The following is a 112,668-nucleotide window of genomic DNA, read 5'->3' as shown; positions in this document are numbered from 1 at the left end:
CGCTTCGCCGAGGAAGGCGTCACGCTGGCCTTCCCGCAGCGCGACGTCCATCTCGACAGCGTCCGTCCGCTCCAGATCGAGATGGTGCCGCGCCGGACCTGACTACAGAACGATCTCGTCTTCCTTCGCGGCGGGCAGGGTGCCGGCCACTTCCGCCACCGTCTCCTCCCGGCTGCGGTCCAGATAGGTCTTCGACCGGGCGACCGCCTGGGTCAGCGCGTCCACCGTCTGCCGCATGTTGTCCAGCGCCTGCAGCTTGTAGCCGGCGACCATGTCCATGGTCTCGTAGATGTTCTGGAACGCGGCCTGGAGCTGCTTCAGGTCGACGGCGGTGCCGCCGGCCTGCTCGTGCACCCTGCCGGCCTGCTGCTTGAGCATGGCCGAGGTGGATTCGATCAGGCTGCCGGTGGTGGCGCGCAGGGCGCCTACTTGATCCAGCACCAGCTTCTGGTTGGCCAGGGCCTGGGCGACGATGACCGCGGTGCGCAGCGCGGAGACGGTGGTCGTGGTCGCCCGTTCCACACCCTTGATGAGCTCCAGGTTGTTCTTGCGAATCATGTCCATGGCCAAGTAGCCCTGGATGGTCACCGCGAGCTGGGTGAGGATGTCCTGCACCTTCTGGCGCACATAGAACTGCAGCTCTTCGCGGACCACGCGGGCTTTCTGCGGGTCCTGCGCCTCGATTTCGGCGAGTTTCCGCTCCAGCGCGGTGTCGATCTTCTTGCCGACGTAGGCGTACTGCTCCAGTTTTTCCATGATCTTCCAGGCCTGGATCTTCTCCTCCTCGATCGCGGCATTGTCCTTGCGCAGCTCGTCCTGGCCGGCATAGAGCGCCTGGATGATGCCGTTGATGTGCGCCTGGGCCGATTCGTACTGGCGGAAATAGTCGTGGATGCGGCTGCCCATCGGGATCATCCCCAGCAGCTTGCGCGGCTCCAGCAGATCGCCCTGGCGCGAGGGGTCCAGCTCTTCCACCTTGGCGCGGAGGTCCAGCAAGGCGCGGGAAATATCCGAGCCGCTGTCGAAGACCCCTGTGCTCATGGCCCGCATGGGCTTTTCCAGCAGCCGGTTGGAAATGCCGGCCGCCGCCCGGATTTCCTCGTTCCCCAGGGTGTGCGCCCCGGCCAGCCTGGACTTGAACTCCTCGCTATGCAGCGGATGGCCGATGACGGCGGCGATGAAGTCCTCGACCTTCACGTCCAGCTTCGCCAGGGTCTCGGCTTCCAGCCGGACCATGCCGGCCGCCTGCGCCTCGTCGACCGGCTGGACCGGCTGCGGCGGACTGAGGGTTTCGGGGGGCGTCAGCTCGGAATTTGCGCTCATCGGGACTCCATCGCGGAAGAAAATGAAAGCGCAACTGTATCACCCGGCCGCGCGGACATGCGAACCGGCGCGGGCTGGGGCCGCTTTTCCACAGGCTATCCACATCTCATCCACCGCTTTGACACAACATGATGTGCTTGACTCGATTCAAAAGCACCGTCTATAGTGTTTGTACGCGCGACCACAACCCCAGGAGGTCCTATCCATGCTTACCGAAAACGCCGCACGCCCCCTCTCCGACGCCCCGCTAGACGCCGCTCCGGCCGAACTCCGCAGCCTGTCCCCCGGCGAAGTCCGGGTCATCCGCCGCAACGGCAAAGTCACGGGTTTCGATGCCGCCAAGATCAGCGTCGCCATCACCAAGGCCTTTCTCGCCGTGGAAGGCGGCAACGCGGCGGCGAGCCGGCGCATCCACGAAAGCGTGGAAGAGCTGACCGACCTGGTGGTCAAGGCGCTGCTGCGGCGCCTGCCCGGCGGCGGCACCATCCACATCGAGGACATCCAGGACCAGGTCGAGCTGGGGCTGATGCGGGCCGGCCACCAGAAGGTCGCCCGCGCCTACGTGTTGTACCGGGAGGAACGTGCCCGCCTGCGCGCCGAGAAAAGCCGCGAGGAAAAAGCGCAGCCGGGCGGCGAGGACGTGGTTTACGTCACCCTCGAAGACGGCAGCCGCAAACCGCTGGATACCGCCCGACTCCACCGCGTCGTGGAGGAAGCTTGCCGGGGCCTGGCCGACGTCGAGCCGCAATGGATCATCGAGGAAACCCGCCGCAACCTGTTCGACGGTGTGCCGGAGAAGGACGTGGCTCCCACCCTGGTGATGACCGCCCGCACCCGCATCGAGCAGGAATCCAACTATTCCTACGTCGCGGCCCGCCTGCTGCTGGACGCGCTGCGCCGGGAAGCCCTGAGCTTCCTCGGCCATGGCGCCGTTTCGGCCACCCAGGACGAGATGCGCGAGCGCTACGGCGAATATTTCAAGGACTACGTGAAGCGCGGCGCCGAGCTGGAGCTGCTGTCGCCGGAGCTGACCCGCTTCGACCTGCAGCGGTTAGGGCAGGCGCTCAAGCCGGAACGCGACCTGCAGTTCAATTACTTAGGTCTCCAGACCCTGTACGACCGCTATTTCATCCACAGCGGCGACATCCGCTTCGAGCTGCCGCAGGCCTTCTTCATGCGCGTCGCCATGGGGCTGGCCATCCAGGAAGTCGACCGCGAAGAGCGTGCGATCGAGTTCTACGACCTCTTGTCCTCTTTCGACTTCATGTCCTCGACGCCGACGCTGTTCAATGCCGGCACGCTGCGGCCGCAGCTTTCCTCCTGCTACCTGACCACGGTGTCGGACGACCTGGACGGCATCTACAGCGCCATCAAGGACAACGCCCTGCTCTCCAAGTTCGCCGGAGGCTTAGGCAACGACTGGTCACGGGTACGCGGCATGGGCGCCCACATCAAGGGTACCAACGGCAAATCCCAGGGCGTGGTGCCCTTCCTCAAGGTGGCCAATGACACGGCGGTAGCCGTGAATCAATGCTTCGCGCCGGAAACTTCCATTTATACCGCCGACGGCATCAAGGCCATCCGCGAGGTTCAGGTTGGCGATCTGGTTTTGGGCATCAGCGGAACCTATCGCGAAGTCACCGACAAGATGGTCTACAACCAGACCGATCCCATGATCTCCGTGCACGTCAAACACAGCGTTGAACCGCTGGCCGTCACCGCCGGCCATCCGTTCTTCGCGATCCGCGGCGTACCGATGGAGCAATCCTGTGAACGCACCCTGGACTGGCTGGAAAAGGGCAAGGTAAAGGCTGAATGGATTGAAGCCAATGAATTGCGGCGCGGTGACTACATGGCCCAGGTCATCCCCACCGAAACCGTGCTGGTGGAAAACTTCGGCGAAGAAGACGCCCGTCTCTACGGCATCCTGCTGGGTGACGGCCACCTTTCCAAGGACGGCATGCAGTGGGGCGTTTCCGGCAATCCCAACAAGGACGCACACATGGCCTTCGTCCGCGCCTATCTGGCGGAACGCGGCATCCATTTCTGGGAAACCGGACGCGGCGAAACCTATGGCCAGATCCATTGGGCGTCCGGCCGCGGCGTGGTACGCGACGGCAGCACCGGCCGGATCAGCGGTGCCGGCGCCCCCACCCTGCCCTTTGTTTATGACGACGTGTACGACGCTCAAGGCCGCAAACGCGTCAGCCGCCGTTTCAGCCATCTGCCGCGCATGCAGACGCTGGCATTGATTCATGGCCTGCTGGAAACGGATGGCGGCGTCAGCCGGGGCAAGGAAATCTACTTCACCAATACGTCCAAATCGCTGATCGAAAGTTTGCGCTACCAGTTGCTGCGTCTGGGCATCCCGACCGCCGGTCAGTACCGTGAGCGGGAAAACGATCACATCGCGCGCCGCCAGGATGGTTCGAAAATCTCGTTCAAAGGTCTGACCAAAGTCTACGACCTGCGCATACCGGCCGTGCCTGAGATCGCCGAACTCGTCGGCTGCAAGGCTTTGACAAAACGTAATTGGATCACCTGGCAGGGCTGCGTGTTCAGCCGAATCCGTTCGATCAAAAGTTTGGAAGTGAAGCCCTTCGTGATCGACCTGAAGGTGGAAGGCGACGAGTCCTACATGACCGCCGCCGGCCTCGCGCACAACGGCGGCAAGCGCAAGGGCGCGGTTTGCGCCTACCTGGAGACCTGGCACATCGACATCGAGGAGTTCCTAGACCTGCGCAAGAACACCGGCGACGACCGCCGCCGCACCCACGACATGAACACCGCCAACTGGGTGCCGGACCTGTTCATGAAGCGGGTGGCGGAAGACAAGGACTGGACGCTGTTCTCGCCGAACGACACCCCCGACCTGCACGACCTGACGGGCCAGGCCTTCGAGCAGCGTTACCAGGAATACGAGGCCAAGGCCGACCGCGGCGAGCTGAAGCTGTACAAGCGCCTGCCCGCCAGCCAGTTGTGGCGCAAGATGCTGTCCATGCTGTTCGAGACCGGCCATCCCTGGCTGGCCTTCAAGGACCCGTGCAACCTGCGCTACACCAATCAGCACGCGGGCGTGGTGCATTCGTCCAACCTCTGCACCGAAATCACCCTGCACACCAACGATAGCGAAATCGCCGTATGCAACCTGGGCTCGGTCAACCTGGCGGCGCACATCACGCCGGAAGGCGCGCTGGACACGGCGAAGCTGCGGCGGACCATCGCCACCGGCATGCGCATGCTGGACAACGTCATCGACATCAACTACTACAGCGTGCCGCAGGCGCGCCGCTCCAATCTGCGCCACCGCCCGGTGGGCTTAGGGATCATGGGCTTCCAGGACGCGCTGTATAAGCTGCGGCTGCCCTATGCCTCGCAGGAGGCCGTGGCCTTCGCCGATCTGAGCATGGAAGCGGTGAGCTACTACGCGATCCAGGCCTCGAGCGACCTGGCCGAGGAACGGGGCCGCTACAGCACCTTCGACGGCTCGCTGTGGAGCCGGGGCATCCTGCCGGTCGACTCCATCGCCCTGCTGGAAGAGGGCCGCGGCGGCTACCTGCAGATGGACCGGAGCTGGACGCTGGACTGGGATGCCCTGCGCGAACGGGTGCGCACGGTCGGCATGCGCAACAGCAACACCATGGCGATCGCGCCCACCGCGACCATCTCGAACATCTGCGGCGTCTCGCAGTCCATCGAGCCGACCTACCAGAACCTGTTCGTCAAATCGAACCTGTCGGGCGAGTTCACCGTGGTCAACCCCTATCTGGTCCAGGACCTCAAGGCGCTGGGGCTGTGGGACGCGGTCATGATCAACGACCTCAAGTACTACGACGGCAGCGTGCAGAAGATCGAGCGCATCCCGGAACCCCTGAAGCAGCTCTATGCCACCGCGTTCGAGATCGATGCCCGCTGGCTGATCGAGGCCGGTTCGCGCCGCCAGAAGTGGCTGGACCAGGCGCAGTCACTGAACCTGTACCTGGCCGAGCCCTCCGGCAAGAAGCTCGACACGCTCTACAAGCTGGCCTGGGTGCGCGGCCTCAAGACCACGTACTACCTGCGTTCGCTGGGAGCGACCCACGTCGAGAAGAGCACGGCCTTCGACGGCAAGCTCAATGCGGTGAAGACCGACCCGATCGACGACGCCATTCCGGGCCTGCGCCAGATGGAAGCCGCCCACGCCGACGTCCGGCCGGCCGAACCCAAGGCCTGCCTGATCGACGATCCCACTTGCGAAGCGTGCCAGTAGCCGGAACGCTCATCCTTGTGCATCATGGGCCTGGCGTCCGGTAAGGCCGTCAGGTCCTGGCGGAAGGCTCCCTGAAAATAACTGAACTATCGAGAGGTATGGAGAGGCAAATGAGCGAACTGACCAAACTCATCTACGCATTCGTAGGCATCATGATCATCGGCTTCGGGATCGTGTATTTCTCCAAGGAAACCGAGCAGGACAAAGTCGGCCAGGCGCTGCTGATGTCGGGCAACATGTTGAACACCTATGCGCGGGAATCCTGCACCCAGGCCGGCGAAGCCAAGGCCGGCACTCATCTTTACATGCCGAGCGAGTCGCAGAGCGACGGCAACAGCTACGTGAACCTGACCTGGAACTACACCAACAATGGCGACCACGTGCTGACCTGCCGCTACGAACGCGACAAGGGCATCACCGAAATGACGCTCGACGGCGCCCCGGTCGGCAACGTCAGCGTGGACCGCAGTGCGGATGCGCCGTCCCGCGCCGCCGGCGCGGCCAACGGCAAGCACGACACCGGCCACTGAGGCCGTCTCCGGTCCTGCAAGCGGGAAGTGTGTCCATGAATATGACTGACGGCGAATACACGGGGACCGCCAAGTGGCTGCACTGGGTCATGGCCGCGCTGATCGTGCCGGCATGGCTGATCGGCTTCTACGTCTCGGACCTGCCGAAAGGACCGGAGAAAGCCGCCATCATGGCCTGGCATAAAGGGTTTGGCACGGCGGTGCTGGCCCTGATAACCGTCCGGCTGGCTTGGCGGCTGCTCAATCCGCCGCCACGGCTGCCGGACACCATGTCGCCCGGCCTGCAGCAGGCGGCGCATTCGGCACACTGGACCCTGTACGGCCTGATGATCGCCCAGCCCATGAGCGGCTGGGTCATCAGCTCGGGCTACGGCTACCCGGTGAAGCTGTTCGGATTGATTACCCTGCCCGCCCTGGTCGAAAAGAACGAAGCCCTGGCGGGGAAACCTTCGTGGAGATCCATCGATTCCTGGGTTGGGCTCTGGCGGCCCTGGTGGTGGGCCATGTCGTCATGGCGATCAAGCATCACCATATCGACCGCGACGGCGTTCTGAAACGGATGCTGCCCGGCCAACACCCGCGCGCCGACTGACCCGGCCTTTTTCCTTGAGCGGCACCGACACACATTTTCATTAAGGGAGCAACAACCATGCTGAATTGGGACGATCCCCTCGCCGGCCTGACGGCCCGGTCGAATCCGCCGGCAAATACCGCCGTCACCCTGGACATCGAAACCTTCGTCGAACCCGCACCGACGCCGCGTGCTCCCATCGCCGAAATGCGTCTGGACGGGGTGGCGCCTTCCATCGCCACGACCGGCGCCACCGGCCTCGAAACCATCGAGATGGGCGCCCGCCGCATCCAGGTGGACGACAAGAAGATCATCAACTGCCGGGCCGACCTCAACCAGCTCGTGCCCTTCAAGTACCACTGGGCCTGGCAGAAATACCTGGACGCCTGCGCCAACCACTGGATGCCGCAGGAAATCAACATGAACGCCGACATCGCGCTGTGGAAGAGCGCCGACGGATTGACCGAAGACGAGCGCACCATCATCAAGCGCAACCTCGGCTTCTTTTCCACCGCCGATTCGCTGGTCGCCAACAATCTGGTGTTGGCCGTGTACCGCCACATCACCAATCCCGAATGCCGCCAGTACCTGCTGCGCCAAGCCTTCGAAGAGGCCCTGCACACCCACGCCTACCAGTACGTGGTGGAATCGCTGGGGCTGGACGAGGGCGAGGTGTTCAATATGTACCGCGAGCTGCCGGCGGTGGCGCGCAAGGCCGAATGGGCCCTGCCGTTCACCCAGTACCTGTCCGATCCCCACTTCAAGACCGGCACGGTGGAGAACGACCAGCGCCTGCTGCGCGAGCTGATCGCCTTCTACGTGATCTTCGAAGGCATCTTCTTCTACGTCGGCTTCACCCAGATCCTGTCCATGGGACGCCGCAACAAGATGACCGGCACCGCCGAACAGTTCCAGTACATCATGCGCGACGAGTCCATGCACATGAACTTCGGCATCGACGTCATCAACCAGATCAAGGTCGAAAACCCCCCTCTGTGGTCGGAAGGCTTCAAGGCCGAGATGATCCGGATGATCCGCGAGGCGGTGGACATCGAAACCCAGTACGCCTACGACACCATGCCGCGCGGCATCCTGGGCCTCAACGCCCCGATGTTCAAGGAATACCTGGAGTTCATCGCCAACCGCCGTTGCGCCCAGATCGGCCTGCCGGAGCAGTATCCCGGCGTATCGAATCCGTTCCCGTGGATGAGCGAAGTGCTGGACCTCAAGAAGGAGAAAAACTTCTTCGAAACCCGAGTCACCGAGTATCAGACCGGCGGCACCCTGAGCTGGGACTGAACGAGCCTCGAAAGAGCAACGCGCCCGCCGTGATTTCCGCTTGACGCACGAGCCTCTCTCCCCCGTCTGGCTCGTGCGGGAAATCCGGCGGCTTTTTTTGGCCTGATCAACGGAGCGGGCATGAGTGATTCGACGCAGAACCCATACCGCTATGCGACCCTTTGGCGAGGCCTCGGCTGGGCCATGGTCGCCGCGGTCGTCGTTCTCTCCCTCCTTCCCCATTTACCCAAGCCACCGTCTCTTCTGGGCTGGGACAAGGCCCAGCACTTCATCGCCTATGCGGTCCTGACCTTCTGGTTCTGTCTGTGTTATTCCCGGCACTGGCGGTGGCCGGCTTTCTTCATCGCGCTGGGGAGCGTCCTGGAAGTACTGCAGGGCTTCACCGGCATCAGGACCACGGACCCCTTCGATATCGTTGCCAACAGCATCGGGGTGTTCATAGGCCTCGGCCTGAGCTTTACGCCGCTGGCATCCAGCCTGCGCCGGCTCGACGATTTCATTTCCCGCCGCTTGGAAACACTGCCCGAATAGCGCTTCATGCCGCATCTGCTTTCCGAAGGCGCGACTCCAACCCTCCCCGCTCCAGATCAAGCTGAGGTTCCGCCCAAGTCCGGTAACTCTCGTTCCGCCGCTGCACCCACAGCGCCATGCCCATGTAGCCGTAAGGCATCTTCGGTCCTTCCGCCGCGGTGCGCAGCGCCGCGAAGCACGCGCCGGGACGGAGATGGTGGTCGGCATGGCGAGTCAGCGCCAGGAACATGAACAGGCTGATGGCCGAATCGTTGCGCCAGGCGACGGCATTCCCCGAATCGGAATCTTCGGTCAAACCGTAGTGCTGGAAGTAGTTGACCGACTCCAATGTCCGCACGGCCCCCCGCGCCTGATGCAACAATACCAGCATCGCCAGCGGGCCGAACAGCACCGCGTAGAGCGCAAGCCACGCCAGTTCGAACGCCATCCCCGCCAGGGCCGCACCGCGCCGGACCGACCAGGCGATGCGCCATTGCTGGCGCAGGCCGCGCCGGTAGAACGCATCGAAGCTCTCTCCTCTGAATGCGGTCGAGGGATCGTCGGCGGTTCCCAGCCGGGCGTGGTGCCCCAGCTTGTGCGCCAGGTAGAAATGATCGTAGCCCAAGGTTGCCAACAGCAGCCGTCCCAGACAGCGCTGTCCGGCGGACCGGCGGTGAATCAGCTCATGCGCGGGACAGATGCCGGCGGAAACGAAATCGGCCGAGACCATCGCCCGGATTGCCAGCAAATCGGCCAGGCTCGCCACGATTTCGGCCACGCTGCTCCAGCCCAGTTGCGAAACCATCCGTCCCAAGGCGAACAGGTTCGCCAGTTGCAGCACCGACAGCAGATACAGCAGAGCATCGAAGAATGGCACCGGCGCCGATTCCGGCACGATCCGGGTTTCCGCCGGCCCGAAATACTCGGCCAGCAGCAGGAGCAGCATGGGCAGGGTCCAGAGCAATGCCGTCAGTGGACGGTGTGGACCGGTGGCGAGGAAGCCGAGCACGGCCAGAGGGAACACCAGGCTGAGGCTGTAGCCGGTCCACCACGGCAGCGGCCAAATGGCCCCCAACCGGGTTTTCGATAGAATGCTCATGGGCTTTGCGGAACCTCACGATGCGGCCATCAAAAGCGCGAACCTATTATCTCGGCCTGTGCCTGACCTACCACGATCCGGCCCTGGCGATCGTCGGCCCGGACGGCGGTGTCCTGTTCGCGGAAGCCGCCGAGCGGAGGCTTCAGAGCAAGCGGGCCCTGAACGCTCCGCCCGACGACCTGTTCCAGTTGCCCGCGCTGCTGCAGGCGCATTGCGCCGATGCCGACGAATTCGTCGTCGCCTGCAACTGGCAGGAGTCGCGCCCGCTGCACGAGCGCCTCGCACGCTGGCTGGGCTGGCTGTCGCCCCGCGGCATCCTCGCCAATGCCGGCCGCCGGGTGCATGCCTGGCTGGAGCCTTACCAGCTCTACCACATGCAGGCCGCCCAGCATCACGCCCTGAAAAGCCGCCTGCTCAATCTGGCGAGGAGCCTGCGGCGCGATTTCCCCGGCATCCCGGTCCGCTTCCGCGGCTACGACCACCACCTCTGCCACGCCGCCGTGGCCTGCTACGGCAGCCCTTTCGACACCGCCGCCTGCGCCGTGATCGACTCCTACGGCGAAACCGGATCGATGGCCTTCTTCGCCTACCGCGACGGCAGACTGCGCCCCATCGCCGGACTCGAAGGACCGCAGAGCCTCGGATTCTACTATATGAAGCTCACCGAGCTGTGCGGATTCGACTGGCTGGGCGGCGAGGAATGGAAAGTCATGGGGCTGGCTTCCTACGGAAAGACGGACGCGGAAGTCCTGGGCTGGCTGCGGGAGATGATGCGGGTGGAGGCTCTTGGGCTTTCGACCCGGCACGATGTTTTTTTCGACCGGCTGCAACGGCTCGAAGCCCGCAGGCGCCGTCCGGGAGAAGCGCCGGAAGCCGCCGCCGACCTGGCCCATACCGGCCAGCAGTTCTTCACCGAGACCGTTCATTGCTTACTCACCCATCTGCATGACCGTGAGGGCTCGGACAATCTCGCCTTCGCCGGAGGGTGCGCCCTGAATTCGACCTGCAATGGCCAGATTCTGGAGTCGACGCCGTTTCAGGCCCTCTACGTGCCGCCGGCACCGACCGACGACGGCACGGCCCTGGGCGCCGCCTGGCTGGCTTATCGGGAAGATCACCCCGAGCAGGTCTTCGAAGCCAGCCATCTGTCGCCTTATCTCGGCAGTGAAATCCCGGTGGCGGACATCGAGCGTTTCGCCCGTTACGCCGGCCTGCCGGTGCGGCGTCTTCCCGGTCCCGCCCTGGCCGACGCCGCCGCCGGGCTGTTGGCCGAGGGCAAGATCCTCGGTTGGGTGCAGGGACGGGCCGAATTCGGTCCCCGCGCCCTGGGCAACCGCTCCATCCTGGCCGATCCCCGCCGCGCGGAGACAGCGGAGCGCATCAACCGCGAGGTGAAGTTCCGCGAGCGCTTCCGTCCCTACGCCCCGGCCATCCTGCACGAGCATGGCCCGGACTGGTTCGAGGCCTATCAAGAGTCCCCTTACATGGAGCGCACCCTGCGGTTTCGGCCGGAGGCCCGCGAGCGCGTGCCGGCGGTGGTCCATGTGGACGGAACCGGACGGCTGCAGACCGTGAATCCGGAATGGAATCCGCGCTTACACGACCTGCTTAGCCGGTTCCACCGCCTGAGCGGCGTGCCGGTGCTGCTCGACACCAGCTTCAACGTCATGGGCAAGCCCATCGTGCACAGCATGGAGGATGCCTTCGGCGTGTTCCTGGGATCGGGCCTGGATGCCCTGGCGGTCGGCGATCACCTCTTCACCAAACCGGAAACGCCGTCATGACCTGCCTGCGCGGACTGTGCCGGACCCTGCTGCACGGCCCCATCGATGCCGGATCGCTGAGGACGGCCGAGGTGTTTTTCCAATCCGGGCTGGCCGGGGCCGGGCCGGATGGAACGGCCCCGGATTTCGGACGCCCCTGGCCGGCGCCGGCGTTGCCCCCGCCTGACGATCCGGCCGGGCACCGCGGCGTGCTTCACGCCCTGGCGCCGGCCTTGTTGCTGGAACAGATATGGCTGGCCCGCGCGGCGCAGCCTGCGACGGCCCATGGTCCGGCCGAATGCCATTTGTTCGAGCTGTATTGCCGCAGCATCGGTCTGGACGATCCCGCGACCTCGGCGTCCTCCAAATTTCGGGCGGGACTCACCCTGGCCGGGGTGGCCCTGCCGGGACTGAACGATCCGGGTTTCTTTCGGTTCCCCGGTATCCCCGATTTCGCCTGGAACCTGCCGGCCGCCCAGCTATGCCTGTTCCACCGGCCGCGCCGCTACTTTCCCGAGCTGCTGGGCTGGACCCTGGCCCAAGGCCTGCGCGAGCCGGCCTGGTGGGACGGCACCGGCGAAGCGGAAACGGCCCAAAACCGGGCCTTGGCCCGCGCGGCGCTGGAGGCTTGCGAGGCCCGCGACGAAGGACGCGTCCGCGCCGGCTGGACCCTTTATTGCAGGCTGTTCGCCGACTTGCTGAATCAGACCGCCGCCGCGGCTGCCCGGAAGATTCCGGCGAGGGAGGCGCTGGCCGAGATCGTCCAGGCCAAGCGCGGCCATGCCGTCGGCCATCACGGACGCATCCTGCTGGCCGGACGCGGCCTCGATGAATGGCTGGCGGACCCCGATCCGGAACCGCTGCTCCGAGCCCTGCGCGATTCGCCCTGGGTGGACCCGGCCTGCCCGGAGGCCAGCCGGCTCGTCCGCGCCATGGATTTCGGCGGGCCGATGTTCGGGGTGTTCGACCGCGCCGAGCGGCAGGTCTGCCTGGACTGGATCGAAGACGAGGACCGCCCCCTCCCGCTTGTCCCGCAGGCTCCTGCGTCCCTTCCACGGCCCGTCGAGGCGGAACGTCCGTCGTGCGCCGGTCTTCGGTCGAAACGCGCGCTTTACACCGCCTTGCTGCGCGCCGAATCGACGGCGGACGTGCCGGAAGAGGCAAGCGCCGTGGTGAACCGGATACTGCGCCTGACTCGCATCATGATGCCTCTGCAGCGCGGGCACCGGCGCTTCTTCCCGTACACCGAAGCCGATTTTCACGCCCGGATCGAGGCCATCCATACCCATGAGATTGGACGTTACCGGCCACCGGACGCGCTTCCCACGATCGGCGGAGAGTTCTGCCGCTGGGTCATCCTCCAGTTCGCCCCGGCGATCCTGGTCGACGGCTGCTGGCTAGCCGGAATCGGCACCGCGGCCGAATGCCTGGATACCGCAGGCCGCCATCTCCTCAAGATCTACGCCGACGAACTGGGCAACGGCCGGCCCGAACGCAACCACCCCAACGTCTACCGCCACCTGCTCGACCAACTCGCCATCGAACTGCCGCCGTTCGACGGCGAGGCTTTCGCCAACGACCCGCGGTTCCTCGATGCCGCCTTCGACCTTCCGGTCTACCTCCTCGCCATCGGGCAATGTTCACGGCGCTATTTTCCGGAGCTGCTGGGCCTCAATCTCGCCATCGAACTCAGCGGCCTCGGCGCCGGCTACATGCGGATGATCGACCTGCTGCGCAGCCACGGCATCGATCCCGCCATCGTCCAATTGCACCTCAGCATCGACAACCTCGCCTCCGGCCATGCCGCCAGGGCGAGGGAGGCCGTCATGATCTACCTGGACGAAATGGAACGGAAAGGCGGGATGGCAATTTCGCGCCAGCTCTGGAAGCGTATCTGGACCGGTTATCTGTCGCTCTACACCGCCGGGTTGAGCTTGGCCTGGCGGCTTCGCTACCAGCTACGAAGCCGGCGAGGTTGAAAACAGGCTTCAACAACGCTCTGCCGAAGGGGTGTTTTCAGACATCCACCCCGCGCTCCACTTCCCCCTGCCGCCGCAACTGTCGCTTCAATATCTTGCCGGCCGCGTTCCGGGGCAGTTGCTCGATCGCTACGATCTGGCGGGGAATCTCGTGCCGTCCCAGGCAGGGCTTGCACCAGGCGCGGATTTCGGCCTCGGTGGCGGGCGCATCCAGTACCACGTAGGCCACCACCCGTTCACCGTGCAGCGGGTCCGGGTCGCCGACCACGGCGACCTCCCGGACCGCCGGATGCCGGCACAGGACCTCTTCGATCACCCTGGGGTAGACGTTCATGCCGTTGACGATGATCAGATCCTTCTTGCGGTCGACGATGCTGAAGTAGCCGTCCTCATCCACATGGCCGAGATCGCCGGTGAGGAACCAGCCGTCGCGGAAGCTTTCCCGCGTCGCCTCCGGCTGGTTCCAGTAGCCTTTGAACACATTGGCGCCGCGCACGGCGATTTCGCCCATCTCGCCCACAGGAAGTTCGGCGCCGTTCTCGCCGACGATCTTCATTTCGACGCCCGGCACCGGCAGGCCGACCGTGCCGCTTTTGACGGGGCCGCCCACCGGGTTGACGCAGGTGACCGGCGAGCATTCGGTGGGACCGTCGCCTTCGTGAATGGGTAAGCCGAAACGCGCCTCGAACTGCTGCATGACGGTGGGCGGCAAGGCCGCGCCGCCGGACACGCAAAGCCGGACGGTTCGGAACCGGGCGATCCGGTCCTCCCGCAGCCGGCACAGCAGGGCGTACATGCTCGGCACGCCGAGGAACAGGGTCGCGCCGTGGCGGCCTATGGTATCGGCCACCAGGTCCGGCTCGAACTTCGCCAGCGGCACCAGGGCGCAGCCGTGGAGGAGCGGCGTGAGCATACCGACGGTGGCCGCGAAGGCATGGAACATCGGCAGCACCACCAATACCCGGTCCTCGCCGGGGCGCCAGTCGAGGGCCTCCCGCACGCTTGCGGTGTTCGCCAGCAGGTTGCCGTGGGTCAACATCGCGCCCTTGGGATGGCCGGTCGTGCCGGAGGTGTAGAGGATCGCGGCCAGGTCTTCCCGAGCGTCGAATTCGACGGACGGGGGCGCCGCAACCTCTTCCAGCAAGGCCCGCCAGACCTCTCCGTCCGGACCGTCGCAGCCGATGCCGGCGCGAACCTTGAGCCCGGGAAGCCGATCCAGTGCGGCTGCGGCGTTTGCCGAGACCTGGCCGTGATAGATCAGCCCGCTGACTCCGGCGTCGGCGAGGTTGTAATGCACCTCTTCGGCGCTGAGCAGCAGGTTGATGGGCACGACGACGGCGCCGGCCTTGAGGATGCCGGCGTAGGCCAGGGCGAATTCCGCCGAGTTGATGCAGTAGAGGCCGATGCGCTCGCCCTTGGCGACGCCACGGGCGGCGAGTCCGGCGGCGATGGCGTCGGAGGAACGGTCGAACTCGGCGAAGCCGACGCGCCGCTCGTCCGTCAAAATGGCGGGAAGGGACGAAAAACGGGCTGCCGCCTGCCGGAGCGCAGCCGTGAGCGATGCTTGCATTCTTTGGGGACTCGAGGAACGTTTCGTGCCGCGCGCCCGAGTCGAACACGGGCGGTGTCCCCCTCTCCTGGCAGGAGAGGGGGGCAAGCGTCAGTTGATGACGTTGTGGCCGCGTCCGCGCATGCAGTTGATGAAGGCGCGCTTGTACTGCTCGTCGCCGGAGACGCCCTGCTGAGCGGCGCCGCCGATGCCGCCGGTCGCCGCACCGATGGCCGCTCCGGTCCCAGGGCTTCCCACCGCCGCGCCGATGGCCGCACCGGCCGCCGCGCCGACCAGGCCGCCGACCGCGCCCCCCTTCAAGGCTTCCGTACCCGCGCTGCCGGCTTCCTTGGCCATCATCCGGCATTCTTCCTCATCGAGGGGAATTCGGGCCGCATTGGGGTCCTTGTACGTGTCGTAGGTCGGTTTCCAACCGGAATAGGTGGCGCAACCCGAAACGGTCATGGCCGAGATCAGCAGTACCAATATATTTTTCAGCATGTTCGTAAACTCCTCGCTCGAAAATTCCATCCTTACAGCCAGACGCCCAGGTCCGGGAGGCTGGAAGACGGAGCCACTATATCAAAACCGGGTTCCCGCCGAACACTCGGCCGATTCGGGAATATCCGGCGCTTCTGTTATGATCGCACTATCCGATGAGCGCGACGAGCCGCCGCCTTTCCCTGACGACCGCCCGAACCCCTCCGCCGATCGACGTTCCGGTGCGCGGTCCCTCTCATCTGACGTTTTTACTCTTTGACTTCCCATCCTGATGCAATCGACTGAAACTCCTTTTTCCTTTTCCGATCTGGCGATCTCGGCCCCCATTCTCCAGGCCATCCGCGAAATCGGATACGAGACCCCCTCGCCCATCCAGGCGGCGAGCATTCCCCATCTCCTCGCCGGCCACGATCTCCTGGGCCAGGCCCAGACCGGTACCGGCAAGACCGCCGCTTTCGCCCTGCCGATTCTGAACGGCATCGACCTCGAGCGCCGCGAACCGCAGGCCCTGGTGCTGGCACCGACCCGCGAGCTGGCGCTGCAGGTGGCCGAGGCATTCCAGAGCTATGCCCGCCACCTGCCCGATTTCCACATCCTCCCGATCTACGGCGGCCAGTCGATGGATGCCCAATTGCGCCATCTGCGCCGCGGCGTCCACGTCATCGTCGGCACGCCGGGCCGGGTGATGGACCACCTGCGCCGCAAGAGCCTCAACCTGGATGGCCTGCGCACCCTGGTGCTGGACGAAGCCGACGAGATGCTGCGAATGGGCTTCATCGAAGACGTCGAGTGGATCCTCGAGCACACGCCGCCCGAGCGCCAGATCGCCCTGTTCTCGGCCACCATGCCGGAAGCGATCCGCAAGGTCGCCAAACGGCACCTCCGCCACCCCAAGGAAGCCAAGATCGAGGCCAAGACCGCGACCGTCGAGGCCATCACCCAGCGCTACTGGCTGGGTTCGGGCGTGCACAAGCTCGATGCGCTGACCCGCATCCTCGAGGTCGAGGACTTCGACGCCATGATCATCTTCGTCCGCACCAAGGTGCTGACGGAAGAACTGGCGGAAAAGCTCGAAGCCCGCGGCTATTCCGCCGCCGCGCTGAATGGCGACATGAGCCAGGCGCTGCGCGAGAAGGCGGTCGACCGGCTGAAAAAGAATACCCTGGACATCCTGGTCGCCACCGACGTCGCCGCCCGCGGCCTGGACGTCGAACGCATCAGCCACGTGGTCAATTACGACATCCCCTACGACACCGAGGCCTACGTCCACCGCATCGGCCGCACCGGCCGCGCCGGGCGTAAGGGCCAGGCGATCCTGTTCGTCACGCCGCGGGAAAAGAGGATGCTGAGCGCCATCGAGAAGGCCACGCGCCAGCGCATCACCGAAATGCGCCTGCCCACCCACCAGGACATCGCCGAGCGCCGGGTCGAGCAGTTCAAGGCCCAGGTCATGGCGACGCTGGAGGAAGAGGACCTGGAGTTCTTCCGCCGGCTGGTGCAGCAGATCGGCCGGGAACAGGGCCTCTCGCCCACCGACGTCGCCGCCGCCCTCACCTACCTCGTGCAGAAGGACCGTCCGCTGGTTCCGGACGAGAAAGCCGCCCCGGCGGAACTCGCATCCGAGAGCCGCGAACCGCGCAAGAAATTTCGCGACGCAGAGCCCGGCGAAAAGAAACGCAAGCGCAAGGACCGTGAAGAGACCGGCGTGCTCTACCGCATCGACGTCGGCCGCAACGACGGCGCCGCGCCCAAGGACATCGTCGGCGCCATCGCCAACGAAGCGGACATCCCCGGCAGCGCCATCGGCCACATCAAGCTGTACGACGACTTCAGCACCGTGAGCCTCCCCGCGGACCTGCCGAAGAAGTCGCTGAAACGGCTGGAAAAAATCTGGATCGTCGGCAAACCGATCAATATCCGGCTCTGGCACGGCGACGCGCCCGCCCCGCAGACATTCGAGAAGCCGAAGAAAAAAAAGGGCTATCCGAAGAAGAACGGCTGACCTTCACCCCTGTCCCTCTGGGACAAAACCCGCCAGGAGCGGTCTTGGTCGAGCGAAGCTCGCCCGAAGGGTTTCGGGCAGGACCGCCCGAAAACAAAAAGTGGCCCTCAGGTCCGGATGAGGGAAACGGGCTTCGTCAATTCCCGGCCGGCTCCCCGCCCAGCGTCGCCATATCGATCACGAAGCGGTATTTCACGTCGCTTTTGAGCAGGCGCTCGAAAGCCTCGTTGATCCGCTGGATCGGGATCAGCTCGATGTCGCAGACGATGCCGTGTTCGCCGCAAAAGTCCAGCATCTCCTGGGTTTCCCGGATGCCGCCGATCAGCGAGCCCGCCAACTGGCGGCGCCCGCCGATCAGGCTGAACGGCATGACCTGCACGCCTTCAGGCGGTACGCCGACCAGGGTCAGCGTGCCGTCCCGCTCGAGCAGATTCAGATACGCGTTGATGTCGTGCGGGGCGGATACGGTGTCGAGGATGAAATCGAACCGGCCGGCCTGCCGCGCCATGGCCTCGGGGTCCCTCGACACCACGACCTCGTCCGCTCCCAGCCGCCGAGCGTCCTCGGCCTTGCCCGGCGAAGTCGTGAACAGCACCGTTTCGGCGCCGAAGGCATGGGCGAACTTGAGCGCCATGTGTCCCAGACCGCCCAGGCCGATGATCCCGACCCGACGGCCCGGCCCCACCCTCCAATGCCGCAAGGGCGAATAAGTGGTAATCCCGGCGCACAGCAGCGGGGCCGCAGCCGCGAGATCCAGGCCGTCCGGCACTCGCAGCACGAAGGCCTCGTCGACCACGATGCTGTCGGCGTAGCCGCCGTAAGTCATGCCGCCGCTGTGGCGGTCCGGGCTGTTGTAGGTGAATACCGGGCCGTGCTCACAATGCTGTTCCAGCCCGTCCGCGCAGCTCTCGCAGGTCCGGCAGGAATCCACCATGCAGCCTACCGCCACGGTATCGCCCGGCTTGAACTTCGTCACGCTGCGGCCCACTTCAGCCACCGTGCCAACGATCTCGTGCCCCGGCACGCAGGGATAAACAGTGGCGTTCCACTCGTTGCGCGCCTGGTGCAGGTCGGAATGGCAGACACCGCAGTACAGGATGTCGATGCGGACATCCTGGGGCAGCGGGTCGCGCCGCTGCAGGACGAACGGCGCCAGGGCCGAGTCGGCACTTTGGGTGGCGTAGGCATTGGCGGTGTACATGCGGATATCCTCCCATAGATACGATTATTTCAGGCAGGCCGGCAAACCGGTCAGCGCCTCCGCTTTGGGCATGCTCATGATCTGTTTTTCTCTGCGGCGTGAACGGCAGCGACAAGGCCCTCTAACCGCGATGCCATTGAGCCATACCTGCAGAGGTTGTGACGCGGCCTCACCATGAATAGATTAACTCCTTACAAGGGAAATCCGAGCAAAGCCAAACACAGTACTGGGATGGGCGGTCATGTCGCCCTTGCTCGGATGACCATTAGAGCAGAAAATAAGGCCATATCTGACCATGTTATGACTTTGCCCATGAAAACCACCGGCATCGCCGACGCCAAATCGCATTTGTCCGCTCTGCTCGCAGACATCGAAGCAGGTGAAGAGGTTGTCATCACCCGGCGGGGAAAGCCCGTAGCCCGTCTGGTCGCGGAACCCTGTGCCGAAGGTTTCGGCTGGTCCGATTTGCGCACCTGGGTCGCCCAGGGGGCTGCGCCTCAAGGTCTGACGGTCGCTGAAATGCGCGAACAGGATAGGCTGTGATTTATCTCGATACCTCCCTGCTAGGAGCGATCTTCTTCCGGGAGGCGAATGCCGCCGAACTGCTGACCTGGCTCGAACGGCTGCGCCAACGCAAGCTGATGGTTTCAGCCTGGACCTTGACCGAAATGGTCAGCGTCGGCGGTATCAAAGCGCGTACCGGGGCCATCGATGCGGCCACCCGCCAGCAAGCGCTGGCGAATTTTCAGCGGTTCGTTTCGGCCGAGCTCGGTGTGGTGGAAATCGAGCCGGCTGATTTCCGTACTGCGGCGGTGTTCATCGACGGCCCGCTGGTTCTGCGGGCGGGCGACGCCCTGCATCTCGCCGTGGCCCGGCGCTTGAGCGCCGCGATGTTCAGCCTCGATCAGCGGCTGAATGCGGCGGCGGAAGCGTTAGGTATCGGCTTTATCGTGATGTGAGACAGGGTTCACCCCTCCTCGGTTTTCCTGCCGCCCGACCGCACCAATGTCTTGGAAACGGCGCTCAGCGAGGACGATAGCGGCTAGAAGAGCGGCCGAATCGAAGCCAGGCATGTCCCGCCACACCCCCCATTGGCTCATGGGTATCGCCCTGCTGATACTCTCGGCCGTCGCCGTCGTTTTCGTGAGTCTCCCGGAAGCCTCCATCCCCGAATTCCAAACCGTCAAGGCCGAATGGATTCCGTCCGAAGCCTATCTGCTGGACCGCAACGGGGAAGTCATCCACGAGCAGCGAGTGGATTTTTCCGCCCGGCGCAAACCTTGGGTGCCTTTGAATTCCTTTTCACCGGCCTTGCTGAAAGCGATCGTCGCGGCGGAAGACCGGCGGTTCTACGACCACCGCGGCGTGGACTGGCAGGCCATGGCCGCGGCGGCATGGGGAACGCTCGGCGGCCACAAGCGCGGCGCCAGCACGATCACCATGCAGCTCGCCGCCCTGTTGGATCAGCGGCTGGCCATGCACGGCGGCGGGCGCTCCATCCGGCAGAAGCTCGGCCAGATCACGGCGGCGCGGTCGCTGGAGCGCCGCTGGAACAAGGGCGAGATACTGGAAGCCTATCTCAACCGGGTGCGGTTCCGGGGCGAACTGGAAGGCGTGCCGGCCACGGCCCTGGGGCTGTTCGGCAAGGAGGCTTCCGGCTTGGATGAGGCCGAGTCGGCGCTGCTTGCCGCCATCCTGCCCTCCCCCAACGCGGGCGCGGCGAGGATCGCCCGCCGCGCCTGCGCCATCGCCCAGCCCGCCGCCTTCCCGGTGGACTGCGGCGATCTGGAGCGGCGGGCGGAGGTGGCGCTGACCCATGCCAACCGCCCGCCGCCGTCGACCGCGCTCGCCTCGCATCTCGCCCGCCGGCTGCTGAAAAAGCGCGGTGAGAAGGTCAGGACCACGCTCAGCGCGCCGGTCCAGCGCCGTGCTATCGAAGCGCTGGAGCAGCAGCTCCAGGGTTTGAAAGCACGCAACGTCCGTGACGGAGCCGCCCTGGTCGTCGATAATCGGAGTGGAGAAGTCCTCGCCTACGTCGGATCGGCGGGTCCGAGCAGCCGCGCACGCCAAGTCGACGGCGTCCGCGCCCGGCGCCAGGCCGGCTCCACCCTCAAGCCCTTCCTCTATGCGCTGGCGTTGGAGAAGCGCTACCTCACCGCGGCCTCCATCCTGGACGACTCGCCGCTCAACCTGGAAACCCGCACCGGCCTGTATGTGCCGCAGAACTACGACCGCAACTTCAAAGGCCGGGTCAGCGTCCGCACCGCGCTGGCCGCCTCGCTCAACATCCCCGCCATCCGCAACTTGATTCTGGTCGGCCTGGAGCCTTTCCACGAGCGGCTGTGGAACCTCGGCTACAAAGGCTTGACCCAGGACGGCGAGTATTACGGCTATTCCCTGGCCCTGGGCTCGGCCGAAGTCAGCCTCTGGGAACAGGTCAATGCCTTCCGTGCCCTCGCCAACGGCGGCCTCCTGTCGCCGCTCCGCTGGCTGGCGAGCGATGAGCCCGGCGACGCCCGCACGCTGATCGACCCGCGCGCCGCCTACATCGTGGGCAGCATCCTCAGCGACCGCTCCAGCCGCGCCCTCAGCTTCGGCCTGGACAACCCGCTCACCACCCGCTACTGGACCGCGGTCAAGACCGGCACCAGCAAGAACATGCGCGACAACTGGTGCATCGGCTACAGCGAGCGTTACACCGTCGGCGTGTGGGTAGGGAATTTCGAGGGAGACGCCATGCACGACGTCTCCGGCGTCTCCGGCGCCGCCCCGGCCTGGCTGGAAATCATGAACGGCCTGCATGCGGACCTACCGAGTCAGCCGCCCTCGCCGCCGGAAGGCGTGGTCGGCCGCCGCATCCGTTATGCCGACGCCCTGGAACCCGAACGCCAGGAATGGTTCGTCGCCGGCACCGAAACCGCGGAAGTGGCGGTTCCGGATGCTCCGACGCCACGAATCGAAACGCCCGCCGACGGCATGATCGTCGCTCTCGACCCCGACATTCCCGCCCGCAACCAAAAACTAGTCTTCCGCGCCCGGCCCGCCCGCATTGGCACTTCGTTCGTGCTCGACGAAAAACCCGCGGGCGATGCAGGAAATCCGGTCAAATGGCCGCCGGAACCCGGCAACCATGTGCTGAAACTCAAGGACAGCCACGGGAGGATCGTGGACACGGTGAAGTTCCAGGTGCGTGGTATGCGCTGACAAAAACTATCGCCCCGGCGGAAACGCCTGAAACGCCTTTTCCACCGCCTCCCTGATTTCCGTCCTTTGTGTGTCCGGGTCGTAGCCGAAGTCGCCGTCGTCTTCGACGCTGGCATGCCAGACCACGCGCTGGGTCTTGCCGTCCACCACCACCAAGTCCAGCTTGGCTTTTTCGTAGGACGAACCATAGGGATCGACGCTGGGCGGCAGAGCCCGTCCGCTCGCCCTGAGCGAAGTCGAAGGGTTCGGCGCGGGCACGGCGTGCATGCCGGGGTAGAACAGGCCGACAGCCCCCCATTCGGCGCTGGATTTGGGACGGCGGTCGATCTTCCATTCGCCGAAGGACCAGCCGACCTGGAAGTCTGCGCCGGCTTCGCGCCTGCTGTAACCCTTGGCCGCCAGCAGCGGTTCGAGCGTGTCCTTCATCAGGGTATCGAGTCGCAAGCGCTCGACGGCAGCCTGGTCGGAGCCCGGCATGACGGCATAGCTCCAGGTCTTGGCCCGGACGAAGTCGTAATCCTTGTCGAACCCGCTCTTCAAAGCCGGTCCGGCGCACGCGGCCAGCAGCAACATGGCCCATATCGCAAACGATGGTTTCATCACGGCCTCCCTTGTCAATATTCCCGGTCCAACACCGCACCGTTGGATTGAGCCACTTCGGCGTAAAACCCGGCACTGGCCTTGGGTCTGCGCTGCTGGCTCGCTGGGTCGACCTGCACCAGGCCGAAACGCTTGGCATAGCCGTAGGCCCATTCGAAATTGTCGAGCAGCGACCAGGCGAAATAGCCTCGGACGTCCACGCCTTCGGCGATGGCCTCGTGCAGCGCGCGCAGATGGCTGCGGTAATAGGCGATGCGGCGGGGGTCGTCGATCCGGCCGTCTGCCGGAGGCGGATCGGCGAAGGCGGCGCCGTTTTCGGTGATGTAGAGCGGGATGTCGCCGTAGCGGGCCTTGACCCAGAGCAGGATGTCTTTCAGGCCTTGGGGGTAAACCTCCCAGCCCATCTCGGTGTGCTCGGCGCCGCGCTGGGGTATGGCCGAAACCTTGAGCGGCCCGCCCAGCGGGTCGTGCTTCACCACCGCACGGGTGTAATAGTTGACGCCGAGATAATCGATGGGTTCCTGGATCAGGCGCAGGTCTTCGCTCTCGAACCGGGGCCAATGCGGCCCGAAGATTTCCGCCAGCTCCTCAGGATAGGTGCCGCGCAGCACGGGGTCGAGATACTGCCGGTTCATGTAGGCGTGGGCGCGCTCGGCGGCGGCGCGGTCTTCCCGGCTGCCGGTCGCGGCGTACTTGGGCTCGAGGTTGACCACCAGGCCGATCCGGCCCTGGCCGTCCGCTCTGAAGGCCTGCACGCCCAAGGCATGGGCGCGCAGCAGGTTGTGCGAGACCCAGGGCGCTTCCTTCGGCGAGACATGGCCCGGCGGGTGGACGCCCGACATGTAGCCCGCGTCCATGACGACCCAGGGCTCGTTCAGCGTCGCCCAGAAGTCGATCTCGTCGCCCAGCGCTCGGATGACGGCGTGGGCGTAATCGGCGAACCAGCCCGCGCTGTCGCGGTTCGCCCAGCCGCCGGCATCTTCCAGCGCCGCCGGCAGGTCCCAGTGGTAGAGCGTGGCCATCGGCTGGATGCCGTGGGCCAGCAGCGTGTCGACCAGGGACTGGTAATGGGCGAGTCCGCGCGGATTGGGCCTGCCCTTCCCTTCCGGGAACACCCGGCTCCAGGCGATCGAGAAGCGGTAGGCCGAGAGCCCTAGCTCCTTCATCAGCGCGATGTCCTCCCGGAAACGCCGGTAGTGGTCGCAGGCGAGGTCGCCGGTGTCACCGTTGAGGATCCGCCCCGGCTGGTGGCAGAAGCGATGCCAGTTGCTCGGCCCCGCGCCATCGGCCAGGGGCGAGCCTTCGACCTGGTAGGCCGAGGTGGCCGCGCCCCACAGAAAATTCTCGGGAAACTCGTATCTGCTCATGCAACGTCCTGTCTGTCGAAAACTTCGAATTATCGCCGCTTGCCCAGGTAGGCTCGCAAACCGGGCGCCACCGGCGGCCGTGCCAACGCTTGTCGTGGGTCGACCGGGCCGCCTTCGTCGGCGAGATGCACCACACCGTGCGCCGTTCCCACCGCCACCGGCACGCCATTCCGCAGCACCAGCCGCTTGCCGCTGTTGGCGGCGATGCGCTCGCCGGGCAGCACGGTGCCGGCCAGGTTGAGCGGATCGGCGCCGTCGACGGAGACGACCACCCCGTCGGGCGGCTGGCTGCGCAGCTTGCGCAGCGACTCGACCGCCTCCGGCAAGGCGAATTGCTCGCCGTAGCGGCCGGCGATAAAACGCCCGCCGCGGATTTCGCCTCGCGCCTCCAGCCGCCGGTACACCCGGACCAGCTCCAGCCAGGCCGGCACCGACGGTTCGCGTTCCAGTAGGCTGCGGAACACCACGCCGTAGCGCTTCAGCAGCGCTCGGGCGGCATGCTCGGTGCGGTCTGCCTGGTTCTCGCCCGGGTCGGACGGCGCCAGGCTCCAGCGCCCCGCCTCCTCGATCCCCGTCACGCCGCGGTAGCGCCGCTTGCGCTGCTCCGGCATCAGCAGCGCCCTGAGGCCCATGAAGCTGTCCGAGGTGACCCGGCCTTTCGCAGCCAGTTCCGACAGGGCTTCCTCGGCTTGCGTCTTGAGCAAGCCGGTCGAAGCCACCAGTTCATCGAAGAACTGCGCGCCGCGCCGTTCCAGGCTCTCGGCCACGCGGGCCGCGGTGCCCGACACTTCCGGAGACGCAGCGGGCAGCCACTGGGCGTTGTGCACGCGCGGCAACAAGACCAAGGGCGCGACCCGCAGCGCGCCTCCGCCCGAACCCTCGCGGGGCAGACGCCGCCATAGGATACGGCCGGAGACGCAGAGCGCGTCCAGCCAGGCCGGATCGTAATCCTCCACCCGCAACGGCAACAGCTCCCGTTCCCAAGCCGCGGCGGTGGCCTGGAAGCCTTCCAGCCGATCCAGCACCAGGGCGAGGCCCTCCTTGCCGCGGACCTTCGCCGCCGGATGGACATGCTGCCAGTGCAAGAGAAACCGCATGAAATCGGCCGTCGTGACCGGCTCGATCGATTGCCGCAGCCGCCCGAGAGTGTAGCGGTGGATGCGCGCCAGGATGCCGCGCTCGCACCATTCGGTCTCGCCGCCGCCGGGGGTGAAATGGCCGCGCAGCACCGTGCCTTCGTTTTCCAGCGCGTAAAGGGCCGCCTCGACCGTCGCCGCGGCCAGCCCGGTCTGGGCGGCGAGCCGCGCCACGTTCGCAGGTCCGGTCACGCCGAGGCGGGCGCGCAGGATCTCGACCAGGGCCGGCTCGGGCTCCCAGAACTCCGCGTCCAGGGTCGGCGGCAGCCGCAATGCCGGCTCGGTGGCAACGCCGGGATAGATGGCCCGGAATTGCGGCCAGCGCTCGGCGGCGAGCCACAGCCCCGCACCGCCGCAAGGCAGGCGGGCGGCGCGGCCGGAGCCCGCGAGTTCCGCCAGGAAGCGCATCCAGCCCTTTTGGGCCGCCTCCTGCACCGTGACGTAGCCGGAGACGCTCAGCGCGTCGTGTACCTCTTCGGCGGTTCCGCCCTGCGGCTCGATCTCCTCAAGCACGCGGGCGATCGCCGCCCCATCCAACTGGCCCAGATCGGAAGCGGCGGCGGGCTCCAGCCAGCGGCGCATGGATACGGCGCGAGTCCGCCGCTCCTCCAGCGGCGCGCCGTCGAGGAAGGTGTAGACCTTGGAATTGACGATCTCGGCGGCCAGCGGCGAAGGCTCGGTCAAGTCGCGGCATTCGACCCGGATCGAGCCCTCGCGGATGCCCCGGATCACCTCGATCAGCCGATCCAGGTCCATGGCCTCGGTCAGGCAATCGTGCACGGTCTGGTTGACCAGGGGATGGTCGGGAACCTCGCGGTCGCCGACGATGTTTTCGAAACAGGCGAGCTGGTCCGGGAACACGCAGGTCACCAAATCTTCCGCCTGCATCCGCAGCAAATAGGGCGAGGTCTTGCCGCCGCCCTGGAAGCGCTTGAGCGCCAGGGCGCACACCGCGTTCCAGCGCCAGCGCACTTTGAACATCGGCGCATCCAGCAGCGCCTGGACCAGGATGGTCCGAACGGTGTCGACGCTCAGGAACTGTTTGACTTCCTCCAGCGCGAAGCTCTGCGCCACGCCGAGCGACAGGATCAGTGCGTTCTCGGTCGCCGCGGCCTGCAGCTCGAAGTTGAAGGTGCGGCAGAAGCGCTTGCGCAGCGCCAGCCCCCAGGCGCGGTTGACCCGGCTGCCGAAGGGGGCGTGGATGATGAACTGCATGCCGCCGGATTCGTCGAAGAAGCGCTCGAACACCACCGTGTCGAAGGTCGGCAGCGCACCCAGCACCGCCTTGGCGGCGGCGAGGTAATGGACCGCCTGTTCCACCGGCCCCGGCGCCAGCGCCAGTTCGGCGGACAGTCCCGCGGCGACTTTTTCCGGCGCCGATCGCTCCAGGCTGTCCCCGATCCGCGCCCGCAGGCGCGACACCGCCAGCGACAGCTCGTGGGAGCGCCCCGGCGCCTCGCCGAACCAGAACGGAATGCTCGGCGGGATGCCGGCGGCGTCCTCCACCCGCAGCGCCCCGCCCTCCAGCCGCAGCACGCGCCAACTGGTGTTACCGAGCTGGAATACGTCGCCCGACATGCTTTCGATGGCGAAATCCTCGTCCACGCTGCCGACGACCTCCCCGCTGGGCTCGACGATCACCCGGTATTCGGCGTTGTCGGGGATCGCGCCGCCGCAGGTGACCGCGGTCAGCAGCGCGCCCTTGCGGGGCCGCAGCCGGCCGTGGATGCGGTCGCGGTGCAAATAGGCGCCGCGGATGCCGCGGCGGGTGCTGTAGCCGTCGGCCAGCATGGCGAGCAGCGCATCGAAGTCCTCGCGCTCGAGATTCCGGTACGGATAGGCGCCGCGCACGGCGGCGTAGAGTTCGTACTCGCCCCATTCCTCGCAGGCCACCATGGCGACGATCTGCTGCGCCAGCACGTCCAGCGGCTGGGCCGGGATCGGAATGCGGTCGAGTTCGTCCTGCCGCAGCGCATCGACCAGCGCGATGCAGTCGACCAGGTCGTCGCGGCTGGTCGGGAATAACCTGCCTTTCGGCAGCCCGCCGGCGTAATGGCCGGAACGGCCTACCCGTTGCAGAAAGGCGGCGATGGTCCCGGTCGCGCCGAACTGACAGACCAGGTCGATTTCGCCGATGTCGATGCCCAACTCCAGCGAAGCCGTCGCCACCAGGGCCTTCAGCTCGCCGGCCTTGAGCCGGGTTTCCGCTTCCAGCCGCTGCTCCTTGGACAGGCTGCCGTGATGCGAGGTGACGCTGTCCTCGCCGACTCGCTCTGCCAGCGCCCGCGCCAAGCGCTCCGCCATGCGCCGGGTGTTCACGAACACCAGGGTGGTGCGGTGCTGCCGCACCAGCTCGGCCATACGGTCGTAGACCTGCCCTGCGGCCTCGTTCGACAGCACGGCCTCCAGCGGGAAATCCGGCAGCTCGATGTCCAGGTCCAGCCGCCGCCGGTGGCCCTCGTCAACGATCACGCAGCCGCCGCGCCCGCCGGTGAGGAAACGCGCGACCTCCTCGACCGGGCGCTGGGTGGCGGACAAGCCGATCCGCCTGAGCCCCCGGCCGGCCAGGCGTTCCAGCCGCTCCAGCGACAGCGCCAGGTGCGAACCGCGCTTACTGCCCAGCACGGCGTGGATTTCGTCGACGATCACCGTCCGCACCGAACCCAGCATCCGCCGCCCGCCGGCACTGGTCAGCAGGATGTAGATCGATTCGGGCGTGGTCACCAGGACGTGCGGCGGCTGCCGCGTCATGGCGGTGCGCTCGGCCGCCGGCGTGTCGCCGGTGCGGACCTGGGAACGGATCGCCAGCGCGGTCTGGCCGGCTTCGAACAGCATCCGTTGGATGCCTTCCAGCGGCAGTTGCAGATTCTTGTGGATGTCGTTGCTCAACGCCTTGAGCGGCGAAATGTACAGGATGCGGGTCTCGTCCGGCAGACCGAACACCTCCCCTTCCCGCACCAGCTCGTCGATCGCCGCCAGGAACGCCGCCAGGGTCTTGCCCGAACCGGTCGGCGCCGCCACCAGCACGTCGTTGCCGCCCTGCACCGCCGCCCAGGCGCGGAGCTGCGCGGATGTCGGCGTGCCGATGGCGGTTTCGAACCATGAAGCGACGAGGGGGTGGAAGCCGTTCATAGGCATCTTATTGCACCAATAGGTGCCGAATCCGTCATACGTTGCACCATAACAAATCAGGCCGGTTGCGCCCCACCGTTGGACATATAGCGCCAAAACAAGGCAATAGCGCCATCATCCGTGACGGCCCGCAATTTGCTAATGTTGCGTTACCCAATGAAATACCGCGATTTAGGGAAAACAATGACAAAAAGTGCAGACGTACTCTTCGTACTACTCGGCGCCATCATGGTGCTGGCCATGCATGCCGGCTTCGCCTTCCTCGAAGTCGGCACGGTGCGGCGCAAGAACCAGGTCAACGCACTGGTCAAGATAATCAGCGATTTTGCGATGTCGACCATCGCCTATTTCTTCATCGGCTATTATCTCGCCTACGGCGTCCATTTTTTCGACGGCGCCCAGGCGCTCACGGTGGACAATGGCTACGGCCTGGTCAAGTTCTTTTTCCTGCTGACCTTCGCCGCCGCCATCCCGGCCATCGTTTCCGGCGGCATCGCAGAACGCTCGAAGTTCAATCCCCAGCTCGCCGCCACCTTCCTGCTGGTCGGCTTCGTCTACCCGCTGTTCGAAGGCATCGCCTGGAATTCCAACCTCGGCTTCCAGGGCTGGCTGCAGGCGCATTTCGGCGCGCAGTTCCATGACTTCGCCGGTTCCGTGGTGGTCCATGCCGTCGGCGGCTGGATCGGCCTGGCCGCGGTGCTGCTGCTCGGACCCCGCCGCGGACGCTACCACCGCGACGGCATGATCGCCGCCCACCCGCCGTCCAGCATCCCCTTCCTCGCGCTCGGCGCCTGGATACTCACCGTCGGCTGGTTCGGCTTCAACGTCATGTCGGCCCAGAACCTCGACGGTATCAGCGGCCTGGTCGCCGTCAACTCGCTCATGGCCATGGTCGGCGGCACCCTCGCCGCCCTGCTCGCCGGCCGCAACGACCCCGGCTTCGTGCACAACGGCCCGCTGGCCGGACTGGTCGCCGTCTGCGCCGGCTCCGATTTGATGCACCCGGCCGGCGCCCTGGTCGTCGGCGCGGTCGCCGGCTTCCTGTTCGTCTATTTGTTCACCCTGACCCAGAACCGCTGGAAAATCGACGACGTGCTCGGCGTCTGGCCCTTGCACGGGCTCTGCGGCGCCTGGGGCGGCGTGGCCGCCGGCATCTTCGGCCAAAGCGCCCTGGGGGGGATCGGCGGCATCGGCTTCATGGCACAGGTACTGGGGACGGGACTGGGGATTGCAATCGCGCTGACCGGAGGCTTCGCCGTTTACGGTACCGTGAAAATGCTGATTGGCCTGCGTCTGACGCCGGAAGAGGAATTCGACGGGGCGGATTTGACGCTGCACAAGATCTCGGCGAGCCCGGAGAAGGAAGCGGGCTGGTAACAACCCATGGGAAGGGCCGTAGTAAAGGTATGCGGCACCGTTACGGCCCATGCCGGTCAATCCTGCCACGTCTCCTCCTTGCCTCCTTGGCGTTGCATCCCTGTGATCCGGCCATACCCGAGACATCATCAGCCGCGTCCTAGACGCCACGAGTCATTGACGGCGGGTAGCCTCCACAGATCGACCTCCATGATTCACCCTGAGCGCCGCCCCACAGAGCGGCGCAATGGGATGCCTTCAGAACGTGAGCAGGCGGTAGCCCTCGTCGAGATACCGGGACAGGTCGATGATGCCCGCAATGCCGGCGATGTTCTTTTCCCGTAACAGCGGCAGGCCCGTCGCTTCGGCGCCGGCGGTTGCGCCGAAGACGTCGGCACAGCCGCCGCAAACGCCGACGACAACATCCTTGACGGCTTCGTAGAGGCCATGGGCGGGGTGGTCGGACTTGGCGATCTCGCTGACCCAGCGCGTGCCGGCGCCTTGAAAGATCAGGGCAACTTCCTGGCCTTTCTCCTTCAGCTCGTAGGCAAGGAACAACGCGTTGAAGAGGCGTCCCAACGCTTCCTCGGAGCCGGACTGCGGATCGGATAGGACGACGATGGCGGTCTTGGACATGGTGTTTCTCCTCATCTTTGATGTCATTCGGCATATTTACCGAACGATCGGTATATTATGAGTCGCGGCGGCCTTTGTCCAGAACAAATTAACCGTTCGTTCGGTAACGTGCTAAGGTAATGCTTTACATGGAGAAATATTGTGGCGCGCCCCGCTAAGATCGAGGATTCCGCACTGCTCGAAAGGCTGAGCGATGTCTTTCGCGAAGTCGGCTATGAGGCCGCCTCGCTTGCCGTCCTGTCGAAAGCCTCGGGACTCAAGAAGGCGAGCCTCTACCACCGCTTCCCCGGCGGCAAGGAACAGATGGCGCTAGAGGTGATGGCTCGTGCGGAAGCGTGGCTGAGCGAGCATATCCTCGCGCCGCTCAAGTCGGGGGGAGCGCCGGAAGCGCGGATCCAGGCCATGATCCGCAGCGTCGATGCGTTCTATTCCGGCGGCCGGCAGGCCTGTCTGCTGAACATGCTGTCTTCGCCGCGTGCGGACCACGGGCCGTTTTCAAGCCTGATCAAGCATGCGTTCGAGGCCTGGATCGAAGCGCTTTCCGCCGTCCTCACCGATGCCGGATTCGATGAGGATACCGCGCGCTTCCGCGCCGAACGCGCCATAGCGCTTTTGCAAGGCAGCCTGGTGGTCTCCCGCGGGATGGGTACGACCCGCCCGTTCCAGAACTGCCTTGCCAATCTGGAGCGGGAATTACTGGCTTCTCACGGGACCAGCCGCGCGTCCTAGGGACCCGCCTGAATCGGGTATATCGAGGGATATTTAGAACCTGTCTTGAAGAATCTATTCAAGCAAAATTAATCAGTTGAAATCAGGAAAATTCTCCGCTCAGGTAGGGTGGATAAGCGTAGCGCATCCACCTCCGCGCCAACTCGAAGAGCAGCGAAGCTGACTCGAAGAGCGGCGGAGCCGACTCGGAGAGCAGCGAAGCTGAATTTGGCGGATGCGCTGCCGCTTATCCGCCCTACGATCCTCCATTTTCTTTTTCAAGACAGACCCTTACACTCCTCGGAGTGCGCCCTCACGCGGAAGGCGCGTTGCCGCCTTCCGCCGCCGGATTCTTCCGCAGCCGGATGCCGAGCTCGTGCAACTGAGCGTCGTTGACCTGGGCCGGGGCGTCGATCAGCGGGCACCAGGCCGACTGGGTCTTGGGGAAGGCCATCACTTCGCGGATGGAAGAGGCACCGGACATCAGCATCACCAGGCGGTCCAGGCCGAAGGCCAGGCCGCCGTGGGGCGGGCAGCCGTAGCGCAAGGCGTTGAGCAGGAAGCCGAACTTCTGCTGCGCTTCCTCGTCGCCGATGCCGAGCAGGTTGAACACGGTCTGCTGCATCTCGGTGCGGTGGATACGCACCGAGCCGCCGCCGATCTCGGTGCCGTTGAGCACCATGTCGTAGGCGCGGGACAGGGCCTGACCGGGGTTCTGCTTGAGCGCTTCCTCGCTGCAGTTGGGTGCGGTGAACGGATGATGCAGGGCGACCCAGCGGCTGGATTTCTCGTCCCACTCGAACATGGGGAAATCGGTGACCCACAGCGGCCGCCAGCCCGCCTCGACCAGGCCGCGGTCCTGTCCCAGCTTGACCCTCAACGCGCCCATGGACTCGTTGACGATGCACGCCTTGTCGGCGCCGAAGAAGATCAGGTCGCCGGTCCGGGCCTCGGTGCGCTCCAGGATGTCGCGGATCGTGGCTTCCGGCATGAACTTGAGGATCGGCGATTGCAGGCCTTCCAGCCCGGCGCCGAGGTCGTTCACCTTGACATAGGCCAGGCCCTTGGCGCCGTAGATGCCGACGAAACGGGTCAGGTCGTCGATGTCCTTGCGCGAGATGTCGCCGCCGCCCGGCACCTTGAGCGCCACCACGCGGCCTTCGGGGTCCGCGGCGGGCCCGGCGAATACCTTGAACTCCACCCCGGTCATGAGATCGGCGATGTCCACCAGTTCCAGCGGGATGCGCAGATCCGGCTTGTCGGAAGCGAACCGGCGCATGGCTTCGGCGTAGGTCATGCGCGGGAAGGGATCCGGCAGTTCCTCGCTCAGGGTTTCCCGGAACAGATCGCGGATCATGGCCTCCATGAGGGTCATGATCTGGTCCTCGTTCATGAACGAGGTCTCGATGTCGAGCTGGGTGAATTCCGGCTGGCGGTCGGCGCGGAGATCCTCGTCGCGGAAGCAGCGCACGACCTGGTAATAGCGGTCCATGCCGGAGATCATCAGCAGTTGTTTGTAGAGCTGCGGCGACTGCGGCAGGGCGAAGAACGAATGCGGATGGGTGCGGCTGGGCACGAGGTAGTCGCGCGCGCCTTCCGGCGTAGCCTTGGTCAGGAACGGCGTCTCGATCTCGTAGAAGCCGTGATGATCCAGGAAATTGCGCAGGAAGCGGGTGATGTCCCGGCGCAGGCGCATGCGCTGCTGCATGACCGGCCGGCGCAGGTCGATGTAGCGGTAGCGCAGCCGCATCTCCTCGTTCACCTCGATGTCGCCTTCGATGGGGAACGGCGGGGTTTCCGAACGATTGAGGATTTCCAGCGAAGTGGCCAGCACCTCGACCTTGCCGCTCCTGAGGTTCGGGTTCTCGGTCCCCTCGGGGCGGCTGCGGACCTTGCCCGTTACACGGATGACGTACTCGCTGCGGACGGTCTCGGCGAGCTTGAAGGGCTCCTGGTAATCCGGATCGAACACGACCTGCACCAGCCCTTCCCGGTCCCGGAGATCGATGAAAATCACTCCCCCGTGGTCGCGCCGGCGGTGCACCCAACCGCACAATCCGACTTCCTGGCCCAGAAGGCTCTCGCTCACTTCCCCGCAACGGTGACTGCGCATAGTTCGAACTCTGTTGATCGACTGAGAAAAACTTCGAATGTTACGCGCTGGCTTCGAGCCAGCGCAAGCCGATCCTAGGCCGCAGGTTTGCCGGAGGAAGCGGCGCTGTCCGCCGGCTTGCTCTCCGATTTCGGCTTGGCATCGCCGGCCAGATTCTTTTTCTTGTCCTTGCTGCCCTTGAAGTCGGTTTCGTACCAGCCGCCGCCCTTGAGCCGGAAACCGGCGGCGGAAACCTGCTTGGTCAGTTCCGGCTTGCCGCAGGCGGGGCAGTCCGTCAACGGCGCATCGGCGATCTTCTGCATGGCCTCCAGGCTGTGGCCGCAGGATTTGCACTGGTATTCATAAATCGGCATCGGAAACTCCTCGGTTTGTTTAAGGACCAAAGGCGCATATATGAACGCCCGAATTCTTTATCAAGGCCGGACGGACGCAATTTCCGTATCCAGGGCCGGTCCGATTACCGCCGCACCGCTCCGGTGCTATGATTCGCCCGGCCTCTTCCCTCACCCCAGCCCTCTCTCAAAGGGAGAGGGACAACGACTTCGAGATCGCATCATGCAAACCACCGCCGCCTCCGCCGCGGTTACTACCCGTTTCGCCCGCATCGGCATCATCACCATCGCCGCAGTCTATTTTTTGATCATGGTGGGTGGCATCGTCAGAGCCTCAGGCGCCGGCATGGGCTGCCCGGACTGGCCGACCTGCTTCGGCCGGCTGGTGCCGCCGACCGACGAGTCCCAGCTCCCGGCCAATTACCACGAGATCTATGCCGAGCGCGGCTATGCCGACACCCGTTTCAACCCGGTCAAGACCTGGACCGAATACGTCAACCGACTTGTAGGCGTCAGTATCGGCCTGCTGATCATCGCCACGCTGTACCGCTCCCTCGCCTTCTGGAAGACCGACCGGGCCGTGACCTGGCTTGCGCTGGCGGTGTTCCTGGCGGTGGGCTTCCAGGGCTGGCTGGGCTCCGCGGTGGTAGCCAGCAATCTGCGCCCCGTCATGATCACGGCCCACATGCTGATGGCCTTCGCCATCGTCTGCCTACTGATCTACGCGGTCACACGTTCACAGCGCAGCTATTTCGAGGCCCTGGACCTGTCCGGCCTGCCCCCGCGCTTCCGCGCGGTCCTGATGGCCGCCATGGGCATGACCCTCCTGCAGATCGCCATGGGCACCCAGATCCGCGAGTCGGTGGACGTCATGGCCACGGCCGCCTCGACGGACCGCGGCCTGTGGCGCGAGAACCTCCCGCTCATCTTCTACGTCCACCGGTCCTTCTCCGCCCTGATTCTCGGCGTCAACCTGTGGCTGGCCTGGAAGATGGTCAAGGCTTTGCCGGCGGGCTCGCTCTACGCCCGCTTCGGAATGGCCTTGGCTGGCCTCGTCGCCGCCGCCATCGCCGCCGGCGTCACGCTGGACCGGCTCGGCTTCCCGGCCATCGCCCAGCCGCTGCACCTGGTGCTGGCGAACCTGATCTTCGGCACCCAGTTCTTCCTTTTCGTCGCCGGCCGTTACGCCGGCCGTTAAGGCTTGCGCGGCGGGCAGGGCTTGAGCGGCGGCACCGACACCTCCGGATTCTCGCCGCGCAGTTGGATCATCACCTCGTCCAGCTCCAGCGGGGACTTGTCCCAGGCGAACTGTATCCAGGCCGTTTCAGACTGCGTGATCCGGGGCCGGATCTGCGCCCGCACGTTGAGTTTGGACAAACGGACCAACTCGGTTTCGGCCTCCTCCCGGGTCTTGAAAATGCCGAGCGAAATCATGCCGGCCATGTCGCCCTTGTCGATCAGCCAGACGTCCTTGATGCCTTTGTCCATCAGCATCTTGCGGTTGCCCTTGGCCTCGTCCATGTTCTCTGCCTTGGGATAGAGCAGCCAGTAGCCGTCCAGGGACTCCGAAGACTCGCTGGTCACACTCGCCTTGTCGATCCACTCCTTGACGAGCGCGAGCACCTTCCGGGCTTCGGCCGTCTCGGCGAACGGCCCGAGACGATGGCAGGTACCGTTGCCGACGAGCAGGCCCGTGTCGGCCCCGGCCGGCGGCGGCGTGCCGACCGGCGGACTCGGGATTCCGCCATGGGTGTCTGCGACCTCCGAGCGCAGCAGAAGCCTTCCAGGCGCCTCCACGGCCTTGATATCGACGTGCCGCCTGGTATCCCGATGCCCCAGGCTCCAAAAGAAGAAAGCCACATTGGCGACGAGGAGAAAATAGAAAAGGAGTCTCATGTCGATCGCTCTGCTAAGGCGTGCAAGCCTTCAAGGACGAGGTGAGGCACCAGCCGGACCGGAGCCTCGATGTGAGGGCGGAGCGTCTCGGCATCGCCGCCGGTCAGCACCAGTGCGGGCTCGGCTCCCAGGAGCGCCGCCGCCCGGCCCAGGGACTCCCGTATCAAACCCACGGCGGAATGGAGAATGCCGCTGGACAGCGCGGGTCCGGTGCTGTTGCAGAAAAAGCCGTCCCAGCTTTCCGCCGCCCCCCCCAAAGCCTCCAGGGACGCGAGGGCGGCACGCATCATCGCCAGACCGGGGCCGATCACACCGCCCCGGTGCCTGCCCTCCGCGTCCAGCAAGTCGACGGTCAAGGCGGTGCCGGCGCTGACGATGCAGCAGGATTCGCGGTGTATCCGCCAGGCTCCTATCAGGCCGAGCCAGCGGTCGACACCCAATTGGGCCGGGTTCGCGTAAGCGTTGACGACTCCCAGGGCCGAAGCCTCGCTGCGTACGAAACGGACCGGCACGGCCCAGCGGGCCGACACCCAATCCGCGAGCGTCTCGCCCGCCCTTGCGCCGGCGACGTTGGATACCAGCACGGCCTCCGGCCGCGGCAGCGCCGCCATCTGGCGTTCGCACGCGTCCGCCAGGCTGAACACATCCGTGGCAAAGGCCCCGCCAAATGCGTACCGTCCCGGCTCGGACCGAGCCCATTTCACCCGCGAGTTGCCGACGTCGATCAGCAGCTTCACAGCGGCCTCACCCGCACGTCGCCGGATGCGAATTCGCGCACTTTGCCGTCCTCGCACGCCAGCATCAGCAGTCCTTCCGCCGAGACGCCGACGATCCGCCCCGTCCGTACCCAGTCGCCCTGCTGCACGCTGGCCTGCGCGCCGTCGAAGCCGTGGTAGCTGCGCCATTCGTCGAGATAAGGCGCGAGTCCCGTGGACTCGTAATCCGCCAGCATCGGCGCCAATTCGTTGAGCATTCCGGCGATCAGCCGATTGCGCGATACGCCTGAGCCCCCCGGAATTCGCGCCAGATCGACCCAGTCCTGATCGATGGCACCGGCATGCCGTTCCGGCAAGTTCACGTTGATGCCGATACCGATGACCACGGCGTACTGGCCGTTGTCCTCGCCCGTGACCTCGATCAAGATGCCGCCGAGTTTCCGACGCGACCACAGGATGTCGTTCGGCCATTTGAGCGCGGAATCGGCGATGCCCTGTGCCCGCAAGGCCTGTACGACGGCCACGCCCACTGCGAGGCTGAGCCCGGAAAACCCGGCCCTGCCGAACCGCCACAGCAGCGAGAGATAGACGTTGCCGGACAGCGGCGACACCCAGTCCCGGCCGATCCGCCCCTTGCCCGCGGTCTGCCGCTCGGCCAGGCAGACGGTACCGGTGGGGGCGCCCTCGACGGCTCGGCGCATCAGATGGCTGTTGGTGGAATCGAGCTGCGCGTAAATTTCGATGCCGCCGATGGTTTCCACGGCCGCGCCGGTCAGCGCGCCCGCGATCGTTTCTCCGTCCAGCAGCTCCAGCGGATGCGCCAGGCGGTAGCCCGTGCCGGGAACGGCGTGTACTTCCACCCCCAGGGCGCGCAATTCCTCGATGCGCTTCCAAATGCCGGCACGGCTGCAACCGGTGCTCGCCGCGATGGCCGCGCCGGAATGGAAACCGCCGTCCGCCAGCAGCGCCAGCAGGTTTCGGGAAGCAGGGGAAAAGCCGTCGGCAGCGCTCACCGCTTGCCTGCTTCCTTGTCGAGGGTCTTGAGGCGTTCGAGCTTCTCGGCGATCTTGATCTCCATGCCGCGGTTGACCGGCCGGTAGTACTCCCGAGTCCCCAGCTCGTCGGGGAAATAGTTTTCGCCCGGCACGTAGGCATCGGGATAGTCGTGCGCGTAGCGGTATTCCTTGCCGTAATCCAGGCTCTTCATCAGCCCGGTCGGCGCGTTGCGCAGATGCAGGGGCACCGGCAGGCTGCCCGACTGGGCGGCGTCGGCGCGGGCGGCCTTGTAGGCCTCGTAGACCGCGTTGCTCTTGGGGGCGACGGCCAGATAGGCCACGGCCTGCGCCAAGGCCAGTTCGCCTTCCGGGCTGCCCAGGCGTTCCTGGGCGTTCCAGGCGTTCAGGCACAGCTCCAGCGCCTTGGGGTCGGCGTTGCCGATGTCCTCCGAGGCGATCCGCACCAGGCGCCGGGCCAGATAGAGCGGATCGCAGCCGCCGTCCAGCATCCGGCAGAGCCAATACAAGGCGGCATCGGGCGAACTGCCGCGCACCGATTTGTGCAGGGCGGAAATCTGGTTGTAGAACTCCTCCCCCTGCTTGTCGAAGCGGCGCGTGGTTCCGGACGACAGGACCTGGTGAGCAATCTCCTCGCTCACCGCGGTCTGGCCCTCGTCCAGCAGGTCCGCCGTGATCTCCAGCAGGTTCAGCAAGCGCCGGGCGTCGCCGTCGGCGGCGCGAACGTAGGCCATGCGCACCGGCTCGGTCATGTCCAGGCCGTGCCGGCCCAGGCCGCGCTCCGAATCCGACAACGCGCGTTCGATGACGCCCAGCAAATCGGCCTCGGTCAGCGCCTTCAGCACATAGACCCGTGCCCGAGACAGCAAGGCGCTGTTGACCTCGAAGGAGGGATTTTCGGTGGTGGCGCCGATGAAGCTGACCGTGCCGTCCTCGACATGGGCCAGGAACGCGTCCTGCTGCGACTTGTTGAAACGGTGCACCTCGTCGACGAACAGGATGGCGCTGCGCCCGGCGGCTTTGAATTTCGCCGCCTGCGCCAAGGCTTCGCGGATTTCCTTCACCCCCGACAGCACCGCCGAGACCGACAGGAACTCGGCGTCGGCATGGCGGGCGACCAGCCGCGCCAGGGTGGTCTTGCCGGTGCCAGGCGGCCCCCAGAAAATCATCGAGTGGATGCGGCCGCGCCGGATCGACTCGTACAGCGGCCGGCCCGGCTTGATGAGATGGGTCTGGCCGATGTACTCGTCGAGCGTCCGGGGGCGCAGCCGGTCGGCCAGCGGCTGGGAGAGATCTGCGAACACCGGAGGCTACTTGTCCTCGAACACGTCCACCCCGGCCGGCGGACTGAACTGGAACAGCTTGGGATCGAGCACGATTCCGGTACGCAGGTTGGAGAAATAGATGCGGGTCAACTGGCCGAAGTTGTCGCTCAGCTCCATGCCGGCCAGCTTGTCGCCCTCGAGCCCGATCAGTACATACCGGAATCCGCCCTCTTCCGACTTGGGCACCAGTTTGATCCAGAACATGCCCTCGTCGGCGCCCTGGTCCTCGATGGTGAAATTGTCCTCCAGCGCCATTTCGCCGCTCAGCAGCAGCGCCGGGGTGGAACCCACGGCCTGGCCGAGCTTCTTGGCGGTGACCTGTTCCAGATCGACGTCGTAGAACCAGACCTTGCCGCCGCTGGAGACGATTTCCTGGTGGTACGGCTTGGCGTAGTCCCAGCGGAACTTGCCCGGCCGCTGCAGGTAGAAGAAACCCTTGCTCTCCTGCTTGAGCCGTCCGCTTTCGTCGAGCTGGACCTGGGTGAACTCGGCCTGCAGGGTGCGGGCGGAATCGAGGAAGCTCTTCAGCCGGCTCTGCGGCGTGGTCTCCGCCTGCGAGGCGAGGCTCAGGAACAGCAGCGGCAGCGCGATCAGGTATCGGAATGCGGACATGGGCTCAGATGGCTTTGGCGAAGGTTTCAGCGTAGCCGATGTAGTCGCGCGGAGCCAGGTCGGCCAGCCGGCGGCGCGCTTCCTCCGGTATTTCCAGGGTCTCGACGAAGGCCCGCATGCCCTCCGCGTCCACCCGCTGGCCGCGGGTCAAGGCCTTGAGCTTCTCGTAGGGCTGCTCCACGCCGTAACGGCGCATGACGGTCTGGATCGCCTCCGCCAGCACTTCCCAGTTGGCGTCGAGATCGGCCTCCAGCACCTGCGGATTCAGCTCCAGCTTGTCCAGTCCTTTCAAGGTGGAACTCAGGGCGATGAGGGCGTGGGCGAAACCCACGCCGAGGTTGCGCAGCACTGTGGAATCGGTCAGGTCGCGCTGCCAGCGGGAGATCGGCAGCTTCTCGGCGAAATGCGAGAACAGCGCGTTGGCGAGGCCGAGGTTGCCTTCCGAATTCTCGAAATCGATCGGGTTGACCTTGTGCGGCATGGTGGAGGAGCCCACTTCGCCGGCCACGGTCTTCTGCTTGAAGAAGCCCAGCGAGATGTAACCCCAGACGTCGCGGTCGAAGTCGATCAGCACCGTGTTGAAGCGGCTGAGGGCATGGCACAGCTCGGCCAGATAGTCGTGCGGCTCGATCTGGATGGTGTAGGGGTTCCAGGCGAGCCCCAGCGACTCGACGAAACCTTGCGCCAGTTTGGGCCAATCGACTTCCGGGTAAGCGATCGTATGGGCATTGAAGTTGCCGACCGCGCCATTGATCTTGCCCATCAGCGCCACCGCCGCCACTTGGTCGCGCTGCCGCGCCAAGCGGGCGGCGACGTTGGCGAACTCCTTCCCCACCGTGGTGGGCGTCGCCGGCTGCCCGTGCGTCCGCGAAAGCATCGGCTGGCCGGCATAGGCATGCGCCCGCTCCCGGACCGCGGCGATCAGCTTGTCCATCTCCGGCAGCAGGACCGTGTCGCGGGCCTCCTTCACCATCAGCCCATAGGCGAGATTGTTGATGTCCTCCGAGGTGCAGGCGAAATGGATGAATTCGGCGACCCGCTCCAGCTCGGCGCAGCCCTTGATCTTCTCCTTCAGGAAATATTCGACGGCCTTGACATCGTGGTTGGTGGTCCGCTCGATGGTCTTGACACGCTCGGCCTCCTGTTCGCCGAATTCGTTCACGATCCGGTTCAGGCGATCGCGCGCCTCGCCGCTCAAAGCGGGAACCTCGGCGATCGCGGGCTCGTCCGCCAGCGCCTCCAGCCAGCGCAGCTCGACCAGGACCCGGAACCGGATGAGCCCGTATTCGCTGAAGGTGTTGCGGAGGGCGTCGGCCTTGTCGGCGTAACGCCCGTCTACCGGCGATAATGCCTTGATGGAATTCATGGTTTTCCTTATGTCTTGGGTCTACGCGGCTTCGGCCTTCGAAGCCGTGTTGAAGGTCAGGTCGATGACGCCGCCGCCGAGGCAGCGATCACCCTGGTAAAACACGACCGACTGGCCGGGAGTGACGGCGCGCAGGGGCCGGTCGAACACGACTTCCAGGCGGTCTTCGCCGACCAGGCGGATACGGCAGTCCTGGTCGCTCTGGCGGTAGCGGGTCTTGGCGGCGCAGCGCAGCACCTCGCCGGCGGCGGGGCCGACGCCGTCGACCCAGTCGAGCCGGCCGGCCTCGAGTCCATCCCTGAAGAGCAGCGGATGATCGTGGCCCTGCCCCACCACCAGCGCGTTGTTCGCCAGGTCCTTGTCCAACACATACCAGGGCGCCTGTCCGCCCTCCCTGGTGCCGCCGATGCCGAGCCCGGAACGCTGGCCCAGGGTGTAGTACATCAGACCGTCGTGCCGGCCGAGCAAGGCGCCTTCCGGCGTGCGGATCTCCCCGGGCTGGGCCGGCAGATAACGCTCCAGGAAGTCCTTGAATCGCCGTTCGCCGATGAAACAGATGCCGGTGCTGTCCTTCTTGGCATCGTTGGCAAAACCGGCCTGTGTGGCCAGCGCACGCACCTCGGTCTTGTTCAGCTCGCCCAGCGGAAACAGGGTGCGGGCGAGCTGTTCCTGCTGCAGCGTGTACAGGAAATAGCTCTGATCCTTGCCGGCGTCGCAGCCCTTGAGGAGCCGGAACCGGCCGTCCTCCTCCGCCACGCGGGCATAATGCCCCATGGCGATGAGGTCGGCGCCCAGGTCTCCGGCATAGTCGAGGAAGGCCTTGAACTTGATCTGCTTGTTGCAGAGGATGTCGGGGTTCGGCGTCCGGCCGGCCCGGTATTCGTTCAAGAACACCTCGAACACGTCGTCCCAGTATTCGGCGGCGAAATTCACCGCGTGCAGCTCGATTCCCAAACGCTCGCACACCTGCCTGGCGTCGGCGAAATCCTGCACGGCCGTGCAGTACTCGGTGCCGTCGTCCTCCTCCCAGTTCTTCATGAACAGGCCGCTGACACGGTAACCCTGCCGGAGCAGCAGCAAGGCGCTGACGGAAGAATCCACCCCGCCCGACATGCCGACGATCACATGCGGTTTCATGTCCGCCTCAGCCGAGCATGTGTTTCAGGAGGCTGAGCGGATGGCGCTCGCCCCGGAGGTAGTCCTCCACCGTATGCAGCACCAGCGGGCTGCGGTGGCGGCTTCGTTCGCGCAGCAGCTCGTCCCGGCTCAGCCAGAGCGCCCGCTCGATACCTTCGTCCAGCCGAACCTCGCCCATGGGGGCATCGGCCCGGCCGGTGATGGCGATGCGCAGGAAGCTCCTGCCGGATTCCGGATGACGCCACAAATAGATACCGGTCACGGCCTCTGGTACCAGACGCCAGCCGGTCTCTTCCAGGGTCTCGCGGACCGCCGCCTCGACCACCGACTCCGCCGCTTCGACATGGCCCGCCGGCTGGTTAATGACGAGTTCGGGGGATGCGCCGGCGCGCTCCTCCACGCATAGAAAACGGCCGTGCCGTTCGATGACGGCGGCTACCGTGACCCGAGGACGGCCGTCCGACGGGGTTTCCAAATTTTGCATACTGTTTTCAATTGGAAGCGAATTGAGTTGTCAATTCGCGTGTGTTATTAAACCGTTAAGACGCAGGATTCGCCTGCAAAGTTCGTGATGATTCGTGGGAGCCGCGGGAATGCCGCTGAACTTGAGCAACTTGGGCACATCGGTCAAGTTGTTATTTTCCGGTTATTTGATCGTCGTCGCAATCGGCTACGGCTTGGCCATGGTGCAGATCTTGTTTACGCATGGCATGGCCGACGGCAAGTTCGGACTGTCGATCGAGGATATCGTCTACAGCTATTACGGCAACCGCTCGGGCTCGGTGCTGGAGGCCAAGCTCAACGGTTCGATGAAGGCCAATGCGCCGGACGAGGCGCGGTTCCAGATCATCCAATGGGTTCGGGACGGCGCCGATGAAAACGCCTACGCCAGGCAGATCAGGCCGCTGTTCGAAGCGCATTGCACCGCTTGCCACAACGCCGACAGCGGATTGCCGGATTTCACCCGCTACGAGAACATCAAGGCGCGGGCGCAGTCGGACGAAGGCGCGACGTTTTCGTCGTTGACGCGGGTGTCGCACATTCACATGTTCGGTATCGCTTTCATTTTCATGTTCGTCGGCATGATTTTCGCTCTGGCTTCCGGAGTACCCTGTAAGCTCAAGTGCTCGGCCATCCTCATGCCGTATGTTTTCCTGCTGCTGGACATCGCCTCCTGGTGGCTTACGAAACTCGACCGCCATTTCGCCCTTCTCGTCGTCATGGGCGGCGGCGGCCTCGCCATGGCTTTCGTGTTCATGTGGGTGGTCTCGATGTACGAAATGTGGATCCTGCCGCGGCAACTGCCCTATTTGGACCAGCGTGACGCGCTCAGGCGGTGCTGACACCGGCCGCTGGCTTGATCTCGGGAAATCGCGGCCCATATTCGTAGCAAAGGCAACAATTTTTTCGTGGGATCGACGGACAGATGTCTCAGGAATCGGATCACGGCTCCGGCGACGGTTTGGCCCTTCAAGAGGCCCAACCCAAGGTCAAGCGTCCACCGCTGTACAAAGTCATGCTGTTGAATGATGATTTCACTCCGATGGAATTCGTCGTTCAGGTGCTGATGCTGTTTTTCGGCATGAACGAAGAGAAAGCGACGCAGGTGATGCTGCATGTTCACACGCGGGGCGTAGGGGTGTGCGGGGTCTTTTCCAAGGACGTGGCGGAAACCAAGGTGCAGCAGGTGAATGCCCATGCGCGCCAGAACCAGCATCCTCTCCTCTGTACCATGGAAGAAGCTTAATTTTTCACCAGTCTCGAGCAGGTTCCACTATGTTGAGCAAAGAACTCGAACAATCACTGAATTCGGCCTTCCGTACCGCATACGAGAAACGCCATGAATTCATCACCGTGGAGCACTTGCTGCTGGCCATGCTCGACAACGGCGCCGCCATCGAAGTCCTGCGTGCCTGCGGCGGCAATCTCGACCTGCTCCGGACCGAACTGAGCGAATTCCTGGATGAAACCACGCCGCTGATACCGGCCGGCGTCAAGCGCGATACCCAACCCACGCTGGGATTCCAGCGGGTACTCCAACGCGCGGCCTTCCACGTGCAATCGTCCGGGAAGAAGGAGGTCACCGGGGCGAACGTCCTGGTCGCCATCTTCAGCGAACAGGACTCGCACGCCGTCTATCTGCTGCACAAGCAGGACATCACCCGCCTCGACGTCGTGAACTTCATTTCTCACGGCATCTCCAAGGTGCGGGACGAGGCTGACGGCGCATCGAGGGGCGCCGCACCCGAATCCGAAGACGCCGAAAGCGGAGGCAGCGCCAACCCGCTCGAAAAATTCGCCACCAATCTCAACGAATCCGCCCGGCGCGGGAAAATCGATCCCCTCATCGGCCGCAAAGACGAACTGGAGCGTACCGTCCAGGTACTATGCCGCAGAAGGAAGAACAATCCGCTGTTCGTCGGCGAAGCCGGGGTGGGCAAGACAGCCATCGCCGAAGGTTTGGCGAAGAAAATCGTCGAAAACGACGTACCGGAAGTGCTCAAAGGCAGCACGATCTATTCGCTGGATCTCGGCAGTCTGGTGGCGGGAACCAAGTACCGCGGCGATTTCGAGAAGCGTCTGAAGTCGCTCCTGGCGCAGCTCAAGAAAGAGCCGAACGCCATCCTGTTCATCGACGAGATCCACACCATCATCGGCGCAGGCTCCGCCTCGGGAGGGGTGATGGATGCGTCCAACCTGATCAAGCCGGTCCTGGCCTCGGGCGAATTGCGCTGCATCGGTTCGACGACCTACCAGGAATACCGCGGCATCTTCGAGAAGGACCGTGCGCTGGCCCGCCGCTTCCAGAAAATCGATATACCCGAACCGTCGGTCGAAGAAACCTACCAGATCCTCAAAGGACTGAAGACGCGGTTCGAACAGCACCATGACGTCAAATACTCCCTCGCCGCGCTGCGCACCGCGGTGGAACTGTCGGACCGGTACATCAACGATCGCCATCTCCCCGACAAGGCCATCGACGTCATCGACGAAGCGGGAGCGAACCAGCGCCTGCTGCCTCCCTCGCGCCGCAAGAAGACCATCGGCACGGTGGATATCGAGGACATCGTTTCGAAGATCGCGCGGATTCCCGCCAAGACGGTGTCGGCCAACGACAAGGAAAAATTGCGCGACCTGGAATCCAACCTCAAGATGCTGGTCTTCGGCCAGGATGAGGCCATCTCCGCGCTGTCGTCGGCGATCAAACTGTCCCGCGCCGGTCTGCGCGATGGGCAAAAGCCCATAGGCTCATTCCTGTTTGCCGGCCCCACCGGCGTAGGCAAGACGGAAGTGACACGCCAGCTCTCCCACATGCTCGGCGTCGAGCTGATCCGCTTCGACATGTCGGAATACATGGAGCGGCATACCGTATCACGCCTGATCGGGGCGCCGCCGGGCTATGTCGGATTCGACCAGGGCGGTCTCCTGACCGAAGCCATCAGCAAGCATCCGCACGCCGTGCTGTTGCTCGACGAGATCGAAAAAGCGCACCCGGACGTCTTCAACCTGCTCCTGCAGGTGATGGATCACGGTACGCTGACCGACAACAACGGACGCAAGGCCGATTTCCGCAACATCATCCTGGTCATGACGACCAATGCGGGCGCCTTCGAGGGTGCCCGTCCGTCGATAGGCTTCACCCCGCAAGACCACTCCACGGACAGCCTGAAAGCGATCGAGCGGATATTCTCGCCCGAGTTCAGGAACCGCCTCGATGCGATCATCCAGTTCAACCCCCTCAGCACGGAAACGATCGGGCATGTGGTGGACAAATTTATCTTCGAACTCGAAGCCCAGTTGGCCGAGAAGCAGGTAGCCCTGGTAATCGAGCCGGACGGACGGGCGTGGCTGGCCGAGCACGGCTTCGACCCGAAAATGGGCGCGCGTCCGATGGCCCGCGTGATTCAGGAAAACATCAAGAAGCCGCTGGCCGAAGAAATCCTGTTCGGCCGCCTTGCGCATGGAGGTACGGTGCGCGTCGGCGCTTCGCCGGACAGGCTGACATTTACCTACGAAACGCGCCAGAAAGCCGCCGAGCCCGTGTGATCACGGGCTGGCGCTAGCGATGGCGGAAGGTGATACGAGCCTTGCTCAGGTCGTACGGGGTGAGTTCGACCTTGACGCGGTCGCCGGTCAGAATCCGGATATAGTTTTTCCGCATCTTGCCGGAAATATGGGCGATGACTACATGCCCGTTATCCAGCTGAACGCGGAAAGTCGTGTTGGGCAGGGTTTCAATCACCTTGCCTTCCATTTCGATATGATCTTCTTTCGACATCTGTTCGCAGGGTAAAAAAATTTCCCTAATTATAGCACGCTCGAAGGTAGCGGCTCATCCACTTCGAATCTGCGCCATCGATCCGTGACAAGCGCTTCCAAGGGCCTGTACTTCGCCTTGTATTCCATCTTGCGGCAACCGTCGATCCAATAGCCGAGATATAGCCAGTCCCGTCCCAGCCGCCGGGCCTCCGATATCTGCCACAAAATGGCCAGCGAGCCCGGACTTCGCGCCGCGGCATCGGGGTCGAAAAAGGTGTATACGGCGGACATGGCTCCGGGCACGTGGTCGACGACCGCCACGCCGAGCAAGTCCGAGCGTGAGCGAAACTCCACGAAGCGGGTTTCCGCCCAGGAGCTCCCCAGAAACGACCAATAGTCATCTCGCGATACTGGCGTGTCGGTGGGGTGCCGCACCGCCAGATATCGGACATAAAGCCGAAACTGCCGCTCGTCGAAGCGAGCGGCAGAAACATGAATCTCGATGTCCGCATTCCGCTTGAGAATGCGCCGCTGACCGCGAGTCAAATGAAAATCCTTCACGGGAAGGCGCACCGGAATGCAGGCGCTGCAGCCGATGCAGCACGGCCGGTACACCCAGTTTCCGCTGCGCCGGAACCCCCGTTCCAGCAGCCCACGATAGCTTTGCGGGGAAAGCGGCCGATCCGGCGAAACATAGGCAAAGCGCGCGTCCCGCCCCGGCAAGTAGCTGCACGGATGGTCAGGGCCCGTCCAAAGCACCGCCCGTTCCGGGTTCAAGGGAAGTCCGCCGGCGCATGTTTCCATGCTTCAGGATTAACGGGCATTTCCGAATATTCGGATACCAAGGCCTGAAATTCGCTGCGCGGAATGGCGGATGCCCCTAGACTGGCGAGATGCGAACTGTAAACTTGGCAGTCTATCATGTAGTAACCCCAGTCCGACAGGCAGGCCACCGCAAACGCCAGCGTCGCCTTCGAGGCATCCGTCACGCGGTGGAACATCGATTCTCCGTAAAAGATCCGCCCCATCGCCACTCCGTATAGCCCTCCCACCAGGCAGCCGTCCTGCCAGGCCTCGAAAGAGTGTGCAAAACCGGCGCGATGGAAGGCGACGTAGGCCGACCGCATGTCGGCGCTCAGCCAGGTTCCTTCCGATTTCCCACGCGGCTCCGCGCAAGCCCTTATCACCGCCCCAAAAGCACGATCGAAGCTGAATTGAAATATCCGCCGGCGCAAGGTCTTGCGCAGACTCCGCGAAATCCGCAGATTCGCTGGAAACAATACCAGCCTGGGGTCGGGCGACCACCATAGAATCGGATCGCCCTCACCGTACCAGGGAAATATCCCGCGCCGATAGGCGAGTTCCAGGCGAGCGATACTCAACGAACCGCCGACCGCAAGGAGACCGTTCGGCTCCTTCAATGCCCTGTCAGGGGGAGGGAACGCTTGCTGTTCGTCGTTGGAATCGATGAGGGTCAGCATCCGGATTCCTTTTTGAACGGCAGCCGACATTCGAGCGCCTGCATGTAACCTTCCATATGCAGACGCTCGGCTTCGACGTGACGCGCAATCGCCGCCCGCAAACGCGGATCGGCAATCCAATGCGCCGACCAGGTTGGCGTAGGCTCGAAGCCGCGGCTGACTTTATGCTCCCCCTGGGCGCCGGGCTGGAAGCAACTGAGACCCCGCTCCAGACAAAACTCCAGGCCCTGATAGTAGCAAACCTCGAAATGGAGAGAAGGCACGTCCTCCGACGCCCCCCAATAGCGGCCGTACAAGGTGTCCTCGCCCACGAGAAAGAAACCGGCGGCGACCAGATTGGACTTCCGTCTTGCGAGGACGAGCATGATCTTTTCGCCCATGGTCTCGCCGATGCGGTGAAAAAAGCCTGCGCTCAAGGCCGGATAGTTGCCGTGCTTGTCGAATGTGCTCCGATACAGGGCATGAAACCGGTTCCAAATCGCAGCGTCCACTTGGCTTCCGGCGATCCTTTCGATTTCTATCCCGGCATCGAGGACCTGACGCCGCTCCCGTTTCAGCTCCTTTCGCCTTTTCGCATTGAAGCGGTCCAGGAAATCCGCGAAGTCTCTGTAACCGGCGTTATGCCAGTGGAATTGGCACCCCATGCGCTGAACGAGCATCGGCGCTTCGAGCAGCACCGGATCGGTACAGAACAGCCAATGCATGGACGAGACGCCGACGGCCTCGCCCGCTTTGACGGCACGTTCCAGCATCGCCTCCCGTGAAGAATCCGGCACCTCCGCAGGCGCCAGCAGACGCCGGCCAGTGACGGGTGTGAAGGGCGACGCGATCACCCACTTCGGGTAGTACGCCTGACCGGCCCGCGAATGCGCTTCGGCCCATGCCCAATCGAATACGAACTCGCCGAACGAATTGGTTTTGATGTAGGCGGGCATGGCGGCGAACGGACCCCCCCCGCCCTTCGCAGCGAAGGAGAGGTGCATGGGAATCCAGCCCACGGCTTCACCCAGGCAACCGGTCTCCTCCAGCGCCGAGAGAAACTCGTGGCTCAGCGGTGCGTCGGGACTGCCGAATGTGTCCCACTGCTTCGCCGGCACCTCTGCCAGTCTCGAATGTGCACGTACGCTGAGTTCAGCGTTCATCCGCTGTCCTAGCCCCTCAAGCAAGCCTGTCCCTCACGGGTGCGAACGTGAAATAATACTATGATCAAAAGTCCCATAACGCACTCAAGATGGCACAATATATTTACACCATGAATCGGGTTTCCAAGATCGTTCCCCCCAAGCGGACGATCCTGGAAAACATCTCCCTCTCCTTCTTCCCGGGCGCCAAGATCGGCGTGCTCGGCCTCAACGGCGCCGGAAAATCCACCCTCCTTCGCATCATGGCGGGCGTCGACAAGGAATACGACGGGGAAGCACGGCCGCAACCCGGCATCAAGATCGGCTACCTGGCGCAAGAACCGCAACTGGATCCGGCAAAAACGGTGCGGGGAAACGTCGAGGATGGCGTCGCCGAGACCAAAGCCCTCCTGGACCGGTTCAACGAAATCAGTAACGCCTTCGCCGACCCGGACGCGGATTTCGACAAGCTCCTCGCCGAACAGGCCGAACTCCAGGACAAGATCGATGCCGCCGGCGCCTGGGAGCTGGACCGGAAACTGGAAGTCGCCGCCGATGCGTTAAGACTCCCGGACTGGGATGCCGACGTCACCAAACTCTCCGGAGGCGAACGCCGCCGCGTTGCCCTGTGCCGCCTGCTGCTGTCCAACCCCGACATGTTGCTGGTCGACGAGCCGACCAACCATCTCGACGCGGAATCCGTGGCCTGGCTGGAAAGGTTCCTCCAGGACTATCCCGGAACGGTCGTCGCCGTCACCCATGACCGTTATTTCCTGGACAACGTGGCTGGCTGGATTCTCGAACTCGACCGGGGCCGCGGAATTCCTTGGGAAGGCAATTACTCCTCCTGGCTGGAACAAAAGGAAGCCAGGCTGGAGATGGAAGAAAAGCAGGAAACCGCCCGCATGAAAGCCATGAAGGCGGAGCTCGAATGGGTAAGATCCAATCCGAAAGGCCGACACGCCAAAAGCAAGGCGCGTTTGGCCAGGTTCGATGAACTGAGCCAGAACGATGTACAGAAGCGGAATGAAACCAAGGAAATCTACATTCCGCCAGGCCCTCGCCTCGGCGATCTGGTCGTTGAATTCGAAGGCGTATGCAAGGGATTCAGCGGACGTATTCTGGTCGAAAACCTGAGTTTCCGGCTGCCTCCGGGAGGCATCGTCGGCGTGATCGGACCCAACGGCGCCGGCAAGACCACGCTGTTCCGCATGATCGCCGGTTTCGAATCGCCGGATCAAGGCTCCATCCGCGTCGGCCCAACGGTCAAACTGGCCTATGTCGAGCAGTTTCGTGAACATATGGACGACAATAAGACCGTTTGGGAAGAAATTTCCGACGGTCTGGACATGATTACGGTGGGAACCTATCAAACGCCCTCGCGCGCCTACGTGGGACGATTCAACTTCAAGGGTTCGGACCAGCAGAAACGCATCGGCGAACTTTCGGGCGGCGAACGCAACCGGGTCCACCTCGCCAAGCTGCTCCGCAGCGGCGGCAACGTCCTGCTGCTCGACGAACCCACCAACGACCTCGATGTCGAAACGCTCCGGGCTTTGGAAGATGCCCTGCTGGATTTTCCCGGCTGCGCGGTGGTGATCTCCCATGACCGCTGGTTCCTGGACCGCATAGCCACTCATATCCTTGCGTTCGAAGGAGAAAGCGAAGTGGTCTGGTTCGAAGGCAATTACGCCGATTACGAGGCGGACCGTCGCCGCCGCCTCGGCGACGAAGTGAACACTCCGCATCGGATCAAGTACAAGCGAATCGACGCCTGAGTCATCCGCCGAATGGCACCGGACCGCTCCGATCTCGTGCTGGCGGCGTTGCAAAGGCTGGCGGACGCCGTGGAACGCCTCGCGCCGCCGGTTCCTTCGGCTATCGATTGGACGTACAAAGCCTATCGTTGGAGCGGAGGCGGCTGCGAACCAGCTTTGAGGCCCGTGCGGCGACCTCATGACATCGGCCTCTGCGATCTTTTGTGCATCGATCGCCAAAAAACGGCGCTGGAGCGTAACACCCGGCAATTTCTCCGAGGCTTGCCAGCCAACAATGCGCTGCTTTGGGGCTCGAAGGGAACAGGAAAGTCGTCCCTCGTCAAGGCGCTGCTCCACGATTACGCCGAATCCGGACTCCGCCTCATCGAAGTAGACAAAGCCCATCTCGAGGAATTGCCGGAGATACTCGAGTATATCCACGACCGCCCCGAGCGCTTCATTCTGTTTTCCGACGATCTGTCATTCGAAAGTGAAGAACCCGGCTACAAGGCTCTGAAATCGGTGCTGGACGGTTCGACGAGTGTGTTGAGCGCCAATCTGCTGATTTACGCCACATCCAACCGCCGGCATCTGTTACCGGAATATATGGCGGAGAACCTGGAGACGCGTCCCGCTGGAAATGAAATCCACCCTGGCGATTCGGTCGAGGAGAAAATATCGCTGTCCGAGCGATTTGGCCTGTGGCTATCGTTCCATCCGTTCTCCCAGGACGACTATTTGGCGACGGTCGAATATTGGCTGGCGAAACTGGGAGCTCCCGACCTGAAAACCCATTGGAATGACATCCGGACGGAGGCATTACGCTGGGCGCTCACTCGCGGTTCGCGTAGCGGACGAGTCGCTTGGCAATTCGCACGCGACTGGTGTGGCCGGACGGCTCTCGGAGCCTGACCGGAAGTTCTCCGCGCTCCGTCCAGAACAAAATTCTCCATAAACAAAACCCCCGACCGTCACCGGCCGGGGGTTTTTGCTTTCACCGCCGGAAGGGGAGTCCCGAAGGCCCCCCCTTGGACGATTACATGAACGACGGGATCAGCGGTGCGTCGATCTGCACGATCTGACGGTTGCCTTCAGCGTCGAAGAAGAACAGCAGACCGGCGAAACGGCTGTCCGGGTCGTAGATGATGTCGGACAGACGATACACTTCCCACGCCGCGTCGGACGCCGTCACGTCGACCGTGCGGGTCTCACCGGGGGCCAGCGGGCTGTTGTCGCTGACGCTCAGACCGTCTTCGGCCAGCAGGTCTTCCGGATAGCCGGTGGTGTCCTTGTAGACGTTGGAATCCAGGAAACGCACCGAGGCGGTGTAGAACTCACCCAGCCGGATCGGGCTGTTGCCGTGGTTGGTCACGGTCAGCTTCATCCGCATGGCGCGGCCCGGTACCCGGTAGGTGGCGTCTTCCACTTTCACCGCCACCGTCGGCGCCGGCAGGTCGATCGGCTTCATGCCACGCATGGTACCGGCCTGCAGCGGGATGGTGATCGGGTACTTGCTGTTGGCGCTGGACATGGCCATGACCACGATCAGGATGGTGGCGGCCAGGAAGCCCATCGCCACCTTGCGGTCGGTGGTGGACACCAGTTCGTCCCCACGGCCCGCATCCACCATCAGCAGACGGGGGATGAAGATCGGACGACGCGACCAGTAGCCGATCCAGGCGAGGCCGATGGCGTACCAGAAGGCGTGCCAGAAGTAGGTGTTGCCTTCGTTGTAGTTCTCCAGGTCCACCGTCTGCCCGGTCAGGGTGGTGACGGGGTTCCGGAATTCGCTCATGGAGCCTTCCACGGTGATCCACTTGCCGGGGCCGATGATCGGTCCACCGCCCTGGACGTTCATCATGGTGTGTACGTGCCAGTCACCCGGACGCCGGGCTTTGAGGACGACCCGGAAGTCGTAGGTCTTGCCGATTTCCAGACGTACCGAACGCGGCACCAGCTGACCCCCGATGTACGATTCCTTGCGGACGAACACGGGGCCCGGCATGCCGACGTTGAGGAACGCGACATCCGGTTCGTCGACCGTCTCCGGCCAGCCTTCGAACACGTGGAACTTGCCTTTGATTTCCACGGTTTCGTTGACTTTGACTTTCTCTTTCGACCAGCTCAGGTCGTACCAGTGGATGGTACGCATACGCATGAACGCGGCCTGCGATTTCTCACCGTGGGCGGCGGCGTTCGGGGCGTAGAAACTGGTCGCTGCCACGGCGGACAGCAGTCCGATTGCAGACCATTTTGCAATCCGGTCCTTTATTGTTTTCATGATCTCTCCTCTTTCGAGTTCTTGCTGTTGGGTCACTCGCCGGCCTGTCGCCAAGCCGGACGGCGGTCTTTCACATGGGTCTTGCGTCGGCCCGATCTGTCAGGATCAGGTGCTCTGCAGGAACCGTTCGTTGGAGAACCAGCGACCGATGAAGTGCCACATGAAGTAGATCAGGATCGACATGAACGCGGAGAAGAATGCCGATACCGGGGCGACGTCCTTACCGAAGGTACGCAGGGTGCCCTTCTCTACCATGCGGATGTATTCCGGGGTGCCCGTGCGGACGTAGTTGTAGCCCTGGATGTCGGCGATCGACATCAGCATGCCGTTGTATTCCACCGGGACGTGCAGCGGCGCGATGATCGGCCAGTTGCCCGGGTAGAAGATCAGACCCCAGCCCATGGCGCCGACGATGGCGGTGAACAGGTAGCTGCCCGACAGCATCAGGACGGTGTCCAGGATGATGGCGCCCGGTACCAGCGAGGCGGGGAAGACGAAGTTGATCGGGAAGTAGGTCCAGCCCCAGAAGTTGAAGTAGCGGTTGATCCACTCACCCAGCAGCAGGCCGAGTACGCAGACGGTGGCGCCCCAGGGCAGACGATACCGTTCCCACAGGTAGGATTGGACGGCCGCCGGGAAGGTGATCAGCACGATCGGGGTCACGGTGACCCACAGTCGACGGTCTTTCCAGTCCGACCAGAAGTCCCAGTCGCCCATGGTGAGCATGGCGTGAATGTGGTACGAGCCCACGATCACGAAGAACACCACGAACAACGCCATCCAGTCGATGGTCCGGGACAACTGGACCGCTTCGGCGTGCGAACGAACCGCAGATTGCGCAGCACTCATTAAAGTTACCTCCAAATTTGTCGTTTCTTATTTTCGACGGTGCCCGGGAAAACCCCGGACACCCATCGCCGCGAGTCCTTTCCGGCCGCCGGACCGGCACGGAGCCTGTCGCCAGAACCCCAAAAAACCGGCCCGCCGGCCTGACAGTTCCTTATTTCGCGATCAAGCCTTCGTCCACGGCTTCACAGAGGGACTGTCCCAGTCCGCCCTGAGCGAAGCTGTAGAAGGTCTGGGTCAGCGTGCCCATGACGGCCAGCGCCAGCCAGCCGAAGATCACGAAGCCGTAGTGCAGCGGCGCCACGAACAGCTCTTCCATGAACCAGAAGGTGTGGCCCCATTCGTTCAGACCCACGTTCGGCAGAATCATGAACGGACCCACCACCAGCACCAGGTACGGCAGCGAAATGCCCTTCGCGAAGAACGGCAGACGCGTCTTGGCATAGATGAACGCCGCAAAGCCGGTGATGATGTAGATCGGGTAGCTCAGATAGAACTCGATGATGTGCGACGGGGTGAAGTCGGTGTCGCGCACGATCGTCTGATGCCAGGTGCCGTCCTGCTCGGTGAAGTAGGAAGCGCCCCAGTAGAGGGCCCAGGCGTAGGCCACCAGCCAGGTCAGGTGAGTGAAGTTGCGGCGCAGTTCTTCACGCGGGGTCAGCGCGGCCAGGTTGCGGTCGCGGGTCTTCCAGAGGTAACCCCACAGGATCGAAGCCGTCACGATTTCCAGGACGATCTCGGTGTACAGGAAGTTCATCCAGTAGGTTTCGAACTCCGGTGCGAACGAGTCCAGGCCGGCGGACCAGCCGTAGACGCCTTCGTACCAGCGCACCCACATGTAGAACACGGTATAGATAGCAATCGCGAAAACCAGCCACTTCTTGTCCAGCATCGGCGCTTCGGCCGCGGCTGCACCACCAATGGTTGTTGCTGCCATTGTTTTATCCTCCTCGTTATGGTTGAAAGGGGCCGGCGTTTCGGCCGACACCCCGCTTCTCTAATTCCCTATCTTTCCTGCCTCTAACGGGCGTTCTATTGGTCCCGCAACAGAGGCGGTTCCGGTCCGTCGGTGCGAGGGAGTCTATCACCCTTCATCAAACTGTCAAGGAAAATCTGCGACATTTTGACGCAGGGGTGGCTCCATATAAATCAATGGGTTGTGCAGCGCTTAATGCAGTATCCTCGATGGAATCGCCGCTTGGTCGAATCGTCACGCTTGCATAAAATCGGTCAGGCCGATCTTTGCAGGATATCCCGCCGTGAGTCATCAGTTGAACACCCGCCGTACCGTTCGATCGTTTGCGAGGTCCGCACACGTCGGTACGATCGCTGTCGCTCTCTGTCTCCCCGCCCGCGCCGAAAGCCCGGATACAGCTTTGGCGGCCCTCGGTTGTCTCGGCTGCCATGCTGAAGAGGGAGGGCAAGAAAACGGACCGCTTTCCGAGCTGACATCGCCACGCCGCTTCGAGGCGAAGGAGATAGCGTCCATGTTGCGGGACTATCGTGAGGGCAAGCGATCGGGCACCGTCATGAACCGGATCGCAGCCGGTCTCAAGGATGGTGAAATCGAAGGGATCGCCGGCTTTCTGGGAAAGAGGCCATGAATCCCCGGCGTCGATTCCTGCGTCTATTGGCGGCCTGCGGCTTGGGTTGGGGGTTGGGCGGATGCGCTTCCGGCAGGTATCGTCGCGGCACCGGCTCCGGCCAGGTCGTGGTCGTCGGGGGCGGCCATGGCGGCGCCACGGCAGCTCGCTATCTGAAGCTGATGAATCCCGACCTGACGGTCACGCTCATCGAGCCTCGCGACACCTATCTCTCCTGCCCCGGCTCGAACGAAACCGTCGCCGGCCTCAAAGACATGGGCACGCTCGTGCGCTCTTATGATTCGTTGCGACGGGAACTGGATATAAAGAAGGTCAACGCCCAGGCCACCCGGCTGGATCGGCCGCGACGGCGCGTAGTGCTGGCGGACGGTGCCGAGGTACCCTACGACCGGTTGGTCCTCTCTCCCGGCATCGACTTTCGCTGGGATGCGATAGAAGGCTATGACGAGGCGGCGAGCCGAACCGTTCCCCATGCCTGGCGAGCCGGTCCCCAGACCGCGATGCTCGCCCGGCAAATCCGCACGATGCCCGACGGCGGCCTGGTGCTGATCACCGCGCCCGCCAATCCCTACCGCTGTCCGCCTGGGCCCTACGAACGTGCCTCGCTCATCGCCTGTTACCTGGAGAAGTACAAACCCCGTTCCAAGATTCTGATACTGGACGCCAAGACCCGGTTTTCCAAGCAGCCGGCGTTCGAACAGGCCTGGCGCGAACACTATGGAGACATGCTGGAATGGATTTCCTCGGAAAAACAGGGGCGGCTGGAGCGGGTCGACGCCGCCGCGCGGACCGTCGAAACCGAATTCGACGCCTTCCGTGCGGACGTGCTCAACGTCATCCCACCGCAGAAGGCCGGGGCTTTGGCGGAACAGTCGGGTCTGACGGACACCTCCGGCTGGTGCCCGGTCGACCCCTTGAGCTTCGCATCTGTGTACGACTCAGCGATCCACGTCATCGGCGATGCCTGCCAGGCGGGCCCCATGCCCAAATCGGCCTTTTCGGCCAACTCCCAGGCCAAGGTCTGCGCGGCTGCCGTCGTCGCCTCGCTTGCCGGCGAGCCACCGCCGGAACCACTGCTGATCAACCACTGCTATAGCTTCGTCGCATCCGACGAAGCCATCTCCATCACCGGCGTCTACGGCTACTCGCGAAACGACGGCCAGCTCGAGACCCGATCGACCGGCGAGACGCCGCCTGGCGGCGACCGCAAGCGGGAGGCGATTCATGCCCGGGCCTGGCAGCGCAGTTTCAGAGCAGACGTCTTCGGCTACTGACGCCGCCCTGCCGGCGTCGAGCGCCAAGCCGCCGTCGCGCCACCAGAATCAGGACGAAACCGAGCAGGGCCGCGGCCAGCGAAAGATCGATCCAGACCCCGGACACCACCATGCTGGAAGCACTGCCGCCCACGAGCAAGACCGTTCCCGTCGCTGAAGCGATCCGGAGCCGCCGCGATTTGCGGTGAGACGGACGGGAAACCCGCACGGAACGGGAATTCGCGATTTCCGGAACGATCTCCGGAAACGGCTCATGATGGTCGAACGATGCCGGGTCCTCGACCGGCTCGATGTGAGTCACGACGGTGAGATTCGTCAGCGCGGCACACAGCGCCGCCTCGATCTCCTCCGCCAGATCGTGCGCCGCCTGCACCGTCCAGGCGCCGGGTACCAGAACGTGCACGCTCATGAAGCGATGCGCTCCGGACTGGCGGGTTCTCAAATCGTGAAAGCCGACGCCACGCGCGCGGAACGTCTCGAGAACTCCTCGTATCCTCTGGTTTTCTTGCGGCGGGAGCGAGGCATCGAGCAAGCCGGCGATGGAGCGCCGGAGGAGTCCGGCGCCGGTCCACACGATGTTCAACCCCACCAGTGCGGCAACGCCCGGATCGAAATCGTGCCAGCCGGTGAGACCGGCTGCCGCCACGCCGCATACGACGCCGACCGACGTCCAGACGTCGGTCAGCAGATGCTTCCCGTCCGCCTCCAGCACAATCGAGCCGGCTTTCCGCCCCACCGAAACCAGGAACCAGCCGGCCAGACCGTTGACCGCCGCCGCCGCCGCCGACAGCCCCAGGCCGAGATCGAGCGAAGCCAGTTCACGGGGATGCAGATAGCGGTCCCAAGCCGCGAACAGAATCGCCGCGGCAGCCGCGATGATCAGCACGCCTTCGAATCCGCTGGCGAAGTACTCGGCCTTGCCGTGCCCGAAATGGTGCTGCGCGTCCGCCGGCTGCGCCGAAAACCTCAGCATTGCCAGCGCCACGACCGCGGCCGACAGGTTGACTATCGACTCCAAGGCATCCGACAGCAGCCCCACCGATCCCGTGACCTGGTAGGCGGCGGCCTTGACCGCCATGGTGAAGAGCGCCACGAAGATCGACAGCCACGCGTACCGGGTCAGCGATTCCGGCCGAATCATCGCAATATCCGCGGAAGGTGAGGACTCAGGAAGACCCGGTATCCAGCGCCTTCGCCACGATGGCGCCGAGATTGCCCGGAAGATCGAGTTCCAGTGCGCGGGCCCGGGCCGCGTCCGACATCTTTCTCCAGGTCTTGCGGACGATGTCGATGAGCTTGGGTTCGTCGTGACCGGCGGCGAAGGGAGCGAAATAGTGCTCGAGGAAAACCAGGCAAGCCGTGTCCTCGAGAGTCTGCGATTCCGGGTCGGTGCGCAGATCCCGCTTGCTCAGCAGGCGCTTCACCCGCTGGATCGAACCTTCGTCGTAACCGACCCCGGCCATGATCAGCCCGAGCTGGTCACCGTGAAAGCCGTACAGGCGGGTCCGCCAACGCAGGTAACCCTCGCGGGTGCCGGGATAGTCGCTGCGCGGAATCTCCCATCGCCTGATATGCTGTCCCCGCGCCGCCAGCCGTAAAACTTCCGAAGCGCCGGGACAACTCCGTTCCAGGCATTCGGTCATCCGCCGGCCGTAGAGCAGCTCCTTGGGATGCGGCGCCCCCTCCCAATCCTCGAGATTCGGATCCTGGGCATTGGCGGCGTCGATCGCCTGCAGCGCCCGGTCGAAACGGTCGGAACTCATCGGATGCAACTCCGTGGAATACACTGGCCGCGGATTGTATCACCCGCCATCGGGCCGGCGCTCTCCCTCGTCGTTGACAAACCCCGACGACGGGCGCACCCTTTTCCCCGATGGGCGGAAGCGCCCATTAGAAACTCCTATCCTTAACCTCACGATCGGAGTCAAGCATCATGAAAACTAACGAACGCTTGATCTTAAGCACTGCCGCGGTACTGCCGTTGCTGGTTTCGGTGCCGGCGGAAGCGGTAACACCCCCGGATACTCAGAAAGGCGCATCCGGCATTCAGTTGACCGAGCAGCAGCTCGATGGTGTGACGGCAGGAGTCGAGTTACCCGAGTATTCCGGAGGTTGGCACCGGTGGCATCCACCCCTGGGTAATCCGATCTATAATCCGCCCTATAATGGTCCGGGCGAGGTCACCACGATGGCTCTCGGCGAGGAGGGCGGACCCGGAAATCTGCAAATGATTCCACTCTAATCAGGCCAGGGTCACCAGAACAGCCGTCTCCAGGAAACCGCAACGTGACGGCTATTGGGTTCCGAGCCGGTTTCTCCACTCGGATCTCAATGCCGCTCGTTGTAAACGGTTCACGCCGGTCCTGTGCCGAACTTATAAAGCGACCGGCGTGAACCGTTTTTGCGCTCAACCGGCATCGCAGGCCGTCACCACGCATGATTTCGCCATACTCGGCAGCCCAACCGAATTGGAAGTCGTCAGGCTTAGCGATTCCCTCTCCGAATTGGACCACCCGCCGCTTCTGATCGATACTTCGGAATTTCCCCGCCGACATGCTCTCGGCTTTTCCGATTGCGGCTGGCAGTACGATTCCGTAAGCCTGAACAGGATCAAGGCCTTTTTCCTGCGGAGCCTCCATTGCAACGACTGGCACAAGCAGGATTCCGGCAACGGTCACAAGGACGGCGAGCCGTTGCGCTTGCAGCTTCGGACATTGCGGGAAAAGGATTCGATGCTGGGAAGCCTCTTGCGGTGGGCGGTAACCCATGGAAAACCCGTGGTGAATCCCCTGAGCACCCTGCTTTGCCATTACTATAAATTGCACACCGTGGACCACCTGAAACAGGCGGGGATTCCAGTGCCGACGACTTTTGCGGGCAATGATTCCGAGTCGGTGAAAGGCTTTATCGCACGGCATGAGCAGGTGATTTGCAAACCTCTGGCGGGGGGTGGCGAGGCGGTGGCGCTCACCGCAGACGATTTGTCTGCGGAGTTCCTGGACCGGTTGTCGGAGGCGCCGGTCCTGCTCCAGGAACGCATCCATGGGACCGATGTCCGTGCCTATGTTCTGGGCGGCCAAATCATCGCCGCCGGGGCGCTGGTGACCGATCGGGTGGATTTCCGCACAGGTCCTCAGAACTTCGCGCCGACTCCCCTGAGCCCGGAGGAATGCCTCGACCTGGTCAAGACCGCGCGGGCCATGCACCTGGCCTTCGCCGGTATCGATTTCAAGCGCACCGATGCCGGCCGCCACGTCATCCTCGATGTCAATCCGGCGCCGATGTTCGCGGGTTTCGAAAGGCTCACGGGGCTGGACATCGCGGGACCGATTGCGAGATTTTTGATCGAGATGGTGGAGTAGTGCAGAAAATCCCAATTCGCCCGGTTTTTACATCAGGAACAGCAAAGGAGAATGCACTCATGACCGGAGATTTTCGTGAAGTCCCTCCATGCTCGAAGCCTTCGGGCAAGCGCTGGGCCGGCTGCGGGCATGACTTTCTGGTCGCCTTCCGCTGCGAGGGCCGCGGGGTCTGCCCCTCGTGCAGCACCCGGCGGATGGTCGAGACGACACCTCTGGTGGCTCACGTGTTTCCCGAGCTGCCGGTGCGGCAGTGGGTGAAGCGGCGCAGCGCTCCCGTGGCCTGGACGTGCCCGGCGGTTTGGTGCGGCGACGTTTGTCCACTGCTTCGGCTCCGCGCTCAATGCCAATCTGCACACCGATGAAATACGTCCGGGTATTTCACCCAACGGGTCGCCCCGCGGTCCCAATCTGCTCCCGGCAGATCGGTCACTGTTGCGTCATCGATGGCGTGTTCAGCGCAAAAGAGGAGGGCTTCCGGTCTCATCCGGCGTTCCCTGACCGGCGGCGCCATCGCGCGGGGCCAGCAGCAGACCCGGCTAGTCCTTGTGTCGCGCCACGTTAACGGGCATAATGCGCCTTCTCTGATGAGCAGCCGGCTCACCGATTCTATGGCAAGCCGCATCGGTCCCCTCGCAATGATACGCTGTGAACCCCGCCAGGCCCGGAAGGGAGCAACGGTAGCAGCGGACTCGTGTGCCGGGGTGTGGCTGGTGCGGTGAGCCACCCATTCCCTACTCTTCCGCCGCAACCCCATGCTCTACCAGGCACTTGCGCGTAAGTGGCGACCCCACAACTTCACCGAAGTCGTCGGCCAGGAACATGTCGTCAAGGCGCTGACGCATGCGCTGGAAGCCGGTCGCATGCACCATGCCTATTTGTTCACCGGCACCCGCGGCGTCGGCAAGACCACGCTGGCCCGGATTCTGGCCAAGGCGCTCAACTGCGAAGACCTCCAAGGGGCGAATCCCTGCGGCCGCTGCCTGATCTGCCGGGAAGTGGACGAGGGCCGTTTCATCGACCTGATCGAGGTCGACGCCGCATCCCGCACCAAGGTCGAGGACACCCGAGAACTCCTGGAGAACGTCCAGTACGCCCCCAACCAGGGACGCTACAAGGTCTACCTGATCGACGAAGTCCACATGCTCTCCGGGCACAGCTTCAACGCCCTGCTGAAGACCCTGGAGGAACCGCCGCCGCACGTGAAATTCCTGCTGGCGACCACCGATCCGCAGAAGATCCCGGTCACCGTGCTGTCGCGCTGCCTGCAGTTCAACCTGAAGCGGCTGACTCCGGAACAGATCCGCACGCAGATGGCGCAGATCCTCGCGGCGGAGAATCTGGAGTTCGAGCCGGGCGCCGCCAAGGCCCTGGCCCGCGCCGCCCAGGGCAGCATGCGCGACGGCCTCAGCCTGCTGGACCAGGCCATCGCGCACTGCGGCGGCCGGCTCACCGACACCGGCGTCAGCGCCATGCTCGGTACCGTGTCGCGGGAGCCGGTCTACGGCCTGCTCGAGGCGCTGGCCGACGGCGCCGCCGACGCCCTGCTCGAGGTGTCCGCCGCACTGGCCGAGTTCTCTCCGGATTACCAGGACGTGGTGCAGCAACTGCTGGCGATCCTGCACCAGGTCGCGATCGCCCAGTTTGCGCCGGATGCCGTCCGCCGCGACGACGAAGCCGAGCGTGTCCAGGAACTCGCGCGCCGCCTCGCGCCGGAGGATACCCAGCTCTACTACCAGATCGCACTGCAGGGGCAGAAGGACCTGCAGCTGGCGCCGGACCCGCGCGACGGCTTCGAGATGCTGCTGTTACGGATGCTGGCCTTCCGCCCGCACTCCGGGGCGGACGCTACACCGAGGACCGCCCCACCGGCGGCGCGGACGCCGTCCGATGCCGGCATCCGGGAGCCGCGCAGCATCCCGGAAGGACCCCGTCATGCCGCCGTTCCGCCCGTCGCCGAAACGGCAGCACCCTCCGCGAAGCCTGCCCCGGCCGGCACAGGCCGGGATTGGCCGCGGATGATAGAGGCCATGAACCTCGCCGGCATGACCCGCCAGCTCGCCAGCCATTGCGTGCTGCGTACACTGACCGAACAGACCTGCGAGCTGGCGCTGGACCCCAGGCAGGCGCAGATCCACACGCCAACGGTGACGAACAATCTCGAGGCCGCCTTGCAAAAGCTCCTCGGCCGCCCCATCAAGTTGACGATACGCAGCGAATCCTTGCGGGAGGAAACGCCCGCCGCCGCCGACCAGCGCGCGCAGGCGGAGAGGCAGCGCGAGGCCGAACTCGAAATCGAAAACGATGCGACCGTCCACGCCCTGAAGGACATGTTCGGCGCGCAGATCGTGGCCGGCTCGACCCGGCCACTGGACAGCCACGAAAACCCGAGGTAACCCATGAAAAACCCGTTGGCCAACCTGATGCAGCAGGCACAGCGCTTCCAGGAGACCTTCCAGAAGACCCAGGAAGAGATAGCGGCGACCGAAATCCATGCCGAATCCGGCGGCGGCCTGGTGAAAATCCGCATGAACGGCAAGCGCGAAGTGCTGAAGGTGGAAATCGATCCCAGCCTGCTCCAGGAGGAGCGCGAAGTGCTGGAAGACCTGATCGCCGCAGCCTTCAACGACGGCGTGCGCAGGGTCGCCAAGCTCAAGCAGGAGAAGATGGCAGGACTGACGGGAAGCCTAGGCATCCCGCCCGGCTTCAACATGCCGTTCTAATCCCGCATGCGGCAATCCGGCGCCATTTCCGAGCTGATCGAAGCGCTGCGCTGTCTGCCCGGCGTCGGGCCCAAGACCGCCCAGCGCATGACGCTGCACTTGTTGCAGCGCGACCGCGATGCCGCCGCCAGGCTGAGCGAAGCCCTCCGCCATGCCCTGGACAAGGTGGGTTTGTGCGGCCAGTGCCGCACCCTGACCGAGCACGCACTGTGCGAGCATTGCGCCAATCCCGGCCGAGACCGGTCCCTCCTCTGCATCGTGGAATCGCCGGCCGAGGTGTTCGCGATCAGCCGCTCCACCGGCTACAAGGGCCTGTTCTTCGTGCTGAACGGACGGCTCTCGCCGCTCGACGGCATCGGCCCCGAAGAGCTGGGGCTGGACGTCCTGGAGAAACGGCTGAAGGAGGACGGCGTCGCGGAACTGATCCTGGCGACCAACACCACCGTCGAAGGCGAAGCGACCGCCCATTACCTCAGCGACATGGCCCGGCGGCACGGCGTCCGGACCACCCGGATCGCCCACGGCATCCCGTTCGGCGGAGAACTGGAATACGTCGACGGCGCCACGCTTTCGCATGCCTTCGACGGCCGCAAGGATTTCTAAAAAACCCCATCCACCCAAGGAGCCGCACATGCCGCAATGTATCTTCTGCCAGATGGTCGCCGGGGAAATCAAACCCGCCGTGGTCTACGAGGACGAGCTGACTCTGGCGTTCCGGGACATCAATCCGCAGGCGCCGGTGCACGTGCTGGTGATTCCCAAGGCGCACGTCGCGAACCTCAACGAGCTGCCGGCGGATGCGCCGGGCTTGGCCGCGGCGCTGTTCGAGACGGTCAAGCGGGTCGCTGCACTGGAAGGGATCGCCGAATCCGGCTACCGCACGGTGGTCAACTGCCTGGGCGATGCCGGCCAGGCGGTCGACCACCTGCATCTGCACGTTCTCGGCGGCCGCCGCCTGCACTGGCCGCCAGGCTGATCCGCCCGTAGCCGGAACGGGCGGAAGGGTAAAGCCTATTCGCCGCCGTCGGCGGGATTCAGCTCGGTGCCGAGGATGGACCAACTGTCGGGATTGGTCTGGTCGTCGCCCGTCATGCGCAGTTTGCACACGAATTTCTCGGCGGTCCGGCCCTGCTCGGAATCGACCAGCACCTCGGACCGCAGAATGTAATTTCTGCCGCCCAAAGCCCAGGCTTCGTATTTGTCATCCAGGAATTCCGAGTTCTCTGGCACCACGTGGTCTTCCAGCATCGCGGCCTTGCAATGCAGGTAAGCGAAGTCGGTGCGGACATTCTTGACCTTGCCGAGCTGCTCTTCCTCTTCCTCCTTCATGTCGAAGAGGTCGGATTCAAGAACCTTCATCACGAATGGCGTCACGCCCTTGTTCTGCAGCACGTAAAGGCCGACGATGAATAAAACCAATAATAGGAGGGAGATGTTCCGGCGCATGATGCTCCTCTTGTTTTGTTCTGCTTTTGTTCTGTTTGCCAGGAATCCGGGGACCTCTTGGGGAGACACCACGGAAAGCAATCAATTGTGCGGCACCGCTGCCGAAATGTATACCGGCGCCGCCGAAACCTTTGCGATTTTCAAGCCATGAACCAGCCCTCCAGCCTCGTCGTCGCCATCTCCTCGCGCGCGCTTTTCGACCTCGACGAATCGCACCGCATCTTCGAGCAGGAAGGCCGGGAAAGCTATTGCCGCTACCAGATCGAGCATGAAGACGAAATTCTGGCGCCGGGCGTCGCCTTCCCGCTGGTCCGCAAGCTCCTGGCGATGAACGACCGGCTCGGCACCCCGCTGGTCGAAGTCATCCTGCTCTCGCGCAACAGCGCGGACACGGGGCTTCGGATTTTCAACTCCATCCAGCACCACGGACTGGACATCACCCGCGCGGCCTTTACCGGCGGCCGGTCTCCGTTCAAGTACGTCGCGGCCTTCGGCGCCCATCTGTTCCTATCGGCGGATGCCGGCGACGTCGCCGACGCGCTCAACGACGGCCAGGCGGCGGCCACCATCATCACGGCCCCCGCCCGCAGCAGCGAGTCCGACCAGTTGCGCATCGCCTTCGACGGCGACGCCGTGCTGTTTTCGGACGAATCCGAACGCATCTACCGCTCGGCGGGATTGGAAGCCTTCTCCGAGAACGAACGCGCCACCGCGCGCGAACCGTTGCCCGGCGGCCCGTTCCGGAATTTCCTCGCGGTGCTCCATCACATTCAGACCCAGTTCGATGCCGACAGTTCGCCGCTGCGTACCGCCCTGGTGACGGCCCGCGGCGCACCCGCTCACGAGCGGGTGGTGCGGACGCTGAGGGCCTGGAACATCCGGATCGACGAGGCGCTGTTCCTCGGCGGGCGGGACAAGAGCCAGTTCCTGGCCGCTTTCGGCGCGGACATCTTCTTCGACGACCAGAAAAGCAATTGCGAAGCGGCCAGCCGCCATGTGGCGACCGGCCACGTGCCGCATGGCGTGGCCAACCAGCCTAGCTGACCGGCAGCTTGTACGGCTGCCCGTCGATTTCCCGAACCAGGCGCGGCACGAGATATCCCGGCAGCCGGCGGCGCAAGGCTTCGTGCAGATCCCGGGCCTCCGCTTCCGGAACTTCGAAATGGGCGGTGCCGCGCACTCGGTCCAGCAAATGCAGGTAATAAGGCAGCACCCCCCGTTCGAACAGGCATTCGCTGAGTTCGCACAAGGTCCCGACGGAATCGTTCACCCGCCTCAGCAACACGGCCTGGTTCAGCAGCATCAGGCCCGCACGCCGCATGGCGGCCAGCGCGCCGCCGGCCTCGCCGTCCAGTTCCCGGGGATGATTGGCGTGAATCACCACCACGGTCCGCAGCCGGTGGCTGGAGAGGACTTCCAGCAATCTCTCATCGATGCGGGACGGCAACACCAGTGGCACCCGGCTGTGGATACGCAGCCGCCGCAAGTGCGGAATCGCCGCGAGCTGGCCGGTCAGCCGCGCCAGGCGGTCGTCGCTCAGCAGCAGCGGATCGCCGCCGCTCAGAACGATCTCGCCAAGCTCCGGATCCCGCGCAATGTAATCCAGGGCGGCCTTTTCCCGCTGCCGGGTGAACTGGCTTTCGGCATAGGGGAACTCGCGGCGGAAACAGTAGCGGCAGTGGATCGCACAAGCCCCCGTGGTTATCAAGAGCGCCCGGCCCCGGTATTTGTGCAGCAGGCCGGGCACCTTGAGGGCGTGCCGGTCGCCGACCGGGTCGCTGACGAAACCCTCGGGCGACGCCAGTTCCTGCGCACGCGGCAGAACCTGCCGGAGCAGCGGGTCATGGGGGTCGCCCGGCCTCATCCGCCGGGCGTAGGCACGCGGAACGCGGAATGGAAACCTTTCTGCGGCCTCCGCGGAAAAGGGCACGGTGGTGCCCAGAAAATCCAGCAGTTCCCGAACGCTGCCAAAACCCTCGGCCAGCTCGGCCTGCCATTGCTCACTCATGTCGTCTACCGTCCCTGACCGGGGCTGCGCGGTTTCGCGATAAAAAACGGTCCATTATAATGGTCTGTATTTTTTTCAGATGCACTGACCCGAGGTATGCATGGCCATTGTTAGCACGAGTGAATTCAAGAACGGTATGAAGGTGATGCTGGACGGCGATCCCTGCACGATGCTCGAAAGCGAGTTCGTCAAGCCGGGCAAGGGCCAGGCCTTCAACCGGGTCAAATTGCGCAACCTCAAGACCGGACGGGTGATCGAACGGACCTTCAAGTCCGGCGATACCCTGGAAACCGCCGACGTGGTCGACGTGGAGATGCAGTATCTCTATAACGATGGCGAACTCTGGCATTTCATGGTACCCGAGTCGTTCGAGCAGTACGCCGCCGAGCCGACTGCCGTCGCGGACGCCAAGAAATGGCTGAAGGAACAGGACATCTGCATCCTGACCCTGTTCAACAACGTCCCGCTGGCCGTGCAGCCGCCCAATTTCGTGGAACTCACCATCACCGAAACCGACCCCGGCGTGCGCGGCGACACGTCCGGCGGCGGCGGCAAACCCGCCACCCTGGAAACCGGCGCCGTGGTCCGGGTACCGCTGTTCGTCCAGACCGGCGAGGTCATCAAAGTGGACACCCGCACGGGGGAATACGTCTCCCGTGTCAAATAGGGCGCCATCCGACTGGCGTCCGTCCTGTCCGCCGGCGATGCTGCGCCGGCGGGCGGAACTCCTGCGGAAAATCCGGCAGTTCTTTGCCGAACGGGAAGTGCTGGAAGTCGAGACGCCCCTCCTCTCGCACGCCACCGTGACCGATCCGCACCTGAGCGTTTTCTCCACCGGTTACGGCAGCGGCGCATCGAGGCGGCTGTTCCTGCAAACCTCCCCGGAATTCGCGATGAAGCGGCTGCTGGCCGCCGGCAGCGGTTCGATCTATCAGATATGCAAAGCCTTCCGCAACGACGAATCCGGCCGCTTCCACAACCCCGAGTTCACCCTGCTGGAATGGTACGGGGTCGGTTTCGGGCTCGATGAACTGATCGAAGAAACCGATGCGCTGTTGCGGGCGCTGAGCGAAGGCGTCCGCCCCCTGGCGCCGTCCGAACACCTGAGTTACCGCGGGGCCTTTCTGGCGCATGCCGGCATCGACCCGCTGGAGGCCGGGTTCGGCGATTTCGCCGCCTGCGCCGCGAGCCATGGCTTGCAGGAAGCGGCGGCGATCTGCGGAACGGACCGCTCGATCTGGCTCGACCTGCTGTTCAGCCATCTCGTCCAGCCGCATCTGGGACGGGACCGTTTCACGTTCGTGCGCGATTTCCCGGCGATTCTGCCGTCCCTGGCCAGGTTCAAGCCGGACGATGAGCGGCTGGTGGAACGGGCGGAGGTATTCCTGGACGGGATGGAGCTGGGCAACGGGTTTTTCGAACTCAACGATCCGCTAGAGCAGGAACGCCGCTTCGACCGGGACATCGCGGCCCGCATCGATGCCGGCCTTCCCGCTCGGGAAAAGGACTACCGCCTCCTGGACGCCCTGAAAGCCGGCCTGCCCGATTGCGCCGGCATCGCCCTCGGAATCGACCGGCTGCTGCTCGGTCTCCACCGGCTGGACGCGATCGCCGACACCCTGGCGTTCCCCCTGGCGAAGGCCTGATCCGGTTGAGCTTATGGGGAGATCCGCACCCGCTGGTGCCCCTCCGGCGTCCAGCGCAGGAATTCGCCTTCGCCGCGCCACTCCGCCAGCACGATCCGGCGGACCGGACGGCCGCCGCAGGCCAGCTCATGATCCGCCGGACGGTGGGTGTGGCCGTGGACCATGACCTCTACGCCGAAACGCCCGAATATCCGCTCCACCTCGGCGGCGTTGACGTCCATGATCTCCGGCGCGTTGCCGCGCTTGTCGAGCGCCGAGCGCAGGCGGTACCAGCGCGCGTAGAGCCTGCGCGCCCACAAAGGCTTGCCCAGGGCATGGCGCTTCCATCCGTCGGTGCGGATCCGCGCCCTGGCCTGCTGATATTTGAGATCGTCCGTGCACAAGAGGTCGCCGTGCGTGACCAGCACTTTGCGGCCGTACAGGTCGATGACCGCGTAATCTTCGAGCAGGGTCGCCCCGGTGGCCCCAGCGAAACCCGAGCCAACCAGGAAATCGCGATTGCCCTGCTGGAAGAACACCTGGGTGCCGGACTGCGTCAGCTCCCGGAGACTTTTCCGAACGGCGCCGGCGGGAAAAGCGGTGTCGTCGTCGCCGATATAAGCGTCGAACAGATCGCCGAGTATGTACAAAGCCTCGGCGCCTCGGGCATGACCGGCGATGAAATCCTGGAACAGGCGGACCCGCCCGGGCCCCGCCGCGCTCAGGTGCAGATCGGCAATGAACAGCGTCTCCGGTCTCAAAGTCTGCTCCGTGGATTCCGAGGGAAAAGCGCCGGTTCGGCCAAACGGCAGAGTAAAGTGCTTGAGAATCTGGGGGTTTATCTCCTCGAGGCATTTATGTTAGCATACGCGGACTGATGAGACGGGTCTTCCAGCCTGGAGGACCAGGTCCCGAACGGCGCCCCTTGCGGGCGTTTTTAGTTTCTGAAGGAACGGGATAACAACATTGGGCCTTGCGCCCTTTTTTTGTGGGCCGGAAACTGACCATGCGGATGCCCGAACACTTGCAGCGATTGATCGAGCCCGTCGTTACCGGGTTGGGTTACGAACTGGCGGGAATCGAATTCGACGCCCGCGCCAGGATTCTGCGCGTCTATATCGACCATCCCGACGGGATAGATCTCGACGACTGCTCGAAGGTCAGCTACCAGCTCAGCGGCATGCTGGATGTGGAAGATCCCATCCCCGGCCAGTATCAGCTGGAAATATCGTCGCCCGGCCTCGACCGTCCGCTGTTCGCCATCGAGCATTTCGAACGCTTCACGGGCCGCCAGGTGCGGCTGCAGACGGTGCGTTCCCTGGATGGCCAGCGCCGGTTCAAGGGCCGGATCGCGGGCGTTCGGGAGGGAGTGATCGACATCGAGGACGACAACGGCCTGCATGCCATCCCTTTCGACCTGATCGACAAGGCCCGGCTCATACCCGAATTTGATATCTGACATTGTAGGACGACCTGATGGCGAATAAAGAAATCCTGCTGGTAGTCGACGTGGTGTCGAACGAAAAGGACATCGAAAAAGAAGTCATTTTTTCCGCGATCGAAGAGGCGCTCCGCACCGCCACGATCAAGCGGCATGACGGCAGGTACGACGTGCGCGTGAGCATCGACCGCAAGACCGGCGACTACGAGACCTTCCGCCGCTGGCAAGTGGTGGAACCCAGCGAGGAATTCGGCGGCGGCGTCGAATTCCCGGAAAAAGAGATACTGCTCGAAGAGGCGCGCAAAACCCACCCCGACATCGCCGTCGGCGAGTTCGTGGAAGAGCCTTTCGACTCCATCGAGTTCGGCCGCATCGCCGCCCAGACCGCCAAGCAGGTGATCGTGCAGAAAGTGCGCGAGGCCGAACGGCGCAAGATCGCGGACGCCTACCAGGGCCGCGTCGGCGAGCTGATCACCGGCGTCATCAAGCGCATCGAACGGGGCAACGTCTTTCTCGACCTCGGCGGCAACGTGGAAGCCTTCATCCCGCGCGACGAAATGATCCCGCGCGAGTCCGTCCGTGCCGGCGACCGCCTGCGCGGTATCCTGAGCGCGGTCCGGCCGGATGCCAGGGGGCCTCAGCTTTTCGTCAGCCGCACCGCGCCGGAACTCCTGATCGCCCTGTTCCGGCTGGAGGTCCCGGAAGTCAGCGAAAACCTCATCGAAATCAAGGGGGCGGCGCGCGACCCCGGCGTACGCGCCAAGGTCGCCGTCAAGAGCAACGATCCGCGGCTCGACCCGGTCGGCGCCTGCGTCGGCATGCGCGGTTCGCGGGTCCAGGCCGTGTCCAACGAACTGGCGGGGGAGCGCGTCGACATCATCCTGTGGAACGAAAACGAGGCCCAGTTCGTGGTCAACGCCATGTCGCCGGCCGAAATCGTGTCCATCGTCGTGGACGAAGACCGCCACAGCATGGACATCGCCGTCGCCGACGAAAACCTGTCGCAGGCCATCGGCCGCGGCGGCCAGAACGTCCGGCTGGCGTCCGAACTGACGGGGTGGACCTTGAACGTCATGAGCTCCACCCAGGCCGACGCCAAGACCCTGGAAGAAACCCAGCGCCTGATCCAGACCTTCGTCGAACAACTGAGCGTGGAAGAAGACGTCGCGGAGATCCTCGTCAGGGAAGGTTTTTCCAGCGTGGAGGAACTGGCCTACGTGCCGAGCAAGGAATTGCTCGAAATCGAGGAATTCGACGAGGATATCGTGGAAGAATTGCGCAACCGGGCAAGGGACGCGCTGCTCATCAAAGCCATCGCCTCCGAGGAGAAGCTCGAAGACACCGAGCCCAGCCAGGATCTGCTGGAACTCGAGGGCATGGACCGCGAACTGGCCTACCGCCTCGCGCGCCACGGCATTCGCACGCTGGAAGACCTGGCCGACCAGGCCGTCCCGGATCTTTTGGACATCGAAGACATGGAAGAGGAAAAGGCCGCTGAGCTCATCATGAAGGCGCGCGCCTCGTGGTTTTCCTGAAGACGTAAGGACGATTACCGATAGGGGCTGAATCATGAGTGACGTAACAGTGAGACAATTGGCCGGGATCGTGGGGATTCCCCTCGACAGGCTGCTCCATCAGCTCGGAGACGCGGGTCTTCAGATCTCCGATGCGGACGATGTGCTGAGCGATGCCGAAAAGATGAAGCTGCTCAACCACCTGCGCCAGAGCCACGGCAAGGTGCAGGAAAGCGTGACCGAGCCCAAGCGGGTCACGCTCCAGCGCCGCTCCGTCACCGAACTCAAGCAGGGCACGGTACCGGGCAAGGGCGCGAAAACGATCAGCGTGGAAGTGCGGAAGAAGCGCACCTACGTCAAGCGCAGCGAACTGCCTGAAACCAGCGAGCGCCTTTCCGAAGCCGAGCAGGCCCGGCGGGCCTTGGAGGAACAGCAGCAGCGCGAACTGGCCGAGCAGGAAGCGCGCCGGCAGCAGGAGGAGATGCTCCGCCAGCAGGCCGCCGAAGAAGAGCGCCGCAAGCAGGAAGAAGCTGCCCGAACCGCCGAAGAGCGCCTGCGCCGGGAAGAGGCAGAGCGCAGAACCCCTGCCGAGCGGGAAGCCCCAGCGCCCAAGCCCGCACCGGCCGCCGCTCCTTCGGCCCCTCGTCCTGCGCCGGAACCCCGCCCCGCGGCGCCGCGCCCACCCGCCGCCAAGCCCAGGGGAGAAGCTCCCCGCGGCTATGTCGCCGAACGCGAAGCGGAAGCGCGCGGAGAGAAGCGGGGCGCGGGCTTGAGCCGAAAAGACGAATACCGGGAACTCCTGGGCGACGATTTCCGTAAAGGTGGCGGAAAAAAGAAGAAGCCCAGGCTCGGCAGGCCGATGGTCATGCCGGAGCAGAAGCACGGTTTCGAGAGACCGACCGCCCCCATCGTGTACGAGGTCGCAGTACCGGAGTCCATCACGGTCTCGGACTTGGCCCAGCGCATGTCGGTCAAGGGTATCGAAGTCATCAAGGCCCTCATGAAAATGGGCGTGATGGCCACCATCAACCAAGTGCTGGACCAGGAGACCGCCATTCTGGTAGTCGAGGAAATGGGCCACAAGGCGACCGCGCAGAGGGAAGACGACCTGGAAGCGGAAATCATGGCCAATCTCGCCGCCGAAGCGGAAGCCCCGCACCTGCCGCGTCCGCCGGTGGTCACCATCATGGGTCACGTCGACCACGGCAAGACCTCGCTGCTGGACTACATCCGTAAATCGCGGGTCGCCGCCGGCGAAGCCGGTGGCATTACGCAGCACATCGGCGCCTACCAGGTCAAGACCGACCATGGCTCCATCACCTTCCTCGACACGCCCGGCCACGCCGCGTTCACCGCGATGCGGGCCCGCGGCGCCAAGGTCACCGACATCGTGGTGCTGGTCGTGGCGGCCGATGACGGCGTGATGCCGCAGACCAAGGAAGCGGTGGAGCATTCCCGCGCCGCCGGCGTACCCCTGGTCGTCGCCATGAACAAGATGGACAAGGCCGACGCCGATCCCGACCGGGTCAAGCAGGAGCTGGTCGGACTCAACGTGGTCCCCGAAGAATGGGGCGGCGACGTGCAGTTCGTTCCGGTATCGGCCAAGGCCGGCACCGGCATCGACGCATTGCTGGACGCCATCCTGGTCCAGGCCGAAGTGCTCGAACTCCAGGCGCCGGCCGATATTCCGGCCACCGGCGTGGTGCTGGAATCGAAGCTGGAAAAGGGCCGCGGCCCGGTGGCGGACATCCTGATCCAGCGCGGCACCCTGCGCAAAGGCGACTTCCTGCTGTGCGGCAAGGAAATCGGCCGCGTCCGCGCCATGTTCAACGAGAACGGCAAACCGCTGAAGGAAGCCGGCCCCTCGGCGCCGATCGAAGTGCTCGGCCTCTCCGGCGCGCCGGACGCAGGCGACGAATTCATCGTGGTGGCCGACGAGCGCAAGGCCCGCGAGATCGCCATGCACCGGGAAGAGAAGCTGCGCACCACCAAGCTCGCCGCGCAGCAGGCCGCCAAGCTGGAGGACGTGTTCTCGCTCATGGGCAGTGAGGAAACCATCGACCTCAACCTGGTCATCAAGGCCGACGTCCAGGGCAGCCTGGAGGCCCTGCGCAGTGCACTGACCGAGCTGTCCACCGACAAGGTCAAGGTGAGGGTCATCGGCGGCGGCGTCGGCGGCATTTCCGAAACCGACGCCAATCTGGCACTGGCCTCCAGCGCCATCCTGATCGGCTTCAACGTGCGCGCCGACGGCAGCGCCCGCAAGCTGATCGAGGAGCGGGGCATCGACTTGCACTACTACAGCGTGATCTACAACGCCATCGACGAAGTCAAGAAGTCGATCAGCGGCATGCTGGAGCCGGAGTTCAAGGAGCAGATCGTCGGCATTGCCCAGGTACGGGACGTGTTCCGTTCGTCCAAGTTCGGTACCGTGGCCGGCTGCCTGGTCATCGAGGGTCATGTCCGCCGCAACCTGCCGATCCGGGTACTGCGAGAGAACGTAGTCATCTTCGAGGGCCAGCTCGAATCGCTGCGCCGCTTCAAGGACGACGTCAACGAGGTCAAATCCGGCATGGAGTGCGGCATCGCGGTCAAGAACTACAACGACGTGCGCGAAGGCGACCAGATCGAAGTGTTCGAGAAGGTCCAGGTCGTGCCGCACTGACACGGTGATCCGGAAACATGCCTAGAGAATTCAGCCGCAGCGACCGGGTCTCCGCCCAGATGCAACGGGAAATCGCCGAATTCCTGCGCACCGGCATCGATGCGCCGGAGCTTGGCATGGTCACCGTCAGCGACGTCGAGGTCAGCCGCGACCTCGCCGTGGCCAAGGTGTTCGTGACTTTTCTCGGCGGGCGGCTGGAAACCAGGGCGGCCGTGAAGCGGCTGGACGAGTTCGCGCCTCAGCTCCGGCAGGTGCTGGGGCGGCGGATGCGCATGCGCATCATCCCGGAAATCCGCTTCGCCTACGACGACTCCCTCGAGCGCGGACTGCACATGGACGAAGTGCTGCGATCCCTCGATAAGGACGGCGATACCTGAGGCATGAGGCCCGCTTCGACGGCCACGCTGGCGGGGGTTCTGCTGCTCGACAAGAGCAGCGGCATGACCTCGAACAGCGCCTTGCAGCGTGCCCGGAAACTGCTCGACATGCGCAAGGCCGGCCATACCGGCAGCCTGGACCCTCTCGCCAGCGGCATCCTGCCGCTCTGCTTCAACGAGGCCACCAAGCTCTCCGGCTACCTGCTGGATTCGGACAAGTGCTACCGCGTCGTGACGCGGCTCGGTGCCACCACCAATACCGGCGACGCCGACGGCGAAATCCTGTCGCAGGCACCCGTCCCCGTGCTCGACGAACCGGCTCTCCTCGCCCTGCTGGGAAAATTCACCGGACCCATCCTGCAGGTGCCGCCGATGTTTTCAGCCTTGAAGCACCAGGGAAAGCGGCTCTACGAACTGGCGCGCAAAGGCGTGGCAGTCGAACGGCAGGCACGCCCGGTGACGATCTTCGGCATCGAACTGACCGGAAGGGGGGCGGATTACCTGGAACTGGACGTGCACTGCTCCAAGGGCACCTATATCCGAACATTAGTGGAGGACATCGGCAACGCTCTCGGCTGCGGCGCCCATGTCGAAGTGTTACGGCGCACGGCGGTCGCCGGATTCTCCGTCGATCAGGCCGTCACCCTGGACCAACTGGATGCGATGGCACCGGCGGCCCGGCTCGATTGCCTGCGGCCGATGGACGCCATGGTGCCGCACTGGCCCGCGGTATCGCTCGATGCCGAAACGTCCCGGCTTTTCCTGCACGGACAGACCGTCAGCGCGGTCGATGCCCCCGATGGCGACCTGCTCCGGGTTTATGACGACGGACACGTGTTTCTCGGCATAGGCCGCAACGACGGCAAGGGACGGGTGGCTCCCAAGCGGGTGGTCGCCCTGCATGGCGGCGATGGGGGATCGAGGTCTCGATGAGCCGGTCTTGCCCGCATTGCCTTGACGGAACCTTGTCCTGCGCCGGTCCCAGACGGTACAATTAGCGATTGTTCAAAAGGTTTTCAACGAGTTTTTTGGAGATTATCCCCATGGCTTTCACAGCAGCAGAAAAAAGCGCCATCGTGCAGGAATTCCAGCGCGCCCCAGGCGATACCGGTTCCCCCGAGGTCCAAGTGGCCCTGCTGACCAACCGCATCAACTACCTGACCCCGCACTTCGTCAAGCACAAGAAGGACTTCCATTCGCGCCGCGGCCTGCTCCGTCTGGTCAACCAACGCCGCAAGCTGCTGGACTATCTGAAGAGCACCGACAACGAACGTTACCGTACGCTCATCGAGCGGCTGGGTCTCCGCAAATAACCTTCGCCCGCCGACAGCCCAAGGAGAACCCGTGAACCCGATCCGGAAGCAATTTCAGTACGGCGCTCATACCGTTTCGATCGAAACCGGCGAGATCGCCCGTCAGGCCGATGCCGCGGTCATGGTGGACATGGCCGGCACCGTGGTGCTGGTTACCGTGGTGGGACGCAAGGAGGCCTCCCCGCACGGCGATTTCTTCCCCCTCACCGTCAATTACCAGGAAAAGGCCTACGCTGCTGGACGCATTCCGGGCGGATTCTTCAAGCGGGAAGGGCGTCCCAGCGAAAAGGAAACGCTGACCGCGCGCCTGATCGACCGGCCCATCCGGCCACTGTTCCCGGACGGCTTCACCCACGAAGTCCAGGTCGTCGCCACCGTCATGTCGCTGAATCCGGACGTGGACCCGGACATTCCGTCGATGCTCGGCGCGTCGGCGGCACTGACGCTGTCGGGCCTGCCCTTCAAAGGCCCGATCGGCGCCGCCCGGGTGGGATTCGTGGACGGCGCCTACGTCCTGAATCCGGACAGCTCGACCATGAGGGTTTCGGAACTCGACCTGGTGGTCGCGGGTACCGCCAACGCCGTGCTCATGGTCGAATCGGAAGCGAAGATTCTGCCCGAGGAAGTGATGCTGGGGGCGGTCGTCTTCGGCCATGAGCAGATGCAGACGGCCATCCGTGCCATCAACGAGATGGCGGCGGAAGTCGGCGTGACACCCTGGTCCTGGGAACCGCCGGCCGTCGACACCGGCTTGGTCGCCGCGGTCGACCAGTTGGCGCGGGCGGGATTGAGCGAGGGCTACGGCATTGCCGACAAGCAGCTCCGCCAGCAGAAGCTCAAGGAAGTCCGGAAGGCGGTGATCGATGGCTTGACCGCCGAAGGCGCCCATGACGAAAACGCGGTCAAGCGGCAGATCGAAAAGCTGGAGGAAGAGATCGTCCGCGGCAACATCCTCCACCACGGCAAACGGATCGATGGGCGCGACCTCTCCACGGTGCGTCCCATCACGATCCGGACCGGCGTCCTGCCCCGCACCCACGGCTCCGCCCTCTTCACCCGCGGCGAAACCCAGGCGCTGGTGGTCGCGACGCTGGGTACGGGCCGCGATGCGCAGCTCATCGACGCGCTGGAAGGCGAGTACAAAGAAAACTTCATGCTGCACTACAACTTCCCGCCCTACTGCGTGGGAGAAACCGGCGCCATCGGCTCGCCCAAGCGGCGCGAGATCGGCCACGGGCGCCTGGCCAAGCGCGGCGTGCAGGCGATCATGCCGACGATGGACGAATTCCCCTACGTCATCCGCATCGTCTCGGAGATCACCGAATCCAACGGCTCCAGCTCCATGGCTTCGGTCTGCGGCAGCAGCCTGGCGCTGATGGATGCGGGCGCGCCGACCAAGGGCGCCGTGGCCGGCATCGCCATGGGGCTGATCCTCGAAGGCGATGAATTCGCCGTCCTGTCGGACATCATGGGCGACGAGGATCACCTGGGCGACATGGACTTCAAGGTTGCCGGCACCCGCGACGGCGTCACCGCGCTGCAGATGGACATCAAGATCGACGGCATCACGCCGGAAATCATGCGCCAGGCACTGCATCAGGCCCGCGACGGACGGATGCACATCCTGGACAAAATGGCGCAAGTCCTGCCGGCACCGCGCGGCGAAATGTCCGATTACGCGCCGCGCATCACCAGCTTCACCATCGACCCCAGCAAGATCCGGGAAGTGATCGGCAAGGGCGGCGCGACCATCCGCGCCATCACCGAAGAGACCGGCACCAGCATCGACATCACCGACGACGGCGTCATCAAGATCGCCTCGGTCGACAAGCAGGCCGGTCTGGAGGCCCGCCGCCGCATCGAGGACATCACGGCGGAGGTCGAGGTCGGCAAGATCTACGAAGGCAAAGTCGCGCGGCTGATGGACTTCGGCGCCTTCGTCACCATCCTGCCGGGCAAGGACGGGCTGGTGCACATCTCCCAGATCTCCGACGAGCACGTCGAGAAGGTCAGCGACAAGCTGGCCGAGGGCGACGTGGTCAAGGTCAAGGTGCTGGAGATCGACCGCCAGGGCCGGGTGCGCCTGAGCATGAAAGCCGTCGAGTAACCTTCGGCCGACCCGCCCCAATGAAAAACCCGGCCTAGGCCGGGTTTTTCGTGTCCGAAGGATCGGGAGGATCAATCGTCGCTGCTGAACACGCCGAGCAACTGCAGCAGGCTGGTGAACAGGTTGAAGATCGTCACGTACAGCGTCACGGTGGCGAGGACGTAGTTGGTTTCGCCGCCGTGGATGATCGCGCTGGTCTGGAACAGGATCATCCCGGCCATCAGCACCACGAACATCGCCGACACCGCCAGGCTCAGCCCCATCAGGCCGGGCACGAAGACGGCGACCAGACCGGCCAGGAAGGCGACCAGGATGCCGGCGCCCAGCATGCCGCCGAGGAAGCTGAAGTCCTTGCGTGTCGTCAGCGCATAGGCCGAAAGGCCCAGGAACACCGCGCCGGTGCCGCCCATGGCCATCATGACCAGCTGGGTGCCGTTGGCGAAATGCGTGACGTAGGCGTTCAGGATCGGGCCCAGGGTGTAGCCCATGAAGCCGGTCAGCGCGAAGACCCAAAGGATGCCGAGCGCGCTGCTGGAATACTTGTTGGTCAGCCACAGCAAGCCGAAATAGCCTACCAGGGTGATGATGATGCCCGGATGGGGCAGCGCCAGCGCCATGGACACGCCGGCGGTCATAGCGCTGAACAGCAGCGTCAGCGACAGCAGGGCGTAGGTGTTGGTCAGAACCTTGTGGCGGGGCACGACGGCATAAGCGCCGCAGCTCAAGACCTGTTCACGGGGGGTACTCATTCGATAGCTCCTCAAGTTACTTCACACAAGACTAATGTAGACCGCTTTATATTAGCGGAGTTTCGCTGCAACAGGGTGCGCTTTCATCCGCCGATGTCCTCGTTCCAGAGCGCCGGATGGGCTGCGATGAAATCCTTCATCAGCGCGGCGCATTCCGGATCGTCCAGCACCAGCAGATCCACGCCGAGCGAGCGGATGTAGGCCTCCGGTCCCTGGAACGTCCGGTTCTCTCCGGCGACGATGCGGGGAATGCCGTAGAGCAAGGCCGCGCCGCTGCACATGTCGCAGGGCGATAAGGTGCTGTAGAGCGTCGCCCGGCGGTAATCCCCGGCACTCAGGCGTCCGGCGTTTTCCAGGCAATCCATTTCCGCATGCAGGATCGCGCTGCCTTTCTGCACCCGCCGGTTGCGACCCCGACCTACGATCTCGCCGTCGATCACCAGGACCGAGCCGATCGGAATGCCGCCTTCCTCCAGCCCTTCACGGGCTTCGGCGATGGCGGCCTGCATGTAGATATCCATGGAATCTCCTTAGGGAACAAAAACTTGATTACTTGCCCCTCACCCCGCCCCAAAGGGGTTTTTCAGGGTGCCCCAGTATCTGGCTTCCCTCCATTCACGACATGATAGATGTGGCGTGGAACGGATACGAATCCTGATCGGCTGGGGCATGCCGGTGGGCGGCGCCGCCAGCGGACCGGAGAAGGACGAGACCAGTTCGACGATGCGTGCATCGGTTTCGTGGCTGCCGCTCGACTGCTCGATTTCGCACCGGGAAATCTTGCCGGCAGGGCTGATCCAGATTCGCACCACGGCGACGTAGTACTTACCGCGAAGTTTGGGTTCAGACATCAAGTGACTTTCCAATTGGGAGGTAAGCGTACCGCCGTAGGCAAGAAAAGTCCGCCCACGATGGCCCGACGGCCCCGATTGCAGCAGGTCCTTGCCCCCTTTCCTGGCGCGCAGCCCAAAACTGTCGGCGCCGGCTCCGCCTTCCTCATCGACGCCCAATTGGTCATCAGTGGCGGATTCCGCCTCCGCCGGTTCCTCGACCACCTCCTCCTGAATCTCGGACTCGGGCGGCTCGTCCATGGGCTCCGGCTCCGGGGGCTCCGGCTCCGGAGGCGGCGGTTCATCGATCAGTTTCACCCACTGGGGCTCCTCCGTCCGGTAGTACGGACCTTGGGCCAATTGCTCGCGTATCCACCACGCGGATGCCAAGGCCATTGCCAGTATCGCCAAACGGATCAGGGTCTTCATCGGCGGAAGCGGTTTCCCTCAGCCCGTCCCCTTCCATGAACCCGCGGCCGGAGGGCCGCAGGGCCGGATGAGGGAGAGGAGCGACAAGGAGTGCGTTTCGCGACTTTCACAGCAACAGGCCGAGATCGGAATGGACGCGAACGCGCCGCCCTGGGCGCTATTTCACCAGACGTTTCGTCACCAATCCCAGATGAGTGATGTCGGCCCGCTTGATCGCGTCCAGGGCCGCGACGACCTCCTGGTAGCGGACATCGGCATCCCCCCGGAGCACGACCGGCACCTGGGGGTCGACCGCCTTGTACTGGCGCAACTTCTCCTCCAGTTCTGCCAGCGTCACCTGCATGGTGTCCAGGTAGATGCGTCCGTCGGCCAGAACCGTCACGGCCTTGGTCTTCGGTTTGCTCAAGCTTGGCGCCGGGTTGGCCTGGGGCAGCTTGACCGCGATGCCCTGGACGGTCACCGTGGCCATGATGATGAACACCACCAGCAAATTCCAGGCGAGGTCCATCAGGGGCGTGACGTTGAGTTCATCGTATGGCTTCGGCCGGGTTCGGCGTCGCATGGGGAGCCTCCGCGGGGGAATACGTGCTCGAATGGGCCAGGGCCAAGGTGCCGATCAACTGGTCGGCGTAGACCTCCATGGCCGACATCCGCTTGCCGATCTGGGTAGCGAGATAGTTGTACCCGAACATGCAAGGGATCGCGATGACGAGGCCCACGACCGTGGTCGCCATGGCCGAGGCGACCCCCGGTGCTATGGTGCTGACATTGACGTCGCCCGTCGCCGCCACCGTCGCGAAAGTCATCATCACGCCCACGACGGTGCCCAAAAGGCCCAGAAACGGCGCACCGCTGATGGCGATGGTCACCAGGACCAAGCGGGCGTTCAGCCGATTGTTTTCCTCGACTATCGCCGCGTCGAGACTGGAGCGGATCACCTCCAATCCCTCGACCGCCAGGGTCTTGCCGCAAGCCCGGGCGGCCGCCAATTCCTGGAGCCGGTCGAGTTCGTCGATACCGGTCTGAAAAAGCCGGAACAGGGCGCTGTGCCCGTAAGTCTGGCCGATTCTCTCCAGTTCCCGCTGTTTCGAGGCCGCATCCTGTTCCTTGAGGATGCGATTCACCAATTCCCGCGCTTCGGCGGCGAACCGGGTGTCCAGCTTTTCCACCCGCCTCACCAGGACGTAACGCGTGACCATGGCATCGAATGCCAGGAATCCCAGCGCCAGCGTCAACCCGATGATCGCCCAGCCCTCCACGCTGACCGTGCGCGCGAGAGTCTTGATCAAGGCGAACTGGTCGAAACCGCCGGCCGCCGTGACGGTCTCGTCTTCGCCGTAAACAACCAGCTTGCCGTCCGGTCCCTCCCCCTTGGCGGTCAGTTGAATCCAGTCGGCCGATCGCTCGACAGAGGCGATCCGGGTCTCGTCCAGCAGGCCGGTGAAGCCGTTGCCCGCCGCGGTCGCCCCCAGGACCAAGTCGCCGGCCAGGTCGGGCGGGTTGGGGTTTTCGGCTTCCGCCACCCGTACTCCATCCAGGTATAGCTTCAGCTTCGAACCCCAGGTCGCCGCGACGTGATACCAGCGGTCCACCGCGAGGGGGGCGGTGGTTCGCGCTACGACTTCCCTGCCGCCCGCGGTCTGGCGGAGGACGAGACCGTTGTCGACGACTTCCAGACGCAGACCCGAATCCGCGGCCCCCACGGTCAATATCCTCCCCAAAGGCTGGGTTTGGGTGAGCTTGAGCCAGGTGGACAGGGTGTATCCCTTGCTTGCGGAGATCGAGAGGGCCGGATTCGCGGGTACGCGCAGCGAGGCCGTGGAATCGAAGGCCGCGGCCAGACCGACGATGCCGGGTTGGCCGAGCGTAATGGAACCTTCGCTGGGGTGGTTGGCGAACGCGCTGGCATCGCGGGGCAAGCCCGTGCGTTCGGCGTAGTGATAGACCAAGACGGTGGCCGCGTCGTAGGTCCCCACCGGGTCGGCGGCCGGCGGCGCCTTGGCGTTGCCGTAGTACATCCAGATATGGGCGTCCGCGGTACCCGGCGGCAGGACTGGAACCAGGACCCAGACGTTGGCCAGTCCGCTGATCTGATCGTACTGTTCGATGTGATAGTTGAGGGGGGTCTTGTCGTCGCCCGCGATGAAGCGCAGATCGGAGCCGTCGGCCTGGGTATCCAGGAAGTAATGGAAGTTCCCGCTGTGCAAACGGACCAGGACCGGCACCTGGGCCAGGTTTTCCGCGACGGGAACCCCGCTGGCGGAGGTATCCAACACAATTCTCTTCCGTTCCGGCCAATCCTTGTTCCACCAGGCCTGGGCGGGACTCGCCAGAAGCGCAAGGAAGATCAGTGAAACCGTCGTCCGCAAGAATGCGTCCTCCCGAGATCGGCAGTACCCTAAGAATCGTGGGCGAATTGTAACCAACGCCGGGGCGCGTCCCGTTACAACTCCGTTACGGGCTCGTTACGGAATCGGGACCAATTTGAACTTCCAAGCACGCCCGGCGGATTTCGTTCAGCCAATGCTGGAAATCCGGCGTGTCCCGTTCCGCACAGTTGAAATCCTTGAACAGCCCCGCCAATCGGGTGAAATGAGTGCGCGCCGTCTCCCTGTCGGGAAAGCGATAGGCTGCGGCTACCACCTCGGCGACCAAATCGAACAGGGCTTGCTGCCGCTCCAAGGGCGAGGAAACGTCCACAGGGTCGAAAGCATCCTGCTGAAGATAAACGGTATCCAGCAGCCAGGCTTTCTGGTATTTGACCCAGTCGTCCAGGCTGATCCCTTCTTCCCCCGTGACCTGCATCATGCGCGCAATGGCATCGCCTTGTTTGATCAAATCCAGCATGCCACTTACGCGGCTGACCCAGCCGGGTTGCAGGTGCGCCTCATACCAGGGTTCCAACTGACGCAGATAACGGGACCAGGAAATCAGCGGATCGATGGCGGGGTAGCAGCGCCGGTAGGCCCGCTGACCGGAGAGGCCGAGAAAGCTCTTCACCGTGGCCAGTGTGGACTGGGTCACTGGCTCTTCGAAATTGCCGCCGGCCGGCGACACCGTGCCTATTATGCTCAGGCTGCCGGTGGCGTCGTCGCCCGCGCGGATGACGCCGGCCCGTTCGTAGAACATCCGTATCGAGGAATCGAGATAGGCAGGAAAGGCCTCTTCCCCCGGTATCTCTTCCAGGCGCCCGGAAATTTCCCGCAGCGCCTGAGCCCACCGGGACGTCGAGTCGGCCAAAAGCAAGACCTGATACCCCATCTGGCGGTAATACTCCCCGATGGTGACACCGGTGTAGATCGATGCTTCCCGCGCTGCGACGGGCATCGACGAGGTATTGCAGATGATGACGGTGCGATCCATCAAGGAACCGCCCGTCAGGGGGTCGGTGAGCTTGGGGAATTCCGCGATGGTCTCCACGACCTCGCCCGCCCTCTCGCCGCAGGCCACGACGATCACGATGTCGACATGGGAATGGCGGGCGATGAGCTGTTGCAGGACGGTCTTTCCGGCGCCGAAAGGTCCGGGTATGCAGCAGGTGCCGCCCAGCGCTACGGGAAAAAACGTATCGATCAGCCGCACGGTGGTGATCAAAGGCTCGCTCGGATAGAGGCGCAAGGCTTGACCCTGCGCAAGGAGCATTTCCGGGAGAGGTCTGCGTACCGGCCAGCGCTGATGAAGTGTCAGCGGGCGCTCCTCGCCCCCCGCGGCGCGAAGCCTCGCCACCGGCGTATCCACGGTCACCGCGTCTTCCTGGATCCAGGTCACTTCCACGGGTCCCGGCTCGTTGAACGGGACCATGATCCTGTGGGTGAAGCGGCCTTCCTGCACCGCTCCGACCACTTCCCCGGCGCACAGCCGGGCGCCCGCCCGGACACGCGGCTGGAAAGCCCATTTCTTGTTGGGATCCAGGGGGGGCGATTCCACGCCCCTGGGAAGGAAATACCCGTGGCTGATGGCCAGCGCCTCCAGGGGATTTTGCAGGCCGTCATAGACTTGGCCCAAAAGGCCGGGGCCGAGCGTCACCGAGAGCAGTTCGTCACTCTGGATGACCGGATCGCCCACCGCGATGCCCTGGGTGGACTCGAAAACTTGCACGTCGGCATGGCGGCCAAAGATGCGGAGAATTTCGCCTTTTAGCCGTTCCCCCGGTCCTTCCGCCGAGGATGGCGGGCAGATATAAACGATTCCGTTCTTGCGCAGTGCCGTGAGGGCATCACCCGACGGGCAGGATTCGATGGTGACCAAATCGTCTTGCACCGCCACCACGCGCGCGCTAGCCTTGGGCGCGTTCATCCTCCCAACCTCAGTTGGACATGCCGGCGAACGCCGGCGAATCGGCGACGCGGTCGTAGTGTCCCAATCCCCGGATCAATAGCGCCTTGAAGCGCTCCGTCGCGGCCGGGGGGTCGTAACGTGTCTGACGGTCGATCAGATGCCAGCGCAAGACATACAACACCACGGCCTCGAAATCGAAATGATGATTCCAGGCCAAGCGGGTGTAGTGATCCCAAACAGTGGCGAACAACAGGTGTTCCAAGGCGGTATGGTTGCCCTCCCGGAGCAGTTGATCGGCTACGGCCACCCAAGGATAACGGTGGCTCAGGTTGAAATCCGACCGCTCCCAATAGCGGCGGATGTAGTCCGCGCATGGGCCATATCCGAAGGCTTCCTCTGCGGCTGGGCCGGGTAAGCCGCGGTGGCGACGCCGCAAGGCCCCGACCAGGGTCCTAAGCTCCAGACGCCAGCCGAGCAGTTCCCGCAAAGATGGACGATCGAGCTTCCGTAGAGCATCCCTCGCGCCGGCCAGAAAGGTCCGGTCGCTGGTCGCGGGTGGAATGCGCTCCCAGTGCGTTACTTCCTCCAGGGTCGCCAGATCGCGGGCATCCTCGGGATCCAGCAGGGTCAGACGGCGGTCCAGTTGCAGCCGTGACAAGGGCGTTTGCTTGGTAGCGAATGGATGCAGGGGCAGAGGTGGCAGATAACATACCAGCATCGCATAGCGACAGGAGGCGCGGCGGCTCATTTCACCACGCCTTCCAAAAGGGCGCGGAACCGGGGTTGCAGGTGTTCGAGCAGGATCGCGGCGCAAGCCTCGTCGGTCAAATCCACCTGCATCGCGCCGTCGCGAAGAAACAGCCGGATGCCCCGGCCCGTGTGCGCTACTGGGTGGAACTCCACCCCCTCGCGCAGCAGATTGCCGGTGATCGAGGAGACCAACTGGGTCAAGGTGCCACCTTCGAGCTCTTCGGGTTTTTTTCGAAGCTCCTCGAGACCCACCAAACGCGCTGGCAGCTGCACCGTAAAGCGCGCCTGTCGATCGAGGCGAGCCTGGTCGCCGGCGATGATCCCCAGTTGCAACAGCAGCTCGCGTATCACTTCGGTTTGCTCCAGCTCCTGTCCCACCAAGCGGCCCACTTCCACCTGAAAGCGCCGCGTCAATTCATCGCGGAGCCGAATGACGGTATCCCGAAAGGCCATCGCCAAGGCTTCGCGGCCCGCGGCGTCGAATCGCTCGGCTTCTTGCTTAAGCTGTTCCCGCACCTTCCCCGCCTCCGCATAGGCCGCTTGCAGCATGGCCGCCGCTTGTTGCTCGGCGGCGCTCACCAAGGCTCGCGCTTCGGCCTCGCCCTTGGCCACACCCTCTTCCCTAAGGCGCTGGATCAGGGCTTCGACGCCGCTCGCGGCCTTCGTTGGGCTGATATCGGTCATGGCTCATGATGTCTCAGGGTTTGGGAATGCCCGCGCTCAACACCAACAAGAACACGAAGGCGAAAACGGCGAAACCTTCCACCACGGCGGCTGGCGCCAGCGATAATCCGAATACTTCGGGTTTGATCTTGCTCGCCTGGATCGCCGAAGCACAGCAGTGTCCTTGGCGGATAGCGCTGTAAGCCAGTACCAACCCGCCCAGGAAACCCAGACCGATCAATCCGCCCGCAGTATCCGCCGTGACCCCGCGATTGAGGGTGAACGTGGCCACGATGCCGTAGATGGTCTGCGAAGCGGGCATCACGGAGACGCCGATAAAGCGCGCGTGACCGGTCTCGGCATCCAGCATGGCGCCGATGGCGGCTTGGCCGGCTATGGTGCAGCCGATGATGCTGCCGAACGCACCCATCGCCAGCGGCGCAAAAATTCCGGCCCAAGCAAGCGCCGTGATCAATTCATTCATAGGATTCACCGTGGTATTTCCTTCTTGCGAAAGGGCCTGAACGGGTGGCCTTCGCCCTTGAGTCACCAACTGTAAAACTCAATGAAATTCAGCCTGAGCCCGTGCACGACGCCGCTCATCAAGCCCAGCAAAAGGTTGAGGGAATGCCCGACCAGGAGGATGAGAACGGATGCGAACAAGCCGGCTCCGGCCAGGGTCCGTGAGGCCGAATGAGCGAGACCATTGAACGTTTCGGCCAACGACGAACCCGCCAAGCCCAGCGCGAACAAGCGCAAGTAGCTGAGCACATCGCCGAATAGCTTGGACAAATTACGCGCGATTTCCAGCAAGCCGGCCAACAGACGGCGCAACAAGTCGCTCATCCGCCGCACGGGCATTTGCTCCGCGAATGAAAGAACCAGGGCAACCCCGCCTATGAGCAGCCACCGCGCGAAGGTGCCAAAACGCCCTGCCCCGTCGGCCGACCACCAGAGATAACCTCCCGCCATCACCGCGATCCAGCCGAGCGGCACCCAGGCTGCCCCGCTTCGTCGCGACTGCCAGGCGCGTGCCAGATTGGCGCCACCGAGGTGCAACACGCCGAGGAGCAGGGTCAAACGCATCATGGCGTCAAAATCCGCCACGGATAGGATACGCATCTGGCCAAGCCATGATTGGGACGGTGGCGACCAGCCGAAATAACTCCCCACCAGCATACCCCAAACGACGGATACACCGGCGATGAGGACGACCAGCCGCCGCATGCGCACCCCGGACGGGCTCGCTCCGAAGGAACGACAGAACAGCGGCACGCATACACCCAGCAACGCCCCATAGCCAGCGTCGGACAGGATGATGGCGAAAAACAAGGCGAAGGAGAACAACACCGGTGCCGAGGGGTCCCAGCTTCCGTAGGGAGGCAACTGATAAAACGACACCAAGGACTGCCCCGCCTCCAGCATCGGCGCGTTGACCAGCAAGGTGGGAGGCCGATCGCCGGGGTCGGGGACCGCCATCTGCAGCGCCAATCCCCGCGCCTCGCAATAGGCCTCGACTCGATCCACTTCGTGCCCAGGCACCCAAGCCTGAAGAATGAATAACGGCGCCGCGTCGTACGTCGAGCGCATCGCTCTTCGCAGAGCCGCCACGTCTTCCACGGCGGCCAAAGCCGCCTCTAACAGGTCGATCCAGCGCGTCAGCGACTCCCGTTCGGCCTCCAAGTCTTCCAGAGTCAGATTGACCGCATCGAGCTCGGCTTCGAGTTCAGCCAGCGGGACGCTGCCGGTGCGGGTGCGGGGCACGGGCATGGCATGAGGGGACGGCTCGCGCTCGGCGATGACCACGATGTAGAGGTAGCCACGCTCACGATGAACCACCTGCCAGACGAGCTCGTCGTTACGCAGACGGTGCTGGAATCCGGCCGGGACGATGTAAAACCAAAACTTGAGGCCAAGTTCGCCGAACTCCCCGGGCAGCAGCAAGGTGCCCCAGGGCGCCAACTCCTTGATGCGATGCTGCAAAAAATCGCGCCGGTCGGACTGTTCGCGCTTTTTGGCCTGGTTGCGCAAAACCAGACTGGCGACTTCCGCCGCATCGAAACCAATGGCCTTACCGACCCGCCGCCGCTTACGCGGGCAGTCGCGGAGGTAGCGCAAGGCCTTGACGATGTCCTCCGGCTGCTCGACCACATCCCCGCCGTCTGAAGTTGTTCCTTGGGGGGGCAGCAGGTGCAGGCAGCCGAGATCACGCAGGTCCTCGAGGATCCGCGACTTGTCTTTGACGAGGCCGCACAAGGTGGCTTTCTTGAGGGGGGCGATGCTCACAGCCGAAGACCCAGGCGTTTGCGTTTCGCAAGCTTGGCGCGCACCACCGCCGCTTTTTCGGCATCGGAAAGCGCGATCTGGATGGCTTTGACGTTCCGTTCGGCTTGGGGAATCAGAACCTTCTCAAACAGGTTGATGCGCTGGTTGACCTTTTTCAAGGCCCGCTCCACGATCGCCAGGCGTTCGCGTTCCACTCGCAGGCTCAGCCGGAGTCTCATCGCCGTTCCGAGGCGCGACGCCACCGCGTCAACCCAATGCGGCGTGGTGAGGCAGCCATAATCCGCCACGGCGATATCGACGGCCCGCAAGACCGGCAAAGCCATGCCCAACACCCGCTCGCGTCCCATGTCGACCGCACGGACCCGGACCAGTCCATCGAGATCGACGCCCTGGTTGGCCAGCATGGGGAGCGCCTCCCCCACCGCCCCGACGAGTTCGCGCAGGTCGCGATCGGTGTCGGCTAGCCGACGCGCGGCTCTGGTCCGTTCGACCAATAGCTGGTCCCTTTTCAGTTCCAGGGAAGGCAAAAAGCGGGCATAGGTGCCCAGTTTTTCTTTTTCGTCATTGAGGGCGGTCTTGTTCAAGGACAATCTTCGCACGCTATCCGGCCTCCGCCGCTCGCGGGAAATACTTGTCGATCAGCGATTGTTTGATGACCAGTTCCTCGGGCGAAAAACACTCTGCCAGGGTTTGCCAGCCCAAATCCAGTGCCTCTTCGAGCGGCATCGACACGTTGATGTCCATGAACCGCCGCCGGAACGACTCGCCGAATTCGAGCAGCCTCAGGTCGAAGGGCGACAGGTCGAAGGCCATGGCCTGCTTTTGCTCCGCCGAAACCGCCGCCGCGTACAGGCGGATCATGGTGTTGGCCAAGGCGGCGTGGTCTTCGCGGGTGACCTTGCCGATCACGTGCTGCTTGAGCCGCGACAGGGAGCCGAAGGGGTCCAGCATGCCGCCGTGCAGATAGAATTGGCCCTCGGTGATGTAGCCGGTGTTGTCGGGCACTGGATGGGTCACGTCGTTGCCCGGCATGGTCGTCACCGCGAGTATGGTGACCGATCCGGCGCCGCTGAAATGGCAGGCCTTTTCGTAACGGCGCGCCAGTTGCGAGTAGAGGTCGCCGCCATAGCCGCGGTTCGCCGGTACCCGTTCCAGAGCCACGCCGATCTCCTTCATGGCGTCGGCATAAGTGGTCATGTCGGTCAGAAGGACCAGGACCCGTTTGCCGTGCTCGACGGCGAAGCGCTCGGCCACCGTCAGGGCGAGGTCCGGGGTGATGAGGCGCTCGACGATGGGCGCCGTGGCCAGGTTGCAAAACATCACGGTGCGGCCGAATACCCCGGCATCCTCGAAGGTTTTGCGGAAGAAGTGGTAATCGTCGAAGAGCAGCCCCAAACCGGCGAACACTACCAGGTCGGCGTCAGCCTGGATACCAATGCGCGCGAGAAAGGCGTTGTAGGGTTCTCCGGGGATCGAGAAGATCGGGATCTTCTGGCTCTCGACCAGGCAGTTGAACAGGTCGATCATCGGCACGTTGGTGCGGATCATGCGGGCGGGCACGGTCCGCCTCAAGGGGTTCACCGATGCGACGCCGATCGGTACCTTGGGATCGAACTCCAACCGGGAGTTGCCGTCGAGAGGCTCCCCCGTCCCCGAGAACACACGGCCCAGGAGGTTCGAGGAATAAGTCACGCGCATGGGGTGTCCGAGGAAATGGACCGAAGCCTGGGTGGAAAACCCCCTGGTTCCGGAGAAGACCTGTAGCGACACCTGTTCTTGCTCTATCCGGATCACTTGGGCCACGGAGCGAAGCGCTGCGGTATCTTCGATCATGGCGAGGTCACCTAAGCGAACCTCGACCGCACCAAGGCCGGCCTCACCGATGGCGGGCACCTCGATCTTGATGATGTCGCCCACGATGGAAAGGATCTTCTTGAAACGGACCAGACTCAGGGCCATCGTCACACCTCATCAGGATTCTTCCAGGATGCTAGGAGTCTGCCATGACCATTGTATGACGGGCCGACGAGAAACGGCCAAAGGCTGTGTCCAGAGTTCTCGTCTTAGACCCGACGAATTTCCTGGGGGAGACCAACGTTTCGCTACGCGACCTACTCCTAATCGACCAGCCGCAAGCCGGGTGGCAGACCCTCGCCGAAAATGCGCTTCTCGTCCGCCGCATCCAGCACCCTGACCTCGGTCACCAGTTCCAGCCACGATTCCGGCGAGCGGGAGGCCGCCAGTTTTTCCGCGACCCGGTTCCGCAAGGCGGTGTCGAGGTCGCGCTCGCGGTCTCCGGTCAGACGCGCCAGCAGGGTCGCGGCGAAAGCGACGAAGCTCTGTTTCTTCCAGTCCCGCCGCAGGGCCATCTCCACCCAGCCTTCGGCTACTTCGCGGTCGACGAGATTGTGGGCGCTGCCATGGAACGGCGCACGCGCGCCGACGCGGCCCAAGGCCCACCAGAGCTCCGCCGAATCGGGCGCCTTGTCCAGGCGCTGGATGAGCCAGCCGCCCAGCAGGGCTTTGTCGCCGGACGACAGGCGCTCCATTGACGCCGCCAGCCGCAGCATGTCCTCGAAGCCGCGCTTCCTGGCCAGCGCTTCGGCATTGCCCCGCCGCGCCCGGACCGGATCGATGAAGCCGGCGATGTCGGCGAAGATGTGCTGTTGCGCCGCTGCCTCCAGCCCCCCGGCGATGCGCCGCCACAATATCCACCATTCGGACCAGTTCTGCGCCTCGTTCACGAACTGCAAGCCCTGCGAATACAGATTCCAGGCTTGCCCTACCCGCCAATCGTCCAGTGGCGCGCCGAAGCCGGGCCGCAGGCAATAGCCGGCCAGGCTCAGCCAGAGCCGCTCGTGATCGGGCGAGCGGCGGCGATGCGGGGCGCCTTCGAGCAGGGCCGCGTACAGTTCGCGGCACAGCGCGGTATCCCAGTCCTCGCGCTTGCCCAAAATCCTTTCGAGATCGCTGCGGAGCGCTTTGACGGCCTTGGGATCGAGCTGCTTGGCTTTCTTGCCGAAGATCAGCCCGATGTGACCCACCGCTTCCGCGGCGCGCGGATGCAGACTCGCGGGCACCGCCGGCTTCGCGCCTCCCGAACGGAGTTGCAACTCGAGGTCCCAGCGCTCTTTCGGGTCGGCGACCGACACGCATTGCAGCTTCAGCGTGCCGATCTCGGTGAGCCGCGCGGCGAGGCGCACCTCGACGTCGCCCTTCTCCTCCGCCTCGAAGGCCACCGCCAGCGGCGGCAGCTCGCCGAACCCGGCCTCGTCCAATACCGCCAAGTCACCTGGACCGTGGGCCGAGTCGGCGGTGGAGAAATACACGTGGAACCGTACCGGCCGGCCGACGCTCAGCAGGAAATTCCGCTGTTCCACGTTCCATTCCTGGCCCTCGGCGGCACCACGCGGCAGAATGCAGACGCCGCGGCGGACCTCATCCTTGCCGTCGCCGACCAGCAGATAATAGGCCCGGGCCGAGCCGCCGCCGATCTTCTGCACGGCGAGCCCCCGCCGCGCCAGCCCAAAGGCCACGGCACCGAAGGCGACGGCCTGGTCGGGGCGCGGGTTCCGCAGCATCGCCGGCGCCCGTCCGGACCAGGAACCGACGACTTCCGCCATCCGCCCGGCGATCACCGGGCTGTGGAATGCGCCCCCGTTCAGCAGCAGCGCGTCCGGCGCGGCTCCGCCGGCATCGTTCCGGTGCCGGGCCAGGAACGCCGCGGCATGGCGGGTGATCGCCGGATCGGACGCATATGGCAGGCCGAACTCGACCACGCCGCTGCGCCGCTCCGGCACCGCATCCGCCCCGACCCGCGGGAAGAATCCGTCCAGCACGACCTCGAGCGCTTCGTTCCGTCCCAGCTCGACCGAGCGGGCCCCGCCGATCAGACCGCCGCCCTTGCCGAGCAGGGTGACGGTCACGGACTCCGGTCCCTGCGCCGCCAGCAGCGTCTCCTTGGCCCGCCGGCACTGTTCGGCCAGCAGGATCAGATCGGTGGCGGAGAGGCTGCGCTCGGCCCCGGTCAGACGCGGCTCCAACCGGTGCGCCAGGGTGAGGTCGATGTTGTCCCCGCCCAGCATCAGATGATTGCCGACGGCAATACGTTCGAGCCTGGGTTCCGGCCCGCCGGCAACGACACGGATGAGGGTGAAATCGGTGGTGCCGCCGCCGACGTCGCAGACCAGCAGGAGGCTCACGCCCTCCAGTGTCTCGGTCAGACGGCCGCGATGGGTCCACAGGAAGTCGTAGCAGGCCGCCTGCGGTTCTTCGAGCAGGCGGACGTTCGGAAGGCCCGCCCGGCGCGCCGCCTCGACCGTCAGGGCACGGGCCGCGTCGTCGAACGATGCGGGGATGGTGACGACGAGCTCCTGCGCTTCCAGCGGATGCTCCGGGAAGTGCCGGTTCCAGGCACACCGCACGTGCCGCAGGAAACTCGCCGATGCCTCGACCGGCGAAACCTTGGGCACCTCGTCCGGCGCGCCCCAGGGCAGAATGTCGGCCGTGCGGTCGACGCCCGAGTGACACAGCCAGCTCTTGGCGCTGGCGACCAGCCGGCCCCGGCTGCGGCTGCCGAGCTGGCGGGCCAGCTCACCGATCACCGGGCGGCAGCCCGGCGCCATTTCCTCTACCGGCCAGGGCAAGGCGTTGTCCGCTTCGGCGAGTTCGCCCGCCGCCGGGTGGTAGCGCACCGAGGGCAGCAGCGGCCGTTCGGCAATCTGTCCCGGCGCGACGAGCTGCTCCAGCGGAAACAACTCGATCCGCGACGGATCGCCGCCGTCGGCGTAGGCGACGACGGTGTGCGTGGTGCCGAGGTCGATGCCTACGACGTAGCGTGGCGCAGCGGAAGACATGCGGAAATCAGCCGCCGAAGAGGAGCGGGGCCGGCCGCCGCCCCTTCGGTCAAGATCTATTTGTTGAAGGACCAGAACGGCTTCCTTTCGGCCGATTCGTCTCCGGCTTCCGGTTCCGGATCGGCGGTGCCGAGATAAGGCGCTTCGGGAACCGCCTCGCCGAAGGCTTCCGCCGGCTTCTCGCCGCTGCGCACCTCGAACTCGACCTTCCAGCGCTCGCCGCTGTCCCGCGCCACGGCTTCGAGCTGGAGCGTGCCGACCTCGGTCACCCGCGCCGCCAGCCGGACCGGCACCACCTCGCCGGGCTGGTGACCTTCGACCGGCAGGGTCACCTCGATTTCGTCCAGCTCCTCGATCTCGTCCTCGCGCCAATCCTCCATCCGGGTGCCGACCAGATCCTCGCGGCGCAGGGTCGAGGCGAAGAAACGGAAGCGCACCGGCTCGCCCACCACCAGCCCGAACTCCTCCGGCGGCAGCTCGGCCTCGGTGCCCTCCTCCATGCCGAACGGCGCGATACACAACGCCTGCAGCGGGGCAGGGAAGCCGGGCACCGCCGGCATGGCACTCTCCACGCCGACGTAATAGGCCGCCGCCGTGCCGCCGCGGATGCGCACACCCTGGCCCTTGCGCACGTAGCCGTAATAAGCCGCGCCCCGGGCCACGGCCAGATCCAGATCGGCCCCGTGCAGCAGACGCGCCGCAGGCGCGCCGTCGGCCTCCAGCCAACCGTTCAGCACCTCCAGCAGCCGCCGTTCCAGCGCTTCGGACTTGAACACGCCGCCGTTCAGCAGCAACGCGGTGGGATGGATGAAGCGCGCGCCCTCGGCCGCCGCGAAACCTTCCAGCTCGGCGGCCGCGTTCACCTGCTTGCTCAGGAAGCCGGCAAGATGGCAGGTGATGCGGGCGTCCTTGGCATAGGGCAGACCAATCGTGGTCAGGCCGGTGCGGGCCTGGACCAAAGGCTTCTCTTCAATCGAGACCTTGGGGAAGAAGCCCTCGATCAGGGTACGGTTGACTTCGTCCTTGGTCAGCTCGGTGCGCAGCGTCCCGCCGATGAGCGAGGAACCGCGGCTCGGCACCACCACCGCCACTTCGGAGACATCCGGATCGGACAGCAGCGATTCCTTGGCGTCCCGGCAGCCGTGCATCAGGGCCTGCACCTGCCAGGCCTCGAGCTTCCGGCCTTCGGCTTCCAGCTTCAGCTTGAGGCCGTAGGCCAGCGCCAGATCCATGTTGTCGCCGCCCAGCAGAATGTGATCGCCGATGGCGACGCGGTTGAGTTCCAGGTTGCCATCGGATTCGGTGACCGCGATCAACGAGAGGTCGGTGGTGCCGCCGCCCACGTCGACCACCAGGATGACGTCGCCCGGCTTGACCTGTTCGCGCCAGCCGCCGCCGCTGGTCTGGATCCAACTGTACAGCGCCGACTGGGGCTCCTCCAGCAGGATGGCCTGACGCAGCCCGAGGGCATGGGCCGCCTCCACCGTCAGTTCGCGCGCCGCCGGGTCGAACGAAGCCGGCACCGTGATGGTCAGGTCCTGCTCGCTCAAGGGATATTCGGGATGACGCGCGTTCCAGGCATCGCGCATGTGGCGCAGGTAGGCGACCGAAGCCTGCAGGGGCGAGACCCGCTTCACCTCTTCCGGCGCCTGGACCGGCAGGATAGGCGCGCGGCAGTCCACGCCACTGTGGCACAGCCAGCTCTTGGCGCTGGCGACCAGACGGATCGGGGTCTTGGAGCCGAGCTGGCGGGCCAGGTCGCCGGTGATGGCTTCGGGGTGTTCGTCCCAGGGCAGGACGACGTCACCCGGCGCCAGTTCGGCCTCGTGGGCCTGATACAGGAAGGACGGCAGTTGCTTCTTGTCGCCGACCGTACCCGGCGCGGTGAGCTGGGGGATTTCGAGGACTTCCAGCGGCGCTTTTTCGCCGTCGCAGCCGCTCAGGTCCACATAGGCCACCACGCTGTTGGTGGTGCCGAGGTCGATGCCGACCGAATAGCGGGTCTCGCTCACAGTTCCACCTCGGCTTGGGCGATGATGCGGCTGTCGTGGCCCTCCGCGACCTTGGGCAGGCGGATGTTTTCCACCTTCCAGCCGCGGTGGACCAGGGTGCCGGTGAAGGGCGGCTCGCCCACGATGTTGCCGGCCAGCCGCACGCTGGCGGCGTCGAAGCCCTTCGGGAGCGTCAGACGGCTGCCTTCGGTCTCGGTGCGCACCGGCGCCAGGTCGAAGGACTGGCCGATCACCTTGCGGCAGCCCTCGTGCACCACCCGCGCCGCCGCGCCGATCTCGGCGTCGGAATACTGCGCCACGTTTTCCTGCACGAAGTCGACGAAGCGCGCTTCCTTCTGCAACAGGGCCAGGAGCTGGAGCGCCGCGTCGGGCGTGGCTTCCTTCAGCACCACGGTTTCCTTCTTCACGACCGGCTCCGGCGCTTTCACGGGCTCGGGGGCGGGAGCAACCGCCGCCGGCGCAGCCTGAACCGTCACGGCGGGCTCGGGCTTCCGCCGCAACAGGGCGATCACCGCCACCGACAGCAGGATGATTTGCACCAGCAGCAAGGCCACCACTATGGCGGCCAGGCCGGCATGCACCGCGTCCAGCTTCGCGGGAATCAGATTCAGATCAATTTCCATGGCTTTCCCTTCTGGGGGGTGAGGATTGAGGGAGGGTGGATCGGCCGTCGCCGGCGGATTCGATTCGGACTCGGCATCCGCCGCACGTGCGGCCTGGGCCGACATCAGCAGCCGGACGAGGTCCCGGGCGCCGCGCGTGCGGTGCGAACGCATGTAGCGCCCGCTGATCGAATCGGGCACTTTCTCGGCATCGAACGCGGCTTTCATCGGGGTCAGCCGGTTTTCGCAAGTATGCAGAATCCGGTCGGTCTGAAGACGGGAATCGACGGCTTCGCCGACGTGAGCGCGGAATTCTTCGTTCAGGCAATCCTGGTACGCCTTGGCCGCCTCGTGCACCTTGGCCAGGGTCGCCTCGGACAGTGTCGTCGGTTGCCACTCGCCCTCCGCCCGGAGGAGCGCCGGCGCGCCCAGTGCCGCCAGGAGCACGGCGCCTGCCACGCATCGGCTATGCAATCGTGTGGTTCTCAATATTCTTCTAATCATCGGCAACGGGGGAGGTGCGATTTTACGCCATGTTGACGCGCTTCTCATGCCCTGGGCCGATATGAGGTTGCCGCAGCGGCATTACAAGCGTACGGGTGGAGCCGGGAAAGGCGGCGGATCGGCGAACAGGCCGTTTCCCCCATGGGAGCTTGCCCGACGCCCGGAGCTCGTTAGGCTTTCGAGAATCCGACTTCGCGAACCGCAACCGATGAAACTCTACATGACCCCCGGCTCCTGCTCGACTGGCATCCACATCCTGCTGGAAGAACTGGACATCCCCTTCGAGGCCTACATCGTGAACCTGCCGGCGGGCGACCACCGCAAGCCGGAGTACCTCGCGATCAATCCCAAGTCCACCATACCGACGCTGGTGCGCGACGACGGCACCGCGCTGACCGAATTCCAGGCCATCGCCTTCTGGTTGGCCCTGGCCTACCCCAGAGCCAAGCTCCTGCCGGAAGACCCCGACGGTGCGGCCAGCGTGATCGAAACGCTGGCCTATGTGGTCGGCACCCTGCACGGACACGGCTTCGCCCGGATATTCACCACCGAGAGCTTCACACCCAGCGCAGCCGACCACGAGGCCGTCCGGGCGCACGGCCGGGAGATCGTCGACAAGGGATTCGCGATCGTGAATCAAGTCCTGGCCGGGAGAGAGTACGTGGCCGGGAGTTTCTCGATCGCCGATGCCGCGCTGTTCTACGTCGAATTCTGGGCCGACAGGCTCGAGTTCGAGCTGCCCGGGCACTGCCTGGCGCACTACCGGCGAATGCTCCAGCGCCCCGCGGTGCAGCGGGTACTCCGGGAGGAGGGCTACCGCTGAAATGACACAGCCCCGCCGGCACCTGTGAACAAGGCCGAGCCTGGCTTCGTTTGCCGCTCCAAGGCCCACGCGACGTGCTCGCGCACCAACGCGGATGCATCGTCGAGCCGCTGCCGCAAGGCATCCGCCAGGTTCGGATGGGGCGGCGCGTTGCCGATGGCCACCGCCACGTTGCGCAGCCAGCGCTCATGGCCGATGCGGCGAATGGCCGACCCTTCCGTGCGGCGCAGGAATTCGGCCTCATCCCAGGCGAAGAACTCCAGCAACAAGGCACGATCGAAGCCCTGGCGGGGCAGAAAGTCGGCTTCCTCCGTCATCCGCGCGAAGCGGTTCCACGGACAGACCATCTGGCAGTCATCGCAGCCGTAGATGCGGTTGCCGATGCCGGGGCGCAGCGCCTCCGGAATCGATCCCTTGAGTTCGATGGTGAGGTAGGAGACGCAACGGCGGGCGTCGAGCCGGTAGGGGGCGACGATGGCCTGGGTCGGACAGACGTCGATGCAAGCCCGGCACTGGCCGCAGTGATTGGTGGCCGGCCGGTCCGGAGGCAGCGGCAGGTCCGTGTAGATTTCGCCGAGGAAGAACCAGGACCCGGCCTCGCGGTTGATGAGATTGGTGTGCTTGCCGATCCAGCCGAGTCCGGCGTTCTCCGCCAGCGCCTTTTCCAGCACCGGCGCGCTGTCGGTATAGGCCCGGTAGCCGAACGGCCCGGCGTGCCGGGCGATGGTCTCCGCCAGCCTCTGCAGACGGCCGCGCACGAGCTTGTGGTAATCCCGCCCCAGCGCGTAACGCGACACGTAGGCGGCGGCCGGGTCCGCCAGCGCCTCTTTCATGTCGCGCACAGGTTCGGGCAGATAGTCCATCCGCACGCTGATGACCGACAGCGTGCCGGGCTCCAGCTCCGCGGGACGGCTGCGCTTCAGCCCGTGCCGGGCCATGTAGTCCATTTCGCCATGAAAACCCGCCGCCAGCCATTCGAGCAACCGGGCTTCGTGTCCGCCCAGGTCGACGCCTGCGAAGCCCACTTGCTGAAAGCCCTGCGCCCTGCCCCATTCGCGGATGCGTTCCTTCAGCGCCGTGAAACCGGGGAATGGGACATCGGCATGGGATGCCGGAAGAAACCACCCTTGACACATACAGAGGTCGCTCCAACTTCGGATAAGACTCTAACGTCTATTGAAAAAAATGCCATGCAACACGGATCATCTTGTCCATGCTGAAAAATACCGTCATCAGCTTCGATAGAAACGGCATGGGGCCGTACATGGCCCAGGTTACCTCCGTGGTGGTTCACCTTCAGGCTCCGGCGAAAATTCCACGATATTGTGAACTGCGAATGGACGGGCGGAATCCCGTTTCATGACCACCCTGGACGACGGCTGAGATTCGGTGATCTCCATGCTGCCCGCGCCGATTCCCCTGCTGCCGTCCCTGGCATACCTTGCCCCGACGCCAGCGGCCGGACCGCCGAACGTCCTTTTCATTTCCGGATCCTTCTTCTCGTAAGGCGACCAGTCCAGCCAGGCGTGCAGATCGTCGATGAACGGGAATATTTTTTGGGTGGCGTGTTGATGCGGATAGTCCGCTGGACTTGAAACGTATCGGGTCTGGTCGATGCATAGATGAGCAGGGCAAGGAGCAAGACCACGAACTTGACGCATGAGTGACTCCAGTCGATATCGAAATCAAACGGCCGAGGCGTCCGGCGGCTGTTTTTCGAAACAGACGTCGAGTTCCCGGAGCCGCTCGATCGCCTCACCGGGGGCGAAGTCTTCCAGCTCGAACAACTGGCGAACTTCGATCTCGCATTCGACGCCGTCGATGGTTGGATTGGGAAAGCGCCGCGTCCATTCCATCGCTTCTTCCCTCGATTTCGCCTGGATGAGCGTGTAGCCGGCGATCAGTTCCTTGGTTTCGGCAAACGGACCGTCGACCACCGAGCGCTTGTCGCCCGAGTACCGGATGCGCCAGCCTTTCGCGCTCGGTTGCAGGCCGGAGCCTTCGAGCAGCATCCCGGCTTTCTGCAGTTCCTCGTGGTAGCTCGCCATTTCGGCAAGGAGATTTTCCGGAGGCATCACCCCCGCCTCGGAATCCTTCGTGGCTTTGACGATGATCATGAATCGCATCGGTCTTCTCCTCTCGGCTACGCCGGCTCGCTGCATTCGGCGAGGACCATCCAGCATACGCCGAAGCGGTCGATGACCATGCCGAACCGGGGGGAAAAGAAGGTCTTCGCCAGAGGCATCTGTACCTGGCCGCCCTCGGCCAGGGCGGCGAACAGGCGATCGGCCTCGTTTTCGTCCGCCACCGTCAGCGTCAGCGCAAATCCCTGGAAGCTGGGCTGTCCGCCGCAGCGGCCGTCGGATGCCAGAATGACGCTGTCACCGACGCGGAAGCTCGCGTGCATCACCTTGTCTTCGCCTCCCTCGGGAAGCGCGCATTGCGGCGGCTCTGGACTCTCCTTGAAACGCATGAGCATGATCATCTCGGCGCCCAGTGCCGACCGGTAAAACTCGAGCGCCTCGTCGCAGCGTCCGTCGAAAAACAGATAGGGCTGAATTTGCATGACGATGTTCTCCTCTGATGGTGGGTCGATCCCGACGAAGTCGGACCTGCCGGCATGCTGCTCGCACAGGTCTCACTGAACAGTCGAATGACGTACACGGCAATCGACAGGGGCCGCGAATTTTTTTTCGTTACGGATTCAAGGCCCCGACCGGCCGCACCTCGACGCTGCCAACCCGCGCCGATAATGGGGTTTCTCTACATGGCCGAGTGAACCTCTTATTATTTAGATGATGACATATATCCTGCAGCGTCCAATCGCGGGAGGTATACGGTAAACTCGCTACCTCCGTCGATGGCACTCTGGACATCGATTTTTCCTCCATGTTCCTTCACAATGGAGTAGCAAATCGACAGACCGAGGCCTGTACCTTTTCCTGCCGCCGAAGTGGTATAAAAAGGATCGAAAATTTTGTCGATGTCCGACTCCGGTATACCGCAACCCGTATCTGTAACCCTGATACGAATATCCCGGGCATCCTGTTCCAGTCGCAACTTCATCGTACCGCCATCAGGCATGGCATTGATGGCATTCAACAAGATGTTAATCAGTACTTGTTGAATCAGGTTGGCTATGCCTTTGACCAAGACGGGTGATGGAGGAATTTCCCAATGAAGCGCAATACCTTGAACCTTGGCTTGGTTGATTATCAACTGAAGCGTTTCCTCAATAACCGGTACCAGGTCGATCGGAGCCAGATCCGTTCGGGTAGTGGGGCGGGCAAAACGCAACAAATTCTCGATGATGACCGAGGTCTTGTTTATTCCAGTGCGGATATCTTCGACACACTCCCGGCGAAATTCGTCCGTAATATCGTCTTCCATGAGGAACTGGGCTGCCGAATAACAAATCGCCAAGGGATTTCTTATTTCGTGTGCAATACCGCCAGCCATGACCCCCAGTGCGGCAAGCTTCTGAGACTGGACCAACTGCATTTCCAGCTTCCTGTATTCGGTGAGATCTCTCCCTACTGCAACGATACCGGTGGTTTCGCCGCCGTCGGTACGCATCGGCGAGCAGACCCAGGAAACTGGAAGCGCCGCTCCAGTCCTGGTTATCAAATGCCATTCACCTATTTGGGAACGGATGGATCGTCCCGCCTTTAGCGTTTCGAATGCCACCTCGACCTCTATCCTATGCTGCGAGGCGCAATATTCAATGAAATGGCGGTCTCGGACTTCCTGCAAGGAATATCCGGAAAGCTGCTCAGCTGCGGTATTCCAGGTCAGTATTCGACCATCGATCGTCACCGAGAGAACTATGTCGCGCGCACTTTCCACGACGCTAGCCAAGTGGCGTTCCACGCGCCGCACCTCTTCGCTCAAGAGCACCTGCTCGGTAACGTCGTCCAGCAAGAGCAGGACACTTTCCACGCTCCCATCCCACATGAACGGCACGATGCGATAATAATAGAGTTGTTTCCGATGATAACCGCATGATTACAAAGAAATTTTTAGATTCCAAAGGCCAGCGCCAAGCCCGAAAAAGCTATCTATGAATAGACTGAGTCGGTTTCTAATGCGATGCATCAAGCAATGAAAGGTCTTCATTCCTCCAATGGAGTGTTCGACGGAGATGCGAGTTCGCGCTTGCTTTTTGTTCTCGCGCCTTTGTTGATCTGCCAACGCGGGATGAGGATTGTTCTTGGAGGCTCTGGGTTTCTTATGAGGCAGGTGAATTCTGGCTTTATTCCCATAATCGGAAGCGGCCCCCAAGAACCCCAAATCCAACCAGACATCGGCACCGTCAAACCATGATAAGGCAGGATCGAACCATCGCTTCATCAGCGCATAATCATGAACACTGCCGGCCACGATACTTCCAACGAACAAAATTTGCCGTGCCAGGGTCGAAATGACTAGGGTTTTAACCGTATGGCGTTTTTTTTACCGCTATAGTGGGCTTTCTGCTGATCGTCATCCTGCGGCCTGACGCAACTGCATTCCACCCCGTCAATGATGATATCTCCATGTTTTTCAATCAGCTTCATCATCTCTCCCGGGGTCGTCAGCTCCCGCTCGGGCAGCAGATCAAGTTTCGCCAGGCTGCGCCGTAACACGGGCAGAAGTTGCGCCACATGGCGATGCGCGTGTCCCGAGCTGAAGCCAAAATGAAAGCCCAGGACATCGAAGGTACAGTAGGTCTTGAGGTAATGCAAAATGAAGAACAGCTTCTTATCTATCCGATCGAGATAGCCCACATGGCCACCTTTGGGTACCCGTTTTATTTCGCCTTGCTGAACGCGTTCTTGCTGAATCTCCGCATGAGCCTCCTCAAAGATAGGGCAAAGCTTGGCGAATTGCGCCTTACTCATTCCGATCAGGGCTCTGACGGTACGCTCACTGGTTTCTTCCATGAACTTTTCAAAAATCATTGGCTGACATCATTCGATTGTTGTTAATTGTTTTATACCACAACAAATCCATTTATTTCAACGGAAGCAACTCTAATAAAACCGCATTGGCAGACCCGGTGCGCGATAGGTGATTCTTTCCCCATGACTGGACACATTGGTGGAAAAGGCCTGCTGTATCCTGAACAGAATATTGGTGTGATCCAGAATCCCAGGCGGAAAGACGTCGTGAAGTTTTCGACCGAGTGTATCGGCAGAAGAACGCCTGCTCCTTTCAAGGAAATTCCGATTGGTGGACAAGATACGGAATTCTCGATCGACCAGCAGCACGGAGGATGGGATAGCATCAACCAGCATCGCGTAAAGTTTTGAATATATCTCGTGCGACGGCATTTCCAGTGCGCCGTGGGCCGAATCGATAAGGCGGGAGTTATCGCTTTGGCCGACCATGACTCACGTCAAAATAGTCCAAAAGGATATCTTGTTAGTCCAAGGTCAGCATGGATCGGAAACTGTAGGGAGGCCACGGACCACTCCACTGGACATCAATTCCTAAACGCCGATGTTCTGCTCGCGCCTCTTCCATGCGTTCGTCGATTTCGGACGAAAATGTCGCCGGCCACAGGGCTGCCCAATGGCCCAAAGGCTGCTTGTCGGAGTCCTCCAGCGGAGGGAGAGCCCGGCCACAAACGCCGGCAGCATCATGTGTCAGCTCCTCCAATATGCGTACACAAAGCGTTTTATAATCTGAGACTACGCTGTATTTCGCATCCCGGCGCAATCGCTGTTCAACGAGATAACGTTTCCCGCCGGACAAACCCCCAATGACATCCCTTTCCATATCTATGCGGTCTTGTACCCATTTGTCCTGGGCTTTGCTGGGATTAAAGAATACTTTGATGTCCCATTCCGCCATCCCCGCAGTGGCCCGAAAAAATCTGTCAAGACTCGCGTGTTCCCGGACAAGCACGCTCTTAAGGGAGTCGAGGGACCCGTACAAGGTCCCGAATTGGGCCGGATAGACTGGAACTTTGGACCATACCAACTCGATAACCCTTGCATGATGCAAGGCGCGATGTGTGGCCCAGTCAGCATCGGCAAACAAATCGTCGCTGACCCAGCCCTCTACATTTTCAATACGGCTTAACACCGCTCCTATTTCGCCACAGGCCTCCCAGTGAACTGAACCAAACAGGTTCGGAAACTCGCTTAGGCAAAGATCCTCAGGCGCCGCCTGCGGCGTCAAACAATAGAGATAAAGGGCGGCGCTCATCTTACTCCTGCCTCCTCTACCAGCGCAGCTTCCAAATCCGCGGCCTCGATCTTTACCTCGATGGGCATCTCGGCCTCGAGTTGCCGGCTTCTCACCGCGCGCCTCACCGCCCTAAGCGCGGCATGCTGGCACACGGCAGCGACGCGGGCTCCACTGAAACCCGCACACTTTGCAGCAAGGGAAACGACATCGACGCCCTCGGCCAGGGGCTTGTCCTTGAGATGCACGGAAAAGATCGCTGCCCGATCGGCATCCCCCGCGACGGGAATCTCGATGATTTCATCGAAGCGCCCCGGCCTGACTACGGCCGGATCGAGAATATCCGGACGATTGGTCGCACCCAGCACGAGCACCCCTTTCAGCTCTTCGACGCCGTCGAACTCGACGAGGAACTGGCTCAACACCCTTTCGGTAACGTGAGCATCCGTCCCCCCCATGCCACGAGCCGGTAACAAAGCGTCGATTTCGTCGAAGAAAATGATACAAGGGGCTGCCTGCTTGGCCTTGTGGAAAATCTCGCGCACTGCCCTTTCCGATTCGCCTACGAACTTGGAGAGCAGTTCCGGTCCCTTGACGGGGATGAAATTGACTTGGCTCTCGTTCGCCAGTGCCTTCGCCAGCATGGTTTTACCGCAACCCGGAGGACCGGCCAGCAAGATGCCTTTAGGCGGACGAGTGCCTGCCTGCTCGAAAATATCGGCAAACTTCAGTGGCCAGATCACGGCTTCGATGAGGCGTTCTTTTACCGAATCCAAACCGCCTACGTCCTGCCAGCCTATACTTGGCACTTCCACGAACACTTCACGCACTGCCGACGGCTCGACCTCCCGCAGAGCCGAAAGAAAATCCTCCATGGATATCTCAAGCCCCTGCAGCTTCTCGTAGGGGATGGTCTGCAAGCCGAAATCGATTTCCTGGATTAGCCCCCGCAAGCAACTCATGGCCGCCTCGCGGCACAGCGCTTCCAGGTCCGCCCCGACATAGCCGTGGGTGATTTCCGCGAGATGAGACAGATCGACATCATCGGCCAGGGGCATCCCCCGACTGTGGATTTCCAGGACTTCCTTTCGTCCGAAGCGATCGGGGATGGGAATGGCGATTTCCCGATCGAACCGGCCGGGGCGACGGAGTGCGGGATCCAGCACATTGGGCAGATTGGTGGCGGCGATGACGATCAGATTGGGACGGCGGTTCAATCCATCCATCAGCGCGAGCAACTGGGCCACCACGCGCTTTTCCACTTCGCCGACGACCTGCTCGCGCTTAGGCGCGATAGCGTCGATTTCGTCCAGAAAAATGATGCTCGGAGCCTTGCGCGAGGCCTCATCAAACACCTTTCGCAGATGGGCTTCGCTTTCCCCGTAGAACTTATGGATGATTTCCGGCCCGCTGATTACGAAGAAGTTGGCTTCCGTCTCCTGGGCAATCGCCCGTGCAATCAATGTCTTACCGCAGCCCGGAGGCCCATACAGAAGTACACCTTTCGGCGCGTCGATGCCGAGCCGTTCGAAGACCTCGGGGTGGCGGAGCGGCAGCTCGATCATTTCTCGAATACGGTACAACTGGGGCTTGAGACCGCCAATGTCCTCATAAGACAAACGTTGAACCGCGGCCTGCTCCGCCTTTTCGGCGGCGCCCCCTGCGCGCGGCTGCTCTAGAACCAAGTGGGTCGGCGGACCGATCAACACGGCGCCTTTCGGCTTTGTGCCCGTAACCGTAAACTCAACCGCACGACTGCCGAACAGATTGATGCGGATACGATCGCCGTCGACCACCGGCAGTCCGTCCATGCGTGCGGCGATGTATTCCAGATCCCCCTGTTTCGGCGTGGCGTTGACCGGCGCCACTACGATCTGGTCGGCAATGGGACACGAAACCCGCCGCAACGTTACCGATTCGTCCAAGCCCACCTTGGCGTTTATACGACTCAAGCCATCCAACTGTATGCGCCCCTGGCCCCGCATCTCCTTGTAGGCGGGCATGGCTCGGCAGACGGTGGCACGCTTACCGCTGACCTCGATGATGTCGCCCACCTCGACACCCAGGCGTTCGATATCCATTGGGTCGAGGCGGGCGATGGCGCGCCCGACATCCTTAGGCAACGCCTCGGCGACTTTGAACTTTTCCAGGTTCTGTTCGTCATCGCTCATGGCTCGCCTCATTCATTTAAACATTTGATTTCCAAGATTCCGTTGTTACAGGAGAGCCGCAGGTGGTCGCGGTCGTAGGCCCGTGGCAACAGGATTTCCTTGTGGTATTTCTTGGTACCGCTGGATGCTTCCAGAGTCATGATGTCATCCGCCATCTCGACGTTGACGTCTTCCAGGCCGATACCCGGCATTTCAGCGACGACCAAGGTGTGGTCGGCTTCTTCGAACACGTCCACGATTGGCTCGGAGACCTCCGGGGTCACGGTATAGCCGTGCTCCTGATCGCCGCGGAGATTGCCGAACGGCTCTACTTTCGGGCCCTCTTCTCCCAGCCCTACTTTCACCTTCAAACCGTAGACGGCGCGCAATGCCTTATCTTTGCCACTGCCGGCTACGTCGCCGAGCTCGTGTAATTCCTTGCCTGTTTTGGCCAGCTCGTTCAGCTTGTCCACCAAGCCCGTAAGTCCGGAGAGAATGCCCTCCAGCGCCTCGCCCCCGGTAAGACCTTCTTTCTTTTTGTTCATGAACCATCCTCCTCTTCCCAATTCAATGTGAATAACATCTCGACCGGAACGTGCTCCGTTCAGTTGTAGCCGATGTCTATGGAGTATTCCTTGACCTTGTTGAGCAGTGTCTTGTAATCGATGCGCAGAAGTTGGGCCGCCTTGACCTTGTTACCAGTGGTATGGCGTAAGGCACTTACCAGGATTTTTCTTTCGATTTGGGCGACCTCCCGCCGCACGACATCTTTCAGCGGTGTGTCCAGCCATTCCTTATCGTTTCCTACGACCAGATTCGTCAATGACGAAGCGGGGATGATCGACGGGTCCAGAAGATTCATATGGTGTAACTCTACATATTCGTCGGCCATCAGGACTGCTTGCCGGACGACATTGCGTAACTGCCTCACGTTCCCTGGCCAGTTGTAGCAATGCATGCGCTCTACCGCCTCGGCGCTAAAACCCTGGACAGCCCGACCCAGTTCCTGATTTGTCTCGTTCAGGAAACGCCGAGCCAGATGGTTGATGTCTTCACGCCGGTCGCGCAGCGTTGGAAGCCGCAACATGAACTCATTCAGACGAAAGAAAAGATCGGAGCGGAATTCGCCCCGTTCTGCTGCGAAGGTCAGATCCTGATTGCACGCTGCAATCAAGCGGACGTTGGCGCGTATCGGTTCCGTACCGCCAAGGCGGTAAATGACGCGCTCCTGAATCGCCCGCAACAGCTTGCCTTGCGCTGTCCAGGAAAGATTGGAAATCTCGTCCAGGAACAAGGTGCCACCGTTCGCCAATTCAAACTTGCCCGGCTTGCGGTGGACGGCGCCGGTAAAAGCTCCTTTTTCATGACCGAACAGTTCGCTTTCCAGGAGCTGATCCGGTAACGCTCCACAATCGACCGGGATGAATGGTCCTTTCCTCCTGGAACTGGTTCGGTGAATAGCCTGGGACACGAGCTCCTTGCCAGTCCCGGTTTCTCCGATGAGCAATAGAGTTGCTTCCGTTGAAATAAATGGATTTGTTGTGGTATAAAACAATTAACAACAATCGAATGATGTCAGCCAATGATTTTTGAAAAGTTCATGGAAGAAACCAGTGAGCGTACCGTCAGAGCCCTGATCGGAATGAGTAAGGCGCAATTCGCCAAGCTTTGCCCTATCTTTGAGGAGGCTCATGCGGAGATTCAGCAAGAACGCGTTCAGCAAGGCGAAATAAAACGGGTACCCAAAGGTGGCCATGTGGGCTATCTCGATCGGATAGATAAGAAGCTGTTCTTCATTTTGCATTACCTCAAGACCTACTGTACCTTCGATGTCCTGGGCTTTCATTTTGGCTTCAGCTCGGGACACGCGCATCGCCATGTGGCGCAACTTCTGCCCGTGTTACGGCGCAGCCTGGCGAAACTTGATCTGCTGCCCGAGCGGGAGCTGACGACCCCGGGAGAGATGATGAAGCTGATTGAAAAACATGGAGATATCATCATTGACGGGGTGGAATGCAGTTGCGTCAGGCCGCAGGATGACGATCAGCAGAAAGCCCACTATAGCGGTAAAAAAAACGCCATACGGTTAAAACCCTAGTCATTTCGACCCTGGCACGGCAAATTTTGTTCGTTGGAAGTATCGTGGCCGGCAGTGTTCATGATTATGCGCTGATGAAGCGATGGTTCGATCCTGCCTTATCATGGTTTGACGGTGCCGATGTCTGGTTGGATTTGGGGTTCTTGGGGGCCGCTTCCGATTATGGGAATAAAGCCAGAATTCACCTGCCTCATAAGAAACCCAGAGCCTCCAAGAACAATCCTCATCCCGCGTTGGCAGATCAACAAAGGCGCGAGAACAAAAAGCAAGCGCGAACTCGCATCTCCGTCGAACACTCCATTGGAGGAATGAAGACCTTTCATTGCTTGATGCATCGCATTAGAAACCGACTCAGTCTATTCATAGATAGCTTTTTCGGGCTTGGCGCTGGCCTTTGGAATCTAAAAATTTCTTTGTAATCATGCGGTTATCATCGGAAACAACTCTAATACGTTGAAGTTCGAAGCTGCGACTCGCTCCACTTGTTGCGCCAGGTCCCGGATTACCCGGCTTGGCCCCATGGAATCCTGGAGTCCCGAATGTATTTCGCCCTCGGTGGTCAATCGGTGAGCTACCGACGGAGAATGCGAAGCTTCTTGTCTGGCTAACGTTGAACGAATAATGTTCAACAGCTTTTTGTGATCGAACGGCTTGGCAAGAAAATCAACCGCTCCGGCGCGCATTGAATCGACGGCGGTCTGAACACTGGCATAAGCCGTAATCACGACGACCGGCAATTCCGGCAAGATCAGCCGCGCCTCACGCATGACATCCTGCCCCGTCATGTCCGGTAGCCGGTAATCGAGGAGCAACAGATCCGGCGGCGATTTGTGGATGGCATCCAATGCCGAAAGACCGGAATGTGCAACCTCCGCACACAAGCCTTCTTTCCTGATCAAACGCGCAAGGAGGTTGCAAATGGCAGGTTCGTCATCGACGATCAGGATATCCCTGGCGGTGTCGCTCATACACTTTGTCCCTCTTGGCTGGGAATCCTTACCGGAGACACGATTGGGCAAATTACCCGGATATCAGATGGCAACTTACCCTCCAGCGAATGTAGCAAGCCGAGGAACAGCAAACCGGATTCTCCCGGCCGCAGAGTTGCGGCAATTCTGTCCGCGATGAAGCCATCACGCCGTTTCAACAGTTCCGCGCTACGAGCCTCCATTTCCGTGAAATTGGTCGTCGTCTTCGTCTTGTTATGGGCCAGATAGTGTGTGACAATTTGATATTCTTCAATAAGTAAATCGGGAGATTCTGTGCCCATCAGCATCGCGCCACGCTCGTACAGCGTCAGAAGTAATTGATGATTGTGGCTCCCTGATTTCGCCAAATCCCTGACAATCAGCAGCTCGTGGCCGCAGACGGGAAGGCCGTCCTGGTATAGTCGACAGGAGGGATAATCCAGATGCAAGCTTTCGATCAATTCCTCGATGCGGGCCCAGCCCTGTTCGATCGACCTGCATTGGGCTTCCCATTTCGCCAGCCCGATCTTCTCGATGGCCTTCATGGCAGCCTGCTCTCCCAACCCGCCCATGTCGGCCCTGCTATGAAGGATAGGAAAGTAGTAGAGAACCCGCTGCGGCCCATGTTCACTCGACCACGTGGGTAAAGCATCACTACCGGACTGCATTTCCCCTCCCTCATTCCGAGTCTTGGCGGAACCGGCGAAAATGAATCTAAGCGCCCAACACGTTTCCTTGGGGCGGCTCGATTGACTCTCGGCCCTCGATTGCCGCCAAACCTGAAAACCTCTCTTCCATGCCCGACAGCCGCTGTTCGAGGCGTGTAAGCGCGTCCAGAACGGACCGCTCGTCGCGGTGGGCGCGCTGGAATGCCGGGTGGTCATTCCACCAATCCAGGCCAATTTCCTTAGCCCTGTCGACGGAACAAACCACGAGGCGCAATTGAATGGTAAGAAGCTCGACTTGCACCAGGTTGATCCGGATATCCCCCGCAATGACGACGCCTTTGTCGAGAATACGTTCCAGGAGGTCCCCCAGAGACGTAGTGTTGGTAGCATGCTGCAGCTTGCGTTGCTGAATAGGCATGAACGTAGTCCTAATCGAAAAGGCGCCCCAGAGGCCCCAGGTCAAGATTCAACTCTTCCGGCTCGAGACCCAATACGTCGCAGAGCCGATCGATCTCCTGTGTCTGCTGCATCAGGGCCTGTCCTAAGCGCTCTATCTCTTCGTCGCTCAGTCCCCCTGATTCCACCCGCCTCAAAGCTTGCCGCTCGAGCAGCTCGTGGAGCAGCTTGACCAGGGTCAGAACCAATTGCGCCAAACCTTTTGCCGCTTTTTCCCCGCCAAGCTGAATGTCTGGGACCTGCTGCTCAGGCGCCGCTCCTTCAGCAGCGCCCTCCTCCCCGACGGCCGAAAGAGCGATTCGGATGCTGTGGCTCACGGCCAGCCCCGGCTTTCCTCGGCAGAGCTGACAACGATCTGACACTGGAGCCGGAGCAGGTCTATGTCCGCCACCGTCAACGTCGCGTCGGCAACCACCACGACACCCGTGGTCAACAATCTGTCTAAGGCGTCGCACAACGACGCGGGAGCGGCGGTACCGTATTTCCGAACGGACCCCGGGAGATCCGGGCCGGATTCGGCGATCACTCGCCTAGTGCTCGCTGGACCGGCCATAGCCCTGCTCCTCCAGTTCGTCCATCCGGTCGAGCAGTTGCTTTTCACGCCGGTCGAATTCTTGTTCGGAAATTTCCTGCCGCTCCAGCATCAGGTGCAAGCGGCCAAGTTCCGAGGTTATGGTTTCATATTAGAGTTGTTTCCGATGATAACCGCATGATTACAAAGAAATTTTTAGATTCCAAAGGCCAGCGCCAAGCCCGAAAAAGCTATCTATGAATAGACTGAGTCGGTTTCTAATGCGATGCATCAAGCAATGAAAGGTCTTCATTCCTCCAATGGAGTGTTCGACGGAGATGCGAGTTCGCGCTTGCTTTTTGTTCTCGCGCCTTTGTTGATCTGCCAACGCGGGATGAGGATTGTTCTTGGAGGCTCTGGGTTTCTTATGAGGCAGGTGAATTCTGGCTTTATTCCCATAATCGGAAGCGGCCCCCAAGAACCCCAAATCCAACCAGACATCGGCACCGTCAAACCATGATAAGGCAGGATCGAACCATCGCTTCATCAGCGCATAATCATGAACACTGCCGGCCACGATACTTCCAACGAACAAAATTTGCCGTGCCAGGGTCGAAATGACTAGGGTTTTAACCGTATGGCGTTTTTTTTACCGCTATAGTGGGCTTTCTGCTGATCGTCATCCTGCGGCCTGACGCAACTGCATTCCACCCCGTCAATGATGATATCTCCATGTTTTTCAATCAGCTTCATCATCTCTCCCGGGGTCGTCAGCTCCCGCTCGGGCAGCAGATCAAGTTTCGCCAGGCTGCGCCGTAACACGGGCAGAAGTTGCGCCACATGGCGATGCGCGTGTCCCGAGCTGAAGCCAAAATGAAAGCCCAGGACATCGAAGGTACAGTAGGTCTTGAGGTAATGCAAAATGAAGAACAGCTTCTTATCTATCCGATCGAGATAGCCCACATGGCCACCTTTGGGTACCCGTTTTATTTCGCCTTGCTGAACGCGTTCTTGCTGAATCTCCGCATGAGCCTCCTCAAAGATAGGGCAAAGCTTGGCGAATTGCGCCTTACTCATTCCGATCAGGGCTCTGACGGTACGCTCACTGGTTTCTTCCATGAACTTTTCAAAAATCATTGGCTGACATCATTCGATTGTTGTTAATTGTTTTATACCACAACAAATCCATTTATTTCAACGGAAGCAACTCTATTCATCCCGCAAGGCCTGTTCCGCAGCCTTCTGCACCTCGCGAAATACCCACATGAGCCCCCTCACAGGGGCGAACGCCAAATTGTCGACCACTAACATCGAATTCTCCCCTGCTCCAAACAACAATTTTAGTCGAGATATGTAAACTACAAGTCGAGTTCCATGCTTACGAAGTTATAGGGTGCCCAAGGCCCGCTATATTGAAATGTAAAACGATCATCAAATTCATCTGCTATCTTTTCAGCCCCCCGTTCGAACTCAGGGAGTTTTTCCCGGTCAACCAGAAAGGCAAGGTTAGCGATCTCTTTATCGCCCTTGACCGTGTTGGAATGAATCTCGAAACAAAACGGTGCCAGGGCCGCCTCGATTTTTTCCAATGACGCGCTTCTTGTATCCTCGAGCAGTTCCGCAAATTGCCGTCCCAACTCGATTTTCTCACTGTGCGCCCCTCCTGCGTATTCCGGCCCAACGTGACCGCCGATTCCGTTTGATCGTGACCGCCCATGCCGGGTGAACGTGACCGGCGATTCCGTTTGATCGTGACCGATTTTGGCCTTCCGGCCGGAATCGGTGGTCACGATGCCGGAAATCGCGGTCACGTTCCCGGAATCACCTCAGCCGCGCTGGAATTTCTCAACCCCAACAGGCATAGAGCCGCCCTTTTACTTTCGAAGGGGGCGACATGCCGGCAAAGAGGAGTTCCATGCGACACATCACCGAGATTCTGCGCCTCAAGCACGAGGCGAAGCTCAGCCACGAGAAGATCGCCCGGGCGCTGGGCGTCTCCAAGGGCGTGGTCAGCAAGTACGTGAGCCTCGCCCAGGCGAAGGGCGTTGCTTGGCCGCTGCCCGGGGCGATGGACGAGGCGGCCCTGGAGCGGTTGCTGTTCCCCGCCCCCACGGCCCCGGCGCGCTTCGTGGAGCCGGACCTGCCGCGCCTTCACCACGAGCTCAAGCGCAAGGGGGTGACCCTGCAGCTGCTGTGGGCCGAGTACGTGGCGACCCACGGCGAGGCCGCTTACCGTTACAGCCAGTTCTGCCACCGTTACCGGCTCTGGCAGGGCCAGCAGCGGCGCAGCATGCGCCAGGTTCACCACGCCGGCGAGAAGCTCTTTCTCGACTACTGCGGCCCCACCGTTCCGGTGATCGACCCCGCCACCGGCGAGCTGCGCCAGGCGCAGGTGTTCGTCGCCGTGCTCGGCGCCTCCAGCTACACCTACGCCGAGGCCACCTGGACCCAGGCGCTGCCGGACTGGATCGCCTCCCATCAGCGCGCCCTGCGCTACTTCGGCGGCACCCCCGCGCTGTGGGTGCCGGACAACCTGCGCGCGGCGGTGAGCCAGCCCTGCCGCTACGCCCCCGAGCCCAACGCCACCTACGCCGAGCTGGCCCGCCACTACGGCGCCGCCATCCTGCCGGCGCGCCCTTACCAGCCGAAGGACAAGGCCAAGGTGGAGGTGGCCGTGCAAGTCGTGGAACGGTGGATTCTGGCCCGGCTGCGCCATCGCACCTTCCACTCCCTGGCGGCCCTCAACCAGGCCATACACGAGCTGCTGGAGTCACTCAACGGCCGCCCCTTCCAGCGCCAGCCCGACAGCCGCCGCGACCTGTTCGAGTCCCTCGACCGGCCGGCCCTCAAACCCCTGCCGCTGGTGCCTTACGAGTACGCCGAGTGGAAACAGGTCAAGCCCGGCATCGACTACCACGTCGAGTTCGGCGGTCGCCTCTACAGCGTGCCCCATGCGCTGGTCGGCCAGGTGCTGGAGCTGCGCGCCACCGCCACCAGCATCGAGGTGCTGCACCGGGGACACCGCGTCGCCGCGCACCCGCGCCAGGGCGCCGGCCGCTTCTCCACCCTCCCCGAGCACATGCCCAAGTCCCACCGCGAGCACCGCCAGTGGTCACCGGGGCGCTTCATGAACTGGGCCAAAGACATCGGCGTAGCGACGCTGCACGTGGTCGAACACCAGCTCAACAACCGGCCCCATCCCGAGCACGGCTACCGCGCCTGCCTGGGCCTGCTCAATCTCGCTCGGCGCTACAGCCGAGCGCGGCTGGAGGCGGCCTGTGCGCGGGCCTTGGCCATCCAATCACCGTCCTATCGCTCCGTCAGCTCCATCCTCGACAAGGGGCTCGACCGCCAGCCGCATGAGGCCCATGACGAGACCGCCGCGGCGCTGCCGGCCCACGGCAACGTGCGCGGTCCCGACTACTACAACTGAAACCCGTTACAACAGGAGACAAAACCATGCTCACCCAGCAAACCCTGGACAAGCTCCACACCCTGCGCCTCACCGGCATGCGCGAGGCCTTCGAACAACAGCTCGAACAGCCCGCCACCCACGATCTCTCCTTCGACGAGCGCTTCGCGCTGCTCGTCGACCGGGAGCTGCTCTACCGCGACAACCGCCGCCTCAGCCGTTTGCTCAAGGACGCCAAGCTGCGCCTTGCCGCCTGCATCGAGGATATCGACTATCGCCACCCCCGCGGCCTGCATCGTCCCCCAATGGCCGCGCTCGCCGAAGGCTCTTGGCTGCGCGCCCATCACAATCTCTGCCTCACCGGCCCCACCGGCACCGGCAAGACCTATCTCGCCTGCGCCCTCGGCAATCAGGCCTGCCGCCAGGGACTAGCCGTCCGTTACCTGCGCCTGCCTCGGCTGCTCGAACAGCTCGCCGTCGCCCGCGGCGACGGCTCCTATTCCCGGCTCATGAACCAGCTCGCCCGCACCGACCTGCTCATCCTCGACGACTGGGGCATCCAGCCGCTCACCGCCTCTCAGCGCAACGACCTCATGGAGTTGATCGAAGACCGCCACGGCCTGCGCTCCACCCTCATCGCCAGCCAGCTGCCGGTCGAGCACTGGCACGACTACCTCGGCGAGCCCACCCTCGCCGATGCCATCCTCGACCGCCTCCTGCACAACGCCCACCGGCTACCCCTGACCGGCGAGTCGATGCGCAAAACCACCGCCGGCTTGACCCAACGTGACCGGTCCAAGTAAAAAACCAACCTCCAGCGCGGCATGAGATCCCCGGCGGTCACGATCACCGGAATCAACGGTCACGTTCGCCGGAATGCGCACCTCCACCCCTGAGCGCCATCTGGTCACGCAGCGCAAGGATTTCTGGCGATTGTGCAATCAGATATTCGTAGGTATCCGGCGCATCGAGCGCTACCCGCAAGCCCATTTCCACTTTGCCGCCGAGCTCACGCAGCTGTTTGA

General features: G+C 63.3%; 112 protein-coding genes, 1 other RNA gene and 2 pseudogenes (2 of these 115 running past the window's edge). 47 read left to right on the top strand and 68 right to left on the bottom strand.

Annotation, left to right across the window (positions count from 1 at the left end):
* Positions 1-102 carry the final stretch of a mechanosensitive ion channel domain-containing protein gene (locus ABZN20_RS01875; protein WP_367026607.1) on the top strand. Its footprint begins 2,241 nt before the window's first position, so the window shows 102 of its 2,343 coding nt (coding positions 2,242-2,343); its start codon lies beyond the left edge, outside the window; its stop codon occupies positions 100-102.
* Here the strand turns inward: ABZN20_RS01875 and ABZN20_RS01870 are convergent, their stop codons facing one another.
* On the bottom strand, positions 103-1,323 hold the full coding sequence (locus tag ABZN20_RS01870; RefSeq protein ID WP_218806453.1) for a toxic anion resistance protein: 1,221 nt from the start codon (positions 1,321-1,323) through the stop codon (positions 103-105). It abuts the gene before it with no gap.
* 205 nt (positions 1,324-1,528) lie between these two features.
* Between ABZN20_RS01870 and ABZN20_RS01865 the strand changes: the two genes are divergently transcribed.
* The 6 genes and pseudogenes from ABZN20_RS01865 (at position 1,529) to ABZN20_RS01840 (ending at position 8,503) form a co-directional block, all read left to right on the top strand.
* Positions 1,529-5,572 carry a ribonucleoside-diphosphate reductase subunit alpha gene (locus ABZN20_RS01865; protein ID WP_367026606.1) on the top strand — a complete coding sequence of 1,348 codons (4,044 nt, stop codon included), beginning with the start codon at positions 1,529-1,531 and terminating at the stop codon, positions 5,570-5,572.
* A 110-nt stretch (positions 5,573-5,682) separates the two neighbouring features.
* Positions 5,683-6,102, top strand: coding sequence for a hypothetical protein (locus tag ABZN20_RS01860; protein WP_218806451.1), 420 nt, complete (start codon positions 5,683-5,685; stop codon positions 6,100-6,102).
* Positions 6,103-6,137: 35 nt separating this feature from the next.
* Positions 6,138-6,464, top strand: a pseudogene (locus ABZN20_RS01855) (cytochrome b); the annotation flags it as partial.
* Positions 6,465-6,553: 89 nt separating this feature from the next.
* On the top strand, positions 6,554-6,694 hold the full coding sequence (locus tag ABZN20_RS01850) for a cytochrome b (RefSeq protein WP_255556378.1): 141 nt from the start codon (positions 6,554-6,556) through the stop codon (positions 6,692-6,694).
* A gap of 186 nt (positions 6,695-6,880) precedes the next feature.
* Positions 6,881-7,972: a ribonucleotide-diphosphate reductase subunit beta gene (locus tag ABZN20_RS01845; protein ID WP_367027521.1), complete on the top strand. Its 1,092-nt coding sequence runs from the start codon at positions 6,881-6,883 to the stop codon at positions 7,970-7,972.
* Positions 7,973-8,092: 120 nt separating this feature from the next.
* On the top strand, positions 8,093-8,503 hold the full coding sequence (locus ABZN20_RS01840; RefSeq protein ID WP_367026605.1) for a VanZ family protein: 411 nt from the start codon (positions 8,093-8,095) through the stop codon (positions 8,501-8,503).
* 4 nt (positions 8,504-8,507) lie between these two features.
* Here ABZN20_RS01840 and ABZN20_RS01835 read toward each other — a convergent pair whose 3' ends face one another.
* The gene (locus ABZN20_RS01835) at positions 8,508-9,581 is read right to left on the bottom strand and encodes a fatty acid desaturase (RefSeq protein ID WP_367026604.1); all 1,074 of its coding nucleotides are present in this window, start codon (positions 9,579-9,581) and stop codon (positions 8,508-8,510) included.
* 20 nt (positions 9,582-9,601) lie between these two features.
* On the opposite strand from ABZN20_RS01835, the gene ABZN20_RS01830 reads away from it, so the two are divergent.
* Positions 9,602-11,365: a carbamoyltransferase family protein gene (locus ABZN20_RS01830; RefSeq protein ID WP_367026603.1), complete on the top strand. Its 1,764-nt coding sequence runs from the start codon at positions 9,602-9,604 to the stop codon at positions 11,363-11,365.
* Positions 11,362-13,323 carry an iron-containing redox enzyme family protein gene (locus ABZN20_RS01825; RefSeq protein WP_367026602.1) on the top strand — a complete coding sequence of 654 codons (1,962 nt, stop codon included), beginning with the start codon at positions 11,362-11,364 and terminating at the stop codon, positions 13,321-13,323. Before ABZN20_RS01830 ends, ABZN20_RS01825 begins: the two co-directional genes overlap by 4 nt.
* 37 nt (positions 13,324-13,360) lie before the next feature.
* On the opposite strand, the gene ABZN20_RS01820 is transcribed toward ABZN20_RS01825, so the two are convergent.
* Positions 13,361-14,893 carry a long-chain-fatty-acid--CoA ligase gene (locus ABZN20_RS01820; RefSeq protein ID WP_367026601.1) on the bottom strand — a complete coding sequence of 511 codons (1,533 nt, stop codon included), beginning with the start codon at positions 14,891-14,893 and terminating at the stop codon, positions 13,361-13,363.
* A gap of 90 nt (positions 14,894-14,983) precedes the next feature.
* A complete protein-coding gene (locus ABZN20_RS01815) occupies positions 14,984-15,373 on the bottom strand; it encodes a glycine zipper family protein (RefSeq protein WP_218806435.1) in 390 nt (129 codons plus the stop codon).
* A 271-nt stretch (positions 15,374-15,644) separates the two neighbouring features.
* Here ABZN20_RS01815 and ABZN20_RS01810 point away from each other — a divergent pair, with 271 nt between their 5' ends.
* Complete coding sequence (locus ABZN20_RS01810) at positions 15,645-17,375, top strand: DEAD/DEAH box helicase (RefSeq protein ID WP_367026600.1); 1,731 nt, start codon at positions 15,645-15,647, stop codon at positions 17,373-17,375.
* 136 nt (positions 17,376-17,511) lie between these two features.
* Here the strand turns inward: ABZN20_RS01810 and ABZN20_RS01805 are convergent, their stop codons facing one another.
* Complete coding sequence (locus ABZN20_RS01805; protein ID WP_218806433.1) at positions 17,512-18,576, bottom strand: NAD(P)-dependent alcohol dehydrogenase; 1,065 nt, start codon at positions 18,574-18,576, stop codon at positions 17,512-17,514.
* Positions 18,577-18,888: 312 nt separating this feature from the next.
* Here ABZN20_RS01805 and ABZN20_RS01800 point away from each other — a divergent pair, with 312 nt between their 5' ends.
* The 3 genes from ABZN20_RS01800 (at position 18,889) to pbpC (ending at position 21,780) form a co-directional block, all read left to right on the top strand.
* Positions 18,889-19,119: a type II toxin-antitoxin system Phd/YefM family antitoxin gene (locus tag ABZN20_RS01800; RefSeq protein ID WP_218806432.1), complete on the top strand. Its 231-nt coding sequence runs from the start codon at positions 18,889-18,891 to the stop codon at positions 19,117-19,119.
* Entirely contained in the window at positions 19,116-19,535 is a 420-nt protein-coding gene (locus tag ABZN20_RS01795; protein ID WP_367026599.1) for a type II toxin-antitoxin system VapC family toxin, read from the top strand. Before ABZN20_RS01800 ends, ABZN20_RS01795 begins: the two co-directional genes overlap by 4 nt.
* Before the next feature lie 112 nt (positions 19,536-19,647).
* Positions 19,648-21,780 (top strand): penicillin-binding protein 1C, encoded by a 2,133-nt coding sequence (gene pbpC, locus ABZN20_RS01790; RefSeq protein ID WP_367026598.1) that lies wholly within the window; start codon positions 19,648-19,650, stop codon positions 21,778-21,780.
* A 6-nt stretch (positions 21,781-21,786) separates the two neighbouring features.
* Here pbpC and ABZN20_RS01785 read toward each other — a convergent pair whose 3' ends face one another.
* The 3 genes from ABZN20_RS01785 to ABZN20_RS01775 are packed head-to-tail and all read right to left on the bottom strand — an operon-like array spanning position 21,787 to position 28,021.
* A complete protein-coding gene (locus tag ABZN20_RS01785) occupies positions 21,787-22,380 on the bottom strand; it encodes a DUF4136 domain-containing protein (protein WP_218806429.1) in 594 nt (197 codons plus the stop codon).
* 14 nt (positions 22,381-22,394) lie between these two features.
* Positions 22,395-23,747, bottom strand: a complete 1,353-nt coding sequence (locus ABZN20_RS01780) for a GH1 family beta-glucosidase (RefSeq protein WP_367026597.1) — start codon at positions 23,745-23,747, stop codon at positions 22,395-22,397.
* Positions 23,748-23,776: 29 nt separating this feature from the next.
* Entirely contained in the window at positions 23,777-28,021 is a 4,245-nt protein-coding gene (locus ABZN20_RS01775; RefSeq protein ID WP_423246425.1) for a DEAD/DEAH box helicase, read from the bottom strand.
* A gap of 177 nt (positions 28,022-28,198) precedes the next feature.
* Here ABZN20_RS01775 and ABZN20_RS01770 point away from each other — a divergent pair, with 177 nt between their 5' ends.
* The gene (locus ABZN20_RS01770; RefSeq protein ID WP_218806426.1) at positions 28,199-29,392 is read left to right on the top strand and encodes an ammonium transporter; all 1,194 of its coding nucleotides are present in this window, start codon (positions 28,199-28,201) and stop codon (positions 29,390-29,392) included.
* A gap of 237 nt (positions 29,393-29,629) precedes the next feature.
* Here the strand turns inward: ABZN20_RS01770 and ABZN20_RS01765 are convergent, their stop codons facing one another.
* Entirely contained in the window at positions 29,630-30,007 is a 378-nt protein-coding gene (locus ABZN20_RS01765; RefSeq protein WP_218806425.1) for a DsrE family protein, read from the bottom strand.
* A 141-nt stretch (positions 30,008-30,148) separates the two neighbouring features.
* On the opposite strand from ABZN20_RS01765, the gene ABZN20_RS01760 reads away from it, so the two are divergent.
* Positions 30,149-30,736: a TetR/AcrR family transcriptional regulator gene (locus ABZN20_RS01760; RefSeq protein ID WP_367026595.1), complete on the top strand. Its 588-nt coding sequence runs from the start codon at positions 30,149-30,151 to the stop codon at positions 30,734-30,736.
* A 292-nt stretch (positions 30,737-31,028) separates the two neighbouring features.
* Here ABZN20_RS01760 and aspS read toward each other — a convergent pair whose 3' ends face one another.
* Together aspS and ABZN20_RS01750 are read right to left on the bottom strand one after the other, a co-directional pair.
* Complete coding sequence (gene aspS / locus ABZN20_RS01755) at positions 31,029-32,828, bottom strand: aspartate--tRNA ligase (RefSeq protein WP_367026594.1); 1,800 nt, start codon at positions 32,826-32,828, stop codon at positions 31,029-31,031.
* A 74-nt stretch (positions 32,829-32,902) separates the two neighbouring features.
* Entirely contained in the window at positions 32,903-33,181 is a 279-nt protein-coding gene (locus tag ABZN20_RS01750; protein ID WP_218806422.1) for an FmdB family zinc ribbon protein, read from the bottom strand.
* A gap of 202 nt (positions 33,182-33,383) precedes the next feature.
* Between ABZN20_RS01750 and ABZN20_RS01745 the strand changes: the two genes are divergently transcribed.
* Entirely contained in the window at positions 33,384-34,358 is a 975-nt protein-coding gene (locus tag ABZN20_RS01745) for a COX15/CtaA family protein (RefSeq protein WP_218806421.1), read from the top strand.
* Here the strand turns inward: ABZN20_RS01745 and ABZN20_RS01740 are convergent.
* The 8 genes from ABZN20_RS01740 to ABZN20_RS01705 are packed head-to-tail and all read right to left on the bottom strand — an operon-like array spanning position 34,355 to position 41,709.
* On the bottom strand, positions 34,355-35,056 hold the full coding sequence (locus tag ABZN20_RS01740; protein ID WP_367026593.1) for a hypothetical protein: 702 nt from the start codon (positions 35,054-35,056) through the stop codon (positions 34,355-34,357). The two genes, ABZN20_RS01745 and ABZN20_RS01740, sit on opposite strands and share 4 nt — an antisense overlap.
* Positions 35,053-35,793, bottom strand: a complete 741-nt coding sequence (locus ABZN20_RS01735; RefSeq protein WP_367026592.1) for a type III pantothenate kinase — start codon at positions 35,791-35,793, stop codon at positions 35,053-35,055. Before ABZN20_RS01735 ends, ABZN20_RS01740 begins: the two co-directional genes overlap by 4 nt.
* Positions 35,790-36,785: a biotin--[acetyl-CoA-carboxylase] ligase gene (locus ABZN20_RS01730; protein ID WP_367026591.1), complete on the bottom strand. Its 996-nt coding sequence runs from the start codon at positions 36,783-36,785 to the stop codon at positions 35,790-35,792. The genes ABZN20_RS01735 and ABZN20_RS01730 overlap by 4 nt, the downstream gene beginning before the upstream one ends.
* Positions 36,782-38,089 carry a replication-associated recombination protein A gene (locus ABZN20_RS01725; protein ID WP_367026590.1) on the bottom strand — a complete coding sequence of 436 codons (1,308 nt, stop codon included), beginning with the start codon at positions 38,087-38,089 and terminating at the stop codon, positions 36,782-36,784. Before ABZN20_RS01725 ends, ABZN20_RS01730 begins: the two co-directional genes overlap by 4 nt.
* A gap of 6 nt (positions 38,090-38,095) precedes the next feature.
* Positions 38,096-38,722: an outer membrane lipoprotein chaperone LolA gene (gene lolA, locus ABZN20_RS01720; RefSeq protein WP_367026589.1), complete on the bottom strand. Its 627-nt coding sequence runs from the start codon at positions 38,720-38,722 to the stop codon at positions 38,096-38,098.
* A gap of 4 nt (positions 38,723-38,726) precedes the next feature.
* Positions 38,727-40,088 carry an adenylosuccinate lyase gene (gene purB, locus ABZN20_RS01715; RefSeq protein WP_367026588.1) on the bottom strand — a complete coding sequence of 454 codons (1,362 nt, stop codon included), beginning with the start codon at positions 40,086-40,088 and terminating at the stop codon, positions 38,727-38,729.
* Between the two features lie 21 nt (positions 40,089-40,109).
* The gene (gene mnmA, locus ABZN20_RS01710; protein WP_367026587.1) at positions 40,110-41,225 is read right to left on the bottom strand and encodes a tRNA 2-thiouridine(34) synthase MnmA; all 1,116 of its coding nucleotides are present in this window, start codon (positions 41,223-41,225) and stop codon (positions 40,110-40,112) included.
* 7 nt (positions 41,226-41,232) lie between these two features.
* Positions 41,233-41,709 (bottom strand): NUDIX hydrolase, encoded by a 477-nt coding sequence (locus ABZN20_RS01705; protein ID WP_367026586.1) that lies wholly within the window; start codon positions 41,707-41,709, stop codon positions 41,233-41,235.
* A gap of 109 nt (positions 41,710-41,818) precedes the next feature.
* On the opposite strand from ABZN20_RS01705, the gene ABZN20_RS01700 reads away from it, so the two are divergent.
* The 3 genes from ABZN20_RS01700 to clpA all read left to right on the top strand — a co-directional run bounded on the left by ABZN20_RS01700 (position 41,819) and on the right by clpA (position 45,272).
* Positions 41,819-42,568, top strand: coding sequence for an elongation factor-1 alpha (locus ABZN20_RS01700; RefSeq protein ID WP_367026585.1), 750 nt, complete (start codon positions 41,819-41,821; stop codon positions 42,566-42,568).
* 83 nt (positions 42,569-42,651) lie between these two features.
* A complete protein-coding gene (clpS, locus tag ABZN20_RS01695; protein WP_218806411.1) occupies positions 42,652-42,972 on the top strand; it encodes an ATP-dependent Clp protease adapter ClpS in 321 nt (106 codons plus the stop codon).
* 29 nt (positions 42,973-43,001) lie between these two features.
* Positions 43,002-45,272 carry an ATP-dependent Clp protease ATP-binding subunit ClpA gene (gene clpA / locus ABZN20_RS01690; protein WP_367026584.1) on the top strand — a complete coding sequence of 757 codons (2,271 nt, stop codon included), beginning with the start codon at positions 43,002-43,004 and terminating at the stop codon, positions 45,270-45,272.
* 13 nt (positions 45,273-45,285) lie between these two features.
* Here clpA and infA read toward each other — a convergent pair whose 3' ends face one another.
* The 4 genes from infA to ABZN20_RS01670 are packed head-to-tail and all read right to left on the bottom strand — an operon-like array spanning position 45,286 to position 48,108.
* Positions 45,286-45,504, bottom strand: a complete 219-nt coding sequence (gene infA / locus ABZN20_RS01685; RefSeq protein ID WP_010961043.1) for a translation initiation factor IF-1 — start codon at positions 45,502-45,504, stop codon at positions 45,286-45,288.
* A gap of 29 nt (positions 45,505-45,533) precedes the next feature.
* Positions 45,534-46,289 carry an arginyltransferase gene (locus tag ABZN20_RS01680; protein ID WP_367026583.1) on the bottom strand — a complete coding sequence of 252 codons (756 nt, stop codon included), beginning with the start codon at positions 46,287-46,289 and terminating at the stop codon, positions 45,534-45,536.
* Positions 46,259-46,966, bottom strand: coding sequence for a leucyl/phenylalanyl-tRNA--protein transferase (gene aat / locus ABZN20_RS01675; protein WP_218806408.1), 708 nt, complete (start codon positions 46,964-46,966; stop codon positions 46,259-46,261). The genes ABZN20_RS01680 and aat overlap by 31 nt, the downstream gene beginning before the upstream one ends.
* Entirely contained in the window at positions 46,960-48,108 is a 1,149-nt protein-coding gene (locus ABZN20_RS01670; RefSeq protein WP_367026582.1) for a GNAT family N-acetyltransferase, read from the bottom strand. Before ABZN20_RS01670 ends, aat begins: the two co-directional genes overlap by 7 nt.
* Positions 48,109-48,197: 89 nt before the next feature.
* Between ABZN20_RS01670 and ettA the strand changes: the two genes are divergently transcribed.
* Entirely contained in the window at positions 48,198-49,865 is a 1,668-nt protein-coding gene (ettA, locus tag ABZN20_RS01665; protein WP_367026581.1) for an energy-dependent translational throttle protein EttA, read from the top strand.
* A 12-nt stretch (positions 49,866-49,877) separates the two neighbouring features.
* A complete protein-coding gene (locus ABZN20_RS01660; RefSeq protein WP_367026580.1) occupies positions 49,878-50,756 on the top strand; it encodes an ATP-binding protein in 879 nt (292 codons plus the stop codon).
* A 124-nt stretch (positions 50,757-50,880) separates the two neighbouring features.
* On the opposite strand, the gene amoB is transcribed toward ABZN20_RS01660, so the two are convergent.
* The 3 genes from amoB to amoC all read right to left on the bottom strand — a co-directional run bounded on the left by amoB (position 50,881) and on the right by amoC (position 53,908).
* A complete protein-coding gene (gene amoB / locus ABZN20_RS01655) occupies positions 50,881-52,125 on the bottom strand; it encodes a bacterial ammonia monooxygenase, subunit AmoB (RefSeq protein WP_218806405.1) in 1,245 nt (414 codons plus the stop codon).
* A 105-nt stretch (positions 52,126-52,230) separates the two neighbouring features.
* Complete coding sequence (gene amoA, locus ABZN20_RS01650) at positions 52,231-52,974, bottom strand: bacterial ammonia monooxygenase, subunit AmoA (protein WP_218806404.1); 744 nt, start codon at positions 52,972-52,974, stop codon at positions 52,231-52,233.
* Between the two features lie 151 nt (positions 52,975-53,125).
* Complete coding sequence (gene amoC / locus ABZN20_RS01645) at positions 53,126-53,908, bottom strand: bacterial ammonia monooxygenase, subunit AmoC (protein WP_367026579.1); 783 nt, start codon at positions 53,906-53,908, stop codon at positions 53,126-53,128.
* A gap of 322 nt (positions 53,909-54,230) precedes the next feature.
* Here amoC and ABZN20_RS01640 point away from each other — a divergent pair, with 322 nt between their 5' ends.
* Positions 54,231-54,575, top strand: coding sequence for a c-type cytochrome (locus tag ABZN20_RS01640; RefSeq protein ID WP_255556367.1), 345 nt, complete (start codon positions 54,231-54,233; stop codon positions 54,573-54,575).
* The gene (locus ABZN20_RS01635; RefSeq protein ID WP_367026578.1) at positions 54,572-55,849 is read left to right on the top strand and encodes an NAD(P)/FAD-dependent oxidoreductase; all 1,278 of its coding nucleotides are present in this window, start codon (positions 54,572-54,574) and stop codon (positions 55,847-55,849) included. Before ABZN20_RS01640 ends, ABZN20_RS01635 begins: the two co-directional genes overlap by 4 nt.
* On the opposite strand, the gene ABZN20_RS01630 is transcribed toward ABZN20_RS01635, so the two are convergent.
* Both ABZN20_RS01630 and ABZN20_RS01625 read right to left on the bottom strand, forming a co-directional pair.
* A complete protein-coding gene (locus ABZN20_RS01630; RefSeq protein ID WP_218806401.1) occupies positions 55,824-56,990 on the bottom strand; it encodes a cation diffusion facilitator family transporter in 1,167 nt (388 codons plus the stop codon). The two genes, ABZN20_RS01635 and ABZN20_RS01630, sit on opposite strands and share 26 nt — an antisense overlap.
* A 25-nt stretch (positions 56,991-57,015) precedes the next feature.
* Positions 57,016-57,612 (bottom strand): DUF4202 domain-containing protein, encoded by a 597-nt coding sequence (locus ABZN20_RS01625; RefSeq protein WP_218806400.1) that lies wholly within the window; start codon positions 57,610-57,612, stop codon positions 57,016-57,018.
* Positions 57,613-57,782: 170 nt separating this feature from the next.
* Here ABZN20_RS01625 and ABZN20_RS01620 point away from each other — a divergent pair, with 170 nt between their 5' ends.
* The 8 genes and pseudogenes from ABZN20_RS01620 (at position 57,783) to ABZN20_RS01585 (ending at position 62,907) form a co-directional block, all read left to right on the top strand.
* Positions 57,783-58,091 (top strand): hypothetical protein, encoded by a 309-nt coding sequence (locus tag ABZN20_RS01620; RefSeq protein ID WP_367026577.1) that lies wholly within the window; start codon positions 57,783-57,785, stop codon positions 58,089-58,091.
* 148 nt (positions 58,092-58,239) lie between these two features.
* Positions 58,240-59,211 (top strand): ATP-grasp domain-containing protein, encoded by a 972-nt coding sequence (locus ABZN20_RS01615; RefSeq protein WP_367026576.1) that lies wholly within the window; start codon positions 58,240-58,242, stop codon positions 59,209-59,211.
* A gap of 110 nt (positions 59,212-59,321) precedes the next feature.
* Positions 59,322-59,468 (top strand): annotated as a pseudogene (locus ABZN20_RS20065) (transposase zinc-binding domain-containing protein); the annotation flags it as partial.
* A 362-nt stretch (positions 59,469-59,830) separates the two neighbouring features.
* An RNA gene (ffs, locus tag ABZN20_RS01605) (signal recognition particle sRNA small type) lies at positions 59,831-59,927 on the top strand.
* A gap of 36 nt (positions 59,928-59,963) precedes the next feature.
* The gene (gene dnaX, locus ABZN20_RS01600; protein WP_218806397.1) at positions 59,964-61,604 is read left to right on the top strand and encodes a DNA polymerase III subunit gamma/tau; all 1,641 of its coding nucleotides are present in this window, start codon (positions 59,964-59,966) and stop codon (positions 61,602-61,604) included.
* Positions 61,605-61,607: 3 nt separating this feature from the next.
* Positions 61,608-61,931, top strand: coding sequence for a YbaB/EbfC family nucleoid-associated protein (locus ABZN20_RS01595; RefSeq protein WP_218806396.1), 324 nt, complete (start codon positions 61,608-61,610; stop codon positions 61,929-61,931).
* Positions 61,932-61,937: 6 nt separating this feature from the next.
* Positions 61,938-62,534: a recombination mediator RecR gene (gene recR / locus ABZN20_RS01590; protein ID WP_218806395.1), complete on the top strand. Its 597-nt coding sequence runs from the start codon at positions 61,938-61,940 to the stop codon at positions 62,532-62,534.
* A gap of 28 nt (positions 62,535-62,562) precedes the next feature.
* The gene (locus tag ABZN20_RS01585) at positions 62,563-62,907 is read left to right on the top strand and encodes a histidine triad nucleotide-binding protein (protein WP_218806394.1); all 345 of its coding nucleotides are present in this window, start codon (positions 62,563-62,565) and stop codon (positions 62,905-62,907) included.
* A 35-nt stretch (positions 62,908-62,942) separates the two neighbouring features.
* Here ABZN20_RS01585 and ABZN20_RS01580 read toward each other — a convergent pair whose 3' ends face one another.
* Positions 62,943-63,377, bottom strand: a complete 435-nt coding sequence (locus ABZN20_RS01580; RefSeq protein WP_367026575.1) for a hypothetical protein — start codon at positions 63,375-63,377, stop codon at positions 62,943-62,945.
* Here ABZN20_RS01580 and ABZN20_RS01575 point away from each other — a divergent pair.
* Positions 63,376-63,528, top strand: coding sequence for a hypothetical protein (locus ABZN20_RS01575; protein WP_367026574.1), 153 nt, complete (start codon positions 63,376-63,378; stop codon positions 63,526-63,528). The two genes, ABZN20_RS01580 and ABZN20_RS01575, sit on opposite strands and share 2 nt — an antisense overlap.
* Positions 63,525-64,421 carry a 5'-nucleotidase gene (locus tag ABZN20_RS01570; RefSeq protein WP_367026573.1) on the top strand — a complete coding sequence of 299 codons (897 nt, stop codon included), beginning with the start codon at positions 63,525-63,527 and terminating at the stop codon, positions 64,419-64,421. Before ABZN20_RS01575 ends, ABZN20_RS01570 begins: the two co-directional genes overlap by 4 nt.
* Here ABZN20_RS01570 and epmB read toward each other — a convergent pair.
* Positions 64,414-65,385, bottom strand: a complete 972-nt coding sequence (epmB, locus tag ABZN20_RS01565; RefSeq protein ID WP_367026572.1) for an EF-P beta-lysylation protein EpmB — start codon at positions 65,383-65,385, stop codon at positions 64,414-64,416. The two genes, ABZN20_RS01570 and epmB, sit on opposite strands and share 8 nt — an antisense overlap.
* A gap of 100 nt (positions 65,386-65,485) precedes the next feature.
* On the opposite strand from epmB, the gene efp reads away from it, so the two are divergent.
* Both efp and epmA read left to right on the top strand, forming a co-directional pair.
* Positions 65,486-66,052: an elongation factor P gene (gene efp, locus ABZN20_RS01560; RefSeq protein ID WP_218806389.1), complete on the top strand. Its 567-nt coding sequence runs from the start codon at positions 65,486-65,488 to the stop codon at positions 66,050-66,052.
* A complete protein-coding gene (gene epmA, locus ABZN20_RS01555; RefSeq protein WP_367026571.1) occupies positions 66,042-67,031 on the top strand; it encodes an EF-P lysine aminoacylase EpmA in 990 nt (329 codons plus the stop codon). The genes efp and epmA overlap by 11 nt, the downstream gene beginning before the upstream one ends.
* Before the next feature lie 11 nt (positions 67,032-67,042).
* On the opposite strand, the gene ABZN20_RS01550 is transcribed toward epmA, so the two are convergent.
* Positions 67,043-67,771 carry a UDP-2,3-diacylglucosamine diphosphatase gene (locus ABZN20_RS01550; RefSeq protein ID WP_367026570.1) on the bottom strand — a complete coding sequence of 243 codons (729 nt, stop codon included), beginning with the start codon at positions 67,769-67,771 and terminating at the stop codon, positions 67,043-67,045.
* Positions 67,772-68,016: 245 nt separating this feature from the next.
* Between ABZN20_RS01550 and rimP the strand changes: the two genes are divergently transcribed.
* The 7 genes from rimP (at position 68,017) to pnp (ending at position 76,427) form a co-directional block, all read left to right on the top strand.
* Positions 68,017-68,469, top strand: a complete 453-nt coding sequence (gene rimP, locus ABZN20_RS01545; protein WP_218806386.1) for a ribosome maturation factor RimP — start codon at positions 68,017-68,019, stop codon at positions 68,467-68,469.
* A gap of 17 nt (positions 68,470-68,486) precedes the next feature.
* Positions 68,487-69,986, top strand: a complete 1,500-nt coding sequence (gene nusA, locus ABZN20_RS01540) for a transcription termination factor NusA (RefSeq protein ID WP_218806385.1) — start codon at positions 68,487-68,489, stop codon at positions 69,984-69,986.
* Between the two features lie 34 nt (positions 69,987-70,020).
* The gene (infB, locus tag ABZN20_RS01535; RefSeq protein WP_367026569.1) at positions 70,021-72,630 is read left to right on the top strand and encodes a translation initiation factor IF-2; all 2,610 of its coding nucleotides are present in this window, start codon (positions 70,021-70,023) and stop codon (positions 72,628-72,630) included.
* 17 nt (positions 72,631-72,647) lie between these two features.
* Positions 72,648-73,007 (top strand): 30S ribosome-binding factor RbfA, encoded by a 360-nt coding sequence (rbfA, locus tag ABZN20_RS01530; RefSeq protein WP_218806383.1) that lies wholly within the window; start codon positions 72,648-72,650, stop codon positions 73,005-73,007.
* 3 nt (positions 73,008-73,010) lie between these two features.
* Positions 73,011-73,940 (top strand): tRNA pseudouridine(55) synthase TruB, encoded by a 930-nt coding sequence (gene truB / locus ABZN20_RS01525; protein ID WP_367026568.1) that lies wholly within the window; start codon positions 73,011-73,013, stop codon positions 73,938-73,940.
* Positions 73,941-74,050: 110 nt separating this feature from the next.
* On the top strand, positions 74,051-74,320 hold the full coding sequence (gene rpsO, locus ABZN20_RS01520) for a 30S ribosomal protein S15 (RefSeq protein WP_169603754.1): 270 nt from the start codon (positions 74,051-74,053) through the stop codon (positions 74,318-74,320).
* A 31-nt stretch (positions 74,321-74,351) separates the two neighbouring features.
* The gene (gene pnp / locus ABZN20_RS01515; protein WP_367026567.1) at positions 74,352-76,427 is read left to right on the top strand and encodes a polyribonucleotide nucleotidyltransferase; all 2,076 of its coding nucleotides are present in this window, start codon (positions 74,352-74,354) and stop codon (positions 76,425-76,427) included.
* 71 nt (positions 76,428-76,498) lie between these two features.
* Here the strand turns inward: pnp and ABZN20_RS01510 are convergent, their stop codons facing one another.
* The 15 genes from ABZN20_RS01510 to ABZN20_RS01440 form a co-directional block, all read right to left on the bottom strand.
* Positions 76,499-77,176, bottom strand: a complete 678-nt coding sequence (locus ABZN20_RS01510) for a Bax inhibitor-1/YccA family protein (protein ID WP_367026566.1) — start codon at positions 77,174-77,176, stop codon at positions 76,499-76,501.
* A gap of 83 nt (positions 77,177-77,259) precedes the next feature.
* On the bottom strand, positions 77,260-77,697 hold the full coding sequence (locus ABZN20_RS01505; RefSeq protein ID WP_367026565.1) for a nucleoside deaminase: 438 nt from the start codon (positions 77,695-77,697) through the stop codon (positions 77,260-77,262).
* Positions 77,698-77,736: 39 nt separating this feature from the next.
* The gene (locus ABZN20_RS01500; RefSeq protein WP_367026564.1) at positions 77,737-78,435 is read right to left on the bottom strand and encodes an energy transducer TonB family protein; all 699 of its coding nucleotides are present in this window, start codon (positions 78,433-78,435) and stop codon (positions 77,737-77,739) included.
* Positions 78,436-78,592: 157 nt separating this feature from the next.
* Positions 78,593-78,997 carry an ExbD/TolR family protein gene (locus ABZN20_RS01495; RefSeq protein ID WP_218806377.1) on the bottom strand — a complete coding sequence of 135 codons (405 nt, stop codon included), beginning with the start codon at positions 78,995-78,997 and terminating at the stop codon, positions 78,593-78,595.
* Complete coding sequence (locus tag ABZN20_RS01490) at positions 78,963-80,708, bottom strand: DUF2341 domain-containing protein (RefSeq protein ID WP_367026563.1); 1,746 nt, start codon at positions 80,706-80,708, stop codon at positions 78,963-78,965. The genes ABZN20_RS01495 and ABZN20_RS01490 overlap by 35 nt, the downstream gene beginning before the upstream one ends.
* 181 nt (positions 80,709-80,889) lie before the next feature.
* On the bottom strand, positions 80,890-82,731 hold the full coding sequence (locus ABZN20_RS01485; protein WP_367026562.1) for a V-type ATP synthase subunit A: 1,842 nt from the start codon (positions 82,729-82,731) through the stop codon (positions 80,890-80,892).
* A 10-nt stretch (positions 82,732-82,741) separates the two neighbouring features.
* Positions 82,742-83,461 carry a DUF2764 domain-containing protein gene (locus ABZN20_RS01480; protein ID WP_367026561.1) on the bottom strand — a complete coding sequence of 240 codons (720 nt, stop codon included), beginning with the start codon at positions 83,459-83,461 and terminating at the stop codon, positions 82,742-82,744.
* Positions 83,458-84,147 carry a hypothetical protein gene (locus tag ABZN20_RS01475; protein WP_367026560.1) on the bottom strand — a complete coding sequence of 230 codons (690 nt, stop codon included), beginning with the start codon at positions 84,145-84,147 and terminating at the stop codon, positions 83,458-83,460. The genes ABZN20_RS01480 and ABZN20_RS01475 overlap by 4 nt, the downstream gene beginning before the upstream one ends.
* A 13-nt stretch (positions 84,148-84,160) precedes the next feature.
* The gene (locus ABZN20_RS01470) at positions 84,161-84,610 is read right to left on the bottom strand and encodes an ATP synthase subunit C (protein ID WP_367026559.1); all 450 of its coding nucleotides are present in this window, start codon (positions 84,608-84,610) and stop codon (positions 84,161-84,163) included.
* Between the two features lie 62 nt (positions 84,611-84,672).
* On the bottom strand, positions 84,673-86,412 hold the full coding sequence (locus tag ABZN20_RS01465; protein WP_367026558.1) for a V-type ATP synthase subunit I: 1,740 nt from the start codon (positions 86,410-86,412) through the stop codon (positions 84,673-84,675).
* A complete protein-coding gene (locus ABZN20_RS01460) occupies positions 86,409-86,996 on the bottom strand; it encodes a V-type ATP synthase subunit D (protein ID WP_367026557.1) in 588 nt (195 codons plus the stop codon). The genes ABZN20_RS01465 and ABZN20_RS01460 overlap by 4 nt, the downstream gene beginning before the upstream one ends.
* A gap of 16 nt (positions 86,997-87,012) precedes the next feature.
* The gene (locus ABZN20_RS01455; RefSeq protein WP_367026556.1) at positions 87,013-88,371 is read right to left on the bottom strand and encodes a V-type ATP synthase subunit B; all 1,359 of its coding nucleotides are present in this window, start codon (positions 88,369-88,371) and stop codon (positions 87,013-87,015) included.
* Positions 88,372-88,529: 158 nt separating this feature from the next.
* Positions 88,530-91,268 (bottom strand): Hsp70 family protein, encoded by a 2,739-nt coding sequence (locus ABZN20_RS01450; RefSeq protein WP_367026555.1) that lies wholly within the window; start codon positions 91,266-91,268, stop codon positions 88,530-88,532.
* Between the two features lie 56 nt (positions 91,269-91,324).
* Positions 91,325-93,280 (bottom strand): Hsp70 family protein, encoded by a 1,956-nt coding sequence (locus tag ABZN20_RS01445; RefSeq protein WP_367026554.1) that lies wholly within the window; start codon positions 93,278-93,280, stop codon positions 91,325-91,327.
* The gene (locus ABZN20_RS01440) at positions 93,277-94,341 is read right to left on the bottom strand and encodes a DUF2760 domain-containing protein (protein ID WP_367026553.1); all 1,065 of its coding nucleotides are present in this window, start codon (positions 94,339-94,341) and stop codon (positions 93,277-93,279) included. The genes ABZN20_RS01445 and ABZN20_RS01440 overlap by 4 nt, the downstream gene beginning before the upstream one ends.
* 253 nt (positions 94,342-94,594) lie before the next feature.
* Here ABZN20_RS01440 and ABZN20_RS01435 point away from each other — a divergent pair, with 253 nt between their 5' ends.
* The gene (locus tag ABZN20_RS01435) at positions 94,595-95,209 is read left to right on the top strand and encodes a glutathione S-transferase family protein (protein ID WP_423246424.1); all 615 of its coding nucleotides are present in this window, start codon (positions 94,595-94,597) and stop codon (positions 95,207-95,209) included.
* Here the strand turns inward: ABZN20_RS01435 and queG are convergent.
* The 12 genes from queG to ABZN20_RS01375 form a co-directional block, all read right to left on the bottom strand.
* Positions 95,200-96,345 (bottom strand): tRNA epoxyqueuosine(34) reductase QueG, encoded by a 1,146-nt coding sequence (gene queG / locus ABZN20_RS01430; protein ID WP_367026551.1) that lies wholly within the window; start codon positions 96,343-96,345, stop codon positions 95,200-95,202. The genes ABZN20_RS01435 and queG overlap by 10 nt on opposite strands.
* 138 nt (positions 96,346-96,483) lie before the next feature.
* On the bottom strand, positions 96,484-96,870 hold the full coding sequence (locus ABZN20_RS01425; RefSeq protein ID WP_367026550.1) for an SRPBCC family protein: 387 nt from the start codon (positions 96,868-96,870) through the stop codon (positions 96,484-96,486).
* Positions 96,871-96,894: 24 nt separating this feature from the next.
* Entirely contained in the window at positions 96,895-97,335 is a 441-nt protein-coding gene (locus ABZN20_RS01420) for a YciI family protein (protein WP_367026549.1), read from the bottom strand.
* 17 nt (positions 97,336-97,352) lie between these two features.
* Positions 97,353-97,775, bottom strand: a complete 423-nt coding sequence (locus ABZN20_RS01415) for a VOC family protein (RefSeq protein ID WP_218806364.1) — start codon at positions 97,773-97,775, stop codon at positions 97,353-97,355.
* 221 nt (positions 97,776-97,996) lie between these two features.
* A complete protein-coding gene (locus tag ABZN20_RS01410) occupies positions 97,997-99,148 on the bottom strand; it encodes a two-component system sensor histidine kinase NtrB (protein ID WP_367026548.1) in 1,152 nt (383 codons plus the stop codon).
* 66 nt (positions 99,149-99,214) lie between these two features.
* Positions 99,215-99,607 (bottom strand): transposase family protein, encoded by a 393-nt coding sequence (locus ABZN20_RS01405; protein ID WP_367025614.1) that lies wholly within the window; start codon positions 99,605-99,607, stop codon positions 99,215-99,217.
* A 26-nt stretch (positions 99,608-99,633) separates the two neighbouring features.
* On the bottom strand, positions 99,634-100,149 hold the full coding sequence (locus tag ABZN20_RS01400; protein WP_367025613.1) for a helix-turn-helix domain-containing protein: 516 nt from the start codon (positions 100,147-100,149) through the stop codon (positions 99,634-99,636).
* A gap of 72 nt (positions 100,150-100,221) precedes the next feature.
* On the bottom strand, positions 100,222-100,485 hold the full coding sequence (locus tag ABZN20_RS01395; protein WP_367027599.1) for a PAS domain-containing protein: 264 nt from the start codon (positions 100,483-100,485) through the stop codon (positions 100,222-100,224).
* Positions 100,486-100,612: 127 nt separating this feature from the next.
* A complete protein-coding gene (locus ABZN20_RS01390) occupies positions 100,613-101,401 on the bottom strand; it encodes a GvpL/GvpF family gas vesicle protein (protein WP_367026547.1) in 789 nt (262 codons plus the stop codon).
* A complete protein-coding gene (locus ABZN20_RS01385) occupies positions 101,398-103,551 on the bottom strand; it encodes a CDC48 family AAA ATPase (RefSeq protein ID WP_367026546.1) in 2,154 nt (717 codons plus the stop codon). Before ABZN20_RS01385 ends, ABZN20_RS01390 begins: the two co-directional genes overlap by 4 nt.
* 8 nt (positions 103,552-103,559) lie before the next feature.
* On the bottom strand, positions 103,560-104,075 hold the full coding sequence (locus ABZN20_RS01380; protein WP_367026545.1) for an Hsp20/alpha crystallin family protein: 516 nt from the start codon (positions 104,073-104,075) through the stop codon (positions 103,560-103,562).
* A 59-nt stretch (positions 104,076-104,134) separates the two neighbouring features.
* The gene (locus tag ABZN20_RS01375; RefSeq protein WP_367026544.1) at positions 104,135-105,085 is read right to left on the bottom strand and encodes a sigma-54 interaction domain-containing protein; all 951 of its coding nucleotides are present in this window, start codon (positions 105,083-105,085) and stop codon (positions 104,135-104,137) included.
* Between the two features lie 27 nt (positions 105,086-105,112).
* Here ABZN20_RS01375 and ABZN20_RS01370 point away from each other — a divergent pair, with 27 nt between their 5' ends.
* Positions 105,113-105,628, top strand: coding sequence for a helix-turn-helix domain-containing protein (locus ABZN20_RS01370; RefSeq protein WP_367025613.1), 516 nt, complete (start codon positions 105,113-105,115; stop codon positions 105,626-105,628).
* Between the two features lie 26 nt (positions 105,629-105,654).
* Positions 105,655-106,047, top strand: coding sequence for a transposase family protein (locus tag ABZN20_RS01365; RefSeq protein ID WP_367025614.1), 393 nt, complete (start codon positions 105,655-105,657; stop codon positions 106,045-106,047).
* On the opposite strand, the gene ABZN20_RS01360 is transcribed toward ABZN20_RS01365, so the two are convergent.
* The 9 genes from ABZN20_RS01360 to ABZN20_RS01320 all read right to left on the bottom strand — a co-directional run bounded on the left by ABZN20_RS01360 (position 106,048) and on the right by ABZN20_RS01320 (position 110,042).
* Entirely contained in the window at positions 106,048-106,596 is a 549-nt protein-coding gene (locus tag ABZN20_RS01360; RefSeq protein ID WP_367026543.1) for a sigma-54-dependent transcriptional regulator, read from the bottom strand.
* Complete coding sequence (locus tag ABZN20_RS01355) at positions 106,593-107,141, bottom strand: hypothetical protein (RefSeq protein WP_367026542.1); 549 nt, start codon at positions 107,139-107,141, stop codon at positions 106,593-106,595. Before ABZN20_RS01355 ends, ABZN20_RS01360 begins: the two co-directional genes overlap by 4 nt.
* Before the next feature lie 169 nt (positions 107,142-107,310).
* Positions 107,311-107,682: a gas vesicle protein gene (locus tag ABZN20_RS01350; protein ID WP_218806357.1), complete on the bottom strand. Its 372-nt coding sequence runs from the start codon at positions 107,680-107,682 to the stop codon at positions 107,311-107,313.
* 10 nt (positions 107,683-107,692) lie between these two features.
* Positions 107,693-108,037, bottom strand: coding sequence for a gas vesicle protein K (locus tag ABZN20_RS01345; RefSeq protein ID WP_367026541.1), 345 nt, complete (start codon positions 108,035-108,037; stop codon positions 107,693-107,695).
* Positions 108,034-108,273, bottom strand: a complete 240-nt coding sequence (locus tag ABZN20_RS01340) for a gas vesicle protein (protein ID WP_367026540.1) — start codon at positions 108,271-108,273, stop codon at positions 108,034-108,036. The genes ABZN20_RS01345 and ABZN20_RS01340 overlap by 4 nt, the downstream gene beginning before the upstream one ends.
* A complete protein-coding gene (locus ABZN20_RS01335; RefSeq protein ID WP_423246456.1) occupies positions 108,251-108,394 on the bottom strand; it encodes a gas vesicle protein GvpG in 144 nt (47 codons plus the stop codon). Before ABZN20_RS01335 ends, ABZN20_RS01340 begins: the two co-directional genes overlap by 23 nt.
* A gap of 39 nt (positions 108,395-108,433) precedes the next feature.
* On the bottom strand, positions 108,434-108,826 hold the full coding sequence (locus ABZN20_RS01330) for a transposase family protein (protein ID WP_367025614.1): 393 nt from the start codon (positions 108,824-108,826) through the stop codon (positions 108,434-108,436).
* A gap of 26 nt (positions 108,827-108,852) precedes the next feature.
* Positions 108,853-109,368 (bottom strand): helix-turn-helix domain-containing protein, encoded by a 516-nt coding sequence (locus ABZN20_RS01325; protein ID WP_367025613.1) that lies wholly within the window; start codon positions 109,366-109,368, stop codon positions 108,853-108,855.
* 221 nt (positions 109,369-109,589) lie between these two features.
* A complete protein-coding gene (locus tag ABZN20_RS01320; protein ID WP_367026539.1) occupies positions 109,590-110,042 on the bottom strand; it encodes a GvpL/GvpF family gas vesicle protein in 453 nt (150 codons plus the stop codon).
* Between the two features lie 83 nt (positions 110,043-110,125).
* On the opposite strand from ABZN20_RS01320, the gene istA reads away from it, so the two are divergent.
* Positions 110,126-111,664 (top strand): IS21 family transposase, encoded by a 1,539-nt coding sequence (gene istA, locus ABZN20_RS01315; protein ID WP_367025277.1) that lies wholly within the window; start codon positions 110,126-110,128, stop codon positions 111,662-111,664.
* A 26-nt stretch (positions 111,665-111,690) separates the two neighbouring features.
* Positions 111,691-112,446: an IS21-like element helper ATPase IstB gene (istB, locus tag ABZN20_RS01310; protein ID WP_367025276.1), complete on the top strand. Its 756-nt coding sequence runs from the start codon at positions 111,691-111,693 to the stop codon at positions 112,444-112,446.
* Positions 112,447-112,498: 52 nt separating this feature from the next.
* Here istB and ABZN20_RS01305 read toward each other — a convergent pair whose 3' ends face one another.
* Positions 112,499-112,668: the 3' portion of a GvpL/GvpF family gas vesicle protein gene (locus ABZN20_RS01305; RefSeq protein WP_367026538.1), read on the bottom strand. Its footprint extends 316 nt past the window's final position; the window shows 170 of its 486 coding nt (coding positions 317-486); its start codon lies beyond the right edge, outside the window — the gene reads right to left on this strand; the stop codon is at positions 112,499-112,501.

The sequence above is a fragment of the Methylococcus sp. ANG genome, assembly GCF_040730495.1.
Lineage (GTDB): Bacteria > Pseudomonadota > Gammaproteobacteria > Methylococcales > Methylococcaceae > Methylococcus.
This window is presented reverse-complemented; position numbering and strand designations above follow the sequence as displayed.

Coding starts and splice junctions, on each gene's coding strand:
- lolA (WP_367026589.1), bottom strand. CDS start 38,722: ATGTCCGCATTCCGATACCTGATCGCGCTGCCGCTGCTGTTCCTGAGC.
- ABZN20_RS01415 (WP_218806364.1), bottom strand. CDS start 97,775: ATGCAAATTCAGCCCTATCTGTTTTTCGACGGACGCTGCGACGAGGCG.
- ABZN20_RS01385 (WP_367026546.1), bottom strand. CDS start 103,551: ATGAGCGATGACGAACAGAACCTGGAAAAGTTCAAAGTCGCCGAGGCG.
- nusA (WP_218806385.1), top strand. CDS start 68,487: ATGGCGAATAAAGAAATCCTGCTGGTAGTCGACGTGGTGTCGAACGAA.
- ABZN20_RS01325 (WP_367025613.1), bottom strand. CDS start 109,368: ATGATTTTTGAAAAGTTCATGGAAGAAACCAGTGAGCGTACCGTCAGA.
- ABZN20_RS01705 (WP_367026586.1), bottom strand. CDS start 41,709: ATGCAAAATTTGGAAACCCCGTCGGACGGCCGTCCTCGGGTCACGGTA.
- truB (WP_367026568.1), top strand. CDS start 73,011: ATGAGGCCCGCTTCGACGGCCACGCTGGCGGGGGTTCTGCTGCTCGAC.
- ABZN20_RS01840 (WP_367026605.1), top strand. CDS start 8,093: ATGAGTGATTCGACGCAGAACCCATACCGCTATGCGACCCTTTGGCGA.
- queG (WP_367026551.1), bottom strand. CDS start 96,345: ATGTGTCAAGGGTGGTTTCTTCCGGCATCCCATGCCGATGTCCCATTC.
- ABZN20_RS01870 (WP_218806453.1), bottom strand. CDS start 1,323: ATGAGCGCAAATTCCGAGCTGACGCCCCCCGAAACCCTCAGTCCGCCG.
- ABZN20_RS01435 (WP_423246424.1), top strand. CDS start 94,595: ATGAAACTCTACATGACCCCCGGCTCCTGCTCGACTGGCATCCACATC.
- ABZN20_RS01570 (WP_367026573.1), top strand. CDS start 63,525: ATGAACCAGCCCTCCAGCCTCGTCGTCGCCATCTCCTCGCGCGCGCTT.
- ABZN20_RS01470 (WP_367026559.1), bottom strand. CDS start 84,610: ATGAATGAATTGATCACGGCGCTTGCTTGGGCCGGAATTTTTGCGCCG.
- amoB (WP_218806405.1), bottom strand. CDS start 52,125: ATGAAAACAATAAAGGACCGGATTGCAAAATGGTCTGCAATCGGACTG.
- ABZN20_RS01380 (WP_367026545.1), bottom strand. CDS start 104,075: ATGAACAAAAAGAAAGAAGGTCTTACCGGGGGCGAGGCGCTGGAGGGC.
- ABZN20_RS01625 (WP_218806400.1), bottom strand. CDS start 57,612: ATGAGTTCCGACCGTTTCGACCGGGCGCTGCAGGCGATCGACGCCGCC.
- ABZN20_RS01745 (WP_218806421.1), top strand. CDS start 33,384: ATGCAAACCACCGCCGCCTCCGCCGCGGTTACTACCCGTTTCGCCCGC.
- ABZN20_RS01620 (WP_367026577.1), top strand. CDS start 57,783: ATGAAAACTAACGAACGCTTGATCTTAAGCACTGCCGCGGTACTGCCG.
- ABZN20_RS01670 (WP_367026582.1), bottom strand. CDS start 48,108: ATGAACGCTGAACTCAGCGTACGTGCACATTCGAGACTGGCAGAGGTG.
- amoC (WP_367026579.1), bottom strand. CDS start 53,908: ATGGCAGCAACAACCATTGGTGGTGCAGCCGCGGCCGAAGCGCCGATG.
- ABZN20_RS01360 (WP_367026543.1), bottom strand. CDS start 106,596: ATGAGCGACACCGCCAGGGATATCCTGATCGTCGATGACGAACCTGCC.
- ABZN20_RS01505 (WP_367026565.1), bottom strand. CDS start 77,697: ATGGATATCTACATGCAGGCCGCCATCGCCGAAGCCCGTGAAGGGCTG.
- ABZN20_RS01480 (WP_367026561.1), bottom strand. CDS start 83,461: ATGAGCCGCCGCGCCTCCTGTCGCTATGCGATGCTGGTATGTTATCTG.
- recR (WP_218806395.1), top strand. CDS start 61,938: ATGCGGCAATCCGGCGCCATTTCCGAGCTGATCGAAGCGCTGCGCTGT.
- infA (WP_010961043.1), bottom strand. CDS start 45,504: ATGTCGAAAGAAGATCATATCGAAATGGAAGGCAAGGTGATTGAAACC.
- ABZN20_RS01395 (WP_367027599.1), bottom strand. CDS start 100,485: ATGCTGGTTGATGCTATCCCATCCTCCGTGCTGCTGGTCGATCGAGAA.
- ABZN20_RS01580 (WP_367026575.1), bottom strand. CDS start 63,377: ATGCGCCGGAACATCTCCCTCCTATTATTGGTTTTATTCATCGTCGGC.
- amoA (WP_218806404.1), bottom strand. CDS start 52,974: ATGAGTGCTGCGCAATCTGCGGTTCGTTCGCACGCCGAAGCGGTCCAG.
- epmB (WP_367026572.1), bottom strand. CDS start 65,385: ATGAGTGAGCAATGGCAGGCCGAGCTGGCCGAGGGTTTTGGCAGCGTT.
- ABZN20_RS01845 (WP_367027521.1), top strand. CDS start 6,881: ATGCGTCTGGACGGGGTGGCGCCTTCCATCGCCACGACCGGCGCCACC.
- ABZN20_RS01585 (WP_218806394.1), top strand. CDS start 62,563: ATGCCGCAATGTATCTTCTGCCAGATGGTCGCCGGGGAAATCAAACCC.
- ABZN20_RS01575 (WP_367026574.1), top strand. CDS start 63,376: ATGATGCTCCTCTTGTTTTGTTCTGCTTTTGTTCTGTTTGCCAGGAAT.
- ABZN20_RS01835 (WP_367026604.1), bottom strand. CDS start 9,581: ATGAGCATTCTATCGAAAACCCGGTTGGGGGCCATTTGGCCGCTGCCG.
- ABZN20_RS01865 (WP_367026606.1), top strand. CDS start 1,529: ATGCTTACCGAAAACGCCGCACGCCCCCTCTCCGACGCCCCGCTAGAC.
- ABZN20_RS01660 (WP_367026580.1), top strand. CDS start 49,878: ATGGCACCGGACCGCTCCGATCTCGTGCTGGCGGCGTTGCAAAGGCTG.
- clpA (WP_367026584.1), top strand. CDS start 43,002: ATGTTGAGCAAAGAACTCGAACAATCACTGAATTCGGCCTTCCGTACC.
- ABZN20_RS01495 (WP_218806377.1), bottom strand. CDS start 78,997: ATGCGACGCCGAACCCGGCCGAAGCCATACGATGAACTCAACGTCACG.
- ABZN20_RS01740 (WP_367026593.1), bottom strand. CDS start 35,056: ATGAGACTCCTTTTCTATTTTCTCCTCGTCGCCAATGTGGCTTTCTTC.
- dnaX (WP_218806397.1), top strand. CDS start 59,964: ATGCTCTACCAGGCACTTGCGCGTAAGTGGCGACCCCACAACTTCACC.
- ABZN20_RS01455 (WP_367026556.1), bottom strand. CDS start 88,371: ATGGCCCTGAGTCTGGTCCGTTTCAAGAAGATCCTTTCCATCGTGGGC.
- istA (WP_367025277.1), top strand. CDS start 110,126: ATGCCGGCAAAGAGGAGTTCCATGCGACACATCACCGAGATTCTGCGC.
- rimP (WP_218806386.1), top strand. CDS start 68,017: ATGCGGATGCCCGAACACTTGCAGCGATTGATCGAGCCCGTCGTTACC.
- ABZN20_RS01485 (WP_367026562.1), bottom strand. CDS start 82,731: ATGAACGCGCCCAAGGCTAGCGCGCGCGTGGTGGCGGTGCAAGACGAT.
- ABZN20_RS01500 (WP_367026564.1), bottom strand. CDS start 78,435: ATGAAGACCCTGATCCGTTTGGCGATACTGGCAATGGCCTTGGCATCC.
- rbfA (WP_218806383.1), top strand. CDS start 72,648: ATGCCTAGAGAATTCAGCCGCAGCGACCGGGTCTCCGCCCAGATGCAA.
- ABZN20_RS01810 (WP_367026600.1), top strand. CDS start 15,645: ATGCAATCGACTGAAACTCCTTTTTCCTTTTCCGATCTGGCGATCTCG.
- ABZN20_RS01400 (WP_367025613.1), bottom strand. CDS start 100,149: ATGATTTTTGAAAAGTTCATGGAAGAAACCAGTGAGCGTACCGTCAGA.
- clpS (WP_218806411.1), top strand. CDS start 42,652: ATGTCTCAGGAATCGGATCACGGCTCCGGCGACGGTTTGGCCCTTCAA.
- ABZN20_RS01830 (WP_367026603.1), top strand. CDS start 9,602: ATGCGGCCATCAAAAGCGCGAACCTATTATCTCGGCCTGTGCCTGACC.
- ABZN20_RS01340 (WP_367026540.1), bottom strand. CDS start 108,273: ATGGCCGGTCCAGCGAGCACTAGGCGAGTGATCGCCGAATCCGGCCCG.
- ABZN20_RS01370 (WP_367025613.1), top strand. CDS start 105,113: ATGATTTTTGAAAAGTTCATGGAAGAAACCAGTGAGCGTACCGTCAGA.
- ABZN20_RS01700 (WP_367026585.1), top strand. CDS start 41,819: ATGCCGCTGAACTTGAGCAACTTGGGCACATCGGTCAAGTTGTTATTT.
- ABZN20_RS01350 (WP_218806357.1), bottom strand. CDS start 107,682: ATGCCTATTCAGCAACGCAAGCTGCAGCATGCTACCAACACTACGTCT.
- ABZN20_RS01635 (WP_367026578.1), top strand. CDS start 54,572: ATGAATCCCCGGCGTCGATTCCTGCGTCTATTGGCGGCCTGCGGCTTG.
- ABZN20_RS01595 (WP_218806396.1), top strand. CDS start 61,608: ATGAAAAACCCGTTGGCCAACCTGATGCAGCAGGCACAGCGCTTCCAG.
- mnmA (WP_367026587.1), bottom strand. CDS start 41,225: ATGAAACCGCATGTGATCGTCGGCATGTCGGGCGGGGTGGATTCTTCC.
- ABZN20_RS01770 (WP_218806426.1), top strand. CDS start 28,199: ATGACAAAAAGTGCAGACGTACTCTTCGTACTACTCGGCGCCATCATG.
- ABZN20_RS01780 (WP_367026597.1), bottom strand. CDS start 23,747: ATGAGCAGATACGAGTTTCCCGAGAATTTTCTGTGGGGCGCGGCCACC.
- ABZN20_RS01680 (WP_367026583.1), bottom strand. CDS start 46,289: ATGGAAACATGCGCCGGCGGACTTCCCTTGAACCCGGAACGGGCGGTG.
- purB (WP_367026588.1), bottom strand. CDS start 40,088: ATGAATTCCATCAAGGCATTATCGCCGGTAGACGGGCGTTACGCCGAC.
- ettA (WP_367026581.1), top strand. CDS start 48,198: ATGGCACAATATATTTACACCATGAATCGGGTTTCCAAGATCGTTCCC.
- ABZN20_RS01775 (WP_423246425.1), bottom strand. CDS start 28,021: ATGCCTATGAACGGCTTCCACCCCCTCGTCGCTTCATGGTTCGAAACC.
- ABZN20_RS01425 (WP_367026550.1), bottom strand. CDS start 96,870: ATGCGTCAAGTTCGTGGTCTTGCTCCTTGCCCTGCTCATCTATGCATC.
- pbpC (WP_367026598.1), top strand. CDS start 19,648: ATGTCCCGCCACACCCCCCATTGGCTCATGGGTATCGCCCTGCTGATA.
- efp (WP_218806389.1), top strand. CDS start 65,486: ATGGCCATTGTTAGCACGAGTGAATTCAAGAACGGTATGAAGGTGATG.
- ABZN20_RS01815 (WP_218806435.1), bottom strand. CDS start 15,373: ATGCTGAAAAATATATTGGTACTGCTGATCTCGGCCATGACCGTTTCG.
- ABZN20_RS01800 (WP_218806432.1), top strand. CDS start 18,889: ATGAAAACCACCGGCATCGCCGACGCCAAATCGCATTTGTCCGCTCTG.
- ABZN20_RS01785 (WP_218806429.1), bottom strand. CDS start 22,380: ATGAAACCATCGTTTGCGATATGGGCCATGTTGCTGCTGGCCGCGTGC.
- ABZN20_RS01860 (WP_218806451.1), top strand. CDS start 5,683: ATGAGCGAACTGACCAAACTCATCTACGCATTCGTAGGCATCATGATC.
- aspS (WP_367026594.1), bottom strand. CDS start 32,828: ATGCGCAGTCACCGTTGCGGGGAAGTGAGCGAGAGCCTTCTGGGCCAG.
- infB (WP_367026569.1), top strand. CDS start 70,021: ATGAGTGACGTAACAGTGAGACAATTGGCCGGGATCGTGGGGATTCCC.
- ABZN20_RS01450 (WP_367026555.1), bottom strand. CDS start 91,268: ATGTCTTCCGCTGCGCCACGCTACGTCGTAGGCATCGACCTCGGCACC.
- ABZN20_RS01750 (WP_218806422.1), bottom strand. CDS start 33,181: ATGCCGATTTATGAATACCAGTGCAAATCCTGCGGCCACAGCCTGGAG.
- ABZN20_RS01390 (WP_367026547.1), bottom strand. CDS start 101,401: ATGAGCGCCGCCCTTTATCTCTATTGTTTGACGCCGCAGGCGGCGCCT.
- istB (WP_367025276.1), top strand. CDS start 111,691: ATGCTCACCCAGCAAACCCTGGACAAGCTCCACACCCTGCGCCTCACC.
- ABZN20_RS01630 (WP_218806401.1), bottom strand. CDS start 56,990: ATGATTCGGCCGGAATCGCTGACCCGGTACGCGTGGCTGTCGATCTTC.
- aat (WP_218806408.1), bottom strand. CDS start 46,966: ATGCTGACCCTCATCGATTCCAACGACGAACAGCAAGCGTTCCCTCCC.
- ABZN20_RS01825 (WP_367026602.1), top strand. CDS start 11,362: ATGACCTGCCTGCGCGGACTGTGCCGGACCCTGCTGCACGGCCCCATC.
- ABZN20_RS01475 (WP_367026560.1), bottom strand. CDS start 84,147: ATGACCGATATCAGCCCAACGAAGGCCGCGAGCGGCGTCGAAGCCCTG.
- rpsO (WP_169603754.1), top strand. CDS start 74,051: ATGGCTTTCACAGCAGCAGAAAAAAGCGCCATCGTGCAGGAATTCCAG.
- ABZN20_RS01355 (WP_367026542.1), bottom strand. CDS start 107,141: ATGAAGGCCATCGAGAAGATCGGGCTGGCGAAATGGGAAGCCCAATGC.
- ABZN20_RS01510 (WP_367026566.1), bottom strand. CDS start 77,176: ATGAGTACCCCCCGTGAACAGGTCTTGAGCTGCGGCGCTTATGCCGTC.
- ABZN20_RS01420 (WP_367026549.1), bottom strand. CDS start 97,335: ATGCGATTCATGATCATCGTCAAAGCCACGAAGGATTCCGAGGCGGGG.
- ABZN20_RS01820 (WP_367026601.1), bottom strand. CDS start 14,893: ATGCAAGCATCGCTCACGGCTGCGCTCCGGCAGGCGGCAGCCCGTTTT.
- ABZN20_RS01765 (WP_218806425.1), bottom strand. CDS start 30,007: ATGTCCAAGACCGCCATCGTCGTCCTATCCGATCCGCAGTCCGGCTCC.
- ABZN20_RS01805 (WP_218806433.1), bottom strand. CDS start 18,576: ATGTACACCGCCAATGCCTACGCCACCCAAAGTGCCGACTCGGCCCTG.